This window comes from Virgibacillus kimchii (genome assembly GCF_055379185.1).
Genome location: NZ_AP043951.1, coordinates 402419 through 517761, shown reverse-complemented (window position 1 = coordinate 517761; position 115343 = coordinate 402419). Strand labels below are relative to the sequence as shown.

Here is a 115343-nt window from a genome sequence, read left to right as displayed (position 1 = left end):
CTTCACTTCTGCCTTAGAAAGATTAAGTGCCTGAGCGTCCGTGTTCACAGCAATGAATTCGACACCTTCAACTCCGTGTTCTATCATGCGGTTTACAGCGTTATTACCACCGCCGCCAACACCGATTACTTTAATTGTTGCTAATTCTTCCATATTTGTATCAAATTCCAACATATTTCGTTCCTCCTAATATGCAAATTGCAAGTGGTCCAATAGCTCTATTCGTTCAGAGGTTTAACGGATTTGTTAATCAAAGAAATACTTAAACATATTAGCTATTTTGGACTCTTTTTTCTTTTTTTCTTTCGGTGCATTTGATTTTGGCTGTTTTGTATTTCGTTTTATTTTTTGCTCCTCCTGTTGTATCTGTACAGCAGGGAATATTTCTTTTCCTTGTATTTTCGCATTACGATAGGCAAATTGCAATATTCCCACACCAGCAGTGAAATGTGGTTCTCTTACACCGATGTAATCAGGGATGGCAATACGGACATTGGAACGGAACAAGTCCCGTGCCAATTCAAGGGCACCTGGCATGGTCATTGTCCCACCGGTTAATACATACCCACCAGGCAACTCACCAAAGCCGAGTTTTTTTATTTCATTTTCTGCATAAGCATAAATTTCTTCCAGCCTGGCTTCAATGATATCTGCCACCTGCAACTGATTATAAGTTTGTTTTGCATTATTTCCTATCGCTCCAACTTCAAAAACTTCATCCTCCTGGGCATCATCATAAAAGGCGTGACCATGATTCAGCTTAATATCCTCCGCTTCCTCCGTGGATGTCCTTAAACCGATCGATAGATCTTTCGTAATATTATCTCCTCCAAGGTTAATTACACCCGTGGAAACAAGATGGTCATTTTCAAAAACAGATATGGTAGTACAACCACCACCAATATCAATTAATGCCACGCCCATCTCTTTTTCATCTTTTGATAGTGCGACAGTGCCTGCTGCAAGAGGCTGAAGACAAATATCCGCAATTTCCAGCCCGGCGCGTTCCACACATTTCAAAATATTATGTAAGAAAGTTTTTGAACAGGTGATAATGGTGCCTGCCATTTCCAGCCTTACACCAATCATTCCGCGCGGATCTGTTATTTCATCCAAACCATCTACAATAAACTGTTGTGGAACAACATCTATAATCTCGCGTTCAGGAGGGATCGACACTACTTGTGCGCCATCAATTACTCTTGTTATATCTTCATCTGTAATTTCACGATTTTCACTCTGAACAGCCACAACACCATGGCAAGGCTGTAATTGTATGTGGTTTCCATTGATCCCGACTACTACACGGTCAATTTGCATACCTACCATTCTTTCAGCCTGTTCCACCGCATTTTTAATGGAATACACTGTCTGATCAATATCCACTACTGCCCCTTTTTTTAAACCGTTGGATTTTGCTGTTCCAACGCCGATAATATTCAATGAATCATTTAACACTTCTCCAATAATTACTTTTACTTTTGTTGTTCCTATATCAAGACTTACCAATATCTCACTATTGTTCAAAGATAAGGCACCCCCTCTTTCGATTCCGTTAGTATCTATCTTTATCCTTCACAATTTTCATACCCGATAATTAATTATTTTATAGTATAATCCAGTAAAAAGAAAATATATATATGTTCATAAGCCTAAAAAATAAAGAATTTCCTTTGAACTTCAATAGAATCCCTGGCTTGTTCACTATTCCATAGAATCATAGGTTTCAGTTTCGGCATCCGTCTTTCTTACCGGTGCATATTATAATTCACATAGTAGTTCGTAACACCTGCAGTTTATGTGACTTTTCCGGAGAAATTATTCTTCTGTATCTCCATCTTCAGCTTCACCTTCTTCATCATTCTCATCCGGCAGCTCATCGAACGATTCAAAATAAGCACCGACACCAATATGAATAATACCCTTTTCCCCTCCATCAAGCTGTCCTGCAATTGAAGGATAGACTTCCATTCTTTCGGCAAAATTTCTTATCGATCCATTCACCAGAAAACCATCATTCATATACAATAATAATTTGTCTTTATGATTATCACTGGGCACCCAGTGAATCTCGGAAATTAATTTACTTATATTTTCCGGTAGTTTGGCAAGCTCATTTGTCAGCCTGTTCAGGTATTCCGCATCGGAAAAGCCGATAACGATCGGAGCATCCCCTTGAGGGGTTGACTGATTCATTGATGCCAATACGCTTCCATTACCCAATATTGGCAAATAGTTGTTTCCTTCCTCTACATAACCGACATGTTTAAACTCGTTAAGATTGATCTCCACTGTCCTTGGAAGCACTCTATTAACTTCTGCAGATTCCACTATTGGATTATTCATCATTTCCTCAGCAATTTCCTCTTTATTTATAGTCCAGATGTTCGTTTTCAATTTTAATTCGCTTATTTCAATTACTTCTTCATCTGTTAAAAAGTTATTGCCGTTTACATGGATGGTTTTTATATGACTCAAAGGTGACTGTAAATATACAATAATGGAAATTAAAAAGAAAAAAATAGAAAGATAGAATACGAGACGCCGATTCGCCTTTTTCTTTCGGGCTTGTTTCAACTTTGGAATGCGATCCTCAATTGAAACAATTTTTTTATCATCCATCCCATTTCTTCCTTTATACATAAATTAACAGAAAGAGTTATACATTGATTTTATCTACTCTCATGTTATATGAATTATATCACATATCCCCCTGTTAGTTGTAGTCTCCCCTCACTAGAATCCAGTAAAAATATATATTAATTTTTACCAAATAGTTATTAAGGGCAAAATATTACCCGGAATAAACTATTTTTTGTCTATTCCGGGTAATAAAAATACAATTTACACTCTTGTATACTTGCTTATATTTAACAGAATTCCTACTGAACATAAAGTTAAGGTAAGGGAAGAGCCGCCATAACTTAAGAATGGCAGGGTAATCCCGGTCACCGGAATTAACCCGATGACAACACTAATATTAATCATCGCCTGCAGGACCAGCATAGAGACAATACCGAGAGCCAAAAATCCGGAAAAAGCATCCGGCGCTTCCAGAGCAACCTTTATTCCTCTCCACAGCAAAAGGGCAAACAAAAGGATGACAAATGTTCCGCCAATAAACCCAAGCTCCTCTGCAAGAATCGCAAAAATAAAATCGGTTTGCGGTTCCGGCAGGTAAAAATACTTTTGCAGACTACCTCCCAAGCCGAGGCCCATTAAACCACCCGGCCCAATAGCATATAGAGATTGAATGATTTGGAATCCATCTCCCAAAGGGTCTTCCCAGGGATTTAAAAATGCAGTGATCCGGCTGATACGATAAGGAGCAGAAGCAATTAACCCAATAAACCCTATCATTCCAAGAGCAGCCAGTCCAAAAAAATGGGACAGTTTAGCCCCGGCTGCAAAAATCATCAGCATACAAGTTAATACGAGCACCATGCCCGTTCCAAGGTCAGGTTGAAGCATGATGAGCCCAAAGGCAGTAAACACCAATATAAGAGAAGGGAAAAAACCCTTTTTAAATGAAGTAATGTTCTTTTGGTTGGCAGACAGGTAAGCTGCCAGGAATATAATTAAACCCAGTTTCATAAACTCCGAAGGCTGAATGCTGAATGCACCGACGCCTATCCAGCTTTGTGCACCACCGCGTACCATACCAATACCCGGGATCAGGACAAGAAATAGTAATACGAAACAACCAATTAATATTACTTTCGCGTAGTTTTTCCATGTACCATAAGGAACCTGCATAATAAAAAACATACTGATCATACCGGCAATGATAAAAAGCATCTGCCTCTTCAAATAAAATGCAGCATCACCAAACTTGTAATCAGACCACACGTAAGAAGAGCTGAAAACCATAATAATTCCTATAATCAGTAAAGAAATAATAGAGAAAAGGAGAAGGTAATCCGGTTTATGAAAGCTTGTTAACCTTTTTTTGGACAACATAACACCCCTCTTTATCGTATTCTAAAGCAGGGGTGTTGTTTAATTAATGTATTTTATTCTCATGTTCACAACAAGCCCCTATAATAATGTATGCACGGCTTGTATAAACATGTCACCTCTTTCTTCAAAGGTACGGTATTGGTCCCAGCTGGCACATGCAGGCGATAGCAGAATGACGTCCCCTTCAACGGAATGCTTGAAGGCTTCGTCCACCGCCTGATGCATATTTTCCGTCATAATAGTGGCTATATTTGCGGTATCAGCGGTTTCTTTTAACTTTTCTTTCGTTTCCCCAAAAGCTACTATTGTTTTTACATTGGATAAGAAGGGTAGCAACTCCGTAAATTCATTTCCCCGATCAAGCCCGCCGGCAAGTAAAATAATCGGCTGATTGAAAGAGGCCAATGCCTTTTGGGTAGCCAATATATTTGTTGCCTTTGAATCATTGTAGAATAATCGTCCACGATGGTTTCGAATGTATTGCAAGCGGTGTTTTACACCTGAAAAGGTGGATAAAACCTCGTTGATTCCTTTATTGGAAGCACCGCTGATTTTCGCTGCTGCAACAGCGGCTAGGATATTTTCCAAATTATGAGCGCCAACGAGTACAATTTCATTCAAACGAATAACTTTCTCATCATGAAAATATATCCACGTATCATCCAGCCATGCACCATGACCCTTCAGCGGTTTTTTTACCGAGAAAGGAATTGTATTTGCATTTGCTGTCTGTGCCGCTTCTGTAAGTCCAGGGTCGTCCGCATTGTATATCAAATAGTCATCAGCGGACTGGTTTTTAAAAATGTTGTATTTGGCTGATCTGTAATTATCCATTGTTTTATGGTAATCCAGATGGGCTTCATAAATATTGAGGAGCACTGCGACATCAGGCCGGAAATGTTCAATTCCCATTAATTGAAAAGAAGACAGTTCCAATACCAGATGTTCTTCCTCTGTTAACGTTTGTGCAATGTCTGTGGCCACCAATCCGATATTTCCTGCTGCTTTTACCGGTTGGTCACTTTCCATCAGCATTTCTTTAATCAGAGTGGTTGTCGTCGTTTTTCCATTGGATCCGGTAACCCCGATGAGCAATCCCTCTGTCAATGAGTAGGCGAGTTCAATTTCTGTAATGATGGGAAGTCCTCTCTTTTCCGCCTCTCTTATGATCGGGTTATCGTATGGGATGCCGGGATTTTTTACTACTATTTCCATGCCATCCAATACAAAAACAGGATGGGAGCCCAATATTGTTTCTGCCCCCATCGACTTTAATTCCAATACCGTTTCATCTTCTTCCTTTGCCTGAATATCGTTTATTCGCACTAAGCGGTCGTTTTCCAACAACAATTTTGCTGCTGCAGTACCGCTTTTTGCCAAACCCAATACAAGTATACGGGAGTATGGAAAGTTCTTTAATTTTTTCAATTTAAACCCACCTCAATATATATCCCGAGTGCAGCAAAAATAAGTCCTACCAGCCAAAAGGTCGTCACTACTCTCCATTCCGACCAGCCAAGCAGCTCATAATGGTGATGCAGCGGACTCATTTTAAATACCCTTTTTCCTGTTGTTTTAAATGAGGCTACCTGAATAATTACCGAGAGTGTTTCAATAACAAATACGCCGCCAATGATAACCAGCAAGATTTCCATTTTCGTTAAAATACTTACAGCAGCAATGGCTGCTCCCAGGGCCAGGGATCCGGTATCTCCCATAAAAACCTTGGCGGGATGGGCATTGAATACGAGGAAACCAAGCAACGCACCAACGACAGCTAAGGAAAAGACAGTCACCTCATATTGCGGGAATCCATACCACGCCAGTAAGCCAAAAGCCCCAAATGCAATAGCTGCCGTTCCAGCAAGAAGTCCATCCAAACCATCCGTCAGATTTACCGCATTGGAAGAACCTACAAGCATAAATATAACCAGGACGGCATACAGCCAACCCAATTCCCATTCCATTTGCGTTCCTGGTATTTGCAGTGTAGTAGAAAAGCCTTGACTTTGCAGAATAAAATAAAATATAAGCGCAATAACAATTTGACCAAACAATTTCTGCTTGGAAGTAAGACCCAAATTACGTTTCATGGCAACTTTTATAAAGTCATCCAAAAATCCCAGTACGCCATATCCGGCCAGGACAAAAATTAATAGCCATAATTCATAGCCAATCCCCTCAGGGTCCGTTCTGGCCACCATAATCACAGAGGTTATGATAATGCTGAAAATAATCATAAGACCGCCCATTGTCGGTGTACCGGTTTTCTTCAAATGAGATTCAGGTCCTTCCTCTCTAATGCTTTGTCCAAACTTTAATCGTCTTAAAAATGGAATCAATATTGGAGATAAAAGGACGGTAATTAAAAATGCTATTGCTATTGTTATTAATAAGACTGAAATATTCACGTTTTCTCCTCCTAGTACAAAACCGTCCGTTTCAAAGTTTACATTTATGGAGCGGATTTAAAAAGTACCGCAAAATTAATCTGTTGCCGGAATTACTCCTGTTTTACAAAAGTTCTTCAATGAGTTTTTCAAATTGCAGACCTCTGGAAGCTTTGAAAAGCAGCAGGGAGTCCTCTCCCAAATAATGCTTTATTTCCTTAATTAATGCTTCTTTTGAAGTAAAATGCCGGGAATGGATCGTCTTATTTTTTTCAGCGATACTTTCCGAAATAACCCCTGCCTGATCACCATATGTAAATACGGCTGTAATTGGCACAGTAATATTTTCAGCGATGGAACGATGCATTTCTTCCGCATGTACACCAAGTTCGAGAATATCACCGAGGACGAGGACCTTATGGTTGAAGCCATCCATTTCCTTAACAACGTCGATCGCTGCCTTCATCGATGTTGGCGAAGCATTGTAAGCATCGTTTATGATGGATGTTCCATTTGCTCCCTTAATCATTTCAAATCGCATCGATGTTCTGGACAGTTGCTGTAAAGCATGTTGAATTTTTTCCTGTTTTATATCTAAAAGCTCTCCAATTGAGATGGCATAGGAAGCATTATGCACATGATGTTTTCCTAATAAAGGAATTGTAAACTTCCCGCTGTTCTTCAACCTGAAATCAGTACGGTTGTATTCCATGCTGATAATCTCGATTACTTTGGTGTTTTCCTTTCCATACCCGCTTGTTATGACATTTTCCTGTTCATGAAGTTTTTCCAGCAGTTTTTCATCGCCATCAATAATAACCTTCCCGTTGGCGCAAAGACCATCAAGTATTTCCAATTTCGCTCGGGCAATGCCTTCCCGGGATCCGAGAAATTCTATATGGGATTCACCTATGTTTGTAATAATGGCATAATCGGGCCTCGCTATTTTTGACAATGTTTCTATTTCGCCAAATTGATTCATGCCCATTTCCAATACGAGCACCTCTGTATCCCGCTTCATGGATAGTATAGTCAGTGGAAGACCAATGTGATTATTTAAGTTGCCTCTAGTATAATGAGTTTGATATGTGGTCTCCACCACTGCCCTTACCATATCCTTCGTCGTCGTTTTTCCATTTGAGCCGGTTATTCCGATCACTGTAGGATCAACTTCTGCACGATAATTTTCTGCTGTGCGCTGCAGCCCCATGACGGTATCATCTACGAAATAAACCGGAAAATCATCGGGCAAGTCAGCGGGCAGCTCTTTCCTTTCATCCCACAATGTTGCAATAGCACCTTGTTCAACAGCCTGTAGTATATAATGATGCCCATCAAAATTTTCTCCAATTATCGGGACAAATAAAGCTTGGTTCATTTTTTTTCTGCTGTCTGTAGAAACTTCCGCAATTTGTTTTTCATCTGTCGTATTTCCCTTATTTGCTTTAAAAAGGCCGGATAGCCAGTTAACAGTAAACAACATTTCCATTACTCCTTCGCTTGAATCGCCTCTCGGGCCACTTCCCGGTCATCAAAATCATAATTTGTGTGCCCGATTTGCTGATAAGTTTCATGTCCTTTACCGGCAATCAAAATAATATCATCTTCTTCAGCGATCTGCACAGCATGATGAATGGCTTTTTTTCGGTCAGGAATGACTTCATAGCTTTCAGATGTGTTTTGAATTTCGGCTGTCATATCGTCCAATATGGCCTGTGGATCCTCTGTTCTTGGATTATCGGAAGTAAAGATGGCATGGTTTGCATATTTAAGGGCAACACCGGCCATAAGCGGACGTTTTGTCCGGTCACGGTCGCCACCGCATCCAACAATGACAAAAACTTTTTTATCGGCAAATTCTTTTACCGTCTGCAGTACATTTTCCAGTGAATCAGGGGTATGAGCGTAATCAACGATGACGGAGAAAGGCTGTCCTGCGTTCACACTTTCAAACCGGCCGCTCACTCCCTTAATACTTTCCAGTGCTTCCTTAATTACAGCAAGTGGTATATTGGTAGCTATTGCAGCTCCACTGGCTGCAAGCATATTATACACATTAAAATTGCCAATCAGATTACTGTTTATTTCTATTTCCCCTGCCGGAGTGCACATGCGGAAATACGTGCCTGAAGCATCAAGTCTGATATCCTTCGCCATAACCTGGGCATCCTGCTTATAGCCATATGTAATTACATGCTGTGCAGTACTCCTTTTTAACAGATCACTGGCCGGATCATCCGAATTAATAACCGCGAATTTTTGATTCTGCTCCTCATAAGTATTCCCCAATTGACTGAACAAAAGACTTTTTGCTCTCAAATAATCGTCAATATTTTTGTGATAATCCAAATGATCCTGTGATAAATTAGTAAATACAGCCACATCAAAGTGACAGCCAAACACTCTTCCCATATCCAAAGCGTGCGAGGAAACTTCCATAATCCCTTGTTCCACTTCCTCTTCAAGCATTTTCCTAAAAGACCTTTGCAAATGCAGGGAATCAGGAGTAGTGTTATTGACCGGATAAGTATCTTCACCAATTTTCATTTGTATCGTTCCGATCACCGCAGTCTTCTTTCTAAAATGATTAAATATAGTTTCCAGTAAATACGTAACAGTCGTTTTCCCGTTGGTTCCGGTAACACCGATTAAAGGAAGATTTTTCGTTGGATCCTGATAGAATTTAACAGCAAGCATGGAAAGTGTCCTTGCTGTATCCGCAACGGTAATGACCGGAACATCAGCCTGTACCGGTTTTTCCGCAATGATTGCCACTGCACCATTGCTGACCGCCTGATCGACAAAATGATGACCATCTACTGTAAAGCCGGAAATACATACAAACAGACTTCCTTCTGTAACTGTCCTTGAATCCATTTCCAATGCGTCAATTTCGATATGGTCAATCTGGGAACTTGCTTCATAAAAAGGTATACCGGAAAGTAATGCCGTTAATTTCATGATAAACATCCTATCTTCGTAATCTTCATTTTTGCTTCCTGCTGTTTACCCTTTTTTATTCCGGATAAACATCACTCCGTCAAATATCGTCATGTTGTCTGCTTCACCGGCTATTTCATCCATAACCGAAAAATGTCAAATACATCTTTTCCCAACCGGATCTGCGGCTTCGCTTCAGAATACCCCCTGCTTCCTTTCATAGCTTGCCCGGAGGGGCTATCTGTGTTTTTCTTCTACAACATTAAATTTTCTTTTTCATTATAGCAAACTTCATCGTTTTTAACGATCCTTTTCAGATAAATAAATTCTTACTGCTGCTCCCTGTTCCACTTTTGTACCGGCTTCAGGCGCCTGATCAATAATATATTCTCCCTGCCCGTCTGTTTCCACAGATAAATTTAACATGTATTCTGCAAGTTCACCCTTCGTTAAACCAATTAAATCCGGAACTTCAACTTTCGGTTCCTCCGGCCACTGATAATCTTTTTCCAGCCCATCTTCACGTTGTTCAACCTCCATGGCACGAAGACTGTCGCCAATAATGGAACCCACAATGGGGGCTGCCACCACCCCGCCAAATTGAACTGTGTTTTTTGGATTGTCCACAGCAACATAAACAACAATTTCCGGGTCATCAGCAGGTGCAAATCCGATAAAAGATACTATATAATTATCTTCCATATATCTGCCGTCTTTGCCAACCTTTTGTGCAGTCCCGGTCTTCCCGCCAACACGGTAACCGTCCACATAAGCCGGCCGTCCCGTACCTTCAGCTACTACACTTTCCAATGCATATCTAATTTCTTCTGAAGTTGACGACGAAATAACCCTCTGTTTTAAATTAGGCTCCTTTTTTTCCACTACTTTCTCTGTCACAGGATCAACCCACTCATCTGCGATATATGGTTCATAGAGGTAACCACCATTTACCGCTGCAGCCACAGCCATTACCTGTTGAATCGGAGTCACTGAGACTCCCTGTCCAAATGCAGTAGTTGCCAGTTCAACAGGACCGACATTTTCCTGGTTAAATAATATTCCATTTCCCTCTCCCTGCAAATCGATGCCTGTTTTCTTACCAAACCCGAAATTTTCTATATAAGTAAACAGTTTTTCCGTTCCAAGCATTTGACCCAGATTTACAAACCCCGGGTTACAGGAGTTTTGCACCACTTCCAAATAGTTTTGATGCCCGTGACCACCACTTTTCCAGCAATGTAAATGGGAACCACCCACTTCAATATCTCCATCATCATGATATTCATCTTCCAGTAAATCAACTGCATTTTCTTCCAGTGCGGCAGCGAGTGTAATAATTTTAAAGGTAGAACCCGGTTCATATGTGCTCCAGATAGGCAGGTTGCGGTCAAATACGTCCGCTTCCACATCCTGATAATTTTCCGGATGAAAATTTGGTCTTGTTGACATCCCCAGCACGCCACCTGTCTTGGGATTGACTGCAATGGCAAGTGCGCCGTCCGGATTATATTTCGAGACAGCTAAATCAAGCTCTCTTTCTATGATGGATTGCACTTTTGCGTTAATGGTTGTTCTTAAATTTAAACCATCTGAGGGTGGAGAATATACATCGGCTAAATCATCCAGTCTTCTTCCTTTTGCATCAGAGAAAAAAGACAAACTGCCTTGTTCACCTTTTAATTTATCATCATAAAACAACTCCAGTCCCATTAAGCCTTGGTTATCAATACCAGCAAACCCTAAGACATGGGATAAATTTTCATCAAATGGATAATGCCTTTTGGAATCCTTAGCCAGATAGATCCCTTCAAGGTTTGCCGTTCTTATCGCAAGCTCCTGCTCCTCGGAAATTTTAATTCCTTCAGGCCGAATCATGACACTGGATGTATTTTTAGTAATGCTTTCAAATACTTTCTCCACAGATACATCCAGGATTTCAGCCAGGATTTCTGCAGTTTTCTGTGGGTTTGTAATTTGTCTTGGGGTAGCAATGATGGATGGTGCGGTTACGTTCTCAGCCAAGACTTCATTATTTGTATCAAGGATCAGTCCTCTTTCAGGCTCAAAAACAATATCCCTTGTCCATAGATCATTCGCTTTTTCCATCAGTTCGTCCCCAAGCGCAAACTGAACATAACCCAGCCTGACAATGATGACAAGAAAGATAATGAGCCCAAATAGAAAAACAGTTACTATTCTTTTTTTCACCGTTACAGCAGATACACGTTTCATATTCCATCCCCTTTTCTTTCATAGGTAGGCTTGTATCAACTATATGAATGAGAATAAATGAATAGAACTTATCTGAAGCGTGTATCATTTCAATGCAAAAGAAAAAGGCTATCCGGGGATAATCAGACTTACATCAACCACCTCTTAAGCTGAGTACATACACTAAAGGTAATGATGATTCTGATAACCCGAGCAGCCTATCAATTCAAATATCTCTTAAATCCCAGCAAACTATCCTGCGTTGTCTGTTTCATCTTCTTCCATCTCTGCTTCACTTTCTGGAGTTTCATTGCCTTCAGCATCATTCGGCGGATTGAATTCCACTCCGAGATAATCCCCTCTATTCAGCGGAGTACCTTCACTTATATGTTGTGTAGAAACAAAGCCGTGTCCAAACGTTTCCGTTTTTAATTCAAGCAGATCGGTTAACTGTAAAACTTCACGTCTTGACCACCCTGAAATATCCGGCATTTCCGGCTGATCCGTAACAAGCATAATATGGTTATTCGGGAAGATGTGCTCACCCTCTTTCACATTTGCCCCAACTACTTCACCTGAGCCAATTACAGTAACTTTTATTCCTTCTTCCACTAAAGACTCACTGGTGATTTCAGGATCTGTTCCGATGAGTTTCGGAACTTCCACCTGCCGAACCGACCCCTGCTTATCTTTATCAGGTTCAATGTTCAAATAATGCAAGCTGTTTTCCATCACATTATTAAAAATAAAGGATACAGGTGCCGACCCAGCTTCTGATGGTTCCAATTCCGGCTGTTTCACCGATACGTACATCATAAGTTCCGGGTCATCCATAGGCGCCATTCCCAAAAAAGAAAATATATAATTTTCACGGCCGGATAAATATGCCTGGCCAGGATCCGGATTCGGAATTTGCGCTGTACCTGTTTTGCCTCCAACCGTATAATCATCCAGCTGGTACATTTTCCCAGTTCCATTCTCGCCGTGTACGACAGACTCCAACAGTTTCAGCACTTCTTTTGAGGTTTCTTCAGATATCGGTTCTCCAACTACATTGGGATGCTTCTCCTCCATTACCTCCCCTGTAGTGGAATCAACTATTTTCTGAATAACATAGGGCTGAAGCATTTTACCGCCATTTGCTATAGCAGAAGCTGCCTTCATTTGCTGTATTGGTGTCATGGTGCTTCCCTGGCCAAAGGAAGTAGTTATCTTCTCCAAAGGCCAATTATATAATATCCGCCCTGCTACTTCCCCCGGCAGATCTATACCGCTGGGTTTATCCAAATCAAATGCTTCCAAATATTCCAGGTATGTATCTGCTCCCACTTTCTCCCATAACAGCTTTGCGGCCGCTACGTTGGAGGAACGCTCAAACCCTTCATCATAGGAAATACTTCCCCATCCTTCTCCCCTATTATGGTCATTGATCGGCTGAATACGTTCGTTAACAGTGTAACTCCCTGACTCAAAAGCCTCTTCTCCGTTATAAACTCCCTCTTCAATCGCCGCTGCCCAGGTAAACATTTTTACCGAAGAACCCGGTTCTACTGGTGTGGAAATGACGTCATTGTACCAATTCTCCACATCGGACGGTTCATTGGGGTTATAACTTGGTCTGTTGCTCATGGCCAGGATTTCACCGGTTTTTGGATCCATGACAATTGCTGTCATTCTTTCCGGACTGTAAATGGCATCTACCTCGGTCAATGTGTCTTCCAATAAGGTTTGGATCTTTTGGTCTATTGTCAAATATACGTCATCACCATCTTCCGGTAATGTAATGACCTCATTTGGATCCAGTAATTTTTTATTATATTTATCACGCTGGTATGATATATAGCCATCCTTTCCGCTTAACAATTCATCCATCTCGTTTTCCATACCGACAACACCAGTAATGTCCCTTGTAATACCATCCTCGGTTTCTATTTCCGTATCTCTGGCAAATCCGATAATATGGGAAGCAAACATGCCATTGGGGTAATAGCGAATGGACTCTTTTTCAAAATTAATCCCTGGAAGTTCCAAAGAATCTATTTCTTCCATCTGTTGCTGGGTCAACTCCCGGCCTTCACTTCCGAATTCCACCTGAAAAGCATCGTTTTCCATCCCGTTTTCCAGACGCTCCAGGAGTTCACTCTCATCCGCTTCCATGATTGGTGCCAGTTTCTCAGCAGTTTCTGCAGGATCAACCACATGCTGTGGGTTGCCGGGGTTTGTAGAGTAGTCTTCCTCAACTATTGCATACAATCGGTATACAGGCATGTCATATGCCAGCGTCATCCCATTTTTATCGTATATTTTGCCACGCTCGGAATCCAATGAAAAGGACGCAGTGCGTCTCTCATCTGCCCATTCCGTTAATGATACATCATCCACTTCTCCTGTGGCCTGAATATATAAAAAACGTCCGGACAACACCAAAAACACTCCAACAAACAGAATAATCAGTATCCCCGCCATAAAATGCGTCGTTTTATTCGTTTTCATCTATAAACCGCCTTGCTTAATTATTCACACTTTGCGCTTGTTTTATTTTTGTGTCCTGTATTTTCAACCCATTTTCCCTGGCGATTTTCGTGATTCGTTCAGGCCGCTCCAGCTCCTTCACTTCAAATAGCAGGCTTTCATTTATCACCTGCTGATTCTGCACGGTTTGCTCCAATTGCTGAAGATCCCTGTTCAGGCTGTCTGTTGACGAGGAAAAGGAAACTATAAAGCCACCGGCTGCAATGATGCATATACCAACTAAGGAATAGATTATTTTTTCACCCTTTGTGAGCCATCCCTGCTTCCGAACTTTTACAGTTACCTTTTGCTCTCTCTTTGGCACAGCATCCGCCTGCATTCGTTGCCGCCAGTCAAAGGCCTGATTCTCACGCATTACTTATTCCACCCTTCTCTGTATGTAAAATTTTCATTCCATTCATTTACTTTTTCAACAATCCGTAATTTAGCCGACCGGGATCTTCTGTTCTCCTGTAGTTCTTTTTCTCCTGGTACAATTGGTTTCTTGGTAATCATTTTAAAGGGTGCTGCAAACTCCTTCGGCACCACCGGTAAATTTCTTGGCGTTGGTTTCTCTGTACTCCAAGCTTTAAAAGCCTGCTTGGCGATTCTATCCTCCAGCGAATGAAATGTTATTACCGCAATTCTTCCTTCTTTGGAAACAACTTCCGCGGCCTGATGTAGCGCATCATTAAATATATTCAGCTCATCGTTTACCGCAATACGCAGCGCCTGAAAAATTCGTTTTGCGGGATGCCCGCCTGTTCTCCTTGCCGGAGCTGGTATTGCTTCTTTAATAATATCAACAAGCTGGTGCGTGGTTTCTATTGTCTCTTTTTTTCGATGCTGCTCTATTTTCCTGGCAATTTGTTTTGAAAATTTTTCTTCTCCATATTTAAAAAAGATAGAGACCAATTGCCCGTAAGACCAGGAATTAATGATTTCAAAAGCAGTTATTTCCCGGTTTTGATCCATCCTCATATCCAATTTGGCATTATCCTGATAACTAAATCCGCGCTCTTTTCGGTCAAGCTGCGGTGAAGAAACACCAAGGTCAAATATGATACCATCCACATGATCAATGTTATTTTCATTTAATTGGTTTTTTAAATCTGTAAAGTTTGAATGGATAAACAGGATCCGGTCATGGTAGGGGGTTAATCTTTCTTTTGCAGCAGTCAACGCGTCTATATCCTGGTCAAATCCTATGAGAAGACCATCCGGGTTTAATTTTGAGGCAATTTGTTCCGCGTGGCCTCCACCGCCCAAAGTACAATCCACATAAATCCCGTCAGGCTTAACCGACAAACCTGTCACTGTTTCATCCTTTAATACACTGTAATGTTCAAACATAGTTACACCCACTTTTCCAGCATGAATGATCTTCCCGCCTTGGCATGTTGACAAAACACGTATTCTTGACATTGAAATAAAAATCCCTACGCGCCAATCCAGCCAGCTCACATGCTTATATATCGAAATCCATCAGGTTTTCTGCAATTTCGGCAAACGACTCTTCTGATTCGGTAAAATAATCGTCCCAATTGTCGCTTGCCCAGAATTCAATCCGGTTCGATACACCAATAACTACACATTCTTTATCCAGTGCAGCATAATTGCGAAGAGGCGGGGGAATGTTTATTCTTCCCTGCTTATCCACTTCACATTCCACAGCGCCGGAGAAGAAGAATCGTGTAAAAGCCCTGGCATCTTTTTTTGTCAGTGGGAGGTTTTTTAATTTTTCTTCTAAAGATTTCCATTCATTCATTGGGTAAGCGAACAAACATTTATCCAGTCCACGGGTGAGAACAAAGCTTTCCCCAAGCCCTTCCCGGAACTTGGAAGGCACGATAATCCTGCCTTTTACATCTATGTTATGTTGGAATTCACCCATAAACATATAGTCCGCCCCACTTTCGTATAATCATCTTACCACATCTCCCCACTATTCACCACAAATTTAATAAAAAAGTATTATTTTAATTATTACATCTGCTTCATAGAAATTTATTACACATAAAAAAAGCTGTCATATCAATGATAGACAGCTTTTAGAGAAAAATAATTCACTTGTGGGGGAGAGTGGTTCCCCTTTTAAATCGAAATAATATAATGTTCGTTTTCAAAGGATAATGATTCGGATGCCAGTTTACTGATGAACCGGGGACTGTATGAATTAATCCACGGCAAGGGGGTCCACATCCGTTCCTGTAAATTATTATTCGGGAATAAGGATGTATGAATCATATTAAATTCAGAAACTTCTTTCTCATATTTTTCCTGTACGGCTTTCATCATCCTTTTTTCCATATAATCAATATTTCTCTTTAAATAAAATAAGTTCTTTTCCGATAAATCACCAATGTCTGTGCTGATGCCTGCTGCAATTTCCCTTAATGGTTGATGGGCTTCCTTTATTTGCTGTTTAATGGAAGCCGCCACATCCTGAATGGATGGATTGTTTTTAGCCTCAAGCCATTGTTTTTTTAACCGTTCCGTCCCTTCATTTATAACGGTATCAAAGGAGATCTTATACTTTTTCCCGCATCTTTCAATATGCCGTTCCAAAAAAGTAAATGATAATCTTGGAACTACAGGGGGCATATTAATATCCAGTGTATGGAAAGCGTTCTTTAATGAAGCCCAATATGCAATTTCACCCGGTCCGCCAATAAATGCCAGGGTAGGGAACAACAAATCCTGCATCAAGGGTCTGGTTACAACATTATTGCTCAACCGCCCAGGATGATGCTCTGCAATATCCAACAATTCTTCTGTAGTGAAGCAGACTTCATTTTGCTTCCCCTTCCACGTTCCTTCCTTGGTCTTTTTAAGCAGGATGCGCTCCGTTTCCTTATGATAAAATAAATGGCCGTCATCCTCCTCCGCTTCCAAAGGCACCTCGTACCCAATCTTTTCAAGCTCCTTCAAGGATTGGTGCACACTTTCGGCTATCTCAGACTGTGAACGGATCATACCGGCAAAATGATCTTTTTCCAGTTTACGTAAATCAGGATGTGCTGAATCGACCAGCACAAGACCTTCCACTTCAAATAATTGATGGATAAGCCGGGCAAAAAAATCCACGTAACTGTCCGATTTCATCAAACAATTTTCCAGCGAGTGGTATAATTTATTGGTATATTCCGTTTCCTGAAGTTGCTGAAATAGTGTCTCCAGCCAATGCTTCGTTTCCTGCTTATTTATCTTTATATCGGAAACCGGCTTTTTCTCGTAGACTTTCTGCGGATGTTTGTACTTTTCCATCTGTCCATTATGCGGCAGAAATACATGATTAATTTCATCGAAGTCATGATCCTCACCCGCAATCCAGAAGACCGGAATTACCGGAATGTTCAGCTCCTCTTCTTTCTGTCTTGCAAACTGAATAATGGAAATCACTTTATTTACCGTGTACATTGGGCCGGTCAACAGTCCAGCCTGCTGACCTCCAATAACCACTGTACTGTTTTCATCCTTTAATCGTTCTATATTATCCAAAGCAGCCTCCGGAGCACCCCATCCACGGTTCAGGTTATGTAAAACATCGGTCAAATGCCTCCGATTAAAATGACGCTGTTTCAACTCCTGCACACGATCAGCAAACTGGGTAAACGGCTCATAATCAAAAAAAGACATTAACTTTTTATCATTGGCCCTGTAATCGCGTATTAACTTGCTTTTATTTTGTATCCCTACTGGATCAACCTGCATAATTCCGATGCCCCTTACGTTTATGATATCCATATGTATTGTACATAAATTATCATGTTATTTCACTCATTCTGTTTAGTATTCGCCGAGAAATAAAGCTGACTATTCCTATCCACTTTCACAATCTGATAACATAAAGCAGCGATAGGACAGACTGGCATCCTAATAAAAGATCCGGTAACCAATGTCAAAAATAAATAGACAAACATAGAGAAACCCAAAAAGAAGAAACAAAGTTCTCCATAATAATTTAATTGCTTTGCTCAACAAAACCTCCATATTCATCTTCCACTGTATAAAAATAATGACGGCTAAAGAAGTGAGGAAGAGAATAATAAAAATACCCGTCAAATTCATATTAAAGTTTAAATAAATCAATATAAGGACAGCAATAATATACAACAGTGTAGTCCAGTTTACAGCCTGATGAAATGCCTTTAGCTTAGGCCAATTCCATTTTAGCAGGATAAAATAAACAAGCCATGTCGCAATGGCAGGGACGGTAATAAAAAAAGCGATAATATAACTAATAATATCGACCATCATCAGTCTGTAATTCCCTTCTTTATTTCCAGTGCTTTTATACTGTCATACATTAGCATTGCATTAATTTATCAACCATTTTGTCAAGCATTACATCTAGTAAAAAATATTCCCAATATAGGTAATAATACTTACAATTGCATAAAAAAAGCCTTATAATTAGGGTAGTAGTTCTTGTCCAAATCCCTAATTATAAGGAGCATCACATGGACAAGGATAACACAAAAACAACAATAAATGAATTATTAAAGATAATAAACGAACAAACTTTTACGAAATTAATCAATGTGATCGATCTTGATAAGTACGTTAAAAAACTGACAGCTCATAAATTTTTACAGTTGCTTATCATAGCCCACATAAATGAGGTTGATAGTTTAGCGCACCTTACCCAAAAGGTGAAAGATGATGACAAATTAAACCGCCATATGGGATTTGATATTAGCACCTCTCAACTTTCAAGGAAGCTGGGAGCTTTATCACCAAAAGTTTTTGAGAAGGTCTTTCACCATCTTGTTTTTAACATCCATGCTCGGCAGAAAGGGCAGCCTATTTCTCAACAAATCTCAAGACTTCATGTCATTGATTCGACAACGATGAGTATGTCCCTGACGCAATATCCATGGGCAACATTCCGTAAAACAAAAGCCGGCGTTCGGCTTCATCTTCAGGTAGTTGTTACAAAAGACATGGTATTGCCTGATAGTGGTGTACTTACACCAGCCAAGCATGCAGATCGAACACAGATGAATGAACTTATTGAAATCGTACCTGATGCTGTCTATCTATTTGATCGGGGTTACAACGATTACAAACAATTTGATAAGCTTTGCATGGAAAAAGTTCGTTTTATTACACGGTTGAAAAAGAACGCTGAAGTAAAAGTACTTCAAGAATATGAGGCAAATCCAGACTCTCTCATATTTAAGGACCAGAAAGTTATCTTAGGAAAAGGAAAAAACCAAATGACTAGATCATTAAGGTTAATTGAAACAGAAGATAGTGAAGGTAATACGGTTATCATTATCACAAACTGCTTCCATCTTTCCGCTAATGAGATTGGTGACTTGTATCGCTACCGATGGAAAATAGAGACCTTTTTCAAATGGATGAAACAGCATTTACACCTGAAAACATTCTACGGAAAAAGCGAGAATGCCGTTTACAATCAAATCTGGATTGCGCTCATTACATACTGTTTAGAACTTTTAATGCAGCGAAACTTACATCATAAAGGATCATTATTAGACGTACACCGAAAGTTGCAAACCAACTTATTTGAAGGACTGGATAAATTCATTCGTTCCCTCTTTAGAAAGCCTGAACGCACGTCAAAAGGACGGCGAGCAAATCGTTGGGAGAGAGAATTTAAGTTCATAGAGCGTCAATTTGCACTTGAGGAGGTGAGTCATTTAAACGATTTAACGTTTGATCCTTTATTTTAATTACTTTTTAATATAATTCAAATTATCTGACAAGGACTACACTTATTCCTGTATTAACTTTTTTTCACTGTTCGGAATGAGGTGCAGTCAGAATATTGCATCATATTAATGTTACTTATGAAATCTTTGCTTGACTTTAATTTTTAGGTTTTATGCAATGCTAATGACTGTCATACAAAAAAGTTGTATAGGGAATAGTGAAACCCTTGCCCTTTTTCACAATATAGCCGGATATTGCTTCGACTTCCGTTTTTCTATTGTCCAAAATATCTTTAAGCATGGAAGAACGATTTTTTTCCGTTTTTTTGCATATATTTTCCACCCTTGTCCACTCCTTTGAAACAGCCATTCCCAATACGGCACACGCCTCATCACAAATTATATATGCCATCTTACGCAAGTAGGGATTGCGCATTATTTCCCCGTTGGGTACCTTGAATAGTGCAGTCAGGGGATTGATTACCGCGTTTATTACCAATTTTTTCTGAAGTAAAGTCACGTAATCTCGATTAAATTCAAAAGGAAAATCCATCTGATTCAACGCTTTGACAATTTTATATAACAAATGCTCTTCCCCCTGGTAGGCCGCCAGGTTAATCCTGCCTCTTCCGGTATGTTCCACAATATGATCCCCTGCCTTAAAAGCACCATGCTCAATCACTCCGACCATAACCGGATTGGTTAATTTATTTATTTCTTCCAGGTGACCCATTCCGTTCTGTAAAAAAATCAGCGGTATATTTTCATTGACACACTGAATCAGCGGTACAATAGCAGACACGGCACCTTGTTTTACACAAATAATATAACAGTCCTCTCTTTGCAATTCCACACTGAGCAAGGCACGTATATTAATGCTTCCCGAAGTACCTTCCAACACAACCCCATTTTCGTTCAGTTTCATTTTTTGCTCTTCTCTGCGTACATAAATAGTCACAGTATGCTCGGTGGATAGATAGGAGGCCAGCAACAAACCAGTCGAACCGCCCCCAATGATCCCGATGTTCACTTTTTCTCCTCCTCCAGTTTAAATCTCAAAATTTATTAAAATAATATAGGAACCCGAAATGAAAAATGTTAAAATGAACTGGAATGATTTTCTTTATTCCTTTTTTATATTATAATAAAATAAACAGAAAAGCTAAAATATTTCTGACAACATTGTATTTTTTATGGAGGAGAAGATACTATGCCAACCAAGGTAGAGAAGCTGAAAATTAATTATAAAACACTTGAAAAGTTTAAGCATTTTAAAGAATATGGTAATCAGGAACTTTCCATGCAGGAAGATCTTGAAAATAATATCGTTGAAAATTACGTTGATTCTCCATTTTATGGAATTTATTTTGGAGACAACTTGATTGCAAGAATGAGTTTATACAAAATCAAAGCAAAGTATGATCATTACTTCGATCCACCACAGGACTATTTAACACTTTGGAAATTGGAGGTATTACCTAATTATCAGGGTAAAGGATACGGTAAGCAATTGGTTGATTTCGCCAAAAGCTTTGGACTCCCTATTAAAACAAACCCAAGAATAAATTCACATGGTTTTTGGGAAAAAATGGGATTCCAAAAAGCACAATATGATATGGAAAGAGATTTAGGAGAAAACCCGTTAATCTGGTTGCCGGTAGGTGTTAGCGAACAGGAAACCGGTCAATAGGTTAGATAATTGGAGAAAATCGGCAATAATAAAAGACATGAATGAGTCCACCCCCTTCATGTCTTTTTTATGTCCTTTTCAGTGAATGTGCAATATAATTCACCCTATAGGTTTTCAGGAAAACAAATCTAAGTTATTACATCTCATTCCATCTTAGCCCGTTTCCAGATTTCTTTCATTTCTTCCCAGTTACTTTCATATCTGGCAAGTACTTTTTTCAGTCTTTCATTCTCATTTTTTAAGTATGCTACCATATCTTCCTGTTGCTTTTGCTGATCCATTTTTTCATTGGAAAAATCTTTTCTCATCTTCTCCAATACATGAATCGCTGCCTCTATGGAATCTTTATCCATAGGCTCTGCTTCATTCCATTGAGGAGACTCTTTCCGCCCCCCTCTTTTCCTATCTTCCTTAGCTGCCAAAATAGCTTCCTGATATTGTTTTCTTATCGTGGCATTCCACCGAAAACCACATGCAGCGGAAGTTCGCGACAGCTTATTGGCTACTTCTTTAAAGGCTTCGAGCTGGGTTCGGCCCTCCCGTATATAGCGTAATACCGTTTCAGCCAAAATGATGTCTTCATCCTTTGACCAGGCGTCTTGCCGAGTAGCATTCATACCATCCCTCCTTATACGTTTGCTATCAATGTATGCATAAAGTAGGGGTGATAGAATACATGTTTAGCTTTTTATGGAACATTTTCAGCTCCTGTCCCGATTTAGAAATTGCCTGAGAGCTGCTTTATGTTCCTCCGTCTCCCAAAGGTTCGCACAATTCCTGACTTCTTCACTCATAAAAGATGACAGGCCTAGACTTGATATTTTTTTCTTGTATTGAAGTTTCAGCATTTTCATTTGCGCGTATGACTTGGCTATGTAAGGTTTTAACACATCGTTGGCAGGTTCACCCCATGTTTCAATAGGTACGATTTTATGTAACCAACCATGCTGTAACAAATAATCTGCTTCAAGTATACTTGCTTCCATTAACCAATACATGGCAAAGCTTGGGTTCACTTTTTCATACAACAGTGCTCCTCCGCCCCATCCAGGCAAAATCCCCAGTTTTGTTTGAACAAAACCGAATTCCGTGGAAGCTTTAGCAATTCTGATGTCACAAGCCGTGGCCAATTCACACCCGCCGCCCAATGCGTTCCCATTCAACAAAGCGATGGTTGGCACAGGAAAATTAGCCAATTCAAATAATACCTCTTTCATCGGATATAAGCGGGAAAACGCTTCATCTGTTGATAAGTCACCATGCAAATCAAGTAAATCCCCACCTGCACAAAACATCTTACCTCGACCGGTTACCACTAAAAATTTGATCTGGTCCCCTTTCGCTTCCTCTATTTTGGATGTGAGTTCCTCAGTCATTTCCTGTGAAACAGCATTATTTTTTTCAGGACGGTTTAGACATATTTCTCCATATCCTGATTCATTCCTTGCATAGGTTACCAATTCAGACAAGCATATCCACTCCTTTTTAATTTAATAGTAATCGTCCTCCAGAAGAAAAATCAAGCTTAGTTTCCCGCGTAAGATTCAGTTATAGGAAAAACGCCTGCTTTTAAGTCATTAAATACCCGGGAGAGAACTATCATCCGGAACACAAAAAAGCTGCCCAATTGTAACTCGGACAGCTCCCTTTATCCATTCATCATTAACTGCTTACCACTTCTTTGCCGTCATAATGACCACAGGACTTGCAAACATGATGAGGCTTTGTTAATTCACCGCAATTTGAGCATTCCACCATGCCGGGTACTTGCAGTTTTTTATGCGTACGACGTTGATTTTTTACTTTTTTGGAAGTTCTTCTTTTTGGTACTGCCATGACTTACACCTCCTTTTAGAAACTCTGGCTCCTTTAACATGTAAACCCGTAAAACCCAGGCACTGAAATAGTCAAACCAAGGATTCCGTCACATATCGATTAGGAAAAAACTCCTAAATCCGGACCTAAGATCTAATCAAATAAGTTTTGCTCATTCTTCTCTATCGCTTTTATTTTCCTTCAGCAAACTTTCCAACTTTTTCAACCGGGGATCTATCTTGTTTGCCTTTTTATCCTCTTCGGCAATCAATTCCCATCCTTGCCCCTTATTGACTGTGCTTTCCGGGTCGAGCGCATCTTCCGAGTATACACGAAAAGGTATATTTAATATGATATGCTCTTTAATGTAAGGGGACAGATCTATTACTTCTCCTACTATCGGATGAATTTCATTCTCTTCATCCGCCTGGTCGGAAAGTGCAAAGACTTCGCTCGTCCGTACGTCTATCGTATACGGCACATCAATGAGCGTACGTGCACAGGGCAGGATCACTTTTCCATGAATATGAAAGTCAAAGATAAATTGTTCTCCCTGCACATAACTTCTTCCAGCCACATGCATGGGTTCTGTTTTTCTAATATCATTATTCATTTCTTCCAATTCTGAAACGTCTACAGTTTCATCAAAGGTAAAAGCTTCATGAAGCGCACTTTTTCTCAATTGTGCGATAGAAAATTTCACCATTATCACCTCGAGACAACAAGAGTTATTTTAAAAGAAAAAACACAATTTGTCAACATAATCTCTTTACATGCTTTAATAAATCGATCATTTTTATAAAAATAACTGGATCACAAAAAACTTATCCTTATCTTTAAACATAAAAGCGATCTATCTTTTTTCGTGTTTTCCATCTGCAGCTGAAGTATTACCCATTATACTTCCCAAGGAACCAGGCAGTTAACCAAAATGACAGTGTTGGGAATGTTTATGCGAAAAGAAGCGTTTTTTGGTACAATAAATAACAAAATAATTTCAGGGGTTGGTCGGGTTGAAAGCATGCGGTTTAATTGTTGAATATAATCCGTTTCATAACGGTCACTTATATCATCTCCAACAATCAAGAATGACGACAGATGCTGACTGTATAATCGCTGTGATGAGCGGTTCTTTTCTGCAGAGAGGAGAACCGGCTATCATTGATAAATTCCATCGTACCAGGGCTGCTTTGCACGCAGGGGTTGATATTATGCTGGAACTTCCGTATCCATATGCTGTCCAAAGCAGTGATTTTTTTGCAAAAGGGGCGGTACTCACATTAAATGAAATCGGCGCAGATAGCATTTGTTTTGGAAGTGAGTCGGGAAATATAGAGTATTTTAAAACAGCATATCATCAATTTGAAGGAAAAAAGCATCTTTTCCAGGAAGTATTAAAGTCAGAATTACAAAAGGGTACCGCTTTTCCCGAGGCCAGCAGAATTGCATACGGGCAGATCGGTCTGACCACCGATGAAATGGACCTTTCCAAACCGAATAATATTCTTGGTTTCAGTTATGTAAAGACTATTTTGGACCGCCGGTTATCGATGGATGCCTATACTATCAAGCGTACAAATAATAACTACCATGACCAATCTGTTACAAGCTCCATCGCCAGTGCGACCAGTATAAGAAAGGCAATATTTGATACAGGCGGGATTACGGAAAAGCTGAAAAAAACGATGCCGTATGAAACTCAATTACAAATGCAGAACTATAAAACAGCATCAGGAGTCTGGCATACATGGGAAACGTATTTCCCTTTTCTTCATTATCGCGTCATGACCATGTCGCTGGAAGAACTTGCAAATATTCACGATGTGGAAGAAGGGCTGGAGTATCGAATTAAAAAGTCAGCAAAAATGGTAACTTCCTTTCAGAGCTGGATGAACGGATTAAAAACAAAAAGGTATACGCGGACAAGGCTGCAACGTATTTTTGTACATATTTTAACAAACACAACTAAAGAAGAAATGGAGTTATTAAAAAAGGATACAACCGTACCATATATCAGATTGCTGGGAATGACAAAAAAAGGACAATCCTATTTAAATCGATTTAAAAAAGAATTTGATGTCCCGCTGGTGACTAACATCACCAAAAATGCAGACCCGATGCTTTTAATGGAAGAAAGGGCAAGTAACGCGTATTATAGCGTTCTCCCTCCCGGTAAAAAATTCAAACTGAGAAGGCAGGAATTTCAACCACCGGTGATCCAACCAACCTGACCATTAAACAGTAAAGAGGCTGTATTTGCTATTTAAAATAAACGGCCGGGAGAGCCACCTTCATGTTGCTCTCCCGACCTCCTTTCAAACGACTGATATAAACGAATGATATTATGAACCAGTACTCGGTTCCAAACCCTCTAAATAATCAATTGCTTCTTCCACCGTATCAATTGGAACAACTTCCATTTCTGCCCCGATTTCCTCCGCTTTTTCCAGGGCAATATGGTAATTTGAATGAGCATTTCCATTTTCATTCGGGGCAAAAAAAATGTCAATACCCTTATTATCAGTCGCTACTATTTTTTTATCCACGCCGCCAACCCGGTAAACATTGCCGTCATAATCAACTTCTCCGGTTCCTGCTATATCATATCCCTTCGTAATATCATCGTCTGTCAGCTGATTGTAGATTTCCAGGGAAAACATTAACCCAGCACTAGGACCACCGATTCTTCCGCTCGAGAAGCTTACTTCAGGATGTACCGTCACACCCCGGTCAGTAACAAGCTGAATACCAATACCCGGCCTGTCATCCAAATCACTTATAGATTCAAGTGTAATCGTTTCTTCCATTGTCTCTTCTTCCCGGATAAATTCTACTGTAATTGTTTCCTCTGCTTCCTTATCCTGAACGTAATTTATTAAATCATCCGCTTCAGTAATTTCTTCTCCGTCAATTCCAATAATGCGATCTCCCATTTGAAGTTTTCCCTCTGCCGGCATGCCATCCATTACAGAAACCACAAAAACCCCATTATATTCAATATTTATTTCTTCACCTGCCAGTTCATAAGCTACCACCGTAGAAGCCTGCTGTGAGCTTTCCATCATTTGCAGCTGTGCATGCATATATTCATCATCCGTAATTCCATCCGGCCTTACTTCCTCCAATGGTCTTATCTCATGATGCGGCAAAAACATAGCCCATATGTATTGAATGGGGGTTGCCTGTCCCCCACTAACAGTCACAAGGTGCATATCGCCTTCACCTATAAACCCATTATCCACTTCCACAATCGGATCCAATTCATCCGCTGCACCAGGTTTATATATATAATACGGCAAATTAAAAGCCGCTAAAAAATAAGCAACAATCACAATAATAACGAGCGTTAATATACGTTTCTTTTTAAATATCATGTATGAACTCCTTCCACTTCCGGCTGCCGCTAATGCTATAGAGCTGAAAAATCAGCCTGTATTATCCATGTCAATTGCATAAACCCGGTTTTTATTAGTAATGCAATACATCTCTTTAAGGGCAAACCTTATGGCCGTAATTTTATCTGTATTTTCAATTATAAATATTAGCTGTTTAAAAAAAGTGTATGGCATAAATATAGCATGTATGCGCGTATATTGTTAAAAGACCTACATGCTTGTACATAGGATTTTACCCGGGTTATTCATTTCATAAGCCAGAACCACAACAAAAATTATTCTATTATTATATCAGAGATAACAATCAAGAGCTAGCTAATCTCTATAGGAGGCTACAGCATTGGTACAAAAATCGAAATCCATTTTTTTAGCAGTATTTACCACTTTTTTCGCTTTCTGCCTGGTGTATTTTTCGGATCAGGCGTTCGAGGCGAGTATAAGGGGGTTAAATATATGGTGGGAGGTTGTATTTCCTTCATTGCTCCCATTCTTTATTACAGCAGAATTATTAATTGCATTTGGTGTAGTAAGATTTGTCGGTATATTATTTGAACCCATAATGAGACCGTTATTTAATGTACCTGGTGCTGGCAGTTTTGGTTGGATCATGGGTATGGCAAGCGGGTATCCGACCGGTGCAAAAATTGCTGCACTCCTGCGTGAGGACGGTCAGCTAACAAAGGTTGAAGCTGAAAGACTTGTTTCCTTTACGAATGCTTCCAGTCCTCTATTCATTGTTGGGGCTGTAGCCATCGGTTTTTTTCATGATGCACAGCTTGGTTTTTTATTGGCTGTTGCTCATTACACCGGTAATGCACTCGTAGGGATTTGTATGCGCTATTATAAAAGGAACGACAGAGAAAAAACTTTTCAGCGCACCGGGAAGGAGTCCGGCTCAAATTTATCCATTGTAAGAGCATTTCGGGAGATGCACCGTACCCGTATTCAGGATAAGCGTCCATTGGGAAAAGTTCTTGGAGATGCAGTAATTAATTCCATTCAGACACTTGTTATGATTGGCGGGTTTATTATTCTTTTTTCAGTCTTGACCAAGCTGTTCCATCTTGTTGGTGTATCCCCGATGATATCAGGAATACTTCAGCATGTTTTGGTTTTATTTTCACTGCCTGCTGAACTGGCTTCCCCTTTTTTCTCGGGCCTATTTGAAATAACTATAGGAGCGCAGATGATTTCACAGGTTTCCACCGACACACTGCTGCAAAAAGCTTTAATTGTCAGTTTCATATTAGGATTCAATGGTTTTTCTGTCCAGGCCCAGGTCGCCAGCATCTTGGCAAAAACAGACATCCAGTTTTCACCCTATTTTTTTGCCAGGTTTTTGCACGGAATATTCTCCAGTATGTTAACGCTGATATTATATTATCCTCTATACTTAAACAGGCAAACACTAGAGAGAGAGGATATCGAAGTTTCCCGGGAAGCAGGTACGAATATTTGGGTTGAAACGATAAATCAAATTTCACAAATCGGCCCGGCAGTTACGATCATCACACTTGGTACGGGTGCCATCATATTGTATCGAAGAACGTTGAAAAAAGATGCTGCTTAAGGCAACATCTTTTATTTATATTTTTCCTTTAATGCATTTTCAACTACTTCAGGCACCAGATCACTGACATTTCCGTGGTATCTTGCAACTTCTTTCACAATACTTGAGCTTAAGAAAGAATACTGGTTATTCGTCATCATGAAAAAAGTTTCTATTTCAGGATTAAGCTTTCTGTTCATGGAAGTGATTTGCATCTCATACTCGAAGTCACTAACTGCACGCAGACCACGAATGATCGCTTGTGCATTTTTGGATTCAGCATAATCTATTAGCAATCCGCTTGAAGTATCAACAGACACGTTTGGATACTCTTTGACACTTTCTTCAATAAGCTGTATACGTTCTTCCACCGTAAATATAGGATTTTTTGACTGATTTTTAAAAACTGCGACGATAACTTCATCGAAAATTTTCGATCCCCGTTTAATAATATCCAAATGTCCGTATGTTATCGGATCAAAGCTCCCGGGGCAGATGGCGAGTCCACTCAACTAATATCAATCCTTTCTATTCTATCTTTTCCTGGTATATGGTAACCCCTATGGTGTCCCCATAATTACTTTGCTTAAGGATGCTGTAATTATTAATTTGTTGCGGCAGTGTCAGGGAAATATCATGTTCACAATAAATAAAGCCATTTTTTTTAAGTAAAGCGCAACGGCTGATTTCTTGCAGCAGTTTTATCATGTCAACCTTCCCGTACGGCGGATCAAGCAAAATGAGGTCAAATTGCAACTCTCTCTTAGACAAAAGCTGTATGGCACGAAAGGCATCGTTTCGATATACCTCTGTCTGATCGGTTAGGCTGAGAGTTTTTACATTATCATGAATGGTATGTACCGCTTTTGATTGCTTGTCAATAAAAACAGCAAAGTCCATTCCCCTGCTTAGAGCTTCTATCCCTAAAGCCCCACTTCCGGCAAATAAATCAAGCACCTTGCCACCATGAAAAAACGGTCCCATCACTTGAAAAACAGCTTCTTTTACTTTATCTCCGGTAGGTCTTGTTGCCATACCTGAAACCGCTTTTAATTTCCTTCCTTTATGTATACCTGCAACAACACGCATACCTTCACCTCGAATTGAGACTATTCGACATTAATCCTACCATAAAAAACAAAGTTAAGAAATAGTGACTTCAAAACAAAGATAAATCAATATGTATAATTTTAATTTACTCGTCCATAATAACATAATGAAACGGCGAAAGTTTAATCAGCTGTTTCAAACTCGGAGAAGACTTACACTTCCCCATAAGTTCTTCCTCCGGTTTCTCCTCTCCCTTTGCCTTTTTGTTTTCGATGAGCGAAAACAAAAAGACCTGTAGAAGTTTTTCTACAGGTTTTTCTTTTGCCGAAAAAACCACCATGGACGCCAAAATGGATCCATGGTGGTTTTTTCATATAAGTATTTCCGGTTGAATATTTACATAGACGAATGATAGTCATATTGTTTGGCCTGATCAGGAATGGCATTATGAAAATCAGTCGCAACATAAGGCTTGTAAGACCGTTCCACTTTTGATACAAATGGAAGCTTTAACAGTTTTTCTTCCATTCTTTCGATATCTGAAGCATTTACGTAAATCACTGCGTATTTCATTTTTTTTGAGATATAAAGTAAATGTCCGTGCCGTTTAATTTGCTTTATGTTCTTTTTATGTTGAAACCAGACGATCAGTCCCTGTCTGTTTACCCTCATATATATAATCCTCATTTATAAATATATTTTATATTTGCTTTCGCCTTCCGCTGCATCAGGAAGCACACCCACAACTCCCGCCGCTTCCGCATCCGCAGCCGCTGTCGGTTAATGCTGCTCCGTCCTTGGGTGCCTTAATGTCTTGGCTGACACTTAAGGCGATATGGGAGCTGACTTCATCCAGAAGCTTTTGTATGTTCCGCTCTGCAACTTTAAAAGCTGCAACTTTTTCATTCATATCCATTTCCCGTTTAGCAGAACGTACAGTTTTCATAATCTGGTTATAATCCGGATGATAGCGGCCAAACCGCTGGACATCCTCATAGTCTTCTTTTATATTTATAAACGCTTTTATAAGCTGTTGAGCTTCCGTATCGTGATCCAGTAATTTCTTTGCTTCCTGATAGGCCTGCATATCTTCTGAATCCAATATCATCCTGGCAAGTGCCTCCGAATGATCCAATATATCTGCATACTCCAGTGTAGCAATCATCCCATTTAACACCTCCACCACTATCTTAACATGTAAAAGCCTTTCTGAGAATAATTAATCTTTCATTGCTTCGGCAAATTGCATAAGCATGCCCATCATTTGTACATGATTATTTACACGATCCATTCGTTGGGAAAATGTTTTTCCGTAAAATTTTTTTGCTTCTTTTTCTATTCCCCTTACCAATTCCGGCTCCCTTGCCAAGTAGCGGTACCATATCGGATTATAACGTACAAATTTGAGGAGGGATGGGTTGCTTTCTAAATATTGGTATGTGTTTTCATCCATGTTTCACCCTCCTTAATCCCGAGGCCAACGATAATGGTTTTGAGCAGTGTTTGAACCTTTGTTCTGCTGAAACTGACTCAATGCATCCTGAACAGTGGAAATCGTATTGCTTAATTGATGAACCTGTTTCTGAACCTTATCCATATCCATGTTTTCAGCCATTTTTACCAACTGGCTGAACAACTCTGTGTTCTTCTTTTTCGATTCCTCTTCATCCGTATTCTTTTCGTCAGGCTCACTGTCTTCTCCTTTAAAAGCATTCCAGTAGTCATCTTCTTCACCAAGCAATATCCACTTTTCATAATACTCCTGCCATGGCCGTCCTTTTTTTCTTAGATGTTCAATTAATTTTGGATGTCTATTAACAAACTCTTTAAATTCTTTCACAGATGGATGGAGTTTTTGATCGCCCAATTTACTCACCTCAAAAGCCATTCATTTTACTAATTATTTTATGCCGATGACCTATATACTGTGATTTTCAACTAAGCGATAAAACCATCATTTAAAACAAGAAGTATTTTGAACACAGTTTCTTCATCGCTGTTTAACCCCGTCACGAAAACTCTTCTTCCCAAATGGCGGAACACCTCACCTTTAGTGGGGACGCTGACTTACTACATTGGTTTTTGCAAAAAGTTTTGTGTGTAATAGAGCCGATAGACTCCCACACCAAGATGTGTATATTCGTCATTGAATAATGCTTCCCTGTGCCCTTCGCTATTTAACCAGCCTTCCATTGCAGAAGGTGCATCTGAATATTGTGCGGCGATATTCTCTCCTGCTGTCCGATAAAATAAGTTCAACTCGGACAACCGCTCTTTTAAACCGTCTCCATTTAAACTCGTATGAGAAAAATAATTGTTGTCGGCCATATCTTTGCTGTGGAAATAAGCTACCTCGCTGACATCGTCCTCCCAGCTTAATGCGGTTGAATTATGCCGTTTTCGAATCACATTTGTAATATCAAAAATCTGCTGCTCCATCCCTTTTTCGACCTCCTCCCATGCTTCTTCGGACAGATTGGGACTTTCGGGGAGGTTTCCACGGTATCGGAGTTCATACGGGCGGTGCCTTAGCAAAACATCGGCCGTTAACACTCTAATGGACGACAATTCATTCTTAAACGTGTCAAAATAGTTCTGTATAAATATATCGTCGTCTACTTTTACTAATGGGCGGGATTTTAAATCTTCATCATTCAAAATAAAGGTATAGGATGAAAAACTGCTGGTGTAGTCTACTTCATTACTGAACTGAAATTCCCCGCTTGCTGTATAGGCATCAACTGCAGAATCATATTCCTGACCGATATGTATCGGAGATAAATCCAGGTCTTCCCCTGTTGCATAAATGGTAACCACTTTATTTTCCAAAACGCCAAACTGCACATAACTATCATGTTGGTCCGTATACACCCACCAGGTGTAGCCGTAAGCACTCATATCTTTCCTGTCAGGTTCTCCAAAAGCTTCAGTCAGTGCTTCGGTATTACTTTTCATCCATTGGAATAAATCTCCTTCCAAAGGAAACTTCCTATCTATTTCAGGAGCAACTTTGGTTTCAAGTGTATGCTGTTTCCATGTTGCTTCCCTGACCAAATCCAATGCCTCTTCCTCTTTATACATTGTTTCGTATGTTAGGTAGAGACCAATTGACAAAACGAGTGCGGCTAAAGATAGATTTTTCACAAGACGCATAGAAGAAACTCCTTTGTACCTTTTTATTACACTATATGTTAAAGAGATAAAATACATGCTATTTTTTCTATTAATTTTGATATAATTATAGCATTTTTTAACAGCGGAAGGCTTTATATTTTGGTGGAGAAGTCCAATTTCATTCGTATACAGCAGCAACCCGAAATTTCTTGTCATATAATCCGGCAAAAATCTTAACCTTATCAATTGCAACTTCAAGCATTTCATACTATCATAGGTTAGTGAGGACAAATACGTGAGGTGGATAAAATGAGAATAGAAAATACAGGAATTGATGAGATTGTTATCGACCTGAAACCACTGGATCATATTACAGCTAAGCACGCTTTTATCCGGGCCGGTCAATGGGATTATGAAAGGGTTACGTACGACTATAGAATTGATTCAAAAGAGAAGAATATTACATATTATATACGGTTACAGGGTTATGCAGTTGAAGGTGACGTAGACCGACGCAATGCGGTAATTAAACTGATGACCCCGCTACTGGGAAAACACTATTATCCACATGGCGTGGAATACGGGGAAGAAGAAAATTTTCCGGAAAATCTCGTGGAACGGGCCAATAACCTGGTCGTTAAATTAAAAGAGGAAATTGAACAGCATCAAAAGTAAGAAGTGTAAACAGCCAGCTGCTTATATTTTAGCGGCTGGCTTTAAAAAATAAAAAATCGCCTTCATTCTTTTAACCATTTCTTCATATGTATGCTAAAACGGCACGATATTGCCCATTCAGTGTCACTTTTACTGTACAATGTTTTTAACCTCCACTCTAACTTGAAAGGGGTCACCATACTACTGTGTTTCGATCAATTACAAAAAGACAATGGACGCTTATTTTTCTCGGAATAATTGTGATCTTGGCTGCTATTTTTATTTTGCCAATTTCTATTCCTCTGGTATTAGCGCTTATTACTGCCTTAATCCTTAATCCACTTATAAGGCTCACGCAGCGAAAAACAAAAATAAACAGAAAACTATCTGTTATAATTGTTTTCACTCTTTTTTTAATGGTGGTTGCATTTATCGGAGCAACCGTAATTTCCAAAGCAGTTACAGAGGTAGTTAACCTTGTAGAGGACGTGCCTGCTTATGTCAATCAAATGAACCAAATCTACCAGACATGGGAAGAAGAGCTTCAGGGATTTACGGATGATTTACCCGCCGAATTTGTCGATGAAGTCACAAAAGGCATTGAATCAAATTTACATACATTAAGTGAAACGGTTAGGGAAAAAATTACACTTGATAATATTGCCCAGATCTTTGCAAAAATCCCCGAATATTTAATCAGTATTCTCGTTTACTTAATCGCGTTATTTTTATTCATGTTGGAATTACCGATACTTAAAACAAAAATGTATCAATTATTTACAAAAGAGACTGCAGAAAAAGTATCCTTTATGAATGCAAGATTAGCCAGTGTGTTTTTCGGCTTTTTCAAAGCTCAATTTTTAGTATCCATGATCATCTTTGCCGTAACATTAATAGGATTATTTATAATTATACCGGAAGTAGCTATTATTATGTCTCTCATTATTTGGGCAGTCGACTTAATCCCAATTATCGGTTCCATCATTGTTCTGGGGCCTTGGGCAGCTTATGCATTATTGGCCGGAGACACGGTTTTTGGTATTCAGCTTGCTGTATTGGCCATTGTATTGCTTGCGATCAGAAGAACTGTGGAGCCTAAAGTAATGGGAGAGCAAATTGGTTTAAGTCCGCTGGCAACCCTTATATCCATGTTTCTCGGATTGCAGCTTCTGGGGATATGGGGATTTATACTCGGTCCATTACTTGTCATTGTATTTACTTCTGCTAAGGAAGTCGGTATATTTAAATGGAATATAAAATTATAAGCAACTTTTCAACGCTTTTTACCTGTCTTTTTTTAAAAATACAATAAAAGGAAACAGCCAATAAATAGTAAAGGGTGAAGGCACGGCGCCTTCACCCTTTACTATTTATGTGCCAAATATCGCCCGGATAAGACTGGTCGTCTCCCCGCCATCATATAACACATACAGTAATAAATATACCATAATGCCTGTTATGGCAGTAAAAAACCAAATAATACTCGTAACCGGACCTATCTTTCTATGCCTGGAAATATTCCGCTTTATAGCCAGTCGAAGGGTGACCAGGCCAAAAACCGCACCGGTTGTTGCCAAAATGATATGGAAAACAAGAAATACCGTATAATATATTTCAAGTTCTTCCGGCCCGCCAAAGCTTGTATTTCCAACAAAAATAGTACGTGATACGTAAATGATAAAAAACAGCAATGCACTTACTGCCGCAGCCAGCATGACCTTTTTGTGGGCAGATCTTTTGTCTTTTGCTATACACCACCAGCCGACCGCAACTAAGATAGCACTTAAGAGAATAAAAAATGTACTGATTGTTGGTAAGAATGCCATAATATATACTGTTCCTTTCGTTTACAAATGCTCAAATTATCCCCCGTCTCCCGTATAGGCAAAAAATTTAAATGCCATATCATTATTAACATTGAAACTCTGCTGTAAACTATTTACCAATGCAAAGCTGAATCAGTATTAGCATCCGGCAATTAAATAAGTGAAAACATTACATGTTTTGTGGTTCTGGAGGTGCGGGGTCCACTTTGAGATTTTCTTTGGTAAACCACTTGAAAAACACACTGGCCAATATAATGCCATAGGTAATCTCCTGCAGGATTTTCATAATAATACCGCCCAGTTGCTGATCCGTCCGTGTATCCATTGGAGAAAACATCTCCGGACCGGAAATGGAAGGTGAGATTCCCTGCAGTACATCTCCCGGCACGCACAACGCCATTGCCTGCATCCATGCCCCTTCTGAACTATAAGTTAAATAAAGCGGGTCATTGGCAAATATAATTAATGCGCAAGCAGGCGTAATTAATACACCATTTGCAAATATATACAGTATTTTACCCAATGGTTTTATTCTGTCCAGCTCTTTAACCGGTGCCAGTATGGGAAGCCAAACAATAAAAGCTGCCACTAGAATTGTTAAAGAAACAGAAGTGTGAACCAGTTGTGATGTTTTCGAAAAATCATGTACTGCCGGTATGTGATATAAAGAAAATAAACTGTTGAACAATAATAACGAAACCACAGGTGTTGTTAGTACACGTAATACAGGTTTTATAAACGGTGCATACAAGACCTTTTTCCAAATCCAAACCGGAAGACCTTTAATGACCAAAATAGGAAATACAAGATAATAAATCGCCATTTGCGTCATATGGAAACTAAGCATAATATGCGACAATAAATCCACTGGAGCTCCTTTTACGGCATACAACAAAACCATTGCTGAATAAAATGATATCTGCTGCTTTATGGAAGGTTTGTCATCACCTCCAAATTTATGCCGGTAAGGTCCTGTCACAAGAAAATATAACAAGGCCAGCCCTGCCACAAATAAGAAAAAGTAAGGACTCCACAAAGCACGGAAACCGAAAATCTGTAATTCCAACCACATCTTTAAATCCTCCCGTTGCATCAACTCTTTCGTATGGATGCAGTGATTTACCGGTTATAAATATAAGAAGTAAAGTCAATTTCTTTCCAGTCAGTAACATGAAAAAGGGAGCCGTTTATACTGGGAAAAAAATAATATACATCAAGTATAACTGATAATTAAATAGTGAACTACTTTAAATTATGACAGTTTATAGACAAAATAAATTAGCGGGAAAGATGGGAATAATTAAGAAAAAGACTGGCTAAGCCAGTCTTTTTCTATTACCACCAGACGATCAGTACAAGCCCTGCAACTGTAAGAGCTGCCGCCCAGACACCGCCATAAATCATTACTGCTGGCATTTCATGGTCTTTATCTTTCATATGCATAAAGTAGTAAAATTGAAAGCCAACCTGTACTACGGCAAGGATTAAGATTAACGGTACAATAAACATTTGATCCATCACATCTGCTGCCACAGCAATAAATGCGATAATGGTAAAACCAATCATTAATGCAAAGCTAATGAACTGTTTCTTCATTTCATCTTTGTTCCTGCGTTTTCGAAACGAATCAACGTGATTGGTATTCGTGTTTTCTGTCATACATTAACCCACCCTTCCCATAAGATATACAACTGTAAAGATAAATACCCATACGACATCAATAAAGTGCCAGTATAAGCTGAACGTATAAAATTTAGGAGCATTGTATAAGTTTAGTCCCCGCTTTGCATTTCGTACCATTAGTGCGATCAACCAGGAAATACCAAAAACAACGTGACCTCCGTGAAATCCTACTAATGTGTAAAATGCAGATCCAAATGCAGATGATCGGAAAGTAAACCCATAATCAATGATATAGTGTGCAAACTCATAAATTTCCAGTGCCAGGAAGCTCAGCCCCAACAGTGCTGTAATTCCCAGCCATAACTGCATCTTTTTAAAATTATTGTTTTTCATATGGTACATGGCATAAACACTGGTTAAAGAACTGGTCAGGAGAATCATTGTCATTAAGAACACGAGTCCCAAACCGAATAGTTCTTCCGAAGACGGACCTCCTGCGGTTGAATTTCTCAACGCAAGATAAGTCCCGAAAAAACTTGCAAAAAGCACTGTCTCCCCGCCAAGGAAGAACCATAAACCAAAGAATTTGTTTCTGCCTTCAAGGGTGGCTTTTTCAGGTTCCTGCGGCATTGTTTCCGGATTTAAGGAATGATCGTGACTCATACTAGTCAGCCTCCCTTTCAAGTTCTTCTTTCTTAATATGGTAACCATGGTCATCTTTCAGGGAGCGGATCAGCATTGATAGTAGCGCAAGACCCATACCACCAAACAGCAGAATTAAATATCCTTTATGATCCACCTGAAAAATAAATCCAAACCCTGCAATTGTGAAACCTAAAGACATCAAGAATGGAAGGATGGTTGAATTAGGCATATGAATATCACCCAAAGGCTCTGCTGGAGTGATTTTCCCTTTCCCTTCCATTTTCTCCACCCATAAAGGGTCCAATCCGCGAACAAGCGGAGTTTGCTTAAAATTATAATAAGGAGGTGGAGATGCAAGTGACCATTCCAAAGTCCGGCCATCCCATGGATCACCCGGTGCCTGATCACCTTTTGCCCAGGAGTAGAATACGTTAATCAGGAATAAAATTACTGCCACAGTCATGAAAAACGCACCAATGGTACTTACCAGGTTTCCTGTATCCAGTCCCTGGTCCTCCAAAAATACCCAATAACGGCGCGGCATTCCCATCAGTCCCAGAAAATGCTGAACAAAGAATGTCAGATGGAAACCGATAAAGAATAACCAGAAAGTGATCTTACCCATACCTTCGTGCAGGATTCTGCCAAACATTTTTGGCCACCAGAAATGAAGTCCTGCAAGAATACCAAATACGGAACCACCTACTATAACGTAGTGGAAGTGTGCCACTACAAAGTATGTGTCATGGTACTGGTAGTCAGCAACAGCAGATGCGAGCATAACACCTGTCATACCACCAATAGTAAAGGATGGAATAAAACCTAGTGTCCAAAGCATAGCGGAATTGATCGTAATGCTTCCGCCCCACATCGTTGCCAGCCAGTTAAATATTTTTATACCGGTTGGTACTGCGATAGCCATCGTAGCAATAGCAAAAATAGAGTTTGCTACAGGTCCGAGACCTACTGTGAACATATGGTGTGCCCAAACCATAAATCCTAAAAAGGCAATCAGGATTGTAGCGAACACCATAGCGGTGTAACCAAATAATCTCTTCTTGGACAGTGTTGAAGTTATGTCACTGAACATACCAAATGCCGGCAGAATCAGAATATACACTTCCGGGTGACCGAAAATCCAGAATAAATGCTGCCAGATAACTGTATTCCCGCCAAGAGAAACATCGAAAAATGCGGAACCAAACATTCTGTCAAACATTAACAGGAACAGGTTCACTGTCAGTGCCGGGAAAGCAAATAGAATAAGCACACTTGTTATGAATGTAGCCCACGAAAACAGGGGCATACGCATATAGGTCATCCCCGGTGCCCGCATTGTAACAATCGTAGCTATAAAGTTTATTCCTCCCATTAATGTCCCTGCACCAGCAATTTGCAGTCCCAGAGCATAGAAGTCGACCCCATGTCCCGGCGATTGTATTGATAGTGGTGCATAGGAAGTCCATCCAGCATCAGGTGCACCGCCCATGAACCAACTGCAGTTAAGGAGAATACCCCCAAACATGAACAGCCAGAATCCAAGAGAATTCAAAAATGGAAATGCAACGTCACGAGCCCCGATTTGCAGAGGCATTACAGCGTTCATTAAAGCAAGGAATAATGGCATGGCCGCCAGGAATATCATGGTGGTACCATGCATCGTAATCATTTCATTGTACAAACCCGCACTGATAAAATCATTTTCAGGTTTGATTAATTGTATTCGGATAATCAGTGCTTCCAAGCCGCCAAGCAGGAAGAAAAAGCCGCCTCCATATAAGTAGAGATGTGCTATCTTTTTATGGTCAACCGTTGTTAAGTAATCCCATAAAACGGCCCAGAAGCCTTGTTTTTGAGTAGCTGCATTACTCAAATCCCAAACCTCCCTTTATCATCTTTCATCCCATTATTTATATACATCATTTATAAACCGCCTGCACTTTCAGGAGTAATTTCCGAGTGATCAAGCTGCAATAGGTATTCAGCTATACTGTCCGCTTCTTCTTCTGATAGAGCAGGATAGGTATCTGTCATTTGGTTTCCGGGCTTCAATGATTCAGGATCCATGAGCCAATCAACCAGATTTTCTTTTGTTGGCTCCAAATACCCGGCAATTCTTGACCGATTTGCAAAGTTTGTTAAATCAGGACCTACCGCTGAAGGGGAGGATCCGATGGCATGACAGCCCATGCAGTTATTTTGCTCAAACAAAGCTTTACCATCCTGAGCTACTGCATCCTGCGGTTCTTCATCAGCGTCAACATTTTGCATATCGCTTACCCACTGATCATAATCTTCAGGGTCTACTGCAATAACTTTAAAATCCATTAATGAATGCGACGGTCCGCAAAGCTCCGCACATTTACCCCAGTAAACACCTTCCTCGTATGCTTCCAGATACATCGTATTCACGTTCTCCGGGTTCACATCCATTTTTCCGGAAATACTTGGTACCCAGAAAGAGTGGATGACATCAGATGCCAGCAAATGAATATAAACTCTTTCTCCGACAGGAATATACATTTCCTGGCTTGTTGTAATTTCTTCATCGTCATATTCAAAATGCCACCAGTATTGGTGCCCGGTAACATCAATATTAATCCCTTCTCCGGAAGCACTCTCATCTGCCAGATCAAAAGTAGCAGCCACTGTCGGCACAGCAAGAACCAATACCAAAATGATCGGTATAATCGTCCATACAGTTTCCAGGGTTTTATTCCCTTCCACCTGTTTCGGTATGTAATCTTCCTGTCCTTTCTTTTTACGGAATCGTAATATGACAATTGCATAGACCACGATTACAACAAGAAATACAAAAACCATAATGACAGTTGAAAGAATGATTAAATCCATGGACTGTTCAGCACCATACCCTTTTGGTACAAGGGCGGTCAGGTTATCTCTGCCACAGCCGGCAAGAACAAGTGCCAATGAACTTAAAAGAATCAATGACTTGAATTTTCCCATCCAACCATTCATGTTTATACCTCTCTTTCTCTTTGTTGTTACCTTATATATTTGAATTTTTTCAGGATTACATCAACCAATTTTTAACCGACAGGTATTATCACTGTAAATACAATCAAGGTTAAAAAAGTTCAATGGATAGTTAAGTAAATAAACAAAAGTATATTTGCCCAATTTAAATCATTTTCTCCTAGAAAATCCGCTTATCCCTAAAATGAGCCGTCCTAAGTTTCGTATGACAATTATAATTACTGGCCGTTACACGTGAACCCAGTTAAATGGCAATGGGATCAGGCATGGAATATATATGACTGTTTGTGTTTTCGTCATATTAATAATACCGTGCTCTGACAGAAACATGGGAATGCCGGCTCTCCTGTAGTCCTCATTTTCCTTTTGTGTGCAAGGAAATGCGGGGTCTGTCATATGAACATCTGTATAAATCAAAATAAATGTTACAATATGAAACCCTGGCTCAAACGACTGTCCAGCCGATTAATGGCGGAACTGTTCCTTACAAGTTCCCATTTGCTTTGTTAACAATCAATGTACATCCTCTCTTTGACCCAATGATATACAGAACAATATTTACAAACCAACCCCAAAAGGCAAACAGTGCTGCTTGAAATCTGTTGATATGCAAGAGGATTAATCCCAGTACTGTGGTGCCTATTCCAAGTACCAATGCTGTATTGAGTGTTATATTGCCTATCACTGCAGGGTGTGTTTTTTGTTCATGATCGGTCAATATCTGCATCATATCAATTATTAACGATACATTCTGCCACAATGACCAGTGCACTTCCAGACATGGTTAAAAGAAAAAATGTCCCAGTTGGCTCCAAAGAATGAAACCCGTGAAATACAATGCCAGCCAGAACCCTATGAACACGGTAAGTAAATTGAAATTCAAAACCCAATTTTAAACGGTATATTTATAGGCAGCAGATCCACCAACAATCCCAGAAGGTGACTCCGCTTTTTCCATCTGTCTCTCCCCCCTTTACACTCCACATTCAAGGATTTACACAGCGGTATGCTATTATTTTTATTACAAGCATATAGGCTATGACCTTCATTTTAGCATGGAAATGAATCGTAATCTAACAAACTACACAGAATATTATTATAATACCAGTGGAAGAATGTAATTGTGACGTTTCGGTGAAAAAACGGATGTTAATTGAACTTAAAAGGTAATCAACCTTCCGCACAATTACAGCAATACCATGCAGTTTGGCTTTTTTTAATTTTTTTCTGTGAAGTGATAAATAACACAGCAAAAATCCTCTACATTATTTCTAGCAAACAAATGACAAACTTGCAAGCGTTTTTCACTTTTTGCATAGTGAAAATGATAATTAGTGACAAGTCTGTAACAATTGTGTGTCATTTATCACTTTTTTGGGCTATTTTATTGCAAAGTTAATGAAATACATGCTATTAATATTAGTATTGATAATTATCTTGTATTTATTACATAGAAGTGAGGCTATGTTATGTTAAAGACTTTAAAATGGTTGTCCGTCGTAACTACGATCGGAATGGTTTTTGTCTTAATCGGTGGAGCACTTGTGACTAAAACAGGTTCTGGTGAAGGTTGCGGTGATAGTTGGCCATTATGTGAAGGGCAATTGATTCCTTCCGTTATTACACCCGAATTAATTATTGAATTGAGCCACAGACTTGTCTCCGGAGTAGTTGGAATTACCGTTATTCTGCTTTCCATCTTGGCTTGGAAATATATAGGGCATATTAGGGAAGTAAAGTTTTTGGCGGTTATGTCCATCATCTTTTTAATATTACAGGCATTATTGGGAGCAGTTGTAGTCATGTGGGGACAGCCTGACTTTATACTGGCAGCGCACTTTGGGATATCGCTCGTTTCGTTTGCTGCTGTATTTATCTTGACACTGCTTATATTTGAAATCGATAAAAAGCTGGATACAAGCGGGCTGTTTATAAAAAAGAAACACCGTATTGAGATTTATGCCCTTTCTGTTTACACGATGGTTGTTGTCTATACAGGCGCTTTGGTACGTCATACGGATGCCAATCTCGTTTGCGGCGACTGGCCGTTCTGTAATAATGCAGCTCCTTTTGACTTTACGTCATACAGCATGGAACAATGGATCCAGATGGGACATCGTTTAATGGCAGGAATTCTCTTCCTTTGGACAATACTATTTTTCATCAGAGTGATGAAAAATTACCGTTCGCAAAAGGTTATGTATTATGGCTGGATGGCAGCACTGATACTTATTTCCCTGCAGGTGTTCTTCGGCGCCTTGATCATTTTTACATTATTAAACCTGGGTGTCGCTTTACTCCATGCACTGGTTATCACTTGCTATTTTGGTGTATTATGCTATTTCATCATGTTAGCTACAAGAAGTGCAAAAGCAGATGATCTGGAAGTGAAAAAAGCGGAAGGGTCTCCATTGGTAACAGTGGACTAAGCCTATATTAAAGCGCAAATTGCTATCTGCAATTTGCGCTTTTTTTAATCTCGTTTATGTTACGGCTTCTCATAGTCCTTTATGTCCCGATGGGCATTGGAAACCTGCGAAATAGTTCTCACATCGTCAGTTTATAGGTTGTTATACATTGCTTTTGTTATATGTTTTTATTCAAATTCTATAAGCAAGTCATCAACCATGATTGAATCACCACTGGAAACATGTATATCTTTAATAACACCGCTAAAAGGTGCTTGTACAGTTGTTTCCATCTTCATTGCTTCAGTAATCAGGATGTGGTCTCCTTTGCTTACTTTGTCCCCTTTTGCTGAAATTACATCAATGACAGTTCCCGGCATGGTTGCTCCAATATGTTTCTCATTTGTTTTGTCCACTTTTGGTCTGGTTACTAATTCTGATTTAATACTATCGTCTTTAATAACAACTTCACGTGATTGTCCGTTTAATTCAAAGTAAACAACTCTCGTCCCATCCGGCTGTGCTTCGGATATCGATATGAGCTTAACAATCAGTGTTTTCCCCTGCTCAATTTCCACCTCGATCTCTTCACCAAGCTTCATACCATAGAAGAAGGTAGGGGTATCCAATACCGAAACATCCCCATAAGTCTCATGAAACTTCTGGTAATCCATGAAAACTTTTGGATATAGCGCATGAGAGACCATATCAAAACTTGTTACCTGGCGATCCAGCGTCTTGAACAGGGATTCTTTTAATTGTGTAAAATCTACAGGTTCAAGCAATTCTCCGGGCCTTACTCTGATTGGCTCTTTTCCTTTCAGTATAATGCGCTGCAACTCCTGCGGGAATCCTTGATAAGGCTGGCCTATATACCCTTGTGCAAATTCAATGACAGAATCAGGAAAGTCAATGGATTCTCCACGTTCGTAAATGTCATCTTCTGTAAAGTTATTTTGCACCATAAATAAGGTCATATCACCTACAACCTTTGAAGACGGGGTAACTTTTACTACATCACCGAACATGTCATTAACTCTTCTGAACATTGACTTCACTTCATTCCAGCGATTTTCAAGCCCTACGGCTTTTGCCTGCTGCTTCAAATTACTATACTGGCCGCCCGGCATTTCATGTTGATAGATTTCCGTATGCGGGGCTTTCATACCACTTTCGAAGTCCTGGTAATATTCCCTGATGCCTTCCCAATAATGGGACAATTCTTCATAGGCATCTATATCTACTTTAGGCTGACGTCCGGTCCCCTCAAGCGCATGATATAGCGTTTGTGCAGCTGGTTGTGATGTTAATCCTGCCAGCGGTGCTGCGGCCACGTCAACTACATCCACCCCGGCATCGATGGCTCTGGCATAAAGGAACGTGCCGTTACCGCTTGTATCATGGGTATGCAGGTGGATAGGGAGATCGACCTCATCCTTTAAAGCGGAAATTAACTGATACGCTGCTTCAGGTTTCAGTAAACCTGCCATATCTTTAATTCCAAGAATATGTGCTCCGGCTTTCTCCAATTCCTTTGCCATCTTCAAGTAGTAATCCAGGTCATATTTGGAGCGTCCTTTATCCAGTATATCTCCCGTATAACAAATGGATGCTTCTGCAATTTTTTCTGCTTTTCTCACTTCTTCTATTGCCAGCTGCATGCCTTCAAGCCAATTTAAACTGTCAAATATCCGGAAAACATCAATTCCTGCACTTGCACTTTTGTCGACAAATTCTTTGATTACATTATCAGGGTAGTTTTTATACCCTACCGCATTACTTGCCCGCAATAGCATTTGTAACAGGAGGTTCGGCATTTTCTCACGCAAATTCAATAATCGATCCCACGGATCTTCCTTTAAGAATCGATATGCTACATCGAACGTGGCTCCTCCCCACATCTCCACGGAAAATAAATTTGGAAGCATTCTTGCAGTAGGTCCGGCAATCCGTTCTAAATCCTTAGTCCTGATTCTTGTTGCCAATAGTGACTGATGCGCATCGCGGAATGTTGTATCCGTCAACAGGACTTCTTTCTGTTCCTTCAGCCATTTAGCAAGACCATCGGGCCCTCTTTCCTCCAAAATTTGTTTCGTTCCAGCCGGAATATCTTCCAAAAGGTCTACATTGGGTACCTGTAATTTTGGAAAAGTCGGTTTTTCTTTTCTTGGCATGCCTTCCCCGCCGTTAATCGTGGTCTCGCCGATATAGGTCAGCATTTTCGTTCCCCGGTCTTTTCGCTTTGGAAACACGAATAATTCCGGAGTCTGGTCAATAAATGTAGTGTTATACGTACCTTGCAGGAACTGTTTATGCAAAATGACATTTTCCAGAAACGGGATATTTGTCTTAATCCCGCGTATTCTGAACTCCTTCAAGTTTCTGACCATCTTATGAGCTGCCTGTTCAAAAGTCAGTGCCCAGGTGGAAACTTTTACAAGCAGTGAATCGTAATGCGGGGATATTACTGCACCCTGATAACCATTACCTGCATCCAGCCGCACACCAAAACCGCCACCAGTACGATACGCCATGATTTTACCGGTATCCGGCATAAAGTTATTTAGTGGATCTTCCGTTGTTACACGGGATTGGATGGCGTATCCACTTACGTTTATTTCATCCTGTTGAGGGATGCCTACTGAATTGCTGTGCAAATCCTCACCTTGTGCCACTTTAATTTGTGTCTGGACAATATCCACCCCGGTGACCATTTCCGTGATGGTATGTTCCACTTGGACACGCGGGTTTACTTCGATAAAATAATATTCATCTTCAGTTACTAAGAATTCAACAGTACCTGCATTAATGTACTTCACATTTTCCATCAGCTTTACGGCCGCTTCACAGATTTCCGATCGGAGGTCCTCCGATAAAGATAGACTTGGGGCCACCTCTACGACTTTTTGATGCCTTCGCTGTACTGAACAGTCCCGCTCATACAAGTGAATAACATTGTCATGTGCATCACCGATAATCTGCACTTCAATATGCTTCGGGTTTTCGATTAATTTCTCCACATAAATCTCATCGTTGCCAAAAGCTGCTTTTGCCTCTGACTTAGCCCTTTCAAACGCGTCAGCCAGGTTGTTTTGGCTTCGGACAATTCGCATTCCGCGTCCGCCTCCGCCCAGGGAAGCTTTGATAATTATCGGATACCCATATTTTTCACCAAATGCCTGTACTTCTTCCACGGAAGAAACCGGTCCGTCAGTGCCGGGTATTACGGGCAGTCCTGCGTTTACAGCCTGCGTTCTTGCCTTCACCTTGTCCCCAAACATATTTAAGTGTTCACTTGTCGGACCAATAAAGATGATACCTTCTTCTTCACAACGCCTGGCAAATTCAATATTTTCGGACAAGAAACCATAACCCGGGTGAATCGCATCCACTCCTACATTTTTGGCAAGCTTAATAATGCCTTCGATGTCCAAGTATGCTTCAATCGGCTTCATTCCTTCACCGACCAGGTACGCTTCATCCGCTTTATAGCGGTGATAAGAACCGGAATCCTCTCTGGAATAAATGGCAACTGTTCTAATATTCAGTTCTGTACATGCTCGGAATACACGTATTGCAATTTCTCCTCTATTTGCTACCAGTACTTTTTCTATCTTTTTTGTTTCTGTCATGTTCTCCCTCCTGATTGTGCATAGAATTCTATTCAAAATTTGGTTTATTCGCCGGGTTTATATTTCTAACATCTAATTTCAACATTATTAAGCATTCCCATGGAAGGCAACCTTCCAAAATTCCCTTTGCATCCTCCCAGCTTTCCACACCCGGATGAGTGAAGGACCCAGAACTACGATAATACTTTGATCTAAAAAGCCGACACTGTTTATCACAGGGCAATAGAAGAAAATGAATCTGTTAAATAAAGCCTGTCTTCGTCCGGGGACCGGCAGGCATCCTACATTGGGGTTTCATATTCGGTCCACCGGCAACAAGCAGGGCGATTCGTGCAGAATTACGGATCCACAAACCAGCATATTGTCTTATTACCGCAGTTTCGAATAACAATACACCAACTAATCATAATTTGCCAATTAAAACGTTCATTTTTGTAAGATTTCGATAATATTCACACGAGGAAAAGCCGCTAAAACAAACCCGGCATGTATTGTAAAACAACTGTATTACCTGCAGAGGAAAAATATACTTCCATTCCCTTTCTAACGCGTTCTCCAACTCCTTGCCAATCCATCTTTTTTCTCTGTGCCAGCTCCAGATGAAAAAAGATTTATATTAGTATAACACATTAATGTATTAGTGTGGCATTTTTTGTGGTGAAGTTTTAAAATTGTCATACATTCTCACCTGCATCAGCCGGCTCTTGAAGGGTTGGTGCTCGTACACCAGAGGACAATACCTGTTAATTTGCCGATATATATTTCTAGCTTCAACCTATATGTACATAAACAAAAAAACTTTGCCATAATCGATGCAAGCAAAGTTTTTGCCGACAGTTGCAATAAAGTACTCACCCAAAGGTTATACTGTATTTTGAGCGGCTTCATGTAGAATATTCAGCTGCTTTTCCAAATTTTCAAGCAATGCTTTTCCTTCGTCTTCACTGATCAAGTCCAAACGTACTGCAAAGTCAATTTCCTTTGAAAGTCCATACATTTGCGTATCAAGGACCTCCTCATATAAAGGGCACTGCGGCATTGTCAGATTATCTATTTGAACTTCTATCAACCGTAAAATTTTTTCAGCATCAGCCTTTAGAAGGGCATAGGCTTTTTCACGATAAGTCATAGTCGCCTCCGGCATCAATATGATCCCTCCATTAAAAAGCTATCTTCTATAATATATTATCGTCTGTTTAAAAAAAATGCAAATAAAATCACAAATTTAAGGAGATGCAGATAATCGGAATAGGTTACAGAATTACCCATCACTTGTTTAATTGCCTGCTGATCAGGTTGAGAAACATTTATGCTTTCTTCACTGAAGTATGTCTGCTATTCTTAATAAAGATAAATTTATAAGGGGTGGAGTAAATGATTGTGCCAATTACAGGCAATGTTACATATCCAATTACATTAGATCCAACGGTGTGGATTTTTGATGATCGAAAAATTGAATTTGATCAGGCTTTTAATCATAGTGAAAAAGAAAAGGAAAACGATGAGCTGGAAAATGCTTCGGAAAGGTTTAATCGTGAAGTATATCATCAATCGGCCAAACCTCCGGTAAACAGAAGCATTAAGAAGTTTGAAAGGGAGAAAATACTGAAAAGCACCTATGTCATTCCACTCAATGATTTTCTTGAAAATGCCGAAGTGAAACCGGAGGCAAAGAGTGTTACACTGGTCACGGGCAAAGTAAATGTCAGCATCTCTCTGGATAAGCTTAGACAAAGTTATTTTCTGTTTGCAAAGGATGGGAAACCATTAAAGGAAGATGGGCCGGTTCATTTGTATTTTCAGGACGGTTCCAATAAAGATAAACCTATTAAAAACATTACAAAAATCATTGTTGAATAAAAGATTATATACCTGCGGGGGTCGAAGTATTTTTTCTTCTTCCCTCGCTTTCTTAAAGTAATTGAAGTTCCCCACCCTTTTTGACTTTTCTTCCATTTCTCCAGCTTTAATTATTTTGTATAATTTCATTTTAATTATACAAAATAATAGTAACATCATATTCGTTAAAAGCGACCATTTGGAGGAATGCGAAATGAGGATTCGACAATTAACCATCTTGACTGCAGTTATACTCTTTATTTCAGGGTGCCAGCAAAATAATGAAGAGCCATTGGCGAATGAAGAACAGAATCAGAGTGATCGTATTATACAGGTAAGGGATTCGGATCCGGTTGAACGGGAGGAATTAACAAATGGAGAGATTGCAGATCATCTTGCAAATGTAGCAAGTGAAGTGCCTGAAGTTAATAATGCTGCCTCCGTCGTTGCAGGACCATACACAGTAGTGGGAATAGATGTGGATAAGGATCTTGATCGTTCAAGAGTTGGAACGATCAAATATTCTGTACAGGAAGCACTTTATCATGATCCATATGGAAAAACTGCAGTAGTTGTAGCTGATGCAGATGTTACGGAAAGAATCAGGGGAATGGGAGACAAAATACAGCAGGGGCACCCGGTTCGTGGAATAGTGGATGAACTCGCAGCCATTGTCGGAAGATATATGCCTGAATTTCCAATTAATCAAGACCCACCGGAAGAGCCTGATCAAAATAAACAGGTAGTTCCAGAGGAAAATGAAGACAAAATGGAAGAACTGGAAGAGGAGCATTCCCATCAACAAAGTAATCGGGAAGATTAATTTCACCCATGCTTGAATTAAATAAAGTCTCCCCGGCAAAACTTTGCTATTCCGAAAAATAACGGTTTCCAGCCACATAGCCGGAAACCGTTTTTATTGCTGTAATTCAGCTTCTTTATTTTCATCCTTATATTCATTATAGTATTGTACTCCAAATTGTGAACCTTCAGAGACCATTTTCGCATTTTCCAGCTGAGCCAAATCCTTATTTCCCGACTGATCCGGTACGCCGGCATCTTCAAAAGTCGAATCCGAGGACCCATTTCTGAACTCGGTGAATTTTTTTTGCATAGTTTTTGCCTGTTCCACTAATTTTTCCCTATTTTCCTTATCTTTAAGGTAATAGCCTGCTGCCGTAGCACCGATTGCCCCCGCTGCCCCGACTGCAGAAAAAATGTAACGTTTTCTCATAAACGTAAACCACCTTTCCCTTGTATTTATCAATATTTATATTCCCCAAAGATTTTTAAATAAAACATGGGAAAGGCTTCTTTCACCTGCCCTTTTTATGTTAAACTTTAATATATTGCAATAATGATTATGGAAGCCATTATAGCTAGAGGGTGAACTTATGAAAGTAACATGTCCGCTATGTGATAAAACAGACGAGCTGGATGATAATTCCTTCCAGGCAAAACGGTTAAGAAACCGGAGAAAGCATATGTATTTATGCAAGGATTGTCATGAACGAATTGAACTAAAAACCAAGGAAAGACATGCAACAGGAAATTTTCAATTATACAGAGTAAAAAAGAAGTCCGATGATTTAATCTAAAAAGAAAGGCTGTGAAAAATGGGACCCTCCCTTATTTCACAGCCTTATTGGTATATTTTTCATGATTCCTTTTTTGTTCTTTGGTTGTGCAATCTAATTCTGTATATAGCCAAAACAATGGAAATAATAATCAGGCTTTCGGTAATCGGCAAATTAAAAATGCTGAATATCGTTATAACGTATACACCAATGGCAAACAAAATATAAACAACCAGAGATTTTATAAAAGAGAGCTTTTTGGCAAATCCCAATTTATACGCAATAATGCCAAAAATGAAGTTTAATACATAAAAAACCCAAAATAAATTAATGGACGTCCCATAATTGTCCAATAAAAAATCAAAAATCAAGCTAAAATTTGTATCCATTCTACTCCCCCATTAATTGAGCTTTCCTTTCAAACCCTTGTACTATCATACTAGAACTTGTAGTCTGACGCCAGTCCTACCAGTGTTAAATTTTATTGAATAATTGGGGAGTAGGCAACATCATTTTCGTATGCTTAACAATCTCTGTATTTTAATATATACTGTCTTTGGAAGAAGACAATATCCGCTCCGCAGTATACGCAGACTCTATCAAACGGATTGATATCTCGAGCAGCGCAGTCCCGGTATTCCGTTTGCTCCACGGGAAAACATAGTATATTTTCGGAGCGGACTATTTATTCCAACTTTTGCATAAAAAAGAAATTCCTTCGGGGGTCCGAAACAGAGGTGTTACTGTGAAAAAAATTGATATCCCTATGTTCTTATTGGCATCATTTGTTATTTTATCATTCGGAGCAGTCGGGTTAGCTATTGCACTTAGAAGTGTCTGGCTGATCATCATATTCCTTATTCTTGGTTCCAGTGCCATGGGGTACGGCATTTATTTGAAGAAAAAGAGAAGAAAGTGACTGCTTTAACAGCGTCACTTTCTTCCGGTTCTGATATAATCATCTAATATAGGTTTCTGAATCGACGGATTACAAACAAATATCGAGTTATTGCTTAACATATTTACTTTTCTTCCATCCAGATCGGTCATCACACCGCCGGTTTCCTCGACAATAATTTTTCCGGCTGCAATATCCCAAGGCGCGAGACGCATCGTTAAATAACCATCCAAAATGCCTTCAGCCACATAAGCTATCTCCAATGCTGCTGATCCATATGCCCTGGAACCCCGGACTCTCTTTACCAACTTCTGCATTGTACCCGCATTCACCAGGGGATTCTCACATAGCCATAAATGGTTCAAACCGAGCATTGCTTGCTTTAATGGAACTTGCTCTTTATTTGAAGCCAGCTTTTCTTCGTCCTTATAGGCTCCTTCATTCCTTTTTGCACTGTACAGCACTTCTTCCATTACATCATAAATGAAACCAATCTCTCCGATACCGTCCTTATATATACCGACGGAAATCGCAAAATTTCTCTTCTGCTGGACAAAATTCATTGTTCCATCTATCGGGTCAATGATCCAGACCATTCCATCCAAGTTGGTAATCTCATCCCCAAACCCTTCCTCACTCAAAATCTGATGTTGCGGATAGGCAGATTTTATTTTATCAACAAAAAACGATTCCGTATCCCGGTCTATTGTTGTTACAAGGTCATTCTCATGAGATTTTGTTTCAATAATGAGTGGATCATTCATTTTGGTTCTTATTATCCTTCCCGCCTCAAGGATCCACGATTTTGCCTGGTTATATATACTTTCCCGTATGTCTCTTTCCATAATTTATCCTCCGAATATGACTCTATGTTATAGTGTACCAAATATCGCATTGATTATTAAAAATATCCCCCTTGAATTCTATATTATATTAAGCGTCTATTCATTTCCACCTTCTATCTCGAGCAATTGCCGCCTAAGTTGTTCCAAGCGCTCTTTTGTTTTTATGATCTGGATTTTATCATTTGCTTTTAACGCGTCGTGCAGCGTAACAAGTTCATAGTCAATTTCCATACGGATCACAGGTAATTTCTTTTGTGCTTCTTTTCGTCTCAATGCCTCCATTACATATTTCATTTTTTCACAACCTTTCAATTACCTTTTATTATATTTATGTTTCCGTTGTTATTTTGGTTCAATCATGTTCGCCAAATGGTTTCCTATTTATGTTGCAATTCCCAAATATAAATCTTTTGAAACATCCTTCGCCATATAACTCGCTGCTTGACTTGAATTTTATTTTCCTTAATAATCATATTTATATCAAGATGAGTAAGAAAGGACTGTTTTCATGACATTTCAAGGCTTTGACCAAAAAGACTTCGAAACATTTTCCATTGATGGACTTGAAGAAAGAATGAATGCAATAAGAAACCGTATTCAGCCTAAATTCAAAGAAATTGGCAATGAACTCGTTGACCATTTGTCACTTAAACTCGGAAATGAAGTATTTTTGCATATAGCAAAACATGCCCGTAGAACGGTGAACCCGCCAAAAGACACTTGGCTGGCGATTGCAGATAATAAACGGGGGTATAAAAAACACCCGCATTTTCAAGTAGGTTTATTTGATAACCATGTATTTATCTGGCTGGCGCTGATCTATGAATTGGATCATAAACGATCGATTGCAGAAGCCTTTATCGACAGCTTTGAAGAAATAAAGGGATTGCCTGATCATTACGTTGTCTCTCTTGATCACATGAAAAAAGGGGCGATCAGCCTGAATGATCTGGAATTGAAAGATGTGGAGAGATTTCGTGATGTGAAAAAATGCGAGTTTTTAATCGGTCAGCATCTTTTGCCAGATGATGAAAAGACAAGAGATGGAGATCAATTTCTTAAAACAGCCAAGGAAACCATTGATTCCCTGATCCCTTTGTATCAAAAGGCCTTAAGAAGCAGGATTTGAACCAATAAATAATTTCCGTGCTGCCGTTTTACTTTATTATAATCATATTATGATAGGGTCATGCAGCAATATGCTGCAAATGACCCTTCATTTTATTTCATGGTTATTAATGCACTCTCCGATTCCTTCGCTTTCTTCAAAACGTGATAACCGACGTATCCTGACTCTTTTTCAAACTGTTTCAACAAAGCCTTTTCTTCACTTTTTGAAGGAACCACCTGCTTAAAACGTTTGTATTGCAATATCACCTCTTCCCGATTCACTTTGCTTTCATATGCCTTTTCGATTAGCGACAAAAACTGCACCACATGAACTACCTCTTCTGTTGTCCAAGTTTCATCAATGGGATAATAATAATTCATACGTGAAAATCCACCTGCCTGTTACCATTTATTTCTAATTTCTTCCGCCTGTTTCATCATGTTTTGTATCAGCACACTTGCAGAAGGAATGTCTTTAATGCCCGCAACACCTTGACCAGCCCAGCCGAAACCTTTTTTCTCATCACCATCATAAATATAACGTTTGTTTGCTTCTCCGCTGATATGGTCTTTAAGGGAATCGTACCCTTGCTCCAACTTTTCCAGCTGCAATATTTCATCCGTCCACGGGTTTTTAAGGGCTCTTGCCGGTGTCCCCAATGTACGTTTAATTACCACTGTGGCGTTTTCATCTGCATCCAATATGGCTTGCTTATATGTTTCATGTGCATCCACACATTCTTTGGTGGCAATAAAACGAGTGCCCATTTCGATACCTTCAGCACCCAGGGCCAAAGCGGCCATTAATCCCTTTCCATCTACAATGCCTCCAGAAGCGATGACGGGAATGGATACCGCCTCAACTACTTGAGGCGTAAGTACGAATGTGCCTACATCCCCCCGACCAAGGTGGCCTCCACCTTCCTGGCCGACCACCATCACGGCATCTGCTCCCAGTTCTTCCGCTTTTTCAGCCTGCCTTCTTGCCGCCACCAAAACTAATCTTTTTATATTATGTCCTTCCACCATATCCAATACACCTTTTGGATTTCCCCCCGTCACGGAAATAACGGGGACTTCTTCTTCAACAGCAACCTTTACCATGTGTTCAAATGGCCTGCCATGCTGGCCAATGGCAAAATTTACCCCAAAAGGTTTATCTGTCAGTGTTTTAACTTTATGTATTTCATCCCGCAATCTTTCTTCATCAGGTAAGCTCATTGCTGTAATCTGTCCCAATCCTCCTGCATTTGACACCGCCGCAGCAAGGTCAGCATAAGCCAAATAAGCCAGCCCGCCTTGAATAATTGGATGTTTAATTTTTAATAATTCTGTCACTCTTGTTTTCATTATTCTCCCCCCACCCCTCTGTCTATTACTTAAATCGTATCATTAACGCAACTACTATTTCCAATTGTTGCACTTTGGCAATTAAAATTCATCAAAGTCAAAAAAAGAGCTGCAAATGCAGCTCTTATGAATTCGATTTTTTATTTTTGTTACAAGTTGGACAAGTACTGTAAAGTGTAGTTACCTTTTCTTCATTATAATGTTCGATAACCTTTTGACAATCCTGACAGACGATCGTCCCCATTCAGGCCAACTCCTTCTTGTTTAGAATATCTTAATTACATTATATGATGTATTATTCAAGAAATCAAGCGTAAATTAGTATAACACAATGTTAATTTATGTTATTTTTATGAACATATATTAATTGAAACCATTAGCATATTTTTATTCAACGGCTGGATTTCCATGGATCAATGAATACTATTAATAGGCAAACGAAAAAACCAATGAAAAAATTATGTTTTTCATTGGTTCCTCTGTTCAGGCATATGCTGTATAAGCAAGCCATTCCTAATTATCTTAATTCTATTCAATTAAACCCGGATCAACCATTTCGTATCCCTGGTCACGAAGGCCCTGAACAATGTCTTCCAGCGCCTCGGCTGTCCATTCCCTGTCATGCATTAATAAATTGGCTCCATTATTAAGCTCAGGTGCATTAACCATAATATCGGCTATGGCCTCCCTGGACCTATATTCCTCTTCCCAATCATACCCGTAGCTCCAGTTCATTAAAATCATACCTTCTTCTTCTACCAGGTCTATCACATGATCTGTATTGGCTCCATTCGGTGCTCTAAAAAACCGTGGCCTTTCTCCAATAATCTCTTCGACCCGGTCACTGAGATCGAGAATTTCCTCCGTCTGTTCTTCTTCGGAAATGTCCGGTAAAAACGGGTGATTATACGTATGGTTACCGATATAAAATCCCATATCATAAATTTCTCTTAAAATCTCTTCATCTTCAGGTGTGTTTAAGAAATGACCATTCACAAAAAAAATGGCATTTGCTTCCAATTCATATAACGTTTCAGCCATTTCCAATGCATGGCCATCAGGTGCGTCATCAATCGTTAATAATACCACTTCTTCATTGGCATCGTCTTTCGGGACAATTGACCACGTATCGGATACAGTATATTCCGGCTCAGGCGCCTGTTCAGTTATTTCCCCTTCACTCCCCGTTTCTTCCTGTTCATTGTCATTTTCATCTGTTTCTGTTTCAATCCACGCTTCCTGCGAACCTTCCGTTTGCTCATCAGTTTGTTCTTCTGCCTCTTTATTTTCCTGTTCCGATTCCTGAACGTTCTCCTGTTCTTCAGCAGGGTTGCCGCAAGCAGATATTACAAGTGTCAATGTAAAAAATACAACAACGTAACATATTTGTTTCATATATATCCCCCGATGTCTATATTCAAAGTAATTTCTTATTACAGTTTACATGATTTTCATATTCATTCAAACTATTTTTTGTCGTAGACACACATCACAAACAGAGGAGGATTGATTTTAAATATATAGGGTACAGTATGTATAGTACTTTATTGAAAGTAATTTTCTCTTATGTTTAACTACATACTAGATTAGATTAATAAAAGGAAGAAAGGATATTTGAATATGAAAAAAGTAACCACTGTATTTTATATTTCCGCCATTATTGCTTTTCTTTTTATCCTATGGGGAATTATCCCTGAAACTGTTCTTCCAAACGCTAATTTGGATAATGTAACTACAATTATTCAAAGCTTTTTGGTTAATCAGTTTGGCTGGTTTTACTTATTAAGTGCCTCCATTTTTTTAGGATTTGCTATCTACTTGATTTTTTCGAAATATGGAAAAATCAAGCTTGGAAAGCCGAATGATAAACCGGAATATAGCTATTTAACCTGGTTTGCCATGCTGTTCAGTGCAGGAATGGGTATTGGTTTGGTATTTTGGGGAGCTGCAGAACCTCTATCGCATTTTCATAGTCCCCCCTATGGAGAATCGGGAACGAATGAAGCTGCCAAAACCGCAATGCAATATAGCTTTTTCCATTGGGGCTTTCACCCTTGGGCAACATATGCAACACTTGCACTGGCATTAGCTTATTTCAAATTCCGTAAACAATCTCCAGGGGCGGTAAGTGCCACATTACAGCCATTATTTGGGGACCATATGAAAGGTGGATGGGGTACAGCTGTTGATGTCATTGTAGTATTTGCCACGATTTTCGGAGTGGCTACATCCTTGGGACTTGGAGCCATTCAAATCAGTGGAGGTGTTTCCTCCGTCTTTAATATTGAACAGACAGTTGCACTTCAACTAATTATTATCGCCATCGTTACCGTACTATTCATGACTTCTTCGATGACTGGTTTAAACCGGGGAATAAAGTACTTAAGCAACACCAATTTAATTTTGGCGTTTTTATTAATGATGTTTCTACTCATTCTGGGACCTACAAACTTTATTATGAATTTATTTACAACAACGTTTGGAACATTTCTGCAAAATCTCCCAAGTATGAGTTTTCGCATGACGCCATTTGATGAAGCAAATACAGATTGGATTAATGGGTGGACTATTTTTTACTGGGCATGGTGGATTGCATGGGCACCATTTGTCGGTACATTTATCGCAAGGGTTTCCCGAGGCAGAACAGTAAGGGAATTTGTCTCAGGTGTATTACTGGTCCCGGCCATTTTTGGAGCATTTTGGTTCTCTGTATTTGGTGGATCGGCATTAAATTTAGAGTTTTTCGAAGGGGCAAATCTCATACAGCATATCGAAGAAACAGGAGAGGAAGCTGCATTGTTTGCTCTATTGGAATATTTCCCACTGTCCACATTGGTATCAAGTATCGCAGTCCTTCTCATTAGTACATTTTTCATTACTTCTGCAGACTCAGCGACATTTGTTCTTGGTATGCAAACAACCGGTGGAAGTCTTTACCCGCCTAACAGTGTCAAATTGGTTTGGGGTTTTATTCAATCCGGTGCAGCTGCCGTACTGTTGTGGCAAGGTGGACTGATTGCCCTGCAGACAGCATCGATTATTGTAGCATTCCCTTTTGCCATGATTATGCTGTTGATTGTAATTTCTCTCATGAAAGCTTTTGGTCAGGAAAAAGAAGCAATCGAAAAAAATAAAACAAAAGGTTAGGCCATTACCGGTCTAACCTTTTTTAGACTGCTGGTACATGATTTGTCTATAGGTCACCCAGGACCCGGTACTGTCTCTTTTCCCCCAAGGTGCAAGGAAGAATCACTTCAAATGTCCTTTCAGTTGCTTATATTCACTCAGGAACAGAACACTTGTAAGCAGACAAAATAAATTATTCTAATCAGATCTACGTGTATTCGGAAGGCTCAACGAATTATTTGTTTAAATGTTTTCCAAAGCAAGGTATTAAGGGTGAGACGAGCTTTTCGTAAAGTTTCCATTTTTAAGAATACAACTTTTTTACAATATCGCTGATTTTATGTGTATTATATTTCGCATACTATCATGCATTTTCAATTTCTTAACAGTTCAGTTACATTCCCTTTCCTTACGTTTTTTTCTGTTAAACTAAACTTCAAAGTAACAGTAAAATCAAAGCTTTGTCTATTTCCTCATGTGTAACTTTCATAACAATTAGCAGATGGACATTTTCACGTTAAAAAAGAGGCGGTGATGATAGTTAAACATTCAGTTTGCTACTTTATTCTATTTACGTTATTTCTCACCTCATGTCAACATAGCGAAGAAAAAATAGAGGTTATTACCTTTCATCCAACGGATTACGATGTAATGCTTCTCAGAAACAATGCAGACACTGGAATGGAGGAAATCTACCTGGATGCCATTATTGAATTAAAAGCAGAATACCCCTCTGAATTTAAGCAGGTTTCATCCGAAGCAAAACCAATTCCTGAAATAGATATGCTTGTCAATCATGACGAAAATCCTACATTATTAATCACAAAAGATGGGCAGACAGTGAAGGAACTATCAGGAGATACTTCAAAAAAGGAAATTCTGGCTTATTTGGAAATGACTATGGATAAATAACACTTCGGCTGAGACATAACTATTTCTTCTGAGAGAAATATTCAAAAAAAACTGCTCGCCCGGCTCCGGGAATATACGGAACGGCCGGTGTCTTTCTTCAGGATTTTATAGTTTTGTCCCAGCCTTTGGTTAATCAAGCGTGAAAAAAACCGGTGGGAAAACAAACTCTTTTCCCACCGGTTTTTTCGTCTGCCGTTCAGGCAGCTTATTACCGTTTATTACATCGTATGAATTGGCGTACCCAGCGCGACTTCTGCTGCCTCCATGGTAATTTCCCCCAATGTAGGGTGGGCATGGATCGTTAGTGCGATATCTTCAGCCGTCATTCCTGCTTCAATCGCCAATCCTACTTCCGCAATCATATCACTGGCGTTTGGTCCCGCAATTTGTGCGCCAATAACCAGGCCATCTTCTTCACGGGTAATCAATTTTAAGAAGCCGTCAGTGCTGTTTAAAGAAAGTGCTCTTCCGTTTGCAGCAAATGGAAACTTGGAAGCTTTTACTTTATATCCGGCATCTTTTGCTTCTTTTTCAGTATAACCTACCATTGCCAGCTCCGGATCTGTAAACGCTACTGCTGGAATTCCGATATAGTCAATGACAGATTTTTCTCCACTGATGACTTCTGCTGCTATTTTCCCTTCATAGGAAGCTTTATGTGCAAGGGCAGGGCCAGGAACAATGTCACCAATCGCGTAGATGTTGTCCACACTTGTCCGGCACTGTTCATCTATTTTAACAAAACCTTTATCGTCCATTTCCACTCCTGCCTGCTCAAGACCGATATCCTCTGTATTCGGACGGCGGCCCACTGTTACCAGGACGTAATCCGCATCCACTGTTTCTTCTTTTCCTTTTACTTCATACGTTACTGTTACACCGTCTTCTTTTTCTTCCACACCTTTGGCCATCGCTTCTGTAACGATTTGAACATCTTTTTTCTTTAGATGCTTTTTAACAACCTGGGTCATTTGTTTTTCAAACCCGCCAAGAATGTCTTTGGCACCTTCAAGGATGGTCACTTTCGATCCTAAGTTTGCATATGCAGTACCCAACTCGGTACCTACATAGCCTCCACCGATGACAACCATTTTTTCCGGAATTTCTTCCAGATTAAGTGCCCCGGTGGAATCAAGTACCCGATCGGAAAATTTAAAGCTTGGAATTTCAATCGGAGAAGAACCGGTTGCAACAATACAGTTATTGAAAGTATAAGTCTGGGAATTTTTTTCATCCATTACTTTTGCTGTATTTTTATCAACGAAATAAACTTCGCCGTTTAAAATATCCACCTTATTTCCTTTTAATAGACCTTCCACGCCGGAAGTCAGCTTGTTCACAATGCCGCCTTTCCACTCCTGGACTTTGGCAAAATCAATGGTTACATTCTCTGTCTTAATACCAAGATCTTCATTGCCAAAAGCCTTTTGTGCCATGTGTCCGGCCTCAATCAATGCTTTTGAAGGAATACACCCCACGTTTAAGCAAACACCGCCAAGTGCATCTTTATCCACGATGGTTACTTTCTGTCCCAGCTGTGCAGCCCGGATAGCAGCTACATAGCCACCCGGACCTGCCCCTACAACTAATGTGTCTACCTCAATCGGAAAATCTCCTACTACCATAATTTTACGCCTCCATCATAATTAATTGTGGATCGTTCAGCAATCGTTTAATTTGGTTTAGAGCCAATTGTGCAGTTGCCCCGTCAATAATCCGGTGATCAAAGACAAATGACAATGCCAATACCGGTGCAACTACAACTTCTCCGTTTCGGACAATTGGTTTTTCTGCAATACGTCCTATCCCCAGAATAGCTGCTTCAGGGTAATTCAGTACAGGGGTAAACCATTGTCCTCCAGCTGAACCAATATTTGTTATTGTATTTGAAGCACCTTTCATCTCCTCAGAAGTAAGTTTACCATCTCGGGCTTTTTCTGCCAATTCATTTATTTCTTTGGAAAGGTCAAAGATGGACTTTCGATCGGCGTCTTTTACTACCGGCACAAGCAAACCTCTGTCTGTATCTGCTGCAATACCGATATTGTAATAATGCTTATGAATGATTTCATCTGTTTCATCATCCACAGAAGCATTAAGAATTGGATATTGTTTGGATGCCGAAATCAATGCTTTTACCACATATGGTAGATAGGTTAACTTAATATCCTGTTCCATGGCAATCTCTTTAAACTTCTTACGATGCGCCACCAGCTCGGTTACATCCACTTCGTCCATTAATGTAACGTGAGGTGCTTTTGTTTTAGAGTTTACCATTGCTTTTGCAATCGTTTTGCGGATGCCTGTCATTTTCTCACGGGTTTCAGGGTATGCACCTTCAGTAACCGTTGCTGCTGCAGGGGTTGTTTCTTTTTCCTCACCTGCTGCCCCGGCATCTGCTGCAGGTTTTTCTCCGCTCAGGAATTGATCCACATCTTCTTTGGTAATACGGCCATTTTTGCCTGTGCCTTCCACTTCTTTAATATTCACATCATTGTCACGGGCATATTTTCTGACTGATGGCATGGCAATAACCCTTTTATCATCACCAGCAGCATCCGTTTTCTGAACGGATTTACTTTCTTCCTGCTTGCCTTCCTTTGCTTCGGATGCAGGTTCTTCAGCTTTTTCTTCCGCTGCTTCGGATGCTTCTTCTCCCTCAGAGTCATCACCCTCATAACCTTCTGCATCAAATGAAATCAGTGTGTCGCCCACTATGGCTACAGCGCCTTCTTCCACATGCAGTTTTTCGACCGTTCCATCCACAGGGGAAGGGATTTCTACGACAGCTTTATCATTTTGCACTTCACACAGCACGTCATCTTCTTTTACTTCATCGCCTTCTTTTACGAACCATTTAACAATTTCCCCTTCGTGAATTCCTTCACCGATATCAGGGAGTTTGAAATTAAAAGCCATGTGTTCTGCCTCCTATCTCATTTTTAAAAGTTCATTACTGCATTTACTTTTTCTATAACGTCTTTGTGGTTTGGCAGCCATACTTCTTCTGCTTCTGAGAAAGCATACACTGTATCAGGAGCTGCAACACGGAGAACAGGTGCTTCCAGGTGCAGGATCGCTCTTTCCTGGATTTCCGATACGATATTGGCAGCAACTCCGGCTTGACGCTGCGCCTCCTGGATCACGACAGCACGATTTGTTTTTTCCACAGACTCAATAATTGTTTCAATATCAATCGGGGAAACAGTACGCAAGTCGATCACTTCTGCATTCACACCATCTTTTTCAAGTTCTTCTGCAGCTTTTAATGCAGTGTGAACCATCGCTCCATAAGCAATCAATGAGACGTCTGTCCCTTCTCGTTTCACTTTTGCTTTACCAAGTTCAATCGTATATTCTTCTTCCGGTACTTCTTCACGGAAGGAACGATACAATTTCATATGCTCCAGGAATACTACCGGATCATTATCACGGATAGAAGATATCAATAAGCCTTTTGCTTCATATGGTGTAGAAGGAATAACAACTTTGATTCCCGGCTGCTGTGCTATAAGGCCTTCCAGTGAATCTGCGTGCAGCTCAGGTGTATGCACTCCGCCTCCAAACGGCGAACGGACTGTGATAGGAGATGTCCATCTTCCGCCGGAACGATAACGCATACGGGCCATCTGTCCATTGATAGAGTCCATCGTTTCATATACGAAGCCGAAGAATTGAATTTCGGGTACAGGCCGGAAACCTTGCAGACCTAAGCCGATAGCCAATCCCCCAATACCTGATTCAGCCAGTGGCGTATCAAAAACCCGGTCTTCCCCGAATTCTTTCTGCAGCCCTTCCGTCGCACGGAACACACCGCCGTTTTGACCGACATCTTCACCAAACACAAGCACATTTTCATCGTTTTTCAGTTCTGTGCGCATTGCATCAGTGATTGCTTGAATCATTGTCATTTGTGCCATGATTTACTTCGACTCCTTTTCTTTATATTCTTCCATTTGTTCTTTTAAATTTACCGGAAGTTCTTCATACATATTTCCAATTAAATCTGTTACTTTTTGTTTAGGATACTCATCCGCTTCTTTAATTGCTTTTTTAATATCTTCTTTTGCCGTTTCAATTACTTCATTCTCTTCCTCTTCCGACCAGAGGTTTTTTTCTTCCAGATACTTGCGGAAGCGAACAATCGGGTCTCTTTTCTCCCATTCATTATCCAAGTCCTCCGTACGGTATCTTGTAGGATCATCACCCGCCATTGTGTGAGGGCCATAACGATAGGTAAGTGTTTCAATCAGCATTGGACCTTCTCCGTTAACAGCTCGTTCCCGGGCATGCTTTGTAGCTGCATATACAGCCAACGGATCCATACCATCCACCTGAATACCTTCAATACCCGCTGCAACTGACTTTTGAGCAAGTGTTTTTGCAGCTGTCTGCAGTTCTACCGGTACGGAAATGGCAAAATAGTTGTTCTGGACAAAGAAGATTGCCGGAGCATTGTACGCACCTGCCATGTTAATACCTTCATAGAAATCTCCCTGGGATGTTCCGCCATCCCCTGTATAAGTGACAGCAACGTTTTTCTTGCCCCGTTTTTTCATACCCAGTGCTACACCGGCAGCCTGTACATATTGTGCCCCGATAATAATTTGCGGACTTAACGCCTGCAAATCTTCCGGCATCTGGTTCCCATGAAAATGTCCTCTGGAGAACAGAAATGCCTGATAGAGCGGAAGTCCCTGCCAAATCAACTGGGGAACGTCACGATATCCCGGCAGAAGAAAATCATCTTTTTCCAAAGCAAATTGACTCGCAAGCTGCGAAGCTTCCTGACCTGCTGTAGGTGCGTAAAAACCAAGACGCCCCTGCCGGTTTAGTGCTATAGAACGCTGATCCAATATACGGGTATAAACCATCCGTTTCATCAGCTCTTTCAGTTCCTCATCACCTAAATCAGGTGCATCCTCTTCATTAACTATTTTTCCATCTTCATTCAGAATCTGGAACATTTCAAATTGGTTTTCCACATTTTCCAATACTTGTTTCAAAATGGGTCACCTCTTCCTTTCTTTTATCCTTATAGTGATTTATTTTTAGCTTCCCCAAAACCTGAAAAAATCTGTATTCAATCCTTCTATACTTTTACCCTTTATCATATTGCATTAAAACTTATATTGGTTTCGGGATGAAACTGTTATACAAATAAATCTAAAATCATTAGTACAATTTGAACTCAACTTAAATAGTAGTATATTCATCACAATAGGTCAATTAGTTTGATTTAATTTATTTACTCCCACACTTATTTCAGAAAGCGCTTCATTCAATCTGTTTCAACAATATACTCCAGCTGTATTAATTGGTGTCTTTAAAAGATTTTCAACAAAAATTGGTTTTGCCAATTATTTTCATTGAGAATCAAAGCCCAAAAATATACAGAACTGAACTCCCTTCCAAGTAAGGTATTCTTGGTTGGTTTTTAACACAATCCAATGTTTATTGGTAAAAGGAAATATTGTGCGCTGTCCCGTAAACCAAAAAAGGGTCACGGACTTTTTTTATCCGTAACCCGTCTAAGAATAGAATTATCCAAGATTAATCCTGTTCTTCTTGATCTTCCTCTTCTTCCTCATTCTCTTTTTCAACATGGCCTGAATCATTATCTTCGTAGGTCACATTGATATCTGCCATTTGATAAAATTCCTGTTTCAGCTCATTATATTCTCGTGTATAATCATTGAATTGTTCATTATAGTCCAGTACTGACTGATAGCTTTCATTAATGCTGTTAATCTGGTCGTTTAACTCTTCTTGCTCGGTATCTTCCTGCTGCAGCACCTCATACAGCTCTCTTTCCAATTCCAACGAATTCAAATAGGCATCATACAGGTTATAATATGACTCATAACGGTCTTCCATTACACTATACATATTTTCTCCCGTTTCTTTTACACTTTCATCTTCGAGCTCCGCAATTAAATCCTCCGTCATTTGAAATGTTTCCTGAGAAGACTCAATACTCTCCCTTTCCTCGTTTATTTTATCGGCACGTTCATCAATCACTTCCAAGGCTTCCTGTGAAAGTATTTGAATTTGATCAAATTCATCCATATCAAGCTGGATGATCTCGCTGTATAACTCCTGTTCCTTTTGCTCCAGTTCACTAATTTTGCCCTGTTGACCCTCAAATGCTGCTTCTTCAGCAACCGCTTCTTCCAACTGACTATGTATTTGCTCTTCCGTACTTTCACCAGCGCAGGCCGATAACAGAACAAACGAACCGAAAAGAACCGCAAGTCCGATTTTCCTCATCATTTTCCCCCTTCACATACTCATACCTGTTCATCTCATCAGTATAACATGTTCTTCCATGCTATAATATAGTAAAATGAAATGTAGTTCTGTGGCAAATTTATCATTAATATATGATTAATATGTTAAAATATGAAGTGCTGAAATGAAAGTAATTTGATGTTTTTATTTTTATTGGGAGTGACATATATATGATAACAATGAAAGATATCGTTCGGGAAGGTCATCCTTCTTTAACTGCAGTTGCTGCGGAAGTACCTGTTCCAATAAGTAACGAAGACAAAAAATTATTGGATGAAATGCTCACATTTTTAAAAAACAGCCAGAATGAAGAGATAGCCGAAAAGTATGATTTGCGTCCAGGAGTCGGTCTCGCAGCCCCCCAGCTTGGTCTGAATAAACGGTTGATTGCCGTTCATTTTGACGATTTAAACGGGAAACATTACAGTTATCAGCTTGTTAATCCGAAAATCGTCAGCCATTCCGTTGAAAAAGCTTATTTGACCGGTGGCGAGGGTTGCTTATCAGTTGACCGGAATGTGGAAGGATATGTTCCCAGGTATACCCGTGTTACAGTAAAAGCAACAGATGAAAACGATGAACAGATAAAACTCCGTTTAAAAGGCTATGCTGCAATTGTGGTACAGCACGAAATTGATCATCTAAACGGGATTATGTTTTATGACCATATCAACAAAGAAAATCCTTTTTTAGTACCTGAAAATGCAAAACCAATAGAATAAATGAACGAATAAAAGAGCTGTTCCCAGGACAGCTCTTTTATTTTACAGAATGGTGTATAAGATTTCTCCCGATGTGAAAAATAAATATACAATCGTCGTGATGGCAGTTTTACAGTGTGGATAAATATTTTTTATTACAAATGACGTGTTTTTATTTCCAAATTCCTCGAATCATACTATACTATATAGTAAGAGGGATTGGATCGGTAGAACGTTTTTGTTGCTTTTCTTAAAAAGTTGAAAGGAGTTTAACATTATGCTGAAACGCCTGAAAGAAAAGCTCAAGAAACGCTGGAAGGATTTTATTGGTCGTGGACGGGTACCTACTACTTGCAAAAAAACTACCATTGATAATACCAATCATTAATAAAAACGGCTTACAGCTAAAGTAATTTCAGATTTACTTTACTGCAGGCAATAAGCTCGTTATTACACTTTTACAGATAAAGAAGTCTCATACTTTTTAAATTACTGCTCATTAGGGTACTATGGTTATAGAATGCTACGGATGTAAATAAACGGAATTGAATTAAAACGGTGAAAAAATGTTAATAGCAGCTCTTTCTGGTCCGGAATTTGCCATTGAGGCTGCTTTAAACATGATAGTACAGAGAATGTTTACTGGTGTCATAGGAGAGGGATCATCTCTTCTATGATTACCGGTTGAGGATAAGAAATAAGTTAGGAGAGGATAATTTTGATTTTTAAAGTATTATATCAGGAATTAAAAGATGAAGTTCCTGTCAGGGAACGTACGAAAGCCTTTTATGTAGAGGCAGATACAACAAGGGAAGTCCGGGAAAAAATTAATGACCGTAATGTTAATATCGAGTATATTCATGCATTAAACGACGCACATTTAGCTTACGAGAAAAAGTCCGCAAACTTTACTGTGGAGAATGTATAGGAAATGAAATTTGTAAAGAATGATCAGGCAGCAGTTTTTGCAATCGGCGGCTTGGGTGAGATCGGGAAAAATACCTATGGTGTACAATTCCAGGATGAAATCATTCTCATCGACGCCGGAATGAAATTTCCAGAAGATGAATTGCTTGGGATTGATTACGTCATTCCTGATTACACCTATCTTGTTCAAAACCAGGATAAGATAAAAGGTCTATTCATCACACATGGTCACGAAGACCATATTGGAGGTATTCCCTACCTTCTGAGAGAAATAAATGTGCCTATTTATGCAGGGAAACTCGCAATCGGTCTAATTAAAAATAAACTCGAAGAACACGGACTATTAAGAAGAACAAAATTAATTACAATTCAGGAAGATGATGTTATTAAATTCCGTAAAACATCCGTTGGCTTTTTCCGTACCACCCATAGTATTCCGGATGCGTTTGGCATAGTTGTCAAAACACCCCCGGGAAATATCGTGCATACCGGCGATTTTAAATTTGACTTTACCCCGGTCGGTGAAGCAGCTAATTTAACAAAAATGGCTGAAATAGGCAAAGAAGGCGTGCTATGCCTGCTTTCAGACAGTACAAATAGTGAGGTACCCGGTTTTACAATGTCTGAAAGAGTGGTTGGTGAAAGTATTAATGAAATCTTCAGCAGGGTTGATGGAAGATTAATATTTGCAACTTTTGCATCTAATATTTACCGGCTTCAGCAAGTTATAGAATCAGCGGTAAAATATAACCGTAAAGTTGCTGTATTTGGCCGCAGTATGGAATCTGCCATAAATCTCGGTCAGGAAATGGGTTATATTCAGGCACCGAAAGATACATTTGTCGATTCCAATGAACTGAACCGCCTCCCGGCTCATGAAGTAACCATTCTTTGTACAGGCTCTCAGGGCGAAGCGATGGCAGCACTTTCCAGAATAGCTAATGGAACACATCGGCAAATTCAGCTCATCCCAGGTGACACCGTAGTATTCTCATCATCTCCAATCCCTGGAAATACGGTAAGCGTAAGTAAAACGATCAATAAACTATACCGTGCAGGAGCTGATGTCATTCATGGAAAATTAAATAACATTCACACATCAGGGCACGGGAGCCAGGAAGAACAAAAGCTGATGCTAAGACTAATGAAACCGAAGTTTTTTATGCCTATTCATGGAGAATACCGGATGTTAAAAGAACATACAAAACTTGCTACAGCATGTGATGTGAAACCGGAAAATTCATTTGTGATGGATAACGGCGATGTTCTGGCGCTTGGAAAGGACAATGCCATTATTGCCGGGAAAATCCCATCCGGCTCTGTCTACGTCGATGGAAGCGGAATTGGGGATATCGGCAATATAGTGCTGAGAGACCGTCGCATATTATCGGAAGAAGGTCTTGTGATTGTTGTAGTAAGCATAAATATGAAAGAGTTTAAAATCGCTTCAGGTCCGGATATTATTTCCCGTGGTTTTGTTTACATGCGGGAATCAGAAGACTTAATAAACGAAGCACAGAAGCTTGTAAGTTCCCATCTGAATAAATTGATGGAACGAAGAACGAACCAATGGTCCGAAATAAAAAATGAAATTACAGATACCATTGCACCTTTTCTTTACGAAAGAACCAAACGCAGACCTATGGTACTGCCAATCATAATGGAAGTATAAAAAAGAAAAACAATAAGTGCTGTATACACTTATTGTTTTTCTTTTTTAATCATCTATAACAAACTTTTTCTCAAAACGCGATATATCCTTATCTGAACCAATTACTATTAATATGTCCTCTTTATTCACTACATGGTCTGCGCCGGGAGATACATTCATATCATCAGGCTCTTTAATAGCTACAATGTTACATCCGAATCTCGCCCTAATATCAAGTTCCCCTAAAGTTTTCCCCAATAACCTTTTACCTGCTTTTACTTCAACAATACTATGATCATCGGATAGTTCCAAGTAATCCAGGATATTGCTGGAAATAATATTATGGGCAAGACGTTTCCCCATATCCCTCTCAGGATGAACTACTTGATTTGCACCAATTTTATTTAGTATTTTTTCATGATATTCATTTTGTGCTTTAACAGTAATATTTTTAATTCCTAAGTCTGTAAGAATGACAGTAGTTAAAATACTTGCTTGAATATTTTCCCCTATAGCGACAATAACATGATCAATATTCTTTATTCCCAGGTCTTTCAACGTATCCTCATCCGTTGAGTCTGCTATAACGGAATACGACGCAATATTTTTAAATTTATTGACTTTTTCTTCGTCTATATCAATGGCCATAACGTCCATGCCTTCCATACTCAACTCCCGGACAATACTGCCTCCAAACCTTCCCAAACCAATTACCGCATAGTCACGCTTCATCACTTTTCCTCCAACATAAAAAAATAAGTTATCCCAATCATACAGAGGAAATAAAAATGGAGCAACCCTTATAGAAGTTGCTCCACTGTGAATTTACATTGCATCAAGCATTTGAAACTGGGATTTAACCAGGCCGTAGTATTCACCGCGCTTCTGCATCAATTCAGCGTGATTGCCGCTCTCCAGTATTTTGCCATTTTCCAGGACAAATATGTTGTCTGATTCCCTAATAGTAGAGAGTCTATGTGCAATAATAATTGCCGTCCTCCCCTTCAACAATTTATTTAATGCTTCCTGGATTTTCACTTCTGTTTCCGTATCGATACTGGCAGTTGCTTCATCGAGTATGAGAATACTCGGATCCGCCAATAGAGCGCGGGCAAAGGATAGAAGCTGTCTTTCACCTGCAGAAAGGATATTTCCTCTCTCCTCTACTTCTGTCTTATAACCATCAGCCATCCGCTGAATAAAATCATCTGCCCCAACTACTTTTGCTGCATCTATAACTTCCTGATCTGTCGCATTCGGCCTGCCAAAACGTATGTTTTCCATGATGGTGCCGGAAAATATAAAGGTATCCTGCAGGACCACACTTATTTTCTGCCGGAGACTGTCAATCTTGACATCTCTTAAGTCAAACCCGTCTATTTTAACAGCACCTTTAGTTGGATCGTAGAAGCGGCTGATCAGGTTGGCAATGGTTGATTTGCCACTTCCCGTATGGCCAACGAGTGCAATCGTCTGCCCTTCCTTGATTTCAAAGGAAATTTCATGCAATGCAATTCTATCTTGATCATAGGAAAACTGTACCTTGTCAAAGGTAATTTTCCCATTCATATGGGTGAAAACATGGGCGTCTTCTTTTTCCTCCACATTAGGCTGCTCATCCAAAAATTCAAATATACGCTCCGAAGCCGACATCGCCATTAACAGCTGATTATAAGCCTGCCCGAGTCGGGAAATCGGCTCCCAGAACATACCAAGGAAAAATGCAAAGGTGACAAATGTTCCGATTTCAAGGGCTCCATTCAGGATTAAATAAGCTCCAAATGAAATGAGAATGATGGTGCCAATGGCATTACTCATTTCCACAAAGGGACGAAACATGGCACTTTTTCTTGTAGCTGTCTTCCAGCTGGTATAATTTGCTTCATTAACTCCTTCAAAATACTCTGCATTCTCTTTTTCCTGTGTAAATGATTGTGTAATACGCATCCCCTGAAGCCCTTCATTCAAATGAGAGTTCATCCGCGATTGCTGAATACGTACATCCTGCCAGGAGCGTCTGATATTTCTTCTCAATTTAGTCGAAATATAAAACATGATCGGAAGTACAATCATGACAGCCATTGCAAGCGTGGGATCCAGCACGAATAAAATAACGATAATTCCTGTAAGGGTAATGATATCCATCAGCAGATTAATAATACCGTTTGTAAAAAGCTCCTGTAATGAATTAATGTCATTCATAATTCTGACTAAGATGGAACCTGCCGACCGGGAATCAAAAAAACGATGGGACAGCCGCTGGACATGGGAAAACAAATGCTGTCTCAAATCATAGATCACATTCTGCCCAAGTATGTTTACCCACTTGATCCGATATACATTGCCCGCATAACTTAATAAATAAAGGACTCCAATTAGGATCACCAGATAGGTAAGCATGGTTACGTCCTCATTTTCAATCGCCACACCGATGGCTGCCTCTCCAATAAGAATGGGGACGGCTAACCGTACAAGGGTCGATACGAGCATGGCAATGATCGCAGCTGGAAGATATGTTTTAGAATATGGTTTTAAATACACAAGCAGGCGCCACATCTGCTGCCAATTAAATGGCTTCTCCACCGCATGGTCCAATGTATAATGAAATCGTTCAAGATGCCTGCTTTCATTGGATTGATTTTTTACTTGTTTCATAAGTATCCCCCCTCGTATAGTATATTTAGGCCCATAATTTTGAGCCTATAAGATTCTTACTTTTATAAAAATATAGTCAAATCTCTTGGATGTCCTGAGATATTTCTAGATAATGGTCTTAGGATCATTTGGGACAATTCTTTTCCCCCTTGTGGCTCGACCACATTAGAAAGACTGTTTCCCAGTGTACGTGCGGACCTTCCTACTCGCAGGCTGTGCACCCTGATTATCGAACCTGGATGGTAGTAGCTCTAGGGCGGCTTTCGAATCAGGGATAGTACTTATACACGAGGTTGTTGATCGACGTTCACACTAGGGATATCTCAGGGCGTCCAAGAAATAAGTACCAATGATTCTAAATCGAAAGGAGGAATTCCCCCCATGAAATTATTTGTTGGTCTAGATGTTAGTTCTTTTGATATTAAGGTTTGTTTTCTAAATGGTGAAGGAGAGAAACTTCGTTCCTTCACAGTATCCAATGATTTGCCTGGTGCCACTGTTTTACGTGATTCTATTTTAGAGTATATACAAAGCCAAAAAAGCCATTTGATTAAAATTGGTCTTGAATCTACTTCAGTTTATAGCTTTCATCCATCCATGTTTTTACATAATGATGAAACGCTTAAGGCACTTGGTACAGAAGTATTCGTTATGAATCCCAAACAGATTGCGAACTTTAAAAAGAGTTACAGTGATATGGACAAAACGGATGAAATTGATGCGTTTGTCATTGCCGATTATTTACGCTTTGGGCGTTTGCCAATGTCTGTTGTTAAAGAGCAGCAGTATGTTGCGCTTCAACAACTTACTCGCTCTCGTTACCAACTCATCCGTCAAGTAACTAAAGAAAAACAACACTTTCTTCAGCACTTAAGTTTTAAATGCAACACCTTCACAGAGGAAGTGGAGTCTTCTGTCTTCGGCAATGCCATGATGGAGCTGTTTTATGAGAAATACAGCCTTGATGAACTGGCGCAAATGCCAATAGAAGATTTAGCAGCATTTCTTCAAGAGAAAGGCAGGAACCGCTTTGATGATCCAGAGTGTGTAGCTAAATCAATCCATAAAGCTGTTCGTTCTTCCTATCGCCTAGATAAGGTTGTAGAGGACTCTATAGACATCATTCTTGGCACTACTATTGAGGTCATAAGGACTCTTCAAAAGCAAGTAAAAGAGATTGATAAAGCGATCAAGCGAATTATGGCTGGATTACCTCAAACACTTCAAACGGTACCTGGTATAGGTCCAGTATTTACAGCAGGCATTATCGCTGAGATTGGGCAGATAGACCGTTTTGAAGGTGAAACAAAAATCGCAAAGTATGCGGGCCTTTATTGGCGTAAACACCAATCAGGGCGCTTTACGGCTGATGATACTTCGCTATCACGTAATGGTAATCAGTATCTCCGATATTACTTAGTTGAAGCCGCCAACCGGGTAAGAAGAGAGATTCCTGAATACCAAGTGTATTATGAAAAGAAGTATCGAGAAGTACCGAAACATCAACACAAAAGAGCCCTCGTTCTAACCGCAAGAAAATTAGTGCGTTTGGTGGATGCGCTACTACGTAATCACCAAATCTACACGCCGAAAAGGAGCGTGAATATATGAAGCTAAATTGCTTCTAATATCCTTTGTGTTATTTCCAGTAATTTACATTATTTTACTGGTCTAGTTTCTTGATGCCTTTTTTAAGCAAATTGAACCTTGACAATTAAATAATTTAACATTTTTCTCTTGACATACTACCGCAGGTCTTTTTTTACAGTGCAGCTGTTTTCATAATTTCATTTTTATCCTGATATTGAATATTGTATATCCTTTCGTAGGTGCCGCCGTTATGAATGAGTTCGTCATGTATTCCTCTTTCTACAATTTTCCCTTCTTCCAGAACGAGAATTTCATCAGCATGTTTCAAGGAGGAGATACGATGGGCGATAATAAACGATGTCCGCCCTTTCATTACCTCTTTTAGTGCTTTCTGAATTTTAAACTCAGTTTCCATGTCTACGGCAGACGTAGCATCGTCAAGCACCAGAATACTTGGATTAATGCATATCGCCCTTGCAATTGCTATTCGTTGTTTCTGACCGCCGGATAATCCCATTCCACGTTCCCCGAGCATCGTGTCATAACCTTTTGGCATATCCATAATGAATTCATGCGCCTGTGCCCGCTTTGCAGCATCTATAATTTGTTCATCTGTTGCTTCCGGAACGCCGTAAGCAATATTTTCTCGAATGGTCGTGGAAAATAAAAAAGGTTCCTGTAAAACAAAACCTATGCTGCTGCGCAGTACTTTTAAATCATAATTTCCGACAGGATTGCCATCTACAAGTACTTCTCCCTTTTCCGGTTCATAAAAACGGGTAATGAGCTGGGTGACACTTGTTTTACCTGCGCCTGTTGCACCAATTAACCCTATGACTTTCCCCGGAGGTGCATCAAAGGAGACGCTTTTTAAAGCTGCATCATCATCTTCGGTATACGTTAGTGTGACATTTTTAAAGGTAACATGACCTCGAATAGGCTGATTAATCGGATTTTCTTTTTCCACAATATCCTCTTTGGCATCCAGTATTTCAATAAGCCTTTCAGCCGAGGCTTTTGCCTGGGAAAATAAATTAATAATAAACCCAAGGTTCATGAGCGGACCCAATATATACCAAACCAGGCTAAAGAAGGCCACTAATGCACCGGGAGTCAATTCTCCACTGATGACAAGATATCCGCCGAATGCCAACAAGGCAACAGCACAGGCATTTCCAATAAACTCCATTAAAGGAAAGTACTTCGACCATATTTTGGATGTATCCAAGTATCTTTGCCGGTAATGATCATTGCTGGAAGAAAAACGATCTATTTCGAAATCTTCTCTGGATAATGACTTTACCGTATTCATACCGCTTATATTTTCCTGAACGCGTGTATTCAATCGCCCCATGGATTTTCGGATCTTCCGGAAAGCCGGATGTACCCTTTTGTCAAACCGGTACACAACTACGGCCAAAAATGGCATCGCCCCCATTGTTACAATGGCAAGTGGAATGGAATAGTAAAACATTACACTTAAACTGATCAGAATCAATAACACAATCCGCAACAGTTCAGCAAAACCAAGCGAAAGGAAAAAACGAAAACCCTCCACATCCTGGGTCAGCCGGGACATGATATCACCTGTTCTGGCATTATCATAATACTTAAACGCCAACACCTGCAGCTTATTATATAAAGCCTCACGCAATTTATATACAGCTGTTATGCCAAATAAATCACCCAAGTATTGATGATAATATGTCGCTATCCCCTTGATCAGCATTAAAACAAAAAAGATGATTGAAATATAGGGTATTAAAGCGTATTGATCTGCAAGTACGACATTATCTATCGTTTGCTGTAATACTATTGGATACACAACTGTAATGACGGTAACAAAAAGTAAAAAGAACAGGGACAAAAAGAAATACTTTTTGTAAGGCCAATAAAATTCTTTCAGTTTTTTAAATGTCTCCATTGCGATTTTCCCTCCCCGATGTTTATACGTAATTACTAATATAACGGTTTCCGAAATAAATATCTACAGTTTTTGCTTAATTTTATTAATTTTATCTTTTTACTATAATTGCATTTTTTACATCCAACAAAGAAAAGGCTATAAGGAAAGTCATTCACTTTCTTATTGCTTGGACAAAAAGAAAAGTTCTTTTTAGAAATGAGAAAAACGCCGATTATTTATAATACCGGCGTTTGAAAGAATTATTTAAGCAGCCGTTCCAGACGGTTTTTTAGCATGTGCACGCTTCCACTTCCTTTTTGTATATAACGCAGCGTTCCCTGACCATCAAATAAGTAGAAAGAAGGTACCTGGCGGTTGCTAAATGTTTTCGTCAGTTTTTCTTCTCCATCAACGTAAATTGGTTCTGTCATACTGTGTGATGCTGCTGTTTCTTTAATAAGATTCAAATCCAAATCTTCTTTCGAGCGAGGCATATGAACAGCAATGACTACTAATTCATCCTTATATTTATCTCGTAGCTGTTGAACCCGGGGAATCGATCTCTTGCATAAATCACAACTTACAGACCAGAAATGAATAAGCACAGGTTTACTTCCAATCAGCTCTTCTCTATGAATTTCATTACTATTTAACCATTGTGTAGCACCTGCCAATTCAGGTATTCTTTCTCGCAATTTCAAACCACTACCTCCTCTTTTCCATTTGCACTCCATATTTATATATGCGTCCTTTTTATAAAAGTTTCATTTAGTTCTGGATAAAGAAGGAGGTTTCTTTAATTACGTTGGTTATACCTTATGTACTGGCCTGATTTAAACTGTCGTTTTGCGAGAATAAGTAAAAGGGATGACTGACTTTTCACCATGGTATGCTTAAGTGTCCTTTATGGGGTGTGATTTACATTTTATATAGGGTGGCTTACTGATTGAGACTCTGCCCCCCCCCCTCCTCAAAAATTAGATAGCTGATTGGCTGGAGTGAGTTCGTTTATCATCTGAACTCACTCCAGCCATGTTTTTAATTAACTCAGCTTATCATTCACCATATCACATACTTCCTGGGCGTTGGCTCCCTGTGCATTTATAACGGGACCGGCAATGCTTGTGTCTGCCATCCCCATCATATCTTTTTCCTGACCTGATATAATACAGCAGTCACAGTAAGCTGCATCTTCACTGGAACGCAAACTGATCACTTCATGACCCATTTCCATTAAGGCTTCCTTCATGTCTGTCAATGTATGCTCGACTCCGATACGTGCCATCCTTATTGCCTCCTCTATACATAAAATTGACATTTATAGTCTTTGCATTCGTACCGAAGATATACCATAACGATGACGCTATTATCATGCCAGTTACGCAATATACGCTGTAATGGAGTTATAAGCGGGTTATACAATGCAAAGGACATCCAATAAAATACATCCTGCCCGGAAACATAAAAAAACCTGCAGAGAAAATTACTTCCATCTGCAGGCTTTCCTTTATTTTACAGCAACTCTTTTCTCAACTGAGCCGGTGTTTTCGGCGATATCAACCCGATGGGCACATCGAATACCGTTTTTGCACCCTTATCTCCCGATTGTTTCAGTCGGTGCGCAGCTCTCGCATATGCCACAAGCACACTTGCCGTGAATTCCGGATTACTGTCCAGATTCAGAGAATACTCTATAAGCTGATCCGTATTCTCACCGGTCTTTCCGCTCCGGATGACAAATCCGCCATGTACTTTTTTCCAGTGGTTTTCTGCCAGCTCTTCTTCCGTAATAAAATTCACCACGGTGTCGTATTCCGCAAAATAATTGGGCATCGTCTTAATTTCTTCTTCAATACGCTTTACATCCGCTCCGTCTTCCGGTACGACAAAACATTCACGCAAGTGTTTTTCTCTCGTCGACAGCTCCGGTTTCTCCCCATTTCTTACCCGATCCACCGCTTCTTCAATGGGAATGGTATACTGAACAGCATCCTTTACCCCTTCCACTCTTCTCACGGCATCCGAGTGTCCCTGACTGAGCCCTTTCCCCCAGAAAGTATACGTATCCCCTTCCGGAAGAATGGCTTCTCCCATCAAACGGTTCATTGCAAACACACCAGGATCCCAGCCGACGCAAATAATACTTACATTGTCCCCGGAAGTCGCAGCCTCGTCCATGACGGGGAAATACTCGGGTATCTTCGCATGCGTATCATAACTGTCAATCGTATTAAACATTTTTGCAAATTCCGGCCCCTGTTCCGGCAAATCGGTTGCAGAACCTCCGCATAAAATCATGACATCAATTTCATCCGTATATTTCTCCGCTTCCGATATATGTAAAACATTAACGTTTGGATCAAGTAATTGTACAGTTGCAGGGTCTCTCCTCGTAAATACTGCAACAAGCTCCATATCGCTATTCTGACGAATCGCCGATTCCACGCCTCTGCCCAGATTTCCGTATCCGTTAATCCCTATTCTCATTTTTTTCATATGTCTACCTCCCAATATCAATTAAGATCACAAGTTCATTTCTATAAGTTAACAGCTTGGACAAATTTTCGCTACTCATAATACCTGATTTTTTCAATGATATAAAATTCGGAACAAATACCTACTCAGCTTCGGAAATATAAAACAAAACTTTTACTTGTCCAACAGGTAGAAAGGCATCCAAGAATCCCAATGGATACGTTGTTCCCGAAAAGGCTCCTCAGATGGCTGAGTAATGAAGTCACGAAGAAAACGAACTATTTTTATGAATGATTTACGGTGGGATGAACATCTTAGTGCATTCCCGGATACCGCATGCTTATGCCTCAGTAAAGGCAAAGTATATTCCCGGATTGGCCAGTGGTACTCCATCTTATAATTTATATAAAAAAATTTCTTCGGGCTTTACTTTTTACCCAGCCTCTCTTATATTCCTTATTCCATTGTCTTTTTAGCAGTGTATATATCCTTTTTAAACTGTTTTAAAATAGCTCTTCTGGTTAATATCCCATCAAAGTAACCATCTTTATCCTGCACACATACAAACGGATGGTTAATTAGTGTATTTAACCCTTTCATCAAGGTGTCCTCTTTGGTTAATTGAGGTATATCTTCACTCATCACTTCATGCACACGCATATCCGAAAGTTTTTCAGATTCAAAACGTTCCAGTCCCAATATTTGATTCAAAATAGCTGTCTTTCCAATGATACCCACCAGCCGGTAAGAAGCATCCAGCACCGGTACAGCGGAATAGCCTGATTTAACAAGTACGAGAAGTGCATGTTCCAAAGGATTATTGACCTGTACATGCGCCACTTTTTCAGAGGAGATCATCAAATCCCCTACCAATGTTGTTTTTAAATGCTCTTCCTGTAATGTACTCATCATAATGCGCCCCCTTATATTCTTTCACCCATCTATATTTGTAATTGGACACGTTGCGGATAACATGACATTTAAAGCGATTTATTTTCGATATATGAATCCATTCATTATAGAGAAGTTAGTATTGAAATCAGAACAAGTTGTTTTCCACTCAAGACGAACGCTTTCACCACAGGCACAAGCGCAACATCGCTTCAAACTCGTAGAGCCGTGTTTTCTTTGCCGCGAGCTCTGCTCCAGCCCCCTCGCTACGCTGCGGGGGTCTTCGGCTATCGCTGTCCCCGTTGGAGCCGCCATCTTCACGCTTTAATTAACAGGCTAGCGTTCTGTATTAAAATAGGAAACTTAGTGAAAATAAGCAATTATACGATCAACTCAAATAAAAAAGTATTTTTATCTCACCATATTTAGTTTACCATATATCATGGGTAAGCAAAAAAAATATGAGTAAGATTAAAGGAATTTCCTGTTTCCATACAAGACCAATAATACAATGAATCAACTAAATAACTCTTATCTTCACACCTTTCAATAGTAAGCAGGATAATGAGTATAAAAGAGAACTGAACACATGATTGGGCAGTAACATATGTTGGGGTTTGCGTTTATCGACGTACAGATAAGTTCTTTATACAATGGTCTCTTCCAATCTCATATAACAATTTAGTAAGAAGAGGGATCCTTTCACAATGACCCGAACTTTCACTTTGCTTTTAGACGTAAATAATCTGCCTGTAATCAATATATGCTTAATAGGATGAAGGGATACTTACAATTAGTGCTGTTTATCATCATTCATGTTATAATTTTATTTTATGTAAAATGGAAAGGACTGAAAATATGAACAGAAGGTCTTTCTTAAAAAAAGCGTTTGGGAGTGTTCTCGCCGTACTGGGTTTAAGCGGGTCAACCTACTACTACGCCAGGGAAATTGAAACGGGTTCGTTATATATAAATGAAAATGTAATTTCCTCTCCAGTTTTATCACCAGCTTTTAACCAATTTAAAATCATACAATTTTCGGATACCCATCTCGGCTTTCAATATACATTGGATCAATTAAATGAATTAACAAAAACGATCAATGACCTGGAGCCGGATTTGATTGTTTTTACTGGTGACCTGGTAGATAACCCCGACCAATATCACTGGGATCACAGACTAATTGATATACTAAAATCATTACACGCGGATTATGGTAAATATTGGATTTACGGCAATCATGATCATGGTGGTTATGGGACGGATGTTGTATTTGATGTGATGAAAAGGGCGAACTTTACTTTGCTGCAAAATAGCCATTTATTTATAGAAAAAGACAATAGTCAATTTGTACTGGCAGGGATTGATGATGTATTGCTCGGTAATCCCGATTTAGAAAAAGCATTGCAAAATGTTAATGCGGATTTATTTACTATACTGTTGGCCCATGAACCGGATTTTGCGGATAGAACAATCGACTTTCCTGTGGATATACAATTGTCAGGGCATAGCCATGGTGGGCAAATACGTTTTCCTTTTCTCGGACATGTCTACACCCCTGCATATGCCGAAAAATACGTAGAAGGAAAATATAGCCTCCAGGACGGAAAACTAGATTTATACGTAAATAAAGGGATCGGTACAACAAGACTCCCCTACCGATTCATGTGTCAGCCGGAAATTCATTTGTTTACACTTAAAAATACCCACTCATAATGATCTTCAAAAGGTTAACAGAGATACACTTGAAGCGCTAAGAGAATTTGGTGAGTCAAGGGGAGCATCCTTTCATTACGGGCATTCTATTATTGGTTATGAATTTGAAGAGATTATAAATCTTTACGGGAAAGCTGCTGTTGAAGAAACCAATTTCGGTCAGATCATGCGCACTGTTCGTTCTTTACAATTCCCTGAAGCAAGAAAATATACAGCGGTACAGAAACTCCAGCAATAGATCAAATTGGACAGGATATCAGCAGTATGCAGTAAATTTGAACTTAACTGTTCCACATTGATGAGGATAGTTTTTTTATAATCTTCCCTTTCGAACTTAGATTTTGAGCACTGATTCCCTGTGAATAATTTCGCAATATTTTTGATAAGCACTTGCATAAGTATACGCTTTACGATAGGATAAAGACAAGCTATGATACCTTTATTTCATACATCAATTCAAGGTTAGCTGCCGACAAGGAAGGAGGATTATAATGACGGAGGAAACTTCACTAAATAACATAGCTAAAGCATTATATACTATAAACCGTCATGCCAAAACCGCACCAGACCCAAAACATTTATATGCTATGAAAAAAGAAGCAATAAGTCAGCTGTTACAAAAAAAGCACGCCAAAAAGATCGGACTTCATTTTTCCAATCATCCAAAATTAAGCAACCAGCATTCCACTCTGCTAGTTAAAGTGGGAGAATATTACTTTCATATCCCCCCAACAAAACAGGATTTTAAAGACCTTGACCATTTGGGTTCTCTTGATGATAATTATCGAAACCCGAGGGCAAAAATGTCCTTGTCACAGGCAAAAAGGGTTATCTATGACTACATTGGCTGGAAGCCCCCTAAAGCGCAAGGAACAAAGAAAAGGTACTCTTCAGCTTATTTTACTCCATCTTCCCTTGGAAAAATGGAATGGCCGCCCAGAAAAACCCATCGTTAGAATAAGGTTCTCCTTAAAGCTTTGCATGTTTTACTTCAGCTGTTTGAGGTAATTACATACAGTAAAAGGAGGTAGCCAAATGGAAGAAATAAACGATTTTCTCTATGAGCTGAAAAAGTATGCCGGACAGACACACTCTTTAAAGGAAACATATGAAAAGCTGAGTGAGGCTGAAAAAAGAAAGGTAATGGATGCTGCACCGAACAGTTTACAATCCCCGGAAGAAATCTTCCAACCAGTCTTTGAATGGCTGGAGACTATGTATACAAAAGTGGATATTAAAGAGGAAAACGAAAAGGTATATTAAGAAACATCCTTCTTTACCTCCCTTTTCCATTTTACAGTCAAAAAAAACGCATTTTTAATGCGTTTTTTTGATGTTGGGGCATAACTAATTTTATTGTAGAATATCACAAACAGAATTCAGAAAGGTTCCTGCCATTATGACTGTTTTTTAATAAATTTCATATAAATAGAGTGCAAAATCAATAAAACGCCAAATATACTAAAGCATTGAAGCGATACTTTCAATAAATGGGATAATGAGAACTCCAGGCTTTCTCTTGTCATTGCCACTGAAAAAACGAAAATAAGAAGCAGAAAACTGCTCATGACGTAGCTTAATATTTTTGATGACTGCAGCGCTATCACCCATCGCATAACCGGTGTGACGATAAAATAAACCACTCCCAGTGTGATTAGTAAAACAATAAAAATGATATGATTTTCCTTTACACCCAAGATGTTAAGTTGTGTTAGATTTAACCACGTGCCCACTGTCAATACGGTTCTCTCCTCCCCTTCACAAACTTAATAATCAGTCTCTACATTTTATAATGAGGATATACATAATTTAATATCTCAACTCTTACCTATGAAAGCGGCTAAATGGACAAAAGGCTTGACTTTCAGCTGTCACCTTCGGAAAATGAGAATATAGTAGGCTGGAATACTTGATTTACCACAAGGTTTAAAAGGAAACCATCATCGAGAGACCCATGATGGTTTCCTGTCTGATAATTTAAAGTATTGCAGTCTTTTATTATACTTTTATCTATTCTTTAAAATGAGAGGCGGGGATTAGTTGAATAAAGCTTTCTTATACATAATTATTGGAGCGGGTCTATGGGGGACAATAGGATGGTATGTAAATCATTTATATGATTATGGATTCACTCCAATGGAAGTAGTTACATTACGGGCATGGACTTCTGCAATTTTACTGCTGCTTTTCATGTTGTTTACTGCGAGAAAGAAAATGCGTTTAAATTCCTATAAAGATATCAGGTATTTTATCGGCACAGGAATTTTCAGCATTATATTTTTTAATTACTGTTTATTTACAGCTATAGAATTATCCACTATACCTGTGGCAACTGCATTATTGTATACAGCCCCTGCATTTGTTATTATTATTTCCTTTTTCTTGTTTAAAGAGCCGCTTACCAGAGTAAAAGTACTTTCTTTAATCCTTACTTTACTGGGTACTGCCCTGGTGGTAGGTCTTATTCCGTTAGACCTGCAAGCTATACAGATCAGCAGTATCTTATTTGGGTTGGGCTCCGGTATTGGTTATGCTCTTTATAGTATTTTCAGTAAGTTTGCATTAAAGAAATATACCAGCCTGATTATTACCACCTATACTTTTGTGGTAGCTGCCATAGCATTAACACCTTTTTATCCATACGCTGAAAAGGGGCATTTATTACTGGATCCTACAGTACTTTTTTATGCTTTTGGTCTGGGTTTTCTGCCTACTGCCTTTGCCTACATCATTTATACGTATGGTTTAAATCAGACGGAAGCTTCAAATGCTTCCATTTTATCAACAATTGAGCCCGTCGTTGCAACATTAATAGGGGTATTCATCTTTCAGGAAATCTTTACATTCGTCCAAATGATCGGAATGGCATGTATTATTGGAGCTGTTATTATTATTCAATATAAAAGAAAGCCTGCAGGTTACAGGGAACCACACCCCCAAAATTAACCTTCCTTTCAGTGATGTACATCACGGAATAGTTAAATGAAAATGGTTATCATTTAACTATAATGAAATTAGGAGGAATTTTAATGCAGGAATTTACAAAAGAACATTCGCCGGCTGAAATTGTAAAAGTGTTTCCAAAAGCAAGTGATTTGTTTAAAGCGAAGAAAATAGACTTTTGCTGTGGTGGAGACCGTCCGCTTCACGAAGTAATTGCGGAAAAAAACCTGGATGAAACCATGATCATGACTGATTTAAATTCAGCATATGAAGCATGGAGTAAAGAAGATCATAACACAGTGGATTGGGATAGCGTCTCTTTATCCAATTTGATTGACTATATTGTAGAAAACCATCATGCTTATTTGCATGAGGAACTTGCACCATTGGGACAATTTGTTACAAAGGTTTTCCGCAGACATGGAACAGATAACCCTCATCTGAAAGAATTGCATCGCCTCTTTAATGATTTTAAAGTCGACATGGAAGAACATCTTGTAAACGAGGAGGACCATGTATTTCCACTTATCAGGGAGTATGAGGAAAATCCAAGTGAAGAGCTAAAAGAGCGGATCATTGAAGCGAATGGTGGTCTGGAAGATGATCATCAGGCTTCAGGATATTTACTGAAGAAGATGAGAGAAATTACTAATGATTTTACTCTTCCGCTTGGCGCATGTAATTCATACAGAATTACCTACGCAAGATTGGAAGAATTGGAATCAAACACATTCCAGCACATTCATTTGGAGAATAACATTCTCTTTAAACGGATTTAAGCAGGATAAACTTTATAGACATCATAAAAAAAGGTCTGACACGTAGAGGTAAGGCAAATATCCGCCTCACCTGAAGTGTCAGACCTTTTCGCTATTCATTATACACTCAATTCTCTATTATGTTCCTTTTGAGCGAGTTCTTCCTGCCTTTTCTCTAAACGCATCTCTATATTGGAAATGCTTTTTTCATCTTTCAGTAATTCTTGTTTATTTTGTTGAACAAGCTGTTCAAAGTTTAAAGATTTTGGTCTCATCTGCAACACTCCTTTTCGGTATTCATTAATATTATACCCCAATTTTCAACTTTTAAATCCAAATAGTTTGAACAATTTATAACTTTTACAACTTCCATATATGATTTAACAAAATAAAAATTATAAAACTGATTTATATCATGATGAAATATCTTTTAAGTCATGGATGGTGAAGAATACGCACCAACCTTTCCAAGCAGCATCATGATTTAATATGAAAGCAGATGTGACTATAATTGAAAATAAATTTATGTTTATATATTAGAAGCATGCGAACTTATCCGGAGATTGTTCCTGCAATTTGAATGAGGAAAGTATGTGGTCTTCATAGCCTGTAGGGGTATTTTAATCCTGATGAAGCTTATTAAATGCTGTTTTCTTTGTGAAATTAATCAAAGAGTTAATTTTCTTGTTTCATATCCTCATACAAGTTAAGAAGCCGGTCCAATTCCTGGCTGATTGCTATTGACTCTACATCAGTCAAGCCTTTTTTCATGGCAACGGAAGTCATTTTGTTGCGCAAAAATTCTATGCGCTTTAATATTTGGTCTATGGCACACATGAAACTTTATTGACCTCCTTACTTCTTCGATATACTAAATGTAACATATTTTTGCAAAAATCAACAAGTTTTATATGATACTAAACACCCAAAATGTTGAACAAATTAAAATAATTGAATTTTATGTATGACCTTCATTCTTCTTCAGCTAATTGGAAAACCTGGTACTTATCTTTGGCGCGCTCCCTCTCTGAATATACGATTTTAATATAAAATTATAAATTATTTGCAGAAAACATTACACTATAAGTTGGCTAAAGCTCGAATAAGCCCAAGCAATATGATAATATAAAGTAATAAGAAGTAATATGTATGAAAGCTCATTACTTCTTGAAAGTTTTCAGGAAGGGATGTCTCCAGTGAGTAAAACAAAGAAAAAAGAATGGCTGGAATGGACAAAAGCAATTATTATTGCATTGTTAATAGCCTTTTTTATAAGAACCTTTCTTTTTGCCACTTCTATTGTAGAAGGCGAAAGCATGGAGCCAACATTGGGAGACGGTGAAAGAGTTATTTTTAATAAACTCGTTTATTTTATCGATCAGCCTGACCGTGGTGATATTGTCATTATTGAGAGGCCTGTTCAAAATTACGTAAAAAGGGTTATTGGTTTGCCAGGTGAAACAATAGAAGTAAATGACGGTAATTTATATATAAATAACGAGAAATATGAAGAAACATTTATATCGGCTGAAATCAAGAGAAATACGGGAAGTCTGGGTCCAATTGAAATACCGGAAGACAGTTATTTTGTGATGGGAGATAATCGTGCCATTAGTAAAGACAGCAGAAACGGCCTTGGATTTATTGAGGAAGAAAATATCATTGGAAGATCGGAATTTATTATTTTCCCCTTTGATCAATGGTCCAAAACAAGATAGCAGAAAATTGAACGGCCGCCCTATCAAAAAACTGGCTGCTTAATTAGGTATGAGTCAGATTATTATTTTTAAAGGCTTGGATTGATTCCCAAGCCTTTTTCCTTTGTACGTGCATCTTCAGTTTTATAAGCTGTTATTTTTCCCTGTCAAATATCATATATCCAATATTTAATATAATAATTGCGAAAGCCGCAAGTCCCAAAGCCAATTCCCACATGCCTATGCACCCCCTTAACGAAGTCTATGTACAAATATTTTTAATTGCAAAACCAAAGTTAAACAAAGGAGAAGCCAATAATAAACGGCTTCTTGCCAGCATCCCATTACAAAAAAGTCTTCTTCTATATCATACCAATATATTATCCCTAAATAAAGTAAAAATATGATAATATAAAGTGAAATATACTTTTTAAAGCAGGTGATTTTCATGCTGCATTGCCCTTATTGCGGTTCCTCCGTAAAAGAGAATGAAAGCTTTTGTGTAATATGCGGAAAGAAGCTTCCTGAAGATATGGATCATCGACTGATCCCGAATAAGAATTTTAACAAACTGTGGGTTGCCCCTATAGGTATTTTTATCTTCTTTCTGTTATCCTCTATTATATTTTATATTTATTTGGACAGTCGTTCATCGAAAGCACAGGAAGTCTATCTTCAGGCAGAAGAGAACCTGATGACCGGTGAATTCACAGCAGCTGAACAATTATTTGAACAGGCAATTGACCTTAAAAGCAATTTCTCCGAGGCTCAAACATCTTTGCTGTTTGCCAGAGAAGCTCAAAAAATACAAACCTCCTTAACAGACGCACAGACACTGCTTCAGGAGGACGATTACCAAGAAGCGTTAGCCATCCTTAACGAAGCGGAAAATGAATTACAGCATTATTATGGTCCGGCTGTCAATGATTTAATCTCCACGATTATCCATCAGAGGAATGTGGTAAAAATGGAGCAATTGACAGAATTACTGGAAAACGACCCATCCATTGATGATTTAAAGTTATTATTATGGGAAGCGGATGCCATTGATGATGAGAATGCAGAAGTGATAGCACAAAATATTCGCAGCCAGATCATAGATTATACGTTTTCCAAAGCGAGTGAACAACTTAATGAAAAACATTTTAATGATGCCCTTATAATCGTAAAAGACGGTTTGAAGTATGCTCCGGATTCAGAACAACTGAAAAGCCTGGAAACAACCATTAATAATGAACAAACTGCCTTTGAAACCGCCCAGGAGGAGCGTCTGGAACAGGCAATGAACACGGCTCTCGAAGAGCGGGAAAGAAATGAATCCGATGCGGTTAACTTGATAGAGATCACTGTTGATAATGATGAACAGGGAAATATTATAGTGAAAGGTGAAGTAGAAAGTGCAGCTACAGTACCAATTAACTCTATCATTATTGAGTATGTTATTTTAAACCAAAATGAAACAGAAATAGCATCAAATGAAGTTTTTGTTTATCCGGACAGATTATATCCGGAGGAAAACGGCAACTTTTCTTTTACCCATTTTGATATGAGTGAAAGCAGCCGAAACCTGCAGATTGAGGTAAATAAGATTACGTGGTACACAGATTAAATGTTATAAGAGAGCAGGGTGAACAAATTTGCGTGTAAAGCGGTATCCGCCTATTCTATTATCCGTATTACTGACTATAATTGGGATGATCATCTTCGTTTGGATATATAATGATTGGCATACTGAGGAGCTATCAGTAAGGAACCCGGCCGTATCAAAAGTAGTGGTAACAGAGGAACCGGATTTAAAATCAATTATTCACGAAGCCGAAAAAAATGTAATTCAGATTGAAGGTCAAACCGAACACAGTACCATTACTGGGTCCGGATTCATTTTTAATAATGAAGGAGACATTGTTACGAATGCCCATGTTATTGACAGAGCCGACTCAGTCTATGTAAGAACAGCCGGGGCCGAAATCTATCCTGCAGCTGTAGTGGGAATCAGTGAGGATGTCGATGTAGCAATCCTTCGGGTTCCACAGCTTGCAAATCAAAGTTTGGATATAGCAGAAGAAGCTTTTACCGAAATAGGAGATGAAGTTATTGCATTAGGGAGTCCGCACGGGTTTCAAAATACCGTGACTCTCGGTATTATCTCGGGTATGGAAAGACAATTCTCCCTTGAAGGATATACGTATTCCAATGTATATCAAATATCTGCTCAGATTACACAGGGAAACAGTGGCGGCCCTTTGATCGATCGAAGGACCGGAAAAGTAATTGGCATCAATTCCGCCGGTACGGAGGATGGTTTAATTGGTTTCAGCATCCCTATACATGACGTCATTGATCAGCTGGAACAATGGTCAAATGAAACGCAGAATGATCAATTGGATTTTCCGAGTACTTCCGACATTCTCCCTGAAAATGATATGGAGCAGTTAGCCGAAGAGGCGGATTATATCATTCGCTATTTTCTCGACAGTCTTCAAGTCAGAGATTATGTAAATGCTTATGCTCTGCTTGGAAGCAATATGCAGGCTGATACCTCTTATACAGACTTTCGGGAAAATTACATTCATATCATCTCTTTGACATACGCTGATTTTACCATCAAAACTGATGAAGAAGACAGCGTAACGGCAGATGTACAAGTAACGATTGAAAGTAATTTGCAAAATGAAGAAGATACATTGGAAAATAAATTATTATACAACTTTGAAATAGGATACGAAAATGACCAGCTGAAAATTCTTAATATAAAGGTAGAAGAAGAATAAGGGGAATATACGCAGTAAATAGCTTTCTGGTTTACAACATGCTCCCTGCTCCGGAGAAACCATGGGCAGCCGTCCATACATTTCGTGATAAGTATCATAAATTAATACCGTAAACTTTTTGGAGGTGATTGAAATGGGTTATGGACACGGAGGTTATGGCGGATGCGGTTTTGCCTATCCGGCTGCCGGGGGATTCAGCAGGAACTTCGCATTGATTGTAGTGCTTTTCATTTTACTGATTATTGTAGGTGCTGCTTTTTATTATTAATTAAACAATGGAGGCTGCTCTTTCTTTTGGATCAGCCTCCATGTTCTTTAATCAGTGGCGGAGAAAAAGAATTTTAACTTTTCCGGCGGCAGCGGTTTACTAAAATAAAATCCTTGAATTTCATCACATCTTTCTTGTTGCAAATATGGATTGGTAAATTACATTCCTTCTGACATTCCATTCCCCCTCTTGCAGAATTTTGTTTTAGTTTTTTTTCTGTGTTATCCAATAATTAATTTCTCTTTTGGATAATGAAAGGAATCATTTTTATTGTTTTTAGAGAGGATCAGTAAGGTAACAATGCCAATTCTTCCAATAAACATTAAAACCATAAGAATACTTTTGCTTAAGGCAGTTAGCTCGCTTGTGATGCCAAGTGATAGACCCACTGTTCCAAATGCTGAAGTCACTTCAAAAATAATTTCCATCAGCGAAAAAGACTCCATGGCAGAAATGATCAGAACAGATGTAAAAACCAGAATGATAGCTATCAATGTTACAGTAACGGCTTTTTTTATGTCATTGTCATAGATCTCCCTGTTAAAAATCCGAATTTTATTTCCACCTTTTGCATAGGTGAAAATAAAAATAACAACAAGTGCAAAGGTAGTTGTTCTAATTCCACCACCCACACTGCTCGGCGAAGCTCCAATAAACATTAAAAAAGACATGAATAAATGGTTTTGTTCCGTTAATTGACTTATCTCCATGGTGGATAAACCACCACTTCTTGATGTCACAGATTGAAATAATGCATAAAAAATCGTCTCATGCCATGATTTATCTGCAAAAAACCCTCCCATATCCAATAGGAATATCATCAATGCTCCTACAATAACTAAAATAAAAAAAGTTAAAGATGTGAGCTTAGTAAATAAAGTAAAGCGAAATGTTCGGTGTTTTTTTACTAGTGAAGTAACATATTCTTTTACTTCAATTAACACAGGAAAGCCGATGGCTCCAAATATAATTAAGAGCATGTTTACAATCTGCACAAAATAATCATGGCTGAAAGGATGCAGCGACTGGCCAGTTATATCATAACCTCCATTTGTAACAGCGCTGATCGTCTGAAAAAAACCATGTAAATATGCTTCCCCTGCTGTTGGAAAATAAGATAGAAAATAAGTTCCCAAAACCAGAAAACCGATGAGCTCGATTAGAAATAATACATAGACGATTTGCTTGATCAGCCGGACCATGCCTGCAAATGTTGTCTGGTTCTGGTCTGTCATAATTAAACGGCGTTCTTTCAATCCGATTTTTTTTCCGAAGAACAGCCAAATAAAAGTACCGATGGTCATTACACCTAAAGCGCCCAATTGCATAATAGCAGCCAGCGTAATAATTCCCGGCACGGAAAGAGTGTCAGCAATTGAAAGAGTGCTCAGTCCGGTGACACTTAGGGCACTAATCGCTGTAAAGAGAATATCAATAAAATCCGGATAAGCATTCTCCTGATAGACAAAGGGTAATGACAAAATTATGGCTGAAAATAGAGCTGCCATAATATAAAAGAGCAACAATATGTGTCCTGGTGAGAATTTACTAATCTTTTGTAAAAAATAATGGTGGTTAAAATTTTTCATAAAAATTACCCTTATACCCTTCCCCTGTAATGTCGGTTTATTTCAAGATATATTTAAGTTAAACATCCTGTGCTACTATATTAAATTAATTTGGAGCAAGAGAAAAGCCTCTTTACGTTAAGAGACTTTCTTCAGGAAATTAACTCTTTAAATTTTTCCAGCAAATCATCACCCTGGTAACCTTCTTCAATTAAAGAGGTTAGCATTTCTTCAATTTTGTTTATTCTTCTGTCCACAATGTTCCCTACAAACAGGATGTTCATATATTCCCCGATTTGATTAATCCCAATGATGGATGTAATAAATGTTGCGGGTTCATTACTTTCTTTCGTTATTTTCACCTGGACCATAATTTCTTCATTTTCATCCTTTAGTTTTTCAAAAAAGGAAAGATAAGATTTTTCCAAAAAGGCTTCTATCGTCCATTGATCCTTATCATCTTCCCTGTTTATAATTAATCCGTCCAGCAATGGTATGCGATGTTGCAAGATTTCTTCTTCCTGCTGATCAAATATTTCCAAGGATTTTAATTTAAATGTTTTCATTTACTAAACTTTTCCTTTCTTTACTGGTCATAATTGAAGGAGCTTATAAAACAAAAGCTGCTCAAGCGTGGTTATGTTATCATCCGCCAATATAGGACATCTCGATTTTTTTCTTTTTTACATAGTTTTCTCCATTCCGTTCATCTGAATACCGGTCCTTCCGCTTGCCCCATAAATTTGTCAATGTATTGTTTAATTGCTCCTCTGTCCATCCGCTCCGTATTTTTTCCTTAATATCATATCCATCCGAGGCGAACAGACATGTATATAGCTTTCCGTCTGCAGATAAACGGATTCTTGTACATGTACCGCAAAATGAATCTGTTACAGAGGAAATAACACCTATCTCCCCTCCCCCGTCTTTATAGCGGTATCTGGAAGCCACCTCGCCGTAATAATTCTCCTCCGCTGCTTCAATCGGCATCTCTTTATCAATCATCTCAATAATATCCTTTTTGGAAATAACGTGCTGGAGATCCCAGCCATTATGGTTCCCAACATCCATAAACTCAATAAACCTCAGAATAATGTCCTTACCCTTAAAATATTTTGCCATGGGGAGGATCTGATTTTCATTCATCCCTTTCTTCACTACCATATTCACTTTAATTTTCAGGCCCGCTTTCTTGGCCGCCTCGATCCCTTTCAATACGGGGAGTGTGACGACGCCTCTACCATTAATTTTTTTAAATGCTTCATCCTCTATAGCATCAAGACTTATATTTACTCTTTTAAGTCCGGCTTTCTTCAACTTATCGGCACGTTTAGGTAAAAGTATCGCATTTGTCGTTAAAGCAATATCTTTAATACCGGGGATTTCGGTCAGCCTGGCAATCAGCAGATGCAAATCTTTCCGCATTAATGGTTCTCCACCGGTCAAGCGGATTTTTTCTACACCGAGATTCGCAAATGATGCCGCCAACTGAACAATTTCATCAAAGCTTAATAATTCGCTTTCCGGAAGAAAAGGGTAATCCTCACCAAATATTTCCTTTGGCATACAATAGGTGCAGCGGAGATTGCATTGATCTATAACCGAAATACGTAAATCTTTCAGAGTCCTGCCGAAATGATCCTGGATTGGTGTTACTGTACCCTTCACGAAATCACTCCTTCTATTCATAGAAAATTCTGCTGTCCATCTGTATCATCGAGCAATAATACATCCACCACATCATTACGTTTGAAGCCTCTTGTTCCACCCGGCAAAACCATCAAAGCCGAAGCTTTTGCCAGTGAAGAAACCACATTTGATTTATCCATTCCGGCTAAATGAACATATACATTGGTTTTGTCATAGGTAAGATAACTGCGGACAAATCTTGTGAACGGATTTGGTTTTGGAAAATCATCTGCCAGCACTGCCTTAATTCTCTTTAAGTATACATTTTTATTAAATAAAGCATGCTGGATAACCGGCCGTACGAAAAGTTCAAATCCGACATAGCATGCTGATGGGTTGCCGGATAAACCATATAATAACTTTGTTCCTTTTACTGCTACTGTTGTCACACTTCCCGGCCGCATGGCAACTTTATTAAATAAAACTTCCGCTTCCAATTTTTGATAGATCTCAGGCATGAAATCAAAATCACCAACTGATACACCACCTGTAGTGATTAGAATATCCGCTTCTTCCAATGTCTGCTTTATCTTTTCATAGCTTTCATCCAGTTTATCCGGCAGCTTTCCGATATATTGTGCAATTCCTCCTGCACGTTCTATTTGGGAAGTAATCATATAGGCGTTTGAGTTACGGATTTTACCCGGCTCCAGTGGCTCATCCACATCCAACAGCTCTGTCCCTGTTGCAATTACGGCAATTACCGGTTTTTTTGCAACAGTAACCTTATCATAGCCAAATGTGGCAAGAAGTGCCTTTACACCAGGATTAATCATATTTCCTTTTTCCACAAGGATCTCGCCTTCCGCTACCTCCGATCCTTCCTGAATGATATTTTGACCCGATTGCATCTTCCTTTTTATTCGCATATAGGCCTGATCGCCCTCTTCAAATGATTTACATATTTCGAACATGGCTACACAATCCGCGCCCTCAGGTATTTGCGCACCTGTCATAATCCTTGTTGCCTGACCCGGTTTTAACTTTTTTTTCGGAATCTGGCCTGCTCCAATATGCTCCACAACTTCAAATTCTACCGTATTTTCCCTTGAAGCGTGAAGTGTATCCTCTGAACGAAGCGCAAAACCATCATAAGGCGATTTATCGAAGGAAGGAACCGGATGCTTGGCAATTACCGGTTCAGCCAGTCTCCTATAATCGCATGCATGAATGGAAATGGTTTCACTCGTAGCCTCCCCCCGGTATTTCATTACTTTTTCCACTGCTGATTCCACCGGGATCGGTTTGCGTCTCTCTACCTCCACCTTTTCCACTCCCTTTTCATATCTAATATCTTTAACAAATGTAAATGACTGAATCAAACAGCAATCAAACAATTCCCTGTACTTTCCCAGTTTAACAAAAATAACTGATAATTGATATTATTTTCATCAGTCCGGACGTTTCACAATCCTAAATCCGGGGTATGGATTATCAAAACAACAATCTAACAACATGAGGTGATTTCATGCAGGAGATTTCTTCCTATAAAATCAAACTTAACAGGAAATTGGAAACAGAAGATGTCGTAAAAATTCATTCTCTCGCTCGTAAATCAGATTTTACCATTTATGTATATCGTGAAAATTCCATCGCGGATGCAAACAACTTATCGAAGCTTTTATCATTTTTTTTATTTGCACCGAAGAATCACGCTTTTGTTATGATTATAGACGGACAACATGCGGAACAAGGCTTTCATAAAGTGAAATCCATTTTACAAAATACGATCAAAGGTGAATGGAGGGGCACGCATAAAATTAAAAACGACATTTCCATCGCTATTTAAATGAGGTGAATATAATGGATGATCACAAAGAAATAGAGCGAAAGGAAAAGAAAAGAGATTCAAGTAAGGTAGGCGTAGCTTTTATCAGATACGCAACCTACCTAATTATCTTTTTTGGAATTCTATGGTTTCTGATCAATTATGTATTCCCTATGTTTTAAAATCCACCAATAGAACTCATGTGATTGAAAATTATTATTTCTAAACCAGCAAGGCCTGGACATAACTATAACATCTCGAAGTTAATCCGTAACAAATCCAGAGGACGGTATATCAACGCCGCTCCGTAAATTCCGGAGCTGGGTAAGTGGTTTTTTCGGATTTCTCTCAGGTGAAATTAGTTATGACCCGGTCTTTTTTTGTTGCAAAGATGAATTACCCCTTCGGATTTTCAATTGGATCTTTTGTGCGAATTTCTAAAATTGTTGTATAATTGGATGGGAACAGCGATAGTTGTTTTTCATTATACTTTTTTCATTGGAAAGGAGGGTCGTACTCCCCATTATGATTCGGGAGAGCATTTAAAATGAAGCTGAATTTATTTATTGTTTTCATCCTTACGCTTATATTTTTCGTTTCATGCACAAGCACAAGTACAGAAACCGATATTGAAAATGTGATCAGTAATCCGGAAAATAAAAAGAGTGAACCGGAACTCATTGAAGAAGAATCAGAAGATGAGGAGCCGGAAGAATTTATCGAATTCTTTTTGGATGATGAACAAGTAACCATTAATTTAAAAGGAACGCCGATATTAAATAATTATTTAGAAGGCGCCTCCAGCCGGCAACAGTCTATTGAAGGTATGGAACTGATCAAAGTCTTTTCAAATGAAGAAAATATATATTTGCTGGAATTTTCCTGTAATGAAAGTCGTTGTTCTTATATTATCCTCAACCAAAATAGGGAGAATCCATCTTTTCTCATTGCGGATTTAGCAAAATTACTCGAAACAAAATTATCCCCCGATGAATCAAAGCTGCTTTTTCTGTTTGAAAGGGATTCAGGAGCATCACAGGCACTAAAAGACATCGTGGTTATTGACATTGGAACATGGGAAAAATTGCAATTGTTAAATGAAACGACAGAAGATACCGTAACTGGTTATACGTGGCCACTGAACGATGTGGAATGGGTTGATAATGAAACCATCTCTGTCAATAAACCCGACGCTATAGAACCGGAGGATCCATCTGACAGCCAAGTTGCAGAAGAAACACCGGTAACCAATATTATTTTACGCACGGTTTCAGAAAATGAAAACCCCGGGAATTCAAATTAATTGCTTTTAAAGTCCGAATCTGAGATGGCGTAATGAGTTAAATAGCCGTATATACCGCAACGCACTCAAAACGCCTCTCAGTTTACCTGTTTTAGCTGGGGAAATGTTAATCACTATTTAAATTTTAGTTCTTCTACATGATTGATCACTTTCCATTCATCGTTTACTGTAAACTTTGCTTGAATATATAGATTGCATTCATCTTCACTTGGCAAAGGCAGATTAGCCGCTTTCTGCGGTCGATATATATTACCTTCTTCCATAGACTTTTTTACATAGCTCCCCGTAAAATCATGATTGTGATCATGCAGGGATACAGATACGAGCGGGGTCTGATGTTGAATCTCCACCTTCTTTTTTCCTTTATACTGAATCGAATGCAATACTTCTATCTCCTCCCCATCATCATTCACCTGTACATGTAATATAAAGTCATCCGACTCTTTGGCAATTGTTTTGTTTTCGGATAAAGCAGTCCTTGAACTTTGAAACTGTCCATATGTAATAACAAGAAAAACGGTAACCAATAAAAACAAAAATATAAAATATTTCCTCATAATATTCACCCTTGTTTACAGTCTATATTTATTAAACGAATCAACTGCTTACTTTGTTTCGTTTTAACGCAATTTCTGCAGGAAAAAAGTAGAAAGTATAAATGCGCCTGGAAAACGAATCATAAATAGTGAAGCTGAAATAAAAGGAGGGCAAGTGCCATGACTGTAGGTTCACAAGTAAAACAAACCATTGCCGGCCTTAAAAGTGCACAGGCCAGCTTTGAACAATTTGCACTTCAGACAGAAAACAAACAGGCAAAACAACTGTATGAAAATGCCGCACAACAAACCATGGCTATTTTACAATCCGTGGAGCCGAGAGTTCAGCAAATAGAGCAGCAGGAACCCCAATATAAAGGTTTTTAACCTTGTTCATCTGCTTGCTTTCATCCATATTCGATGATGAAACATTTATTCTGATGATTTAATCCTTGTTATATGTCGGGGCGGGGAAACCTGCCTCCTTTAAACTTTAAAAGAGAGAAATGAGTGAGAAAAATGCCTGTAATAAAATGGCTGCTCATCGCCAGTATGATTGCGATTTTAGCTGGATGCAATACAAATAATTCGGTTTTGGAACCGGCAGGCACACCAAATAATGACATTGATTTAATGAAAATTTCAAAAAACCATCAGCTTGATCAGCATATTTCCAACCAGGCCAAAGACAGCATGCGTAAGTATGCTGAAATAACATCGGTTAAAGCCGTAAATACCGACAAAAAAATGCTGATGGCTGTAGCTGTGGAACATCATGAACGTTTTCAATTGGCCGAGATACAAGAACAACTGCAAAAAGAAATGGAAAAACAATTTTCACATATAACTGTTGAATTTTCCACAGATCAAAAAATAATTCTTGAACTTGATAAATTGGAACAAAAAATACAAGAAGATCATACCTATTCTCCAAAAAAGCTGGAAAAAGAACTGGATAAACTAATCAGTCTATCGAAAGAACAAACATAAAGGAATGAAAGGTGAAATGGCGGATAAAAAGAAGAAAAACTTACCTCCTGATGCTCAGGAATACCAGGCATTTCAGGATAAAAGAGAAGTGAAACGCCCCATCTTCAAAAATTGTATAAAAGCTTTTCTTGTTGGCGGTTTTATCTGCTTGATCGGTCAGCTGATTACTACTTTTTATATTTACTTTTTTAATTTCACCGAACAGACTGCAGGGAACCCAACTGTTGCTACACTTATTTTTATTACAATGCTGCTGACAGGATTTGGTATTTACGACAGAATTGGGCAATTTGCCGGAGCCGGGACTGCGGTCCCTGTTACTGGTTTCGGGAATGCGGTAATTGCCTCTGCAATTGAATACCGGACAGAAGGCTTTATTCTTGGTGTGGGAAGCAATATGCTAAAACTTGCCGGTCCTGTTATCGTATACGGAGTCTTTAGTGCATTTGTTATTGCACTGGTCAAAACAATTCTCATTCAATGGGGTGGACTATAAATGCTGACAGGTCATCAAACATGGACGTTTACAAATAAACCGGTTATCATTTCAACCGGTACTGTAGGCGGCCCCTTTGAAGGTCAAGGGAACATTGCGGATGATTTCGATCTTTTGCATGAAGATATGTGGCTGGAGCAGGACTCCTTTGAAAAATCCCAGCAAACATTAATGGAGGAAGCATGTCAAATTGCCGTCAAAAAAACCTCCATTGAAAAAGAAGATGTACAGTTTTTTATCAGTGGAGATTTAATTAATCAAATAACACCAACCAGTTTTGCTGCAAAAACGATGGGTTTGCCGTATTTGGGGTTGTTCAGTGCATGTGCTACATCAACGGAAAGTCTTGCATTGGCAGCAGCCATTATAAATTCAAACGGGGCGGACTATATTTTAAGCGGGACTTCAAGCCATAATGCAGCTGCAGAAAAACAGTTCCGATATCCCACTGAATATGGCGGCCAAAAACCTCCCACAGCGCAATGGACGGTAACCGGAGCGGGCTGTGCACTAGTTGCCAGGGAAGGAAATGGACCAGTTATTACAGCTGCAACCATCGGAAAAATAGTCGATATGGGCATGGCGGATCCATTTAACATGGGAGGAGCTATGGCACCCGCTGCAGTGGATACAATTGAAACACATTTTAAAGAGATGAATCTGGACCCGTCGCATTATGATTTAATTATTACCGGAGACCTCGGCCATATCGGAAGGGAAACCTCCCTTGATATGTTAAATAAAAGGGGACTTGTGATCCCGGAAGATAAATATGTTGATTGCGGCCTGACCATTTACCGGGAAAGTCAGCCTGTTCTGGCAGGTGCAAGCGGTCCGGCATGTTCCGCAATAGTAACATTCGGCCATTTCCTGAACCGGATGAAAAAGGGAGAATTAAATCGCATTCTAGTTGTTGCCACTGGTTCCCTTCATTCTCCTCTAAGCATCCAGCAGAATGACCCGATTCCTTGTATTGCCCATGCAGTATCGATAGAGTCAGGAAGTGATATAACATGATCTTTTTTTGGGCCTTTGTTGTTGGCGGGATCATTTGTGTTATAGGGCAAATCATGTTTGATGTATTTAAATTAAATCCGGGGCAAACATTAACCATTTTGGTCGTTTCTGGTGCTGTATTAGATGGCCTCGGATTGTATGAACCATTAATTGATTTTGCGGGAGCCGGTGCCACCGTTCCAATTACAAGTTTTGGTAACTCACTCGTACACGGTGCTATGGCAGAAGCGGAAAAACACGGATTAATCGGTGTAGTTACCGGCATGTTTGAAGTAACCAGTGCCGGTATATCAGCTGCAATCATTTTCGGTGTCATCGGAGCTATTTTATTTAAACCAAAAGGCTAGGAGGCTTTAATAATGACAGTTGGTTCTCAAGTGAAAAGCTGCTTTTCATCCATTAAAAGTGCTGAGGCAACCATTCAATTATTGGCAGGCAAAACGCAATCATATGAAGCCCATGAAAAATTCAAGGAAGCAGAAAAAATTATGGTAGCCATTAAAGATGATTTGCAGCAGCAGGTAATACAGTTGACAAAAGAAGAACCGCAATATAAGTGAGTTGACAAGGAGGGAATGAAGTCACATGCCCGAATGGATTAACGTGGTTATTAAATCACTCATTTTGTTAATTACACTATTTTTCCTTACAAAGTGGCTTGGAAAAAAACAAATGGGGCAAATGAATGTCTTTGAATATATTGCCGGGATTGTACTCGGTGGTATTGTTGCCATCCATACTGTTACTCCTGAATCAAATATTATTTACGGCTTAATAGCTATGTTCATCTGGTTCATTATCCCGTTTGGAGTCGAATTTCTATCCCTTAAAAGCAAAAGTTTTCGTAACTTCTCCCAAGGGAAAAGTACTGTGTTTATTCAAGATGGTAAAATTATGGAAGATAATTTAAAAAAAGAAGGATACTCAACCGATGACCTTCTTGAAAAGCTTCGTGAAAATGATGTATTTCTTGCCTCAGACGTGGAGTTTGCCGTTTTGGAACCAACAGGCACATTAAGTGTATTGCCAAAAAGGGAAAATAGACCATTGACCGCAAAAGACCTCGGCTTAAAGCTGGCACCGGACAAAGAGCCGCAAACGGTGATTATGGACGGGAATGTCCTCCTGGAACCGCTGGCAAACCTGAATTTGAGCACGAATTGGCTGGAAACAGAATTGGATAAAATGAACGTAAGTATTGAGAATGTGTTTTTGGGACAGGCAAATAATGACGGACAGTTGTACGTGGACTTATATGACGATAAGCTTGTTGTTCCTGCCCCGGCGGAAAAACCTTTGCTGTTGGCGACTATGAAAAAATGCCAGGCTGACCTGGAACTGTTTGCTCTGGCCACCGAGAATATTAAATCAAAGGAACTATATGAAAGAAACAGCAGGAAACTTCAGCATGCCATAGAACTGATCCGGCCCTATTTGAAATGATACACCAGCGACTTTATTTTTTATCAAAAGACCCAACCTTACATGAATTGATTTATTTAAAAGCAGGAAACAAAGCAACTGCTCCCTACATTCTATGATGTAAAGAGCAGTTTTACGCTTATGGCATTTTTATGGCAACCTTTCCAAATTGCTTATTTTCATTTAAATAATCAAAGGCATCCTGGATCCTTTCAAGGGAAAATGTTCTGTCGACAACCGGATGCATCTTGAAATTCTCCATATGATGCAATAGAGCGTGAAGCTCCTGCCTGCTTCCCATCGTGGAACCAATCAGCTGATATTGACCATAAAAGAATGACCTTAAATCAAAATCAATGACGTCTTCAGTCGTAGCTCCGAACACCACCATTTTACCGCCTTTTTTCAACACTTCCAATGACCGGTTAAAGGTTGCCCGGCCAACACTATCTATGACAATATCCACCGTTTCTCCTTGGAGTTCCTGTTTCCAGTCACTATTTGTGTCGAGAACAATATCCGCTCCCAATTCCTTTGCCTTATTCAGCTTTTCCTCACTGCGGGAAGTAACAATCACTTTAGCACCTGCATTTTTAGCAAAGTTAATCAAATAAGTGGATACCCCGCTCCCCGCTCCCGGAATGAATACGGTATCTCCTTCCTTCACCTGCGCTCTTGTAAATAGGGCACGATAGCCGGTTAATGCGGATAAGCTAAGGACACCGGCCTCTTCCCAGGAAATATGCTCCGGCTTTTTCTCCACCTGTTCTTCAGATATCGCTATTTTTTCTGCAAATGTTCCATGATCCGGCATACCTAAAATATCAAATCCTTTTGGTGGTGCTTCACTGTTTTCGAACCATCTGAGTGCCGGGTTGATAATTACCTCATCACCAGGCTGATAATTCGTGACCCCTTCACCAACCGTTTCAATTACACCGGCACCATCTGAGCCGAGTATGAGTGCTTCCTTATTGTCTCCCCGCCGTTTAGGAATCATCAGATCACGACGGTTTAAGCCGGCAGCTTTTATTTTAATGACCACTTCTCCTTTTTCTGCAGTCGGCTCAGCCATATCCTTCAGCTTCAATTCTCCATCTTCATGTACAAATGCTTTCATGTTTATTCCCTCTCTTCTAAGATCTTTTGCCATCTATTATGAAAAACTATCCTTTGAAATATTTACTGAACAATTGTAATTGCTCCTTACTGGAAATATCCTCTGAAAGCAAAGGAATATAAATTAAATGTTTATTCGCAAAAGTTTGATTGATCAAATCCAAATATCGTTTTTCGTGTTTTTTCCGTTCTGATAGGAACTTGCCATCGGCTTCTTTCGGGAGTACTTTATTTACAATCAGTGTTTTTACATGCAAATGGTACTGATCGAGCAATTTAATCGCTTTTTCAGTTTCCACAATCGGCAGTCTTTCCGGATTCAACACAAAAATAAATCCTGTCATTTTCGGGTCCAGCAGGATCTCCCTGGCCCTTGAAAAACGCTCCTGCCGTTCTCTTAACACATCATAAATTGGGTCCTCCACAGGGGCACCATCATTTAACAACTGCGAATAGTTCTCATTTGTTTTTCGGCGTTTCTGAAGCAAACCTTCTATCCATACACCCATTAATTCAGGCAGGGACAGCAGACGTATGGTGTGTCCGGTCGGCGCAGTGTCAAATACGATATTGTCATAATTTTCCCTTTCCTCCAATATGATGGAAATCAATCTGTCAAACAGTGCCGCTTCATCCGCCCCGGGTGAAGCCTTTGCTGTATCCAACTGGCGATGAACTTCTTCCATCATACTGGAATGTACTGTACCCTTAATATTATCTTTTACACTATTAATATAATTTGTCGTCTCAATTTCAGGGTCAATTTCCAGTGCGAATAAAAAATCCGCAACCTTTTTAATACTGCCGCCGATCGGCTGTCTGAAAATATCCCCGAGATTATGTGCAGGGTCCGTGGATACAAGCAATGTTTTCTTACCTGCTTCAGCCAATTTCCATGCAAGACCTGCTGCTGAAGTTGATTTTCCTACACCCCCCTTGCCTCCCAGGAATATTATTTTTCTTGTCAATTCCTGCATTGCCATTCACCTTTCCTGTACTTTGCCAAATCCATCCACATTGCGTCAACAGCAGCGTATGCCTGTTAATGGTGATTTTTCCATACCCATCCTCAAATGCCAATCATGAAATCTTTCAATCATATATGGATAGAGCTCCAACGTATAGTAATAAACCGGATTCGGAATGCCTATCATCTCGGAATACAGCAGAAGCAGGAACAGATCATCTTCATCCCTGAGCTCCCTGGCAATTTCCTGGCGATGAGGCATACTTAACACTTCTTCATAAAATTCAATTAACTTTTTCACTTTATTCAGCATAGAGCACACCTCGAATATAAATAAAAAAGCGCTGTTTCTTTTTAAATTATTCTTTGTTATGACTTATCATATCAGAAAACCTCAATGGGCTCCAAGCTTTAAGTGAGAATAGGAACCTGCATAACAGATCCCTATTCCCGGTCCACTCACTTATAATCTTCATCCAAAGGCTTATCAAACTTTCCCCTCATTACCTGAACAGCCGTCAGAATAATCCATACTGCAAATACAAAGATGATCGCGCCAAGGACGAATAGTAACGTATTAGGCCCCGTGCCCCACCATGACCATTCGAAAACAACCTGCTGTAACATCGCCCACAATGTCATTAGCATAACGAATATCATTGGAATAATTACGGCAATATAATTCCTTCCAAGCCTTTTCAGCCATACAGCGACCAACATTAAACTAATCGCTGCCAGCAACTGATTTGATGTACCGAATAATGGCCATAGCAAATATCCGCCTGAACCAAAGCCCTGTGGTCCTTCCGGCAGCAATACAAGCGCTGCACTCGTACCAACTGCAACAGAAGTAGCAACATGTCTTTTTGTTAATACAGGTACTTTATACTCAACACCCAATTCAGAAATAATATAACGCATCAGCCTCACAGAAGTGTCCAACGATGTCGCTGCAAAGCTGATTACCATTATGGACACCAATGTTGTCGCAATATCCGACGGGATAGCTAAGCCACCGGCAAGAACGGAGGCACCTTCAATAAAAATACCCAGGCCTGCTTCATTGGCATCCACAAAACTGCCGTAAGTTGCAAAGAAATCACTTTGCGTTGTAAAAAATGTTCCCACTGCAATAATGGAAAGAAGTGCTAAAATTCCTTCACCTACAGACCCGGCATATCCAACAAACCGTGCATCTGTTTCTTTATTTAATTGTTTCGACGACGTTCCCGAAGAAACCAGTCCATGGAACCCCGAGATCGCACCGCAGGCGATGGTGATGAACAGCAAAGGCAGCCATGGTGTGTCTGCACCTGAATTGGTTACCGGGGCTGTCATTTGCGGATTTGTCAAAAACATACCCAAATACAGAATAACCAGACCAAGTACCAATTGATGAGAATTGATAAAATCCCTTGGCTGCAAAAGCTTCCAAACCGGCAATGTGGAAGCGATATAAACATAAATCATCAGAATAATGATCCAAATAAAGAAAGCAGAAGATACCGCACCTAACCCAAAAATTCCTTCAGCACCTTCCCCGCCGAAATACCTGACAATATCAATCTGCAGAAAATCCACCCTGCTGGAGATCACAGCGACAATATACATGACGGCCAAAGCCAGCAGCGAAGGGATCAGCATCTTCGTCTTCCCTTTATATACAACATAACCTATCCATATGGCTAATGGAATTTGAATAAATACAGGCAATACGCTGGATGGGTACGAAATAAACAAATTGGCAACTACCCATGCAAAAACTGCGTTTACCATTAAAACGAGAATCAGGATAATAAATAAAAATAAGATTTTTGCTCTTTGTCCTACCAGTCGGTGAGCAAGAGTTCCCACCGACTGTCCCTTGTTGCGGACTGATAGAACAAGCGTACCAAAATCGTGAACACCCGCTGCAAAAACCGTTCCTAATATGACCCACAATAAAGCAGGCAGCCATCCCCAATAAAGCGCAATTGCCGGACCGAGAATCGGAGCAGCTCCGGCGATAGAGGAAAAATGATGTCCCCAAAGCACAAACTTATTTGTCGGAACAAAATCCACCCCATCTTTGTACTTATGAGCCGGAGTAACATAATCCGGGTCCAATCTAAAGATCCTTTCCGCTATAAACTTGGAATAATAGCGATAACCCAGTGCGAAAATCGCCATACCTATCAGTGCAATTAAAATACCAGACAAAACTTTCCGCCTCCCCTTCATTTTAAATTTTCAAAAAGTAATACTTGTCCCTCTTTCGTTATAATATGTACGGAAATTTACTTTATTATCAATTTTATATTAATTGATAATAAAGTAAATTATAATATTTTTTATCTTAATTGTAAATAACAAAAAAATCGACAGGATTTTTGTATTCCTGTCGATTTTCACTGCAGGTACAGAGTACTGGTTGCTTTTATAAAGACGTGAATGCTCTTTCATCAACCATTATTCCAGGAGTCTATAAAAACAATACAGCAAATAATGTGCAAAGGGCGAGACCCGCCATAACCGGAATAAAATTCCTGCGTACGAGCTCCATTACTGATATACCACAAAACCCGGCAATGGCAATTAATGAGGACCAGGCTACCAGTGTACCACCGCCGGTCCATATTGAACCCATTTGCCCAATTGCTGCAAGCGTACCGGCATCAATTGAAGCATTTGCTAATGAAGCAGACAGTGCTCCGGTTAAGGGCAGACCGGAAAATCCTGAGCCGTCCAATCCGGTTATAATCCCAATAAGCAACACACTGAATGCTGCCAAAAACGCACTTTGTGGTATATATTCCTGGGAAGCCTGCACAATATCAAAAAGGAAAGCCGGTGCGTTTTCTTCTATTCCTAAAATGCTTCCCGAAAAATCCGGACTTCCCAGGAAGAAAAAACCGGCAATCGGAATAACAGGTCCCATCGCTTTGAAAGCAAAAGTAAAGCCATCGGTAATATGGGTACTGATATACTCCAATGCATGCTTTTTCCCAAAAGCAATGGTTGAAAGTAATAGCAGTATTACAGCAACACCGCCGACAAAGGCAGCTCCATCTCCCCCTTCCAATCCGCTCATTCTTCCGCTCAGCAGCTTTTCATATACCATATAAATTACAACACCCAACAGTGTTATTGGCACTAGAATGGCAAATATTCTGCTCCACCTATCCAGGTTTTCGGTTCCCTGTTTTTTATCCGACACTGAAGCAGATTGCATCTTCTGTACTTCCCATTCATTTCTCTCATCATCCCTGGACCTTATATTTTTCCTGTACAGTAAATAAGCAAGCATGATGGCAATCACACCGGATATGCTGGATAAGATCAATGCTTTATCAGCAACGATCGACGTTTCTATCCCTGCAGCTGTTGCAGATAAGCTCGGAGCAACCTGAACAATATAATCAGACGAAAGTGCCATGCCCTGACCTGCAATCGCAATAGCTACTGCAGCTGTCATAACCGGTAACCCGGCACGAACTGCTGCAGGTACAAGCAGCGCACAAATCAATGGAACCGCCGGTGTTGGCCAAAAGAACAAAGAAATTATATACGTGACAATTACTAGTATAAAAAAGGAGATATGTCCATTAGTCATAAACTTCTGGATAGGCTGTATCATTTTTCTGTCCGCACCTAAATCCTTTAAAGAATTTAATAGTGCAAGCATAAAGGTAATGATCAGAAATATGTTAAACAGTTCCTGGGCAGCAACCAAATTTGCCTGAAATATTGCTGTAAATCCGTCAACTAAATTCCCGTGATAAGCCAAGGCAACAACAAATGTCCCAAACAAAGTAGGCATCACTACGCCTTTACGGAAAATCATGGTGGCAATAATGCCCAATGTAACTAAACCATATAGCCAATGAGAAAATGATAGCTCCACCATTCTCCCCTCTCCTCCCTTCCATGGTCATATAGCCTATGCCGAAACTATATGTTTAGTTCATATTCATACGGGAATGAAGAAAGTGAATACTTGAAAGGGAGGTATTTAAAATGAAACCATTTATCAAGGAATATACAAATGACGAACAACTGGCAACAGATGTAAACCTCTTAAAAGATCGAGGCGTGGACAAAGACAATGTCTATGTACTTTCCCATGATGATGACCGAACCGAGCGCATTGCAGACAACGCAGATGCAAATACAATCGGCATGAAAGAAATGGATTTTGGGGATGCAGTCGGAAACCTCTTTAACAGTAAAGGAGACGAACTGCGCACAAAACTTAAAGAGATGGGATTAAGCGACGCAGAAGCAGAACAATACGAAGAAGAAATGGACGAGGGCAAAGTACTACTGATTGTGACAAATGAAGATGTTGATTATTTATTATAAAGTAAGATCATTGAACCCGGCTGTTATGGCCGGGTTCACCTTTTACACCGGGTTAATACCTCTGCTCCTGAGATTCTCCTTTTCCAATAAAAAAGGTAACCTCTGTATGCTCAAGGTTACCCTTTGTGAGCGGGCTGACTGATTTACGCTGCATTAATTAATGTTCTTGGCTGTTTATGGAACAGGAAGAACACAAGCACTGTACATAAAACAAATGATGGCAGCATGTAGGATGCATTATAAATTAATGAATAAAGCCACGCCGGCTGACCTTCCACCGCGGAGCCAAAGAAGACGATCCCTGCGATATAATGTGCAAGGAAGCGTAATACACTGCCCAATAAAACACCAAATGTAATATAAGTTAAATATATTTTTGTTTCGCCGTTTTTAACAGCCTGCTGAACTATTCTTGCAAAAACGCCGGCAAATCCTAATACAGTAAATGCAACGGCATAATCAAGAATACCCTGCACAGGATGCAAAATATAAGCTGTTCCGGTGGCAACCTGCAATACTCCAAGTAAAAATCCGGACAGTAAGCCACCCTTTAGCCCCCAACGAAACGCCACAATAAAGATTGGTATCATGGCAAACGAGACCGAACCACCCTGGGCCCAAATTTTAAAAGATAAAAATGGTAAAATGTCCAAAAGTAATGCCAATGCTGTAAAAATAGCCACTTCAATTAAAAATAAAACTCTTCTGGATTGCAAATTAACACTCCTTCCCCCTATTTTGGAACGCAAAAAAAGCAATGCCAAGGGGAAGACTTCCTGATGGGAAACCCGCTCACATTGCTTTATTCCATCAAAAAAGCCACCATCCCTGCGCTAGTATTAACTAACAGGTTCTAAGGGTAAGAACACATACCTTGTTCACTCTCAGCCAAAAGGCTCCCCCTGCAGGCTTTCAATCTATGCTTTTTTCACTTTATACCATTGTATACCAGACAATAGTAAACTTCAATGTTTCATGTGCGTAAGATCTAACTGACTTTAAGCTTTCGTATTTTCACCTGCCAAAGTTATAAATTCCTTGACATCTGCTACACATAATTCAAGCGCTGATTCCGGGAGTTTGACACCTAAATTAAATAAAAAGTGATCATAAGCCAGTGCAGGCTTATATTTTTTTGTCAAATTCCGCTTTAAATAATTGCGTACTATTTCGTACTATTGTATAATATAAAGTATAAACACAGTACGGAGGAGATGTGTGTGCGCATTAAAAAAAGTGTTTCCAAAGGGTCAACGTCCTATTCTGTTATTAAAGATGTTTATCGGAACGGAAAGAAAACCTCAAAAGTCGTTGAGGCTTTAGGAAACGATGAGGAAATTTTAGAAAAGCATCCCGGTGTAGATCCCTATACCTGGGCAAAAGAATATGCCAAAAAATTAACACAGGAAGAAAAAGAGAGTAACTATAAAATCATTGCCAGATACAGTCCAGCCAAGCAGATAGAATTGAATAAACAAACGTTGTTTAATTCCGGTTATCTTTTTTTACAATCCCTTTATCATAAACTAAAATTAGATCAAATCTGTCAGAAAATCTCTCAGAAATATGAATTTGAATATGATCTTAATGAAATTCTTTCACGTCTTCTGTATTTGCGCATTCTACATCCCACTTCTAAAAAGGGGACGTTTGAACATTCGAAGGACTTACTTGAGCCCCCACATTTTAAGGAGCATCAAATGTACCGGGCACTTGAAGTACTTGCGGAACAATCTGATTTCATTGAAGAAATGGTCTATAAAAACAGCCTCCAGGTGGTTGATCGAAACACGCAGGTTTTATATTATGACTGCACCAATTTTTTCTTTGAAATCGAGGAAGAAGACGGTATGAAACAATATGGGGTTTCTAAAGAAAATCGGCCCAGCCCAATTGTTCAAATGGGACTATTCATGGATGGATCAGGACTGCCACTTGCCTTTAGTATGACACCTGGAAACAGAAATGAACAAACCACCTTGAAACCGTTGGAACGCCGTATTCTAAAAGACTTTAACCTTTCGAAATTTGTGGTATGTACAGATGCCGGACTATCTTCGAATAAGAATCGGATATATAACACGAAAGGACAACGCGCATTTGTCACCACACAGTCAATCAAAAAACTGAAGAAGTTTTTGAAGGAGTGGGCGCTGGATTCTAAGGGGTGGCGAATACCGGGAAGCAATAAAAAAGTAAATTTAGAAGATGTCCGCAAGCTCAAAAATGACCAGAGAACGTATTACAAGGAGCGTTGGATAAAAGAAAATGGATTGGAACAAAAGTTAATTGTCACGTACTCCCCCGTTTACCAGCGATATCAAGCATCTATTCGGGAAAAACAAGTAGAACGCGCGAAGAAGAAAGTGGAAAATCCAAGCTCGTTGAATAAGCATAATCAGAATGACCCAAAGCGATTCATCAAAGCAACACATGTGACAGATGATGGTGAAATTGCAGACAAAACCCAGGCAACCCTGAATCAAAAGCAGATCGATAATGAATCCATGTATGACGGATTTTATGCGGTATGTACCAATCTGGAATCCACTATCGAGGAGATTATCAAGATTAATCGAAGGAGATGGGAGATCGAGGAGACGTTTCGAATATTAAAGAGTGAATTTCAGGCCCGGCCTGTTTATTTACGGAGAGATTCACGGATAAAAGCACATTTTTTAACATGTTTCCTATCCCTATTAATTTATCGCATTTTAGAGAAAAAATTAGATGAACGCTTTACATGCCCGGAAATAATCAATACATTGAGGAATATGAATATGTGGGAATTGGATGGAGAAGGATACATACCTGTATATACCCGAACAGAAATCACGGATGCGTTACATGATGCATTTGGCTTCAGAACCGACTTTGAAATTGTTACTCAAAAAAACATGAAAAAAATTTTAAAGCAAACCAAAAAAGGAAAATAGTACGCAGTTTTTGGGTGTTTTAAAACCGCCATAAACGTTGAAATCACAATGTTTATGGCGGTTTTTAGTGTCAAAGATGAGATTGTATACCAGACAATAGTAAACTTCAATGTTTCATGTGCGTAAGATCTAACTGACTTTAAGCTTTCGTATTTTCACCTGCCAAAGTTATAAATTCCTTGACATCTGCTACACATAATTCAAGCGCTGATTCCCAAAATTCCGGCTTAGTCAGGTCTACCTGTAAATGTTTTTCTGCCAAGTCTTCCACATTCATTTTCCCGGTATCACGCAACAGTGCAATATAATCATTCTCGAAGTCATTTCCCTGCTCTTTGGCTTCTGCATAAATTCCCAGGCTGAATAAATAACCAAATGTATAAGGGAAGTTATAAAATGGTACCCCTGTTATGTGAAAATGCAGCTTCGATGACCAAAAGTTTTCATCATATTCATCAAGGTTATTGCAATATGCTTCTTTTTGCGCCTCAATCATCATTTCATTTAATCGATCAACAGAAACAAGTCCCTGTTTTCTCTCCTCATAAAAGCGTGTTTCAAATAGAAACCTGGCATGAATGTTCATGAAAAATGCGACACTTCTTTGTATCTTATCTTCCAATAAAGCCAATCTTTCCTTATTATCTTTCGCGTTATTTACAGCAGCATCCGCAACAATCATTTCAGCGAATGTAGATGCAGTTTCGGCAACATTCATGGCATAGCGCTGATTAAGACCGTTCACATCATTCATTACATGCTGGTGATAAGCATGACCCAGTTCATGTGCCAATGTGGCAATATTTGATGAAGTTCCTGAATAGGTCATGAAAATACGCGTTTGTTCACTATCAGGAAAACTTGTGCAAAATCCCCCCGGCCTCTTTCCCGGCCGATCTTCTGCTTCAATCCAACGTTTTTCAAATGCCATTTCCGCAAATTCACCCATCCTGGGACTGAACTTATTAAACTGTTGAATGATAAATTCTGCCCCTTCTGTGTAAGATACTTTTTTGACCGATTCAGAAACAGGCGCATTTATATCATACATGCTAAGTTTTTCAAGTCCCAATAGTTCAGCTTTCTTATTTAAAAATTCAACAAAATGTTTCTTATATTTCGTAATGGCAGTCCACATCGCATCCAATGTATCCTTTTTCATACGATTGATCGCCAAAGGTTCTTTTAATACATCCTCCCAGCCCCGGTGTCTATATTTCTGCAAGCGGAATCCGGCTAAATGATTTAATGTCTGTCCGAAGAAATCAGCTTTGTCCTCCCATGCTTTACTTAATTGGTCAAACACATGCTTTCGTACATTTCGATCCGGATGTACGATTTTATTGGCAGCCTGTCCTACAGAGTAGGAATTCATTTTCCCATTTTCCTTAATCTCAACCTTCATGCTGCCGACGATGGTATCATACATTTGACTCCATCCGTGATACCCGTCCACTTCCAGATCATTGATTAATATTTCCTCATTAACAGATAACCGTTCTTTAGCCTTCTCTCTGTTTTCATTCAGTATAAATGAGATTTCCTGCAAAGACTCCGATTGTAACATATCGTTCCAGACTGCCTCATCAATCTGTATGAGCTTTTGTTCCAAACTGGTTTGAATCGCCTCTATTTTCGCCTTAATTTCACTTTTTTTTGCAACCAGCTGACTCGCTTTCGTATCGTTTACATCCTGGGCACTTAAACAGCTGATAAAGGCAAAAGCTTCTCTTGCTTTTTTGGTCAATTTTTCAAGATGCTCAGTAATTTTTTCCAGTTCTACGATGTTATTTGGTTCTGCGGGAGAAAAGTTGGATACTGTAAGGGATAGCTGCTCAATTTCTTCCGACATGTCTGACACATATGTATGAAATTCTTTAGATTCACTTCCTCCCGGGAAAATAGCGTCTAAATCCCAGGCAGGATGATACGTTTTTTGCATGTAACCTCTCCTTAAACAAGTATTTTTGATTTCAGTAAAAGTGATATTTTACATATTTTTATTGTACCAAAAAATCAGAATTTTTACAGGTTATTTCCAAATAAATGTAAGTTTGGAGCAAATTCTATGGGGTTGCAAATCAAATTTCCCCAGTTTATTTTTTTATTAATCGGGTAAGGGATTATAACTTACATCTGCTCTTCCTGATTCAAAGCTAGCGGGCCCGTAACTAATTTTATTAAAAAAAATCCAAAGTGCTGGTCTTTCGAATTTCCTGTACCGTTGAAGTGAATCTTTTTATAAGTACCATTACTTGACACTACTAATTTATGATTTTATACTAGGTAACAGAAAGTAACTATAGTGTTACATAATATGAAGGAGGAATTTATAAATGGCAAAAACAGTGTGGAAAGTAGATACAGTTCATAGTGACATTGGATTTTCAGTAAGACATATGGCAATTTCAAAAGCGAAGGGAACCTTTAATGATTTTGATGCGGTAATTGAAGCGGATGTAGATGATTTAACAGATTCAAAAATTGAAGTAACCATTGATGCAGCAAGTATAGACACCAAGAACAAAGACCGCGATGATCATTTGCGTAACGAAGATTTTTTTGATGTGGAGAACCATCCAAAAATCACGTTTAAAGCTACCGATATTAAGAAAAAGGCAGAAAACAACTACGAAGTTACCGGAGACCTTACAATCCGTGGTACAACAAAGCCGGTCGTACTGGATGTTGATTTCGAAGGACAGAGCAAAGATCCGATGAGCGGAAATACAGTTGCCGGATTCAGCGGTAAAACTTCAATAAACCGTAAAGATTTTGGTCTTACCTGGAATGCTGCACTGGAAACCGGTGGCGTACTTGTAGGTGAAGAAGTTAAGATCAACTTTGAAATTGAAGCACATAAAGAAGGCTAAATAATTAAAAGGAACTGCCATCAGTTGATATAGGCAGTTCCTTTTAATTTGAACCAGTTGAATCACCCTCAAGATTAAAGGCTGCTGATTCAATGAGTAAAACACTTATCCAACAGAACTGCCTATAACAGTACTTCATCCTGTATTGGTCAATTTAACAAATTTATTTTCGTAAAATCTTTTTTTCTTGGCATTTTTCCGCTGGTCAAAGAAAGAAATAACATCAGCAAGTGCGTTCTCCAGCAATTCACGGTCATTGGACTTTTCCAGCTCCTGGACTGCAAATTCATAATTTCTCCCTGCAAGAGAAAGGTTTTTTTGTTTCATATGCTCCAGACAATAGGCATATTGCATATATATCATGCCAAGTTTTCTTGCAGAATAGGCAGTAAGCCCCCGGTAAACACGGATAGCATACTCATAATAGGAAACTGCTTTTTCCAAAATAGATTGATTAAAGTAATAAAAGGCCATTTCAGTTAACGCCTCAGCATGAACCATCCTGTTTTTCAAACTGGATTTCTCCAACAAGGGAAGCGCTTTAGATAAGTATTCGAAAGCCTTTGCTTCTTCTTCCATACTGCCATATGTTTTGGCAATACTTACAAGACTGTTGATTTTCATTTCTTCATGTTCATCTCCTGCCAGTTCAACAGTTTTATTTAAATAAAAAATAGCGTCTTCGGCTTTATTGATGGTTGAATGCAGCACACCCAATTTAAAGTGCAAAAATAATATCATGTATTGGTCGCGTTGATCATTTTCTTCAAAATAAGTTAACCCTTTCTGATAATAATTAATGGCACGCTTAAATTTCTCGAGGTTTTCCTCTGCTTCTCCCAACACGAGATAGCCGCGGGCAAGCTTGATTCGATCTTCCTCATTTTCCTTTTCCATTCTTTTTACGGCCTCGCTCAAGATTCTTCTTGTCAGCCTGTAATCACTTAAGAATGCCAGCTCTCCCAATTCCATCAGGGAGTCCACGGAATGCGTTTCAGTATGATGATATAAATCGGATAGTAATGCTGCAGATTCTTTTACTGCTCCTATTTGTGCCTGACTGATTGCCTCTGTCAGCAATAGAAATTTAATAATTTCCTCTTGCCTATACTTATCCCTGAATTCTCTCGCTTTTTTAACTACATTTGGATAATGCCCTTCTTTAAATTCATGCACAATATATTCTAAATCACTTTTATTTTCAACATTTAAGACAGCCTTTTTTTTCTTATCTATATCAAAAATAATACTGTTTGGCATATTGATTAACACCTCTCCCTTCAAGCTTTTTCTTTAGTCTAACAGTATTTTCATATTTTCCAAATAATAAACACCCAAAAAGCAAATGCATGTCGACTGTAAAAACAGAACGTATGTATGTTATAATTAAAAAAGAACGGAGGTGCAGTGTAATGATTATTTATTATGACGGCTACTGCTCCATATGCAAGGGATCAAAAGCATTTTGGAAAAAAGTAGATTGGGGGAAAAAACTGACGTACCAATCTTTTCGTGATCTTCCATCTTATCCGGAAGCCATGGAAAAAAGCCTTCATGTCTCCCATAAAGGCAAATGGTTTCAGGGTTATCATGCGATACTTGAAATTACAAAACAAATTCCAATAATGTGGCCTCTGCTCCTATTCATGTATCCTGTAAAATGGATCGGTTTCGGGGAAAAATTGTATCAATATATAGCCAGGAACAGGAAAATCATTCCTGTCGACCAATGTACGAATGGTACTTGCCGTATGAATAAATCATGAGCTAATCACCTGTAAAATAGTCCACTGTATCTGAAGAGTAAATATGAATATTCAAATTACCTTCTTTTGCAGCAGACCGAATTAATATTGGCTGATTGTATATATTTTTAAATATAAAATCAGGCCCCCACCAGCTGACTGCAGCATCTTTTCCCGGTGGGACATAGGGAACGTTTTTGGAATGGGCATACCTTTCAATGACTTGAATTCCTTTCAAATCAACTGCATTAAAAAGCGTTGAAGAAACCTGACATATTCCCCCGCCTATATCTTCTTCCAGTTCTCCTTTTACAATAACAGGGGCACGCTTGTATCCCTTTTCCTCTGTTCGTTCCCCGACAACCTCATTAAATGAAAAAGATTCTCCGGGGAAAACAACATGATTATTAATAGCTTCTGCTGCTAAAGAAATATTATATGAACGTTCTTTATTGTTTTTATTATAAGAAGTCGAATAGCTGCCCAGTCTATTGGTCCGAATCTCCTCCAGCAATCCACGATCCACTTTCGGATAGACATCTTTAACCGGTATTTTAACTACTTGTTCCTTCCGCTTACTGTAAAATACTTCCCTGAAAGTTTGGTGGAACTCGGCCTTATCCAACATAATCCCCTGCTTGCCATCGATAATTTGACCGTGTTTATTAATCCTTGCATTTTCAGGTGCTGTATAAATTTTATCCTCCAGATTCTCCACTAATTGATTTAGCTTCGTTTCATCTATAAAAAGAGAATCAACAGGATGCAGGGAATATTGATCTATTTCAACCTTTTGCAATTCCGGTAAATCATGTTCACTCTCCATTTCCGCCGCTGCATAGGTGGGATTGATAAATATAAGAAGGATAAATAATAATTTCATCTTTAGACACCTCCCATCTTAGTATGGGAGAAAAAGAAAAAAATAACCGGGATTTCTCCCGGAACGACATTAATTAATGAGATAAAGAGCAAAAGCTAATAAAGATAATAGGATGGATATGGAATAAATCCAAACTTGAATGGGCACATTGGATTTTAAGGAACTTTTTTCATACTCCAGGGAACGTTGTATCTCATTCTGCGGTGTGTCCCCTTCTTCTTCATACTTTTTCATTTTATTTTCCTCTTGTTTAAATGCGTAAAATGTTCCACCCAATGCGGCAGCAAATAATATTATTAATAAGATAATGAGTCCTGTATTCAAATTTATCCCTCCAAAGTAAGCGCGCCTGAATTCACTGCATAGTGTGCTTTTTAACACACACTTTATGATAATAAATTGATTAATTTTTTCAACTATTCACCTTTTAAATTACTGAGGAAAAAGACCACCTAACGCTGGCTAGGTGGTCTCGGATTCTTATCGGAAATCTCTTGTATCTTCCATGTAATCACTTAAAAGACGATACCCGACAAATGAAGCAATTACTAATAAAATACTGCATAACGTTTTATTTTTCATACGATTAACCTCCCGATTTTAATGAAGATAAGCTGTTGCAATAAAGGTCTTCCAAAATGGGACCGTGCTTTTAGAATGGACGGAATTTCCCTTTTTTCAGAACCAGTTTAGGTCCTCCCATCAGATACAGGGAACGGTTGTCCACTACCTTTTTCATTGCTGCAGCACGTTTACCGGAAAGCTTGTAGTCGTTTAATACATTTCCAATCCCATCGTTTATACCTAGTGAAGCGACCGTTCCTTTATCATCAAAAACAAAGTCTGTCATTGGCCCGCCTGTAAGAAGGGCTTTCAGATTGGCTGCCACTACATCAGCTTCCTGTACAGCTAATTGTGCGGTTGGAGGGTATGGGCGGTCTGCTTCTTTGTTCCAAACCCAGGAGCAGTCCCCAATAACAAAAATGTTTTCTTCACCTTGCATCCGGAGGTCACTGTCCACGTTCACTTTTCCTTTCACAAGTTCAAAACCGGAGTTTCCAAGGACGGAGCTCCCTTTGACACCGCCGGTCCATACAACTGTTCCTGCTTTAATTAATTCATTGTCTTCCCCAACAATAAATCCTTCCGGTGTACATTCAGAGATGGGCGCACCAATTCTGAATTCAACTCCTCGGTCTTCCAACGACTTCATTGCATAGCTGACAAGGTCCTTGTCAAACATAGGTAAGATGGAAGGTGCCGCTTCTACGTTAATAATTCGTACTTTACTGCGTTCTATGTCATATTTCTTGCAAAGCTCGGGTACTTTTTCCGCGAGTTCACCAACAAATTCGATACCTGTGAAACCTGCTCCCCCAACTAATATATTCAGGTCATGCTCTTCCATATTCTCATCATTGTTATATTTGGCAAACTGATATTCAATATGTTCGCTGATTAAACGGCTGGAGTCAATATCTTCAATGGCAAAGGCATGATCACTCATTCCTTTAATGCCAAAGTCATTGGATTCAAAACCAAGCGCAACTACCAGGTAATCATAGGTAAGTTCACTGTTTTCCAATACAACGGTTTGTTCGTCCTTCTTGATTTCCGTCACTGTATCATAAATAAGGCGAACCCTGTTTGGATTAATGACATCACTAATCATTACACGGGCCTGGTTTGGATTAATCGTCCCTGCAGCGACCTCATGCAGCCATGTGGACTCATAGTGATAATTATGTTTGTTGACTAATACGATTTCCGCCTGTTCAGGCGTTAATTGTTTGGACAGGCGTCTGGCAGTGGTAAGACCGGCATATCCCGCTCCAAGAATGACTATTTTTGGTCTGTTTGAACTCATAAAACTTCCACCTTTCTTAAATGGTCTAAGTATTAAGCGATCTAATAAATAAGCTATCATACCAGTAAAAATACCTAGATGCACTTTAACTATAATATAACATTCTAATCATATCAAAGTTTTTAAAAATAGGCTAATGAACTTAATACTTTTGGTGTCAAATATTTGGATATCGTCTCGAATGATTAAATTGGTCGAACCGTTATTTCATTTACATTCACATAATCCGGTTGGGTAACAGCATAAATAACCGATCGTGCAATGTCCTCTGTCCTCAGTGGTTTTCTGTCGTATGAAGCAAGAGCTTCGGAGTTTCGTTCTGTTACCACCATTCCGGGTGAAATATTCGTAACCCGGACACCTGTGCGTGCCAACTCTTTTTCCAGACCCTGTGAAATCGCCCTGACAGCAAATTTGGTTGCGCTGTACACCGTACTTGCTTTCGTCACTTCAAATCCTGAAACAGAAGCTGTATTTACAATATGACCGGAAGACCGTTTAATCATATCCGGCAATACAGCATGTGTTCCATACAAAACCCCTTTGATGTTCACATCTACCATTTGCTCCCATTCTTCCATTTCACCATCCGTAATTTTTGAAGAAAGTACCAGACCGGCATTATTTACTAAAATATCAACTTGTCCAAATGCTTCTTTTGATGTTTGTGCCAGCTTTTCCACCTCGGATTGCACAGAAATATCAGTTACAACAGTCAGAGCGCGGCCCTTCCCATTTCTATGTATTTCATCTCTAAGTGCATCCAGTTTTTCCTTCCTTCTGGCTGCCAATACCACATTCACTCCTTCTGCAGCCAAATGTTTCGAAATGGCAG

At 39.3% G+C, this 115343-nt stretch carries 117 protein-coding genes and 1 riboswitch (2 of these 118 running past the window's edge); of the genes, 41 read left to right on the top strand and 76 right to left on the bottom strand.

Features of this window, described 5'->3' with window-relative positions; all coding sequences use genetic code 11:
- The 15 genes from ftsZ to ACZ42C_RS02595 all read right to left on the bottom strand — a co-directional run.
- On the bottom strand, positions 1 to 174 hold the 5' end (the start) of the coding sequence (gene ftsZ, locus ACZ42C_RS02665) for a cell division protein FtsZ (RefSeq protein WP_461181009.1). It extends 966 nt beyond the left edge of the window; 174 of the gene's 1140 nt are visible here — the first part of the coding sequence; its start codon is at positions 172 to 174; its stop codon lies beyond the left edge, outside the window.
- A 72-nt stretch (positions 175 to 246) separates the two neighbouring features.
- Positions 247 to 1527: a cell division protein FtsA gene (ftsA, locus tag ACZ42C_RS02660; protein WP_461181008.1), complete on the bottom strand. Its 1281-nt coding sequence runs from the start codon at positions 1525 to 1527 to the stop codon at positions 247 to 249.
- A 291-nt stretch (positions 1528 to 1818) separates the two neighbouring features.
- Positions 1819 to 2622: a cell division protein FtsQ/DivIB gene (locus ACZ42C_RS02655; protein WP_461181007.1), complete on the bottom strand. Its 804-nt coding sequence runs from the start codon at positions 2620 to 2622 to the stop codon at positions 1819 to 1821.
- A gap of 222 nt (positions 2623 to 2844) precedes the next feature.
- Entirely contained in the window at positions 2845 to 3960 is a 1116-nt protein-coding gene (spoVE, locus tag ACZ42C_RS02650; protein ID WP_461181006.1) for a stage V sporulation protein E, read from the bottom strand.
- A gap of 78 nt (positions 3961 to 4038) precedes the next feature.
- A complete protein-coding gene (murD, locus tag ACZ42C_RS02645; RefSeq protein ID WP_461181005.1) occupies positions 4039 to 5388 on the bottom strand; it encodes a UDP-N-acetylmuramoyl-L-alanine--D-glutamate ligase in 1350 nt (449 codons plus the stop codon).
- Complete coding sequence (mraY, locus tag ACZ42C_RS02640; protein ID WP_461181004.1) at positions 5385 to 6371, bottom strand: phospho-N-acetylmuramoyl-pentapeptide-transferase; 987 nt, start codon at positions 6369 to 6371, stop codon at positions 5385 to 5387. The genes murD and mraY overlap by 4 nt, the downstream gene beginning before the upstream one ends.
- Before the next feature lie 103 nt (positions 6372 to 6474).
- A complete protein-coding gene (locus ACZ42C_RS02635; RefSeq protein WP_461181003.1) occupies positions 6475 to 7833 on the bottom strand; it encodes a UDP-N-acetylmuramoyl-tripeptide--D-alanyl-D-alanine ligase in 1359 nt (452 codons plus the stop codon).
- A gap of 5 nt (positions 7834 to 7838) precedes the next feature.
- Complete coding sequence (locus ACZ42C_RS02630) at positions 7839 to 9311, bottom strand: UDP-N-acetylmuramoyl-L-alanyl-D-glutamate--2,6-diaminopimelate ligase (RefSeq protein WP_461181002.1); 1473 nt, start codon at positions 9309 to 9311, stop codon at positions 7839 to 7841.
- Positions 9312 to 9590: 279 nt separating this feature from the next.
- Entirely contained in the window at positions 9591 to 11522 is a 1932-nt protein-coding gene (locus ACZ42C_RS02625; RefSeq protein ID WP_461181001.1) for a stage V sporulation protein D, read from the bottom strand.
- A gap of 231 nt (positions 11523 to 11753) precedes the next feature.
- On the bottom strand, positions 11754 to 13994 hold the full coding sequence (locus tag ACZ42C_RS02620) for a penicillin-binding transpeptidase domain-containing protein (protein WP_461181000.1): 2241 nt from the start codon (positions 13992 to 13994) through the stop codon (positions 11754 to 11756).
- A 16-nt stretch (positions 13995 to 14010) separates the two neighbouring features.
- Entirely contained in the window at positions 14011 to 14388 is a 378-nt protein-coding gene (gene ftsL / locus ACZ42C_RS02615) for a cell division protein FtsL (RefSeq protein WP_461180999.1), read from the bottom strand.
- On the bottom strand, positions 14388 to 15365 hold the full coding sequence (gene rsmH / locus ACZ42C_RS02610) for a 16S rRNA (cytosine(1402)-N(4))-methyltransferase RsmH (protein WP_461181094.1): 978 nt from the start codon (positions 15363 to 15365) through the stop codon (positions 14388 to 14390). Before rsmH ends, ftsL begins: the two co-directional genes overlap by 1 nt.
- 115 nt (positions 15366 to 15480) lie before the next feature.
- The gene (mraZ, locus tag ACZ42C_RS02605; RefSeq protein ID WP_461180998.1) at positions 15481 to 15912 is read right to left on the bottom strand and encodes a division/cell wall cluster transcriptional repressor MraZ; all 432 of its coding nucleotides are present in this window, start codon (positions 15910 to 15912) and stop codon (positions 15481 to 15483) included.
- Positions 15913 to 16106: 194 nt separating this feature from the next.
- Entirely contained in the window at positions 16107 to 17726 is a 1620-nt protein-coding gene (gene bshC / locus ACZ42C_RS02600; RefSeq protein ID WP_461180997.1) for a bacillithiol biosynthesis cysteine-adding enzyme BshC, read from the bottom strand.
- 162 nt (positions 17727 to 17888) lie between these two features.
- Positions 17889 to 18272 carry a DUF3397 domain-containing protein gene (locus ACZ42C_RS02595; protein WP_461180996.1) on the bottom strand — a complete coding sequence of 128 codons (384 nt, stop codon included), beginning with the start codon at positions 18270 to 18272 and terminating at the stop codon, positions 17889 to 17891.
- A 203-nt stretch (positions 18273 to 18475) separates the two neighbouring features.
- On the opposite strand from ACZ42C_RS02595, the gene ACZ42C_RS02590 reads away from it, so the two are divergent.
- Entirely contained in the window at positions 18476 to 19714 is a 1239-nt protein-coding gene (locus tag ACZ42C_RS02590; RefSeq protein ID WP_461183818.1) for an IS4 family transposase, read from the top strand.
- A gap of 160 nt (positions 19715 to 19874) precedes the next feature.
- Here the strand turns inward: ACZ42C_RS02590 and ACZ42C_RS02585 are convergent, their stop codons facing one another.
- Complete coding sequence (locus ACZ42C_RS02585) at positions 19875 to 20723, bottom strand: 2-dehydropantoate 2-reductase (RefSeq protein ID WP_461182322.1); 849 nt, start codon at positions 20721 to 20723, stop codon at positions 19875 to 19877.
- Between the two features lie 180 nt (positions 20724 to 20903).
- Between ACZ42C_RS02585 and ACZ42C_RS02580 the strand changes: the two genes are divergently transcribed.
- Positions 20904 to 21383 carry an N-acetyltransferase gene (locus tag ACZ42C_RS02580; RefSeq protein WP_461182323.1) on the top strand — a complete coding sequence of 160 codons (480 nt, stop codon included), beginning with the start codon at positions 20904 to 20906 and terminating at the stop codon, positions 21381 to 21383.
- A gap of 143 nt (positions 21384 to 21526) precedes the next feature.
- Here ACZ42C_RS02580 and ACZ42C_RS02575 read toward each other — a convergent pair whose 3' ends face one another.
- The 4 genes from ACZ42C_RS02575 to ACZ42C_RS02560 form a co-directional block, all read right to left on the bottom strand.
- Positions 21527 to 22000: an RsfA family transcriptional regulator gene (locus ACZ42C_RS02575; protein WP_461182324.1), complete on the bottom strand. Its 474-nt coding sequence runs from the start codon at positions 21998 to 22000 to the stop codon at positions 21527 to 21529.
- An 84-nt stretch (positions 22001 to 22084) separates the two neighbouring features.
- Complete coding sequence (locus tag ACZ42C_RS02570; protein WP_461182325.1) at positions 22085 to 22852, bottom strand: enoyl-CoA hydratase/isomerase family protein; 768 nt, start codon at positions 22850 to 22852, stop codon at positions 22085 to 22087.
- A gap of 193 nt (positions 22853 to 23045) precedes the next feature.
- Positions 23046 to 23219, bottom strand: a complete 174-nt coding sequence (rpmF, locus tag ACZ42C_RS02565; RefSeq protein ID WP_164215363.1) for a 50S ribosomal protein L32 — start codon at positions 23217 to 23219, stop codon at positions 23046 to 23048.
- A gap of 151 nt (positions 23220 to 23370) precedes the next feature.
- Entirely contained in the window at positions 23371 to 23904 is a 534-nt protein-coding gene (locus tag ACZ42C_RS02560; RefSeq protein WP_464891323.1) for a YceD family protein, read from the bottom strand.
- Positions 23905 to 24211: 307 nt separating this feature from the next.
- On the opposite strand from ACZ42C_RS02560, the gene ACZ42C_RS02555 reads away from it, so the two are divergent.
- On the top strand, positions 24212 to 25429 hold the full coding sequence (locus ACZ42C_RS02555; protein WP_461182327.1) for a nucleotidyltransferase: 1218 nt from the start codon (positions 24212 to 24214) through the stop codon (positions 25427 to 25429).
- A gap of 111 nt (positions 25430 to 25540) precedes the next feature.
- On the opposite strand, the gene ACZ42C_RS02550 is transcribed toward ACZ42C_RS02555, so the two are convergent.
- Positions 25541 to 26572, bottom strand: a complete 1032-nt coding sequence (locus ACZ42C_RS02550) for a SepM family pheromone-processing serine protease (RefSeq protein ID WP_461182328.1) — start codon at positions 26570 to 26572, stop codon at positions 25541 to 25543.
- Between the two features lie 361 nt (positions 26573 to 26933).
- Between ACZ42C_RS02550 and ylbJ the strand changes: the two genes are divergently transcribed.
- Positions 26934 to 28163 carry a sporulation integral membrane protein YlbJ gene (gene ylbJ, locus ACZ42C_RS02545; RefSeq protein ID WP_461182329.1) on the top strand — a complete coding sequence of 410 codons (1230 nt, stop codon included), beginning with the start codon at positions 26934 to 26936 and terminating at the stop codon, positions 28161 to 28163.
- A gap of 11 nt (positions 28164 to 28174) precedes the next feature.
- Here ylbJ and coaD read toward each other — a convergent pair whose 3' ends face one another.
- From coaD to ACZ42C_RS02510, 7 genes are all read right to left on the bottom strand, one after another.
- Entirely contained in the window at positions 28175 to 28654 is a 480-nt protein-coding gene (coaD, locus tag ACZ42C_RS02540; protein WP_461182330.1) for a pantetheine-phosphate adenylyltransferase, read from the bottom strand.
- 16 nt (positions 28655 to 28670) lie between these two features.
- Entirely contained in the window at positions 28671 to 29231 is a 561-nt protein-coding gene (gene rsmD / locus ACZ42C_RS02535; protein WP_461182331.1) for a 16S rRNA (guanine(966)-N(2))-methyltransferase RsmD, read from the bottom strand.
- Positions 29232 to 29588: 357 nt separating this feature from the next.
- The gene (locus ACZ42C_RS02530; protein ID WP_461182332.1) at positions 29589 to 29864 is read right to left on the bottom strand and encodes a YlbG family protein; all 276 of its coding nucleotides are present in this window, start codon (positions 29862 to 29864) and stop codon (positions 29589 to 29591) included.
- Positions 29865 to 29919: 55 nt separating this feature from the next.
- Positions 29920 to 30357, bottom strand: coding sequence for a YlbF/YmcA family competence regulator (locus ACZ42C_RS02525; RefSeq protein ID WP_461182333.1), 438 nt, complete (start codon positions 30355 to 30357; stop codon positions 29920 to 29922).
- A 54-nt stretch (positions 30358 to 30411) separates the two neighbouring features.
- Complete coding sequence (locus ACZ42C_RS02520; RefSeq protein WP_461182334.1) at positions 30412 to 30645, bottom strand: YlbE-like family protein; 234 nt, start codon at positions 30643 to 30645, stop codon at positions 30412 to 30414.
- Positions 30646 to 30657: 12 nt separating this feature from the next.
- Positions 30658 to 31068, bottom strand: a complete 411-nt coding sequence (gene ylbD, locus ACZ42C_RS02515) for a spore coat protein YlbD (protein ID WP_464891359.1) — start codon at positions 31066 to 31068, stop codon at positions 30658 to 30660.
- Between the two features lie 194 nt (positions 31069 to 31262).
- Positions 31263 to 32345 (bottom strand): CAP domain-containing protein, encoded by a 1083-nt coding sequence (locus ACZ42C_RS02510; protein WP_461182336.1) that lies wholly within the window; start codon positions 32343 to 32345, stop codon positions 31263 to 31265.
- A 270-nt stretch (positions 32346 to 32615) separates the two neighbouring features.
- Here ACZ42C_RS02510 and ACZ42C_RS02505 point away from each other — a divergent pair, with 270 nt between their 5' ends.
- Positions 32616 to 32981 (top strand): YugN family protein, encoded by a 366-nt coding sequence (locus ACZ42C_RS02505; RefSeq protein ID WP_461182337.1) that lies wholly within the window; start codon positions 32616 to 32618, stop codon positions 32979 to 32981.
- A 185-nt stretch (positions 32982 to 33166) separates the two neighbouring features.
- Positions 33167 to 34225 (top strand): sporulation integral membrane protein YtvI, encoded by a 1059-nt coding sequence (ytvI, locus tag ACZ42C_RS02500; protein ID WP_461182338.1) that lies wholly within the window; start codon positions 33167 to 33169, stop codon positions 34223 to 34225.
- A 105-nt stretch (positions 34226 to 34330) separates the two neighbouring features.
- On the opposite strand, the gene ACZ42C_RS02495 is transcribed toward ytvI, so the two are convergent.
- The 6 genes from ACZ42C_RS02495 to coxB form a co-directional block, all read right to left on the bottom strand.
- Positions 34331 to 34786, bottom strand: coding sequence for a DUF420 domain-containing protein (locus ACZ42C_RS02495; protein WP_461182339.1), 456 nt, complete (start codon positions 34784 to 34786; stop codon positions 34331 to 34333).
- A gap of 169 nt (positions 34787 to 34955) precedes the next feature.
- Positions 34956 to 35858, bottom strand: a complete 903-nt coding sequence (gene ctaG / locus ACZ42C_RS02490) for a cytochrome c oxidase assembly factor CtaG (RefSeq protein ID WP_461182340.1) — start codon at positions 35856 to 35858, stop codon at positions 34956 to 34958.
- A gap of 263 nt (positions 35859 to 36121) precedes the next feature.
- Complete coding sequence (ctaF, locus tag ACZ42C_RS02485; RefSeq protein WP_461182341.1) at positions 36122 to 36445, bottom strand: cytochrome c oxidase subunit IVB; 324 nt, start codon at positions 36443 to 36445, stop codon at positions 36122 to 36124.
- Between the two features lie 3 nt (positions 36446 to 36448).
- Positions 36449 to 37072 carry a cytochrome (ubi)quinol oxidase subunit III gene (locus tag ACZ42C_RS02480; protein WP_461182342.1) on the bottom strand — a complete coding sequence of 208 codons (624 nt, stop codon included), beginning with the start codon at positions 37070 to 37072 and terminating at the stop codon, positions 36449 to 36451.
- Between the two features lies 1 nt (position 37073).
- Positions 37074 to 38927, bottom strand: coding sequence for a cytochrome c oxidase subunit I (ctaD, locus tag ACZ42C_RS02475; protein ID WP_461182343.1), 1854 nt, complete (start codon positions 38925 to 38927; stop codon positions 37074 to 37076).
- A 50-nt stretch (positions 38928 to 38977) separates the two neighbouring features.
- Entirely contained in the window at positions 38978 to 40033 is a 1056-nt protein-coding gene (gene coxB, locus ACZ42C_RS02470) for a cytochrome c oxidase subunit II (RefSeq protein ID WP_461182344.1), read from the bottom strand.
- Between the two features lie 1487 nt (positions 40034 to 41520).
- On the opposite strand from coxB, the gene ACZ42C_RS02465 reads away from it, so the two are divergent.
- Entirely contained in the window at positions 41521 to 42480 is a 960-nt protein-coding gene (locus ACZ42C_RS02465) for a COX15/CtaA family protein (protein WP_461182345.1), read from the top strand.
- Positions 42481 to 42647: 167 nt separating this feature from the next.
- Here ACZ42C_RS02465 and pyc read toward each other — a convergent pair whose 3' ends face one another.
- Entirely contained in the window at positions 42648 to 46091 is a 3444-nt protein-coding gene (pyc, locus tag ACZ42C_RS02460) for a pyruvate carboxylase (protein ID WP_461182346.1), read from the bottom strand.
- Between the two features lie 862 nt (positions 46092 to 46953).
- Positions 46954 to 47235: a DUF1507 family protein gene (locus ACZ42C_RS02455; RefSeq protein ID WP_461182347.1), complete on the bottom strand. Its 282-nt coding sequence runs from the start codon at positions 47233 to 47235 to the stop codon at positions 46954 to 46956.
- Between the two features lie 230 nt (positions 47236 to 47465).
- Between ACZ42C_RS02455 and ACZ42C_RS02450 the strand changes: the two genes are divergently transcribed.
- Positions 47466 to 47951 carry a hypothetical protein gene (locus ACZ42C_RS02450; RefSeq protein ID WP_461182348.1) on the top strand — a complete coding sequence of 162 codons (486 nt, stop codon included), beginning with the start codon at positions 47466 to 47468 and terminating at the stop codon, positions 47949 to 47951.
- A 193-nt stretch (positions 47952 to 48144) separates the two neighbouring features.
- Complete coding sequence (locus ACZ42C_RS02445) at positions 48145 to 48753, top strand: YhcN/YlaJ family sporulation lipoprotein (protein WP_461182349.1); 609 nt, start codon at positions 48145 to 48147, stop codon at positions 48751 to 48753.
- A 93-nt stretch (positions 48754 to 48846) separates the two neighbouring features.
- Here the strand turns inward: ACZ42C_RS02445 and ACZ42C_RS02440 are convergent, their stop codons facing one another.
- On the bottom strand, positions 48847 to 49164 hold the full coding sequence (locus ACZ42C_RS02440; RefSeq protein WP_461182350.1) for a hypothetical protein: 318 nt from the start codon (positions 49162 to 49164) through the stop codon (positions 48847 to 48849).
- Positions 49165 to 49324: 160 nt separating this feature from the next.
- On the opposite strand from ACZ42C_RS02440, the gene ACZ42C_RS02435 reads away from it, so the two are divergent.
- Positions 49325 to 49528 (top strand): YlaI family protein, encoded by a 204-nt coding sequence (locus ACZ42C_RS02435; protein WP_461182351.1) that lies wholly within the window; start codon positions 49325 to 49327, stop codon positions 49526 to 49528.
- A gap of 59 nt (positions 49529 to 49587) precedes the next feature.
- On the opposite strand, the gene ACZ42C_RS02430 is transcribed toward ACZ42C_RS02435, so the two are convergent.
- On the bottom strand, positions 49588 to 49896 hold the full coding sequence (locus tag ACZ42C_RS02430) for a YlaH-like family protein (protein WP_461182352.1): 309 nt from the start codon (positions 49894 to 49896) through the stop codon (positions 49588 to 49590).
- A 356-nt stretch (positions 49897 to 50252) separates the two neighbouring features.
- Here ACZ42C_RS02430 and ACZ42C_RS02425 point away from each other — a divergent pair, with 356 nt between their 5' ends.
- Positions 50253 to 50426 carry a DUF5325 family protein gene (locus ACZ42C_RS02425; RefSeq protein ID WP_461182353.1) on the top strand — a complete coding sequence of 58 codons (174 nt, stop codon included), beginning with the start codon at positions 50253 to 50255 and terminating at the stop codon, positions 50424 to 50426.
- Positions 50427 to 50440: 14 nt separating this feature from the next.
- On the opposite strand, the gene ACZ42C_RS02420 is transcribed toward ACZ42C_RS02425, so the two are convergent.
- Together ACZ42C_RS02420 and ACZ42C_RS02415 are read right to left on the bottom strand one after the other, a co-directional pair.
- Complete coding sequence (locus tag ACZ42C_RS02420; protein WP_461182354.1) at positions 50441 to 51250, bottom strand: inositol monophosphatase family protein; 810 nt, start codon at positions 51248 to 51250, stop codon at positions 50441 to 50443.
- Between the two features lie 96 nt (positions 51251 to 51346).
- Positions 51347 to 51544: a hypothetical protein gene (locus tag ACZ42C_RS02415; RefSeq protein WP_461182355.1), complete on the bottom strand. Its 198-nt coding sequence runs from the start codon at positions 51542 to 51544 to the stop codon at positions 51347 to 51349.
- A gap of 214 nt (positions 51545 to 51758) precedes the next feature.
- On the opposite strand from ACZ42C_RS02415, the gene ACZ42C_RS02410 reads away from it, so the two are divergent.
- On the top strand, positions 51759 to 52379 hold the full coding sequence (locus tag ACZ42C_RS02410) for a YktB family protein (RefSeq protein ID WP_461182356.1): 621 nt from the start codon (positions 51759 to 51761) through the stop codon (positions 52377 to 52379).
- A 92-nt stretch (positions 52380 to 52471) separates the two neighbouring features.
- Here ACZ42C_RS02410 and ACZ42C_RS02405 read toward each other — a convergent pair whose 3' ends face one another.
- The 4 genes from ACZ42C_RS02405 to ACZ42C_RS02390 all read right to left on the bottom strand — a co-directional run bounded on the left by ACZ42C_RS02405 (position 52472) and on the right by ACZ42C_RS02390 (position 55105).
- Positions 52472 to 52741 carry a UPF0223 family protein gene (locus ACZ42C_RS02405; protein ID WP_461182357.1) on the bottom strand — a complete coding sequence of 90 codons (270 nt, stop codon included), beginning with the start codon at positions 52739 to 52741 and terminating at the stop codon, positions 52472 to 52474.
- A gap of 21 nt (positions 52742 to 52762) precedes the next feature.
- Positions 52763 to 53710 carry an NAD(P)H-dependent flavin oxidoreductase gene (locus tag ACZ42C_RS02400; protein WP_461182358.1) on the bottom strand — a complete coding sequence of 316 codons (948 nt, stop codon included), beginning with the start codon at positions 53708 to 53710 and terminating at the stop codon, positions 52763 to 52765.
- Between the two features lie 124 nt (positions 53711 to 53834).
- A complete protein-coding gene (locus tag ACZ42C_RS02395) occupies positions 53835 to 53954 on the bottom strand; it encodes a GapA-binding peptide SR1P (protein ID WP_461182359.1) in 120 nt (39 codons plus the stop codon).
- Between the two features lie 284 nt (positions 53955 to 54238).
- Positions 54239 to 55105: a polysaccharide deacetylase family protein gene (locus ACZ42C_RS02390; RefSeq protein ID WP_461182360.1), complete on the bottom strand. Its 867-nt coding sequence runs from the start codon at positions 55103 to 55105 to the stop codon at positions 54239 to 54241.
- Between the two features lie 225 nt (positions 55106 to 55330).
- Between ACZ42C_RS02390 and ACZ42C_RS02385 the strand changes: the two genes are divergently transcribed.
- Entirely contained in the window at positions 55331 to 56857 is a 1527-nt protein-coding gene (locus tag ACZ42C_RS02385) for a glycine betaine uptake BCCT transporter (protein ID WP_461182361.1), read from the top strand.
- A 513-nt stretch (positions 56858 to 57370) separates the two neighbouring features.
- On the top strand, positions 57371 to 57748 hold the full coding sequence (locus tag ACZ42C_RS02380) for a thioredoxin domain-containing protein (protein WP_461182362.1): 378 nt from the start codon (positions 57371 to 57373) through the stop codon (positions 57746 to 57748).
- A gap of 218 nt (positions 57749 to 57966) precedes the next feature.
- On the opposite strand, the gene lpdA is transcribed toward ACZ42C_RS02380, so the two are convergent.
- From lpdA to ACZ42C_RS02355, 5 genes are all read right to left on the bottom strand, one after another.
- Positions 57967 to 59373: a dihydrolipoyl dehydrogenase gene (gene lpdA, locus ACZ42C_RS02375; RefSeq protein WP_461182363.1), complete on the bottom strand. Its 1407-nt coding sequence runs from the start codon at positions 59371 to 59373 to the stop codon at positions 57967 to 57969.
- Positions 59374 to 59377: 4 nt separating this feature from the next.
- Positions 59378 to 60667 (bottom strand): dihydrolipoamide acetyltransferase family protein, encoded by a 1290-nt coding sequence (locus ACZ42C_RS02370; protein WP_461182364.1) that lies wholly within the window; start codon positions 60665 to 60667, stop codon positions 59378 to 59380.
- A gap of 23 nt (positions 60668 to 60690) precedes the next feature.
- Entirely contained in the window at positions 60691 to 61668 is a 978-nt protein-coding gene (locus ACZ42C_RS02365; protein ID WP_461182365.1) for an alpha-ketoacid dehydrogenase subunit beta, read from the bottom strand.
- A gap of 3 nt (positions 61669 to 61671) precedes the next feature.
- Positions 61672 to 62754, bottom strand: coding sequence for a pyruvate dehydrogenase (acetyl-transferring) E1 component subunit alpha (pdhA, locus tag ACZ42C_RS02360; RefSeq protein WP_461182366.1), 1083 nt, complete (start codon positions 62752 to 62754; stop codon positions 61672 to 61674).
- Between the two features lie 547 nt (positions 62755 to 63301).
- Complete coding sequence (locus ACZ42C_RS02355) at positions 63302 to 64021, bottom strand: YkyA family protein (RefSeq protein ID WP_464891322.1); 720 nt, start codon at positions 64019 to 64021, stop codon at positions 63302 to 63304.
- 188 nt (positions 64022 to 64209) lie between these two features.
- Here ACZ42C_RS02355 and def point away from each other — a divergent pair, with 188 nt between their 5' ends.
- The 3 genes from def to rnjA all read left to right on the top strand — a co-directional run bounded on the left by def (position 64210) and on the right by rnjA (position 67339).
- Positions 64210 to 64761 carry a peptide deformylase gene (gene def / locus ACZ42C_RS02350; RefSeq protein WP_461182368.1) on the top strand — a complete coding sequence of 184 codons (552 nt, stop codon included), beginning with the start codon at positions 64210 to 64212 and terminating at the stop codon, positions 64759 to 64761.
- Between the two features lie 697 nt (positions 64762 to 65458).
- Entirely contained in the window at positions 65459 to 65668 is a 210-nt protein-coding gene (locus ACZ42C_RS02345; protein ID WP_461182369.1) for a DNA-dependent RNA polymerase subunit epsilon, read from the top strand.
- Between the two features lie 3 nt (positions 65669 to 65671).
- Entirely contained in the window at positions 65672 to 67339 is a 1668-nt protein-coding gene (gene rnjA, locus ACZ42C_RS02340) for a ribonuclease J1 (protein ID WP_461182370.1), read from the top strand.
- A gap of 45 nt (positions 67340 to 67384) precedes the next feature.
- Here the strand turns inward: rnjA and ACZ42C_RS02335 are convergent, their stop codons facing one another.
- Both ACZ42C_RS02335 and ACZ42C_RS02330 read right to left on the bottom strand, forming a co-directional pair.
- Positions 67385 to 68050, bottom strand: a complete 666-nt coding sequence (locus ACZ42C_RS02335; RefSeq protein WP_461182371.1) for a potassium channel family protein — start codon at positions 68048 to 68050, stop codon at positions 67385 to 67387.
- 93 nt (positions 68051 to 68143) lie between these two features.
- Complete coding sequence (locus ACZ42C_RS02330; RefSeq protein WP_461182372.1) at positions 68144 to 69973, bottom strand: ABC transporter ATP-binding protein; 1830 nt, start codon at positions 69971 to 69973, stop codon at positions 68144 to 68146.
- 381 nt (positions 69974 to 70354) lie between these two features.
- On the opposite strand from ACZ42C_RS02330, the gene ACZ42C_RS02325 reads away from it, so the two are divergent.
- Entirely contained in the window at positions 70355 to 71584 is a 1230-nt protein-coding gene (locus ACZ42C_RS02325; RefSeq protein WP_461183817.1) for an IS110 family RNA-guided transposase, read from the top strand.
- Positions 71585 to 71735: 151 nt separating this feature from the next.
- Here the strand turns inward: ACZ42C_RS02325 and ACZ42C_RS02320 are convergent, their stop codons facing one another.
- The 5 genes from ACZ42C_RS02320 to cbpB form a co-directional block, all read right to left on the bottom strand.
- Entirely contained in the window at positions 71736 to 73487 is a 1752-nt protein-coding gene (locus ACZ42C_RS02320) for an ABC transporter ATP-binding protein (RefSeq protein ID WP_461183786.1), read from the bottom strand.
- 242 nt (positions 73488 to 73729) lie between these two features.
- Entirely contained in the window at positions 73730 to 74170 is a 441-nt protein-coding gene (locus tag ACZ42C_RS02315; RefSeq protein WP_461183785.1) for a redoxin domain-containing protein, read from the bottom strand.
- A 341-nt stretch (positions 74171 to 74511) separates the two neighbouring features.
- Complete coding sequence (locus ACZ42C_RS02310) at positions 74512 to 74754, bottom strand: YkuS family protein (RefSeq protein ID WP_461183784.1); 243 nt, start codon at positions 74752 to 74754, stop codon at positions 74512 to 74514.
- Positions 74755 to 74981: 227 nt separating this feature from the next.
- On the bottom strand, positions 74982 to 75965 hold the full coding sequence (locus ACZ42C_RS02305; protein ID WP_464891321.1) for a diaminopimelate dehydrogenase: 984 nt from the start codon (positions 75963 to 75965) through the stop codon (positions 74982 to 74984).
- 435 nt (positions 75966 to 76400) lie between these two features.
- Complete coding sequence (gene cbpB, locus ACZ42C_RS02300) at positions 76401 to 76853, bottom strand: cyclic-di-AMP-binding protein CbpB (RefSeq protein WP_461180898.1); 453 nt, start codon at positions 76851 to 76853, stop codon at positions 76401 to 76403.
- 840 nt (positions 76854 to 77693) lie between these two features.
- Between cbpB and ACZ42C_RS02295 the strand changes: the two genes are divergently transcribed.
- From ACZ42C_RS02295 to ACZ42C_RS02285, 3 genes are all read left to right on the top strand, one after another.
- Positions 77694 to 78551, top strand: a complete 858-nt coding sequence (locus tag ACZ42C_RS02295; protein ID WP_461180899.1) for a metallophosphoesterase — start codon at positions 77694 to 77696, stop codon at positions 78549 to 78551.
- 491 nt (positions 78552 to 79042) lie between these two features.
- A complete protein-coding gene (locus tag ACZ42C_RS02290) occupies positions 79043 to 79507 on the top strand; it encodes a YkyB family protein (RefSeq protein ID WP_461180900.1) in 465 nt (154 codons plus the stop codon).
- 79 nt (positions 79508 to 79586) lie between these two features.
- Positions 79587 to 79814 carry a hypothetical protein gene (locus ACZ42C_RS02285; protein ID WP_461180901.1) on the top strand — a complete coding sequence of 76 codons (228 nt, stop codon included), beginning with the start codon at positions 79587 to 79589 and terminating at the stop codon, positions 79812 to 79814.
- Between the two features lie 134 nt (positions 79815 to 79948).
- On the opposite strand, the gene ACZ42C_RS02280 is transcribed toward ACZ42C_RS02285, so the two are convergent.
- Positions 79949 to 80290, bottom strand: coding sequence for a hypothetical protein (locus ACZ42C_RS02280; protein ID WP_461180902.1), 342 nt, complete (start codon positions 80288 to 80290; stop codon positions 79949 to 79951).
- 301 nt (positions 80291 to 80591) lie between these two features.
- On the opposite strand from ACZ42C_RS02280, the gene ACZ42C_RS02275 reads away from it, so the two are divergent.
- Both ACZ42C_RS02275 and ric read left to right on the top strand, forming a co-directional pair.
- The gene (locus ACZ42C_RS02275) at positions 80592 to 81497 is read left to right on the top strand and encodes a DMT family transporter (RefSeq protein ID WP_461180903.1); all 906 of its coding nucleotides are present in this window, start codon (positions 80592 to 80594) and stop codon (positions 81495 to 81497) included.
- A gap of 83 nt (positions 81498 to 81580) precedes the next feature.
- Positions 81581 to 82273 (top strand): iron-sulfur cluster repair di-iron protein, encoded by a 693-nt coding sequence (gene ric, locus ACZ42C_RS02270; protein ID WP_461180904.1) that lies wholly within the window; start codon positions 81581 to 81583, stop codon positions 82271 to 82273.
- 98 nt (positions 82274 to 82371) lie between these two features.
- Here the strand turns inward: ric and ACZ42C_RS02265 are convergent, their stop codons facing one another.
- Positions 82372 to 82527, bottom strand: coding sequence for an FbpB family small basic protein (locus ACZ42C_RS02265; protein ID WP_461180905.1), 156 nt, complete (start codon positions 82525 to 82527; stop codon positions 82372 to 82374).
- 400 nt (positions 82528 to 82927) lie between these two features.
- Positions 82928 to 83089, bottom strand: coding sequence for a Spo0E family sporulation regulatory protein-aspartic acid phosphatase (locus ACZ42C_RS02260; RefSeq protein WP_461180906.1), 162 nt, complete (start codon positions 83087 to 83089; stop codon positions 82928 to 82930).
- Between the two features lie 359 nt (positions 83090 to 83448).
- On the opposite strand from ACZ42C_RS02260, the gene lepB reads away from it, so the two are divergent.
- The 4 genes from lepB to ACZ42C_RS02240 all read left to right on the top strand — a co-directional run bounded on the left by lepB (position 83449) and on the right by ACZ42C_RS02240 (position 86988).
- Positions 83449 to 83970, top strand: coding sequence for a signal peptidase I (lepB, locus tag ACZ42C_RS02255; RefSeq protein ID WP_464891320.1), 522 nt, complete (start codon positions 83449 to 83451; stop codon positions 83968 to 83970).
- Between the two features lie 427 nt (positions 83971 to 84397).
- Positions 84398 to 85558 carry a tetratricopeptide repeat protein gene (locus tag ACZ42C_RS02250; RefSeq protein WP_461180908.1) on the top strand — a complete coding sequence of 387 codons (1161 nt, stop codon included), beginning with the start codon at positions 84398 to 84400 and terminating at the stop codon, positions 85556 to 85558.
- Positions 85559 to 85586: 28 nt separating this feature from the next.
- The gene (locus tag ACZ42C_RS02245) at positions 85587 to 86720 is read left to right on the top strand and encodes a S1C family serine protease (protein ID WP_461180909.1); all 1134 of its coding nucleotides are present in this window, start codon (positions 85587 to 85589) and stop codon (positions 86718 to 86720) included.
- Positions 86721 to 86853: 133 nt separating this feature from the next.
- Complete coding sequence (locus ACZ42C_RS02240; RefSeq protein ID WP_461180910.1) at positions 86854 to 86988, top strand: YjcZ family sporulation protein; 135 nt, start codon at positions 86854 to 86856, stop codon at positions 86986 to 86988.
- Between the two features lie 221 nt (positions 86989 to 87209).
- Here ACZ42C_RS02240 and ACZ42C_RS02235 read toward each other — a convergent pair whose 3' ends face one another.
- The 4 genes from ACZ42C_RS02235 to ACZ42C_RS02220 form a co-directional block, all read right to left on the bottom strand.
- Positions 87210 to 88577 (bottom strand): TrkH family potassium uptake protein, encoded by a 1368-nt coding sequence (locus ACZ42C_RS02235; protein ID WP_461180911.1) that lies wholly within the window; start codon positions 88575 to 88577, stop codon positions 87210 to 87212.
- Between the two features lie 131 nt (positions 88578 to 88708).
- Positions 88709 to 89122, bottom strand: a complete 414-nt coding sequence (locus ACZ42C_RS02230) for a YwpF family protein (RefSeq protein ID WP_461180912.1) — start codon at positions 89120 to 89122, stop codon at positions 88709 to 88711.
- Between the two features lie 79 nt (positions 89123 to 89201).
- The gene (gene moaA, locus ACZ42C_RS02225) at positions 89202 to 90245 is read right to left on the bottom strand and encodes a GTP 3',8-cyclase MoaA (protein ID WP_464891319.1); all 1044 of its coding nucleotides are present in this window, start codon (positions 90243 to 90245) and stop codon (positions 89202 to 89204) included.
- Entirely contained in the window at positions 90242 to 91510 is a 1269-nt protein-coding gene (locus tag ACZ42C_RS02220; RefSeq protein WP_461180914.1) for a molybdopterin molybdotransferase MoeA, read from the bottom strand. Before ACZ42C_RS02220 ends, moaA begins: the two co-directional genes overlap by 4 nt.
- Before the next feature lie 203 nt (positions 91511 to 91713).
- Between ACZ42C_RS02220 and ACZ42C_RS02215 the strand changes: the two genes are divergently transcribed.
- From ACZ42C_RS02215 to ACZ42C_RS02205, 3 genes are all read left to right on the top strand, one after another.
- Complete coding sequence (locus ACZ42C_RS02215; protein ID WP_461180915.1) at positions 91714 to 92034, top strand: hypothetical protein; 321 nt, start codon at positions 91714 to 91716, stop codon at positions 92032 to 92034.
- A 14-nt stretch (positions 92035 to 92048) separates the two neighbouring features.
- Entirely contained in the window at positions 92049 to 92195 is a 147-nt protein-coding gene (locus tag ACZ42C_RS02210; protein WP_461180916.1) for a hypothetical protein, read from the top strand.
- Between the two features lie 365 nt (positions 92196 to 92560).
- Entirely contained in the window at positions 92561 to 93316 is a 756-nt protein-coding gene (locus ACZ42C_RS02205; protein WP_461180917.1) for a hypothetical protein, read from the top strand.
- 113 nt (positions 93317 to 93429) lie between these two features.
- Here ACZ42C_RS02205 and ACZ42C_RS02200 read toward each other — a convergent pair whose 3' ends face one another.
- A complete protein-coding gene (locus tag ACZ42C_RS02200; protein ID WP_461180918.1) occupies positions 93430 to 93873 on the bottom strand; it encodes a hypothetical protein in 444 nt (147 codons plus the stop codon).
- Positions 93874 to 94032: 159 nt separating this feature from the next.
- Here ACZ42C_RS02200 and ACZ42C_RS02195 point away from each other — a divergent pair, with 159 nt between their 5' ends.
- The 7 genes from ACZ42C_RS02195 (at position 94033) to ACZ42C_RS02165 (ending at position 97798) form a co-directional block, all read left to right on the top strand.
- A complete protein-coding gene (locus ACZ42C_RS02195; RefSeq protein WP_461180919.1) occupies positions 94033 to 94239 on the top strand; it encodes a DUF1657 domain-containing protein in 207 nt (68 codons plus the stop codon).
- 132 nt (positions 94240 to 94371) lie between these two features.
- On the top strand, positions 94372 to 94842 hold the full coding sequence (locus ACZ42C_RS02190; protein ID WP_461180920.1) for a hypothetical protein: 471 nt from the start codon (positions 94372 to 94374) through the stop codon (positions 94840 to 94842).
- A gap of 16 nt (positions 94843 to 94858) precedes the next feature.
- Positions 94859 to 95338: a stage V sporulation protein AC gene (gene spoVAC, locus ACZ42C_RS02185; RefSeq protein WP_461180921.1), complete on the top strand. Its 480-nt coding sequence runs from the start codon at positions 94859 to 94861 to the stop codon at positions 95336 to 95338.
- Positions 95339 to 96355 (top strand): stage V sporulation protein AD, encoded by a 1017-nt coding sequence (gene spoVAD / locus ACZ42C_RS02180; protein WP_461180922.1) that lies wholly within the window; start codon positions 95339 to 95341, stop codon positions 96353 to 96355.
- Entirely contained in the window at positions 96352 to 96702 is a 351-nt protein-coding gene (gene spoVAE, locus ACZ42C_RS02175) for a stage V sporulation protein AE (RefSeq protein ID WP_461180923.1), read from the top strand. The genes spoVAD and spoVAE overlap by 4 nt, the downstream gene beginning before the upstream one ends.
- Before the next feature lie 12 nt (positions 96703 to 96714).
- Entirely contained in the window at positions 96715 to 96915 is a 201-nt protein-coding gene (locus tag ACZ42C_RS02170; protein ID WP_461180924.1) for a DUF1657 domain-containing protein, read from the top strand.
- A gap of 25 nt (positions 96916 to 96940) precedes the next feature.
- On the top strand, positions 96941 to 97798 hold the full coding sequence (locus ACZ42C_RS02165) for a DUF421 domain-containing protein (RefSeq protein ID WP_461180925.1): 858 nt from the start codon (positions 96941 to 96943) through the stop codon (positions 97796 to 97798).
- Positions 97799 to 97916: 118 nt separating this feature from the next.
- Here the strand turns inward: ACZ42C_RS02165 and ACZ42C_RS02160 are convergent, their stop codons facing one another.
- The 5 genes from ACZ42C_RS02160 to ACZ42C_RS02140 all read right to left on the bottom strand — a co-directional run bounded on the left by ACZ42C_RS02160 (position 97917) and on the right by ACZ42C_RS02140 (position 103746).
- Complete coding sequence (locus tag ACZ42C_RS02160) at positions 97917 to 98897, bottom strand: zinc-binding dehydrogenase (RefSeq protein ID WP_461180926.1); 981 nt, start codon at positions 98895 to 98897, stop codon at positions 97917 to 97919.
- Positions 98898 to 98943: 46 nt separating this feature from the next.
- The gene (locus ACZ42C_RS02155; protein ID WP_461180927.1) at positions 98944 to 99873 is read right to left on the bottom strand and encodes an ArsA family ATPase; all 930 of its coding nucleotides are present in this window, start codon (positions 99871 to 99873) and stop codon (positions 98944 to 98946) included.
- 45 nt (positions 99874 to 99918) lie between these two features.
- Entirely contained in the window at positions 99919 to 100176 is a 258-nt protein-coding gene (locus tag ACZ42C_RS02150) for a cory-CC-star protein (RefSeq protein WP_461180928.1), read from the bottom strand.
- 146 nt (positions 100177 to 100322) lie between these two features.
- Positions 100323 to 102062 carry a carbon starvation CstA family protein gene (locus ACZ42C_RS02145; RefSeq protein ID WP_461180929.1) on the bottom strand — a complete coding sequence of 580 codons (1740 nt, stop codon included), beginning with the start codon at positions 102060 to 102062 and terminating at the stop codon, positions 100323 to 100325.
- A gap of 262 nt (positions 102063 to 102324) precedes the next feature.
- Positions 102325 to 103746, bottom strand: a complete 1422-nt coding sequence (locus tag ACZ42C_RS02140; RefSeq protein ID WP_461180993.1) for a hypothetical protein — start codon at positions 103744 to 103746, stop codon at positions 102325 to 102327.
- Positions 103747 to 103859: 113 nt separating this feature from the next.
- Here ACZ42C_RS02140 and ACZ42C_RS02135 point away from each other — a divergent pair, with 113 nt between their 5' ends.
- A complete protein-coding gene (locus tag ACZ42C_RS02135; RefSeq protein ID WP_461180930.1) occupies positions 103860 to 104204 on the top strand; it encodes a YflT domain-containing protein in 345 nt (114 codons plus the stop codon).
- A 143-nt stretch (positions 104205 to 104347) separates the two neighbouring features.
- Here ACZ42C_RS02135 and thiT read toward each other — a convergent pair whose 3' ends face one another.
- A complete protein-coding gene (gene thiT, locus ACZ42C_RS02130; RefSeq protein WP_461180931.1) occupies positions 104348 to 104920 on the bottom strand; it encodes an energy-coupled thiamine transporter ThiT in 573 nt (190 codons plus the stop codon).
- Positions 104921 to 105012: 92 nt separating this feature from the next.
- Positions 105013 to 105117: riboswitch (TPP riboswitch) on the bottom strand.
- A gap of 307 nt (positions 105118 to 105424) precedes the next feature.
- Between thiT and ACZ42C_RS02125 the strand changes: the two genes are divergently transcribed.
- On the top strand, positions 105425 to 107140 hold the full coding sequence (locus tag ACZ42C_RS02125; protein ID WP_461182985.1) for an IS1634 family transposase: 1716 nt from the start codon (positions 105425 to 105427) through the stop codon (positions 107138 to 107140).
- A gap of 139 nt (positions 107141 to 107279) precedes the next feature.
- Here ACZ42C_RS02125 and ACZ42C_RS02120 read toward each other — a convergent pair whose 3' ends face one another.
- Positions 107280 to 109082 carry a M3 family oligoendopeptidase gene (locus ACZ42C_RS02120; protein WP_461180932.1) on the bottom strand — a complete coding sequence of 601 codons (1803 nt, stop codon included), beginning with the start codon at positions 109080 to 109082 and terminating at the stop codon, positions 107280 to 107282.
- Positions 109083 to 109476: 394 nt separating this feature from the next.
- Between ACZ42C_RS02120 and ACZ42C_RS02115 the strand changes: the two genes are divergently transcribed.
- Entirely contained in the window at positions 109477 to 110013 is a 537-nt protein-coding gene (locus ACZ42C_RS02115; RefSeq protein ID WP_461180933.1) for a YceI family protein, read from the top strand.
- A 135-nt stretch (positions 110014 to 110148) separates the two neighbouring features.
- Here the strand turns inward: ACZ42C_RS02115 and ACZ42C_RS02110 are convergent, their stop codons facing one another.
- Positions 110149 to 111273 (bottom strand): tetratricopeptide repeat protein, encoded by a 1125-nt coding sequence (locus ACZ42C_RS02110; RefSeq protein WP_461180934.1) that lies wholly within the window; start codon positions 111271 to 111273, stop codon positions 110149 to 110151.
- Between the two features lie 152 nt (positions 111274 to 111425).
- Here ACZ42C_RS02110 and ACZ42C_RS02105 point away from each other — a divergent pair, with 152 nt between their 5' ends.
- Entirely contained in the window at positions 111426 to 111779 is a 354-nt protein-coding gene (locus ACZ42C_RS02105) for a thiol-disulfide oxidoreductase DCC family protein (RefSeq protein ID WP_461180935.1), read from the top strand.
- A 1-nt stretch (position 111780) separates the two neighbouring features.
- Here ACZ42C_RS02105 and ACZ42C_RS02100 read toward each other — a convergent pair whose 3' ends face one another.
- From ACZ42C_RS02100 to ACZ42C_RS02085, 4 genes are all read right to left on the bottom strand, one after another.
- A complete protein-coding gene (locus ACZ42C_RS02100; protein ID WP_461180936.1) occupies positions 111781 to 112641 on the bottom strand; it encodes a VanW family protein in 861 nt (286 codons plus the stop codon).
- Positions 112642 to 112710: 69 nt separating this feature from the next.
- A complete protein-coding gene (locus ACZ42C_RS02095) occupies positions 112711 to 112965 on the bottom strand; it encodes a hypothetical protein (RefSeq protein WP_461180937.1) in 255 nt (84 codons plus the stop codon).
- A gap of 328 nt (positions 112966 to 113293) precedes the next feature.
- Positions 113294 to 114508: an NAD(P)/FAD-dependent oxidoreductase gene (locus ACZ42C_RS02090; protein ID WP_461180938.1), complete on the bottom strand. Its 1215-nt coding sequence runs from the start codon at positions 114506 to 114508 to the stop codon at positions 113294 to 113296.
- Between the two features lie 185 nt (positions 114509 to 114693).
- Positions 114694 to 115343: the 3' portion of an SDR family oxidoreductase gene (locus ACZ42C_RS02085; protein ID WP_461180939.1), read on the bottom strand. 58 nt of this gene lie beyond the right edge of the window; 650 of the gene's 708 nt are visible here — the last part of the coding sequence; its start codon lies beyond the right edge, outside the window — the gene reads right to left on this strand; the stop codon is at positions 114694 to 114696.

Coding starts and splice junctions, on each gene's coding strand:
- ACZ42C_RS02655 (WP_461181007.1), bottom strand. CDS start 2,622: ATGGATGATAAAAAAATTGTTTCAATTGAGGATCGCATTCCAAAGTTG.
- spoVE (WP_461181006.1), bottom strand. CDS start 3,960: ATGTTGTCCAAAAAAAGGTTAACAAGCTTTCATAAACCGGATTACCTT.
- ACZ42C_RS02635 (WP_461181003.1), bottom strand. CDS start 7,833: ATGTTGTTTACTGTTAACTGGCTATCCGGCCTTTTTAAAGCAAATAAG.
- ACZ42C_RS02630 (WP_461181002.1), bottom strand. CDS start 9,311: ATGAAATTAACGGCATTACTTTCCGGTATACCTTTTTATGAAGCAAGT.
- ACZ42C_RS02625 (WP_461181001.1), bottom strand. CDS start 11,522: ATGAAACGTGTATCTGCTGTAACGGTGAAAAAAAGAATAGTAACTGTT.
- ACZ42C_RS02620 (WP_461181000.1), bottom strand. CDS start 13,994: ATGAAAACGAATAAAACGACGCATTTTATGGCGGGGATACTGATTATT.
- ftsL (WP_461180999.1), bottom strand. CDS start 14,388: ATGCGTGAGAATCAGGCCTTTGACTGGCGGCAACGAATGCAGGCGGAT.
- rsmH (WP_461181094.1), bottom strand. CDS start 15,365: ATGTTTGAACATTACAGTGTATTAAAGGATGAAACAGTGACAGGTTTG.
- mraZ (WP_461180998.1), bottom strand. CDS start 15,912: ATGTTTATGGGTGAATTCCAACATAACATAGATGTAAAAGGCAGGATT.
- bshC (WP_461180997.1), bottom strand. CDS start 17,726: ATGCAGGTTGATCCAGTAGGGATACAAAATAAAAGCAAGTTAATACGC.
- ACZ42C_RS02595 (WP_461180996.1), bottom strand. CDS start 18,272: ATGATGGTCGATATTATTAGTTATATTATCGCTTTTTTTATTACCGTC.
- ACZ42C_RS02590 (WP_461183818.1), top strand. CDS start 18,476: ATGGACAAGGATAACACAAAAACAACAATAAATGAATTATTAAAGATA.
- ACZ42C_RS02580 (WP_461182323.1), top strand. CDS start 20,904: ATGCCAACCAAGGTAGAGAAGCTGAAAATTAATTATAAAACACTTGAA.
- ACZ42C_RS02575 (WP_461182324.1), bottom strand. CDS start 22,000: ATGAATGCTACTCGGCAAGACGCCTGGTCAAAGGATGAAGACATCATT.
- rpmF (WP_164215363.1), bottom strand. CDS start 23,219: ATGGCAGTACCAAAAAGAAGAACTTCCAAAAAAGTAAAAAATCAACGT.
- ACZ42C_RS02560 (WP_464891323.1), bottom strand. CDS start 23,904: ATGGTGAAATTTTCTATCGCACAATTGAGAAAAAGTGCGCTTCATGAA.
- ACZ42C_RS02550 (WP_461182328.1), bottom strand. CDS start 26,572: ATGATATTTAAAAAGAAACGTATATTAACGCTCGTTATTATTGTGATT.
- rsmD (WP_461182331.1), bottom strand. CDS start 29,231: ATGCGTGTTGTTGCAGGTATACATAAAGGAAGGAAATTAAAAGCGGTT.
- ACZ42C_RS02530 (WP_461182332.1), bottom strand. CDS start 29,864: ATGAGGGTAAACAGACAGGGACTGATCGTCTGGTTTCAACATAAAAAG.
- ACZ42C_RS02525 (WP_461182333.1), bottom strand. CDS start 30,357: ATGATTGCTACACTGGAGTATGCAGATATATTGGATCATTCGGAGGCA.
- ACZ42C_RS02520 (WP_461182334.1), bottom strand. CDS start 30,645: ATGGATGAAAACACATACCAATATTTAGAAAGCAACCCATCCCTCCTC.
- ACZ42C_RS02510 (WP_461182336.1), bottom strand. CDS start 32,345: ATGCGTCTTGTGAAAAATCTATCTTTAGCCGCACTCGTTTTGTCAATT.
- ACZ42C_RS02505 (WP_461182337.1), top strand. CDS start 32,616: ATGAGAATAGAAAATACAGGAATTGATGAGATTGTTATCGACCTGAAA.
- ACZ42C_RS02495 (WP_461182339.1), bottom strand. CDS start 34,786: ATGGCATTCTTACCAACAATCAGTACATTTTTTATTCTCTTAAGTGCT.
- ctaG (WP_461182340.1), bottom strand. CDS start 35,858: ATGTGGTTGGAATTACAGATTTTCGGTTTCCGTGCTTTGTGGAGTCCT.
- ctaF (WP_461182341.1), bottom strand. CDS start 36,445: ATGACAGAAAACACGAATACCAATCACGTTGATTCGTTTCGAAAACGC.
- ACZ42C_RS02480 (WP_461182342.1), bottom strand. CDS start 37,072: ATGAGTCACGATCATTCCTTAAATCCGGAAACAATGCCGCAGGAACCT.
- coxB (WP_461182344.1), bottom strand. CDS start 40,033: ATGAATGGTTGGATGGGAAAATTCAAGTCATTGATTCTTTTAAGTTCA.
- ACZ42C_RS02465 (WP_461182345.1), top strand. CDS start 41,521: ATGTTAAAGACTTTAAAATGGTTGTCCGTCGTAACTACGATCGGAATG.
- pyc (WP_461182346.1), bottom strand. CDS start 46,091: ATGACAGAAACAAAAAAGATAGAAAAAGTACTGGTAGCAAATAGAGGA.
- ACZ42C_RS02455 (WP_461182347.1), bottom strand. CDS start 47,235: ATGCCGGAGGCGACTATGACTTATCGTGAAAAAGCCTATGCCCTTCTA.
- ACZ42C_RS02450 (WP_461182348.1), top strand. CDS start 47,466: ATGATTGTGCCAATTACAGGCAATGTTACATATCCAATTACATTAGAT.
- ACZ42C_RS02445 (WP_461182349.1), top strand. CDS start 48,145: ATGAGGATTCGACAATTAACCATCTTGACTGCAGTTATACTCTTTATT.
- ACZ42C_RS02440 (WP_461182350.1), bottom strand. CDS start 49,164: ATGAGAAAACGTTACATTTTTTCTGCAGTCGGGGCAGCGGGGGCAATC.
- ACZ42C_RS02435 (WP_461182351.1), top strand. CDS start 49,325: ATGAAAGTAACATGTCCGCTATGTGATAAAACAGACGAGCTGGATGAT.
- ACZ42C_RS02430 (WP_461182352.1), bottom strand. CDS start 49,896: ATGGATACAAATTTTAGCTTGATTTTTGATTTTTTATTGGACAATTAT.
- ACZ42C_RS02420 (WP_461182354.1), bottom strand. CDS start 51,250: ATGGAAAGAGACATACGGGAAAGTATATATAACCAGGCAAAATCGTGG.
- ACZ42C_RS02415 (WP_461182355.1), bottom strand. CDS start 51,544: ATGAAATATGTAATGGAGGCATTGAGACGAAAAGAAGCACAAAAGAAA.
- ACZ42C_RS02410 (WP_461182356.1), top strand. CDS start 51,759: ATGACATTTCAAGGCTTTGACCAAAAAGACTTCGAAACATTTTCCATT.
- ACZ42C_RS02405 (WP_461182357.1), bottom strand. CDS start 52,741: ATGAATTATTATTATCCCATTGATGAAACTTGGACAACAGAAGAGGTA.
- ACZ42C_RS02400 (WP_461182358.1), bottom strand. CDS start 53,710: ATGAAAACAAGAGTGACAGAATTATTAAAAATTAAACATCCAATTATT.
- ACZ42C_RS02395 (WP_461182359.1), bottom strand. CDS start 53,954: ATGGGGACGATCGTCTGTCAGGATTGTCAAAAGGTTATCGAACATTAT.
- ACZ42C_RS02390 (WP_461182360.1), bottom strand. CDS start 55,105: ATGAAACAAATATGTTACGTTGTTGTATTTTTTACATTGACACTTGTA.
- ACZ42C_RS02385 (WP_461182361.1), top strand. CDS start 55,331: ATGAAAAAAGTAACCACTGTATTTTATATTTCCGCCATTATTGCTTTT.
- ACZ42C_RS02380 (WP_461182362.1), top strand. CDS start 57,371: ATGATAGTTAAACATTCAGTTTGCTACTTTATTCTATTTACGTTATTT.
- lpdA (WP_461182363.1), bottom strand. CDS start 59,373: ATGGTAGTAGGAGATTTTCCGATTGAGGTAGACACATTAGTTGTAGGG.
- ACZ42C_RS02370 (WP_461182364.1), bottom strand. CDS start 60,667: ATGGCTTTTAATTTCAAACTCCCTGATATCGGTGAAGGAATTCACGAA.
- ACZ42C_RS02365 (WP_461182365.1), bottom strand. CDS start 61,668: ATGGCACAAATGACAATGATTCAAGCAATCACTGATGCAATGCGCACA.
- ACZ42C_RS02355 (WP_464891322.1), bottom strand. CDS start 64,021: ATGATGAGGAAAATCGGACTTGCGGTTCTTTTCGGTTCGTTTGTTCTG.
- def (WP_461182368.1), top strand. CDS start 64,210: ATGATAACAATGAAAGATATCGTTCGGGAAGGTCATCCTTCTTTAACT.
- rnjA (WP_461182370.1), top strand. CDS start 65,672: ATGAAATTTGTAAAGAATGATCAGGCAGCAGTTTTTGCAATCGGCGGC.
- ACZ42C_RS02335 (WP_461182371.1), bottom strand. CDS start 68,050: ATGAAGCGTGACTATGCGGTAATTGGTTTGGGAAGGTTTGGAGGCAGT.
- ACZ42C_RS02330 (WP_461182372.1), bottom strand. CDS start 69,973: ATGAAACAAGTAAAAAATCAATCCAATGAAAGCAGGCATCTTGAACGA.
- ACZ42C_RS02325 (WP_461183817.1), top strand. CDS start 70,355: ATGAAATTATTTGTTGGTCTAGATGTTAGTTCTTTTGATATTAAGGTT.
- ACZ42C_RS02320 (WP_461183786.1), bottom strand. CDS start 73,487: ATGGAGACATTTAAAAAACTGAAAGAATTTTATTGGCCTTACAAAAAG.
- ACZ42C_RS02310 (WP_461183784.1), bottom strand. CDS start 74,754: ATGGCACGTATCGGAGTCGAGCATACATTGACAGACATGAAGGAAGCC.
- ACZ42C_RS02305 (WP_464891321.1), bottom strand. CDS start 75,965: ATGAAAAAAATGAGAATAGGGATTAACGGATACGGAAATCTGGGCAGA.
- cbpB (WP_461180898.1), bottom strand. CDS start 76,853: ATGAGTACATTACAGGAAGAGCATTTAAAAACAACATTGGTAGGGGAT.
- ACZ42C_RS02295 (WP_461180899.1), top strand. CDS start 77,694: ATGAACAGAAGGTCTTTCTTAAAAAAAGCGTTTGGGAGTGTTCTCGCC.
- ACZ42C_RS02290 (WP_461180900.1), top strand. CDS start 79,043: ATGACGGAGGAAACTTCACTAAATAACATAGCTAAAGCATTATATACT.
- ACZ42C_RS02285 (WP_461180901.1), top strand. CDS start 79,587: ATGGAAGAAATAAACGATTTTCTCTATGAGCTGAAAAAGTATGCCGGA.
- ric (WP_461180904.1), top strand. CDS start 81,581: ATGCAGGAATTTACAAAAGAACATTCGCCGGCTGAAATTGTAAAAGTG.
- ACZ42C_RS02265 (WP_461180905.1), bottom strand. CDS start 82,527: ATGAGACCAAAATCTTTAAACTTTGAACAGCTTGTTCAACAAAATAAA.
- ACZ42C_RS02260 (WP_461180906.1), bottom strand. CDS start 83,089: ATGTGTGCCATAGACCAAATATTAAAGCGCATAGAATTTTTGCGCAAC.
- ACZ42C_RS02250 (WP_461180908.1), top strand. CDS start 84,398: ATGCTGCATTGCCCTTATTGCGGTTCCTCCGTAAAAGAGAATGAAAGC.
- ACZ42C_RS02240 (WP_461180910.1), top strand. CDS start 86,854: ATGGGTTATGGACACGGAGGTTATGGCGGATGCGGTTTTGCCTATCCG.
- ACZ42C_RS02235 (WP_461180911.1), bottom strand. CDS start 88,577: ATGAAAAATTTTAACCACCATTATTTTTTACAAAAGATTAGTAAATTC.
- ACZ42C_RS02230 (WP_461180912.1), bottom strand. CDS start 89,122: ATGAAAACATTTAAATTAAAATCCTTGGAAATATTTGATCAGCAGGAA.
- moaA (WP_464891319.1), bottom strand. CDS start 90,245: ATGAATAGAAGGAGTGATTTCGTGAAGGGTACAGTAACACCAATCCAG.
- ACZ42C_RS02215 (WP_461180915.1), top strand. CDS start 91,714: ATGCAGGAGATTTCTTCCTATAAAATCAAACTTAACAGGAAATTGGAA.
- ACZ42C_RS02210 (WP_461180916.1), top strand. CDS start 92,049: ATGGATGATCACAAAGAAATAGAGCGAAAGGAAAAGAAAAGAGATTCA.
- ACZ42C_RS02205 (WP_461180917.1), top strand. CDS start 92,561: ATGAAGCTGAATTTATTTATTGTTTTCATCCTTACGCTTATATTTTTC.
- ACZ42C_RS02200 (WP_461180918.1), bottom strand. CDS start 93,873: ATGAGGAAATATTTTATATTTTTGTTTTTATTGGTTACCGTTTTTCTT.
- ACZ42C_RS02195 (WP_461180919.1), top strand. CDS start 94,033: ATGACTGTAGGTTCACAAGTAAAACAAACCATTGCCGGCCTTAAAAGT.
- ACZ42C_RS02190 (WP_461180920.1), top strand. CDS start 94,372: ATGCCTGTAATAAAATGGCTGCTCATCGCCAGTATGATTGCGATTTTA.
- spoVAC (WP_461180921.1), top strand. CDS start 94,859: ATGGCGGATAAAAAGAAGAAAAACTTACCTCCTGATGCTCAGGAATAC.
- spoVAD (WP_461180922.1), top strand. CDS start 95,339: ATGCTGACAGGTCATCAAACATGGACGTTTACAAATAAACCGGTTATC.
- spoVAE (WP_461180923.1), top strand. CDS start 96,352: ATGATCTTTTTTTGGGCCTTTGTTGTTGGCGGGATCATTTGTGTTATA.
- ACZ42C_RS02170 (WP_461180924.1), top strand. CDS start 96,715: ATGACAGTTGGTTCTCAAGTGAAAAGCTGCTTTTCATCCATTAAAAGT.
- ACZ42C_RS02165 (WP_461180925.1), top strand. CDS start 96,941: ATGCCCGAATGGATTAACGTGGTTATTAAATCACTCATTTTGTTAATT.
- ACZ42C_RS02160 (WP_461180926.1), bottom strand. CDS start 98,897: ATGAAAGCATTTGTACATGAAGATGGAGAATTGAAGCTGAAGGATATG.
- ACZ42C_RS02155 (WP_461180927.1), bottom strand. CDS start 99,873: ATGCAGGAATTGACAAGAAAAATAATATTCCTGGGAGGCAAGGGGGGT.
- ACZ42C_RS02150 (WP_461180928.1), bottom strand. CDS start 100,176: ATGCTGAATAAAGTGAAAAAGTTAATTGAATTTTATGAAGAAGTGTTA.
- ACZ42C_RS02135 (WP_461180930.1), top strand. CDS start 103,860: ATGAAACCATTTATCAAGGAATATACAAATGACGAACAACTGGCAACA.
- ACZ42C_RS02120 (WP_461180932.1), bottom strand. CDS start 109,082: ATGCAAAAAACGTATCATCCTGCCTGGGATTTAGACGCTATTTTCCCG.
- ACZ42C_RS02115 (WP_461180933.1), top strand. CDS start 109,477: ATGGCAAAAACAGTGTGGAAAGTAGATACAGTTCATAGTGACATTGGA.
- ACZ42C_RS02110 (WP_461180934.1), bottom strand. CDS start 111,273: ATGCCAAACAGTATTATTTTTGATATAGATAAGAAAAAAAAGGCTGTC.
- ACZ42C_RS02105 (WP_461180935.1), top strand. CDS start 111,426: ATGATTATTTATTATGACGGCTACTGCTCCATATGCAAGGGATCAAAA.
- ACZ42C_RS02100 (WP_461180936.1), bottom strand. CDS start 112,641: ATGAAATTATTATTTATCCTTCTTATATTTATCAATCCCACCTATGCA.
- ACZ42C_RS02090 (WP_461180938.1), bottom strand. CDS start 114,508: ATGAGTTCAAACAGACCAAAAATAGTCATTCTTGGAGCGGGATATGCC.